The organism is Cyanobium sp. CH-040 (assembly GCF_024346135.1).
Classification (GTDB): Bacteria; Cyanobacteriota; Cyanobacteriia; order PCC-6307; family Cyanobiaceae; genus NIES-981.
Genome location: NZ_JAGQCJ010000001.1, coordinates 1 through 106591 on the forward strand (window position 1 = coordinate 1; position 106591 = coordinate 106591).

Annotated in this window: 127 protein-coding genes and 4 tRNA genes (1 of these 131 cut by a window edge); 74 read left to right on the forward strand and 57 right to left on the reverse strand. The window is 70.4% G+C overall.

What is annotated here, in order from left to right:
- Positions 1-399 precede the first annotated feature (399 nt).
- From mtnC to KBY90_RS00020, 4 genes are all read right to left on the reverse strand, one after another.
- Positions 400-1185: an acireductone synthase gene (gene mtnC / locus KBY90_RS00005; protein WP_254966341.1), complete on the reverse strand. Its 786-nt coding sequence runs from the start codon at positions 1183-1185 to the stop codon at positions 400-402.
- A 6-nt stretch (positions 1186-1191) separates the two neighbouring features.
- The gene (gene mtnB / locus KBY90_RS00010) at positions 1192-1854 is read right to left on the reverse strand and encodes a methylthioribulose 1-phosphate dehydratase (protein WP_254966342.1); all 663 of its coding nucleotides are present in this window, start codon (positions 1852-1854) and stop codon (positions 1192-1194) included.
- Positions 1854-2699, reverse strand: coding sequence for a DNA-formamidopyrimidine glycosylase (locus tag KBY90_RS00015; protein ID WP_254966343.1), 846 nt, complete (start codon positions 2697-2699; stop codon positions 1854-1856). Before KBY90_RS00015 ends, mtnB begins: the two co-directional genes overlap by 1 nt.
- A 131-nt stretch (positions 2700-2830) precedes the next feature.
- Complete coding sequence (locus KBY90_RS00020; protein ID WP_254966345.1) at positions 2831-3040, reverse strand: photosystem I reaction center subunit IV; 210 nt, start codon at positions 3038-3040, stop codon at positions 2831-2833.
- Positions 3041-3197: 157 nt separating this feature from the next.
- Between KBY90_RS00020 and KBY90_RS00025 the strand changes: the two genes are divergently transcribed.
- Together KBY90_RS00025 and KBY90_RS00030 are read left to right on the forward strand one after the other, a co-directional pair.
- The gene (locus KBY90_RS00025) at positions 3198-4235 is read left to right on the forward strand and encodes a hypothetical protein (RefSeq protein WP_254966894.1); all 1038 of its coding nucleotides are present in this window, start codon (positions 3198-3200) and stop codon (positions 4233-4235) included.
- Between the two features lie 57 nt (positions 4236-4292).
- On the forward strand, positions 4293-5798 hold the full coding sequence (locus tag KBY90_RS00030; RefSeq protein WP_254966346.1) for an ATP-dependent DNA helicase RecQ: 1506 nt from the start codon (positions 4293-4295) through the stop codon (positions 5796-5798).
- Between the two features lie 57 nt (positions 5799-5855).
- Here the strand turns inward: KBY90_RS00030 and KBY90_RS00035 are convergent, their stop codons facing one another.
- The 4 genes from KBY90_RS00035 to KBY90_RS00050 all read right to left on the reverse strand — a co-directional run bounded on the left by KBY90_RS00035 (position 5856) and on the right by KBY90_RS00050 (position 9430).
- Complete coding sequence (locus tag KBY90_RS00035; RefSeq protein ID WP_254966347.1) at positions 5856-7604, reverse strand: LysM peptidoglycan-binding domain-containing protein; 1749 nt, start codon at positions 7602-7604, stop codon at positions 5856-5858.
- Between the two features lie 87 nt (positions 7605-7691).
- On the reverse strand, positions 7692-9098 hold the full coding sequence (locus KBY90_RS00040; RefSeq protein ID WP_254966348.1) for an aldehyde dehydrogenase family protein: 1407 nt from the start codon (positions 9096-9098) through the stop codon (positions 7692-7694).
- Between the two features lie 168 nt (positions 9099-9266).
- Positions 9267-9338: transfer RNA gene (locus KBY90_RS00045), tRNA-Thr, on the reverse strand.
- A 10-nt stretch (positions 9339-9348) separates the two neighbouring features.
- Positions 9349-9430, reverse strand: a tRNA-Tyr gene (locus KBY90_RS00050).
- Between the two features lie 46 nt (positions 9431-9476).
- On the opposite strand from KBY90_RS00050, the gene aroQ reads away from it, so the two are divergent.
- Positions 9477-9917 (forward strand): type II 3-dehydroquinate dehydratase, encoded by a 441-nt coding sequence (gene aroQ, locus KBY90_RS00055; RefSeq protein WP_254966349.1) that lies wholly within the window; start codon positions 9477-9479, stop codon positions 9915-9917.
- On the forward strand, positions 9914-10558 hold the full coding sequence (locus tag KBY90_RS00060; protein WP_254966350.1) for a tRNA-(ms[2]io[6]A)-hydroxylase: 645 nt from the start codon (positions 9914-9916) through the stop codon (positions 10556-10558). Before aroQ ends, KBY90_RS00060 begins: the two co-directional genes overlap by 4 nt.
- Before the next feature lie 16 nt (positions 10559-10574).
- Here the strand turns inward: KBY90_RS00060 and KBY90_RS00065 are convergent, their stop codons facing one another.
- Both KBY90_RS00065 and KBY90_RS00070 read right to left on the reverse strand, forming a co-directional pair.
- Positions 10575-11042 (reverse strand): TerB family tellurite resistance protein, encoded by a 468-nt coding sequence (locus tag KBY90_RS00065; protein WP_254966351.1) that lies wholly within the window; start codon positions 11040-11042, stop codon positions 10575-10577.
- Positions 11042-11653 carry an acireductone dioxygenase gene (locus tag KBY90_RS00070; protein ID WP_254966352.1) on the reverse strand — a complete coding sequence of 204 codons (612 nt, stop codon included), beginning with the start codon at positions 11651-11653 and terminating at the stop codon, positions 11042-11044. Before KBY90_RS00070 ends, KBY90_RS00065 begins: the two co-directional genes overlap by 1 nt.
- Here KBY90_RS00070 and KBY90_RS00075 point away from each other — a divergent pair.
- On the forward strand, positions 11652-12437 hold the full coding sequence (locus KBY90_RS00075) for an SAM-dependent methyltransferase (RefSeq protein ID WP_254966353.1): 786 nt from the start codon (positions 11652-11654) through the stop codon (positions 12435-12437). The genes KBY90_RS00070 and KBY90_RS00075 overlap by 2 nt on opposite strands.
- Here the strand turns inward: KBY90_RS00075 and dusB are convergent.
- Positions 12410-13435, reverse strand: coding sequence for a tRNA dihydrouridine synthase DusB (gene dusB, locus KBY90_RS00080; RefSeq protein WP_254966354.1), 1026 nt, complete (start codon positions 13433-13435; stop codon positions 12410-12412). The genes KBY90_RS00075 and dusB overlap by 28 nt on opposite strands.
- A gap of 28 nt (positions 13436-13463) precedes the next feature.
- Between dusB and KBY90_RS00085 the strand changes: the two genes are divergently transcribed.
- The 7 genes from KBY90_RS00085 (at position 13464) to proC (ending at position 18862) form a co-directional block, all read left to right on the forward strand.
- Positions 13464-13943: a DUF1823 family protein gene (locus KBY90_RS00085; protein ID WP_254966355.1), complete on the forward strand. Its 480-nt coding sequence runs from the start codon at positions 13464-13466 to the stop codon at positions 13941-13943.
- Between the two features lie 115 nt (positions 13944-14058).
- Entirely contained in the window at positions 14059-15414 is a 1356-nt protein-coding gene (der, locus tag KBY90_RS00090) for a ribosome biogenesis GTPase Der (RefSeq protein ID WP_254966356.1), read from the forward strand.
- A 14-nt stretch (positions 15415-15428) separates the two neighbouring features.
- Positions 15429-16391 (forward strand): CbiQ family ECF transporter T component, encoded by a 963-nt coding sequence (locus KBY90_RS00095; protein ID WP_254966357.1) that lies wholly within the window; start codon positions 15429-15431, stop codon positions 16389-16391.
- A 36-nt stretch (positions 16392-16427) separates the two neighbouring features.
- On the forward strand, positions 16428-16694 hold the full coding sequence (locus tag KBY90_RS00100; RefSeq protein WP_254966358.1) for a PipX family protein: 267 nt from the start codon (positions 16428-16430) through the stop codon (positions 16692-16694).
- Positions 16695-16716: 22 nt separating this feature from the next.
- Complete coding sequence (locus tag KBY90_RS00105; protein ID WP_396122493.1) at positions 16717-17388, forward strand: YggS family pyridoxal phosphate-dependent enzyme; 672 nt, start codon at positions 16717-16719, stop codon at positions 17386-17388.
- 92 nt (positions 17389-17480) lie between these two features.
- A complete protein-coding gene (locus KBY90_RS00110; protein ID WP_254966359.1) occupies positions 17481-18038 on the forward strand; it encodes a cell division protein SepF in 558 nt (185 codons plus the stop codon).
- 44 nt (positions 18039-18082) lie between these two features.
- On the forward strand, positions 18083-18862 hold the full coding sequence (gene proC / locus KBY90_RS00115; protein ID WP_254966897.1) for a pyrroline-5-carboxylate reductase: 780 nt from the start codon (positions 18083-18085) through the stop codon (positions 18860-18862).
- A gap of 9 nt (positions 18863-18871) precedes the next feature.
- Here proC and plsY read toward each other — a convergent pair whose 3' ends face one another.
- The 5 genes from plsY to KBY90_RS00140 are packed head-to-tail and all read right to left on the reverse strand — an operon-like array spanning position 18872 to position 23197.
- A complete protein-coding gene (gene plsY / locus KBY90_RS00120; RefSeq protein WP_254966360.1) occupies positions 18872-19513 on the reverse strand; it encodes a glycerol-3-phosphate 1-O-acyltransferase PlsY in 642 nt (213 codons plus the stop codon).
- A 22-nt stretch (positions 19514-19535) separates the two neighbouring features.
- On the reverse strand, positions 19536-20531 hold the full coding sequence (locus KBY90_RS00125; RefSeq protein WP_396122467.1) for a DUF3086 domain-containing protein: 996 nt from the start codon (positions 20529-20531) through the stop codon (positions 19536-19538).
- Between the two features lie 7 nt (positions 20532-20538).
- Positions 20539-20979: a DUF3119 family protein gene (locus KBY90_RS00130; RefSeq protein ID WP_254966362.1), complete on the reverse strand. Its 441-nt coding sequence runs from the start codon at positions 20977-20979 to the stop codon at positions 20539-20541.
- Between the two features lie 6 nt (positions 20980-20985).
- Positions 20986-21771, reverse strand: coding sequence for an ABC transporter permease (locus KBY90_RS00135; protein ID WP_254966364.1), 786 nt, complete (start codon positions 21769-21771; stop codon positions 20986-20988).
- Between the two features lie 16 nt (positions 21772-21787).
- Positions 21788-23197 (reverse strand): MFS transporter, encoded by a 1410-nt coding sequence (locus tag KBY90_RS00140; protein ID WP_254966365.1) that lies wholly within the window; start codon positions 23195-23197, stop codon positions 21788-21790.
- A gap of 149 nt (positions 23198-23346) precedes the next feature.
- Between KBY90_RS00140 and KBY90_RS00145 the strand changes: the two genes are divergently transcribed.
- From KBY90_RS00145 to KBY90_RS00155, 3 genes are all read left to right on the forward strand, one after another.
- Positions 23347-23417, forward strand: a tRNA-Gly gene (locus tag KBY90_RS00145).
- Between the two features lie 416 nt (positions 23418-23833).
- Positions 23834-24277, forward strand: coding sequence for a YeeE/YedE family protein (locus KBY90_RS00150; RefSeq protein WP_254966366.1), 444 nt, complete (start codon positions 23834-23836; stop codon positions 24275-24277).
- Positions 24274-24711: a YeeE/YedE family protein gene (locus tag KBY90_RS00155; RefSeq protein WP_254966367.1), complete on the forward strand. Its 438-nt coding sequence runs from the start codon at positions 24274-24276 to the stop codon at positions 24709-24711. The genes KBY90_RS00150 and KBY90_RS00155 overlap by 4 nt, the downstream gene beginning before the upstream one ends.
- 38 nt (positions 24712-24749) lie before the next feature.
- Here KBY90_RS00155 and KBY90_RS00160 read toward each other — a convergent pair whose 3' ends face one another.
- Positions 24750-26792, reverse strand: a complete 2043-nt coding sequence (locus KBY90_RS00160) for a glycogen-debranching protein (protein ID WP_254966899.1) — start codon at positions 26790-26792, stop codon at positions 24750-24752.
- Between the two features lie 215 nt (positions 26793-27007).
- Here KBY90_RS00160 and KBY90_RS00165 point away from each other — a divergent pair, with 215 nt between their 5' ends.
- From KBY90_RS00165 to KBY90_RS00185, 5 genes are all read left to right on the forward strand, one after another.
- A complete protein-coding gene (locus KBY90_RS00165) occupies positions 27008-27634 on the forward strand; it encodes an MBL fold metallo-hydrolase (RefSeq protein WP_254966368.1) in 627 nt (208 codons plus the stop codon).
- 147 nt (positions 27635-27781) lie between these two features.
- Positions 27782-28060: an HU family DNA-binding protein gene (locus KBY90_RS00170; protein ID WP_254966369.1), complete on the forward strand. Its 279-nt coding sequence runs from the start codon at positions 27782-27784 to the stop codon at positions 28058-28060.
- Positions 28061-28067: 7 nt separating this feature from the next.
- Positions 28068-29036, forward strand: a complete 969-nt coding sequence (gene gluQRS / locus KBY90_RS00175) for a tRNA glutamyl-Q(34) synthetase GluQRS (protein ID WP_254966900.1) — start codon at positions 28068-28070, stop codon at positions 29034-29036.
- Between the two features lie 78 nt (positions 29037-29114).
- The gene (locus tag KBY90_RS00180) at positions 29115-29345 is read left to right on the forward strand and encodes a transposase (RefSeq protein ID WP_254966370.1); all 231 of its coding nucleotides are present in this window, start codon (positions 29115-29117) and stop codon (positions 29343-29345) included.
- Positions 29346-29536: 191 nt separating this feature from the next.
- A complete protein-coding gene (locus tag KBY90_RS00185) occupies positions 29537-32386 on the forward strand; it encodes a GNAT family N-acetyltransferase (protein WP_254966371.1) in 2850 nt (949 codons plus the stop codon).
- Here the strand turns inward: KBY90_RS00185 and KBY90_RS00190 are convergent.
- The gene (locus KBY90_RS00190; RefSeq protein ID WP_254966372.1) at positions 32344-33303 is read right to left on the reverse strand and encodes a histone deacetylase; all 960 of its coding nucleotides are present in this window, start codon (positions 33301-33303) and stop codon (positions 32344-32346) included. The genes KBY90_RS00185 and KBY90_RS00190 overlap by 43 nt on opposite strands.
- 144 nt (positions 33304-33447) lie before the next feature.
- Between KBY90_RS00190 and KBY90_RS00195 the strand changes: the two genes are divergently transcribed.
- The 10 genes from KBY90_RS00195 to hypA all read left to right on the forward strand — a co-directional run bounded on the left by KBY90_RS00195 (position 33448) and on the right by hypA (position 41340).
- Positions 33448-33984, forward strand: a complete 537-nt coding sequence (locus KBY90_RS00195; RefSeq protein WP_254966373.1) for an NAD(P)H-dependent oxidoreductase subunit E — start codon at positions 33448-33450, stop codon at positions 33982-33984.
- Positions 33984-35624, forward strand: a complete 1641-nt coding sequence (locus KBY90_RS00200; protein WP_254966374.1) for a NuoF family protein — start codon at positions 33984-33986, stop codon at positions 35622-35624. Before KBY90_RS00195 ends, KBY90_RS00200 begins: the two co-directional genes overlap by 1 nt.
- Positions 35621-36340: a bidirectional hydrogenase complex protein HoxU gene (gene hoxU, locus KBY90_RS00205; protein ID WP_254966375.1), complete on the forward strand. Its 720-nt coding sequence runs from the start codon at positions 35621-35623 to the stop codon at positions 36338-36340. The genes KBY90_RS00200 and hoxU overlap by 4 nt, the downstream gene beginning before the upstream one ends.
- A 25-nt stretch (positions 36341-36365) precedes the next feature.
- Positions 36366-36965: an oxidoreductase gene (locus tag KBY90_RS00210; RefSeq protein ID WP_254966376.1), complete on the forward strand. Its 600-nt coding sequence runs from the start codon at positions 36366-36368 to the stop codon at positions 36963-36965.
- A gap of 36 nt (positions 36966-37001) precedes the next feature.
- On the forward strand, positions 37002-38462 hold the full coding sequence (locus KBY90_RS00215) for a Ni/Fe hydrogenase subunit alpha (protein ID WP_254966377.1): 1461 nt from the start codon (positions 37002-37004) through the stop codon (positions 38460-38462).
- 228 nt (positions 38463-38690) lie between these two features.
- Entirely contained in the window at positions 38691-39056 is a 366-nt protein-coding gene (locus tag KBY90_RS00220) for a hypothetical protein (protein WP_254966378.1), read from the forward strand.
- A gap of 435 nt (positions 39057-39491) precedes the next feature.
- Complete coding sequence (locus tag KBY90_RS00225; RefSeq protein WP_254966379.1) at positions 39492-39659, forward strand: type II toxin-antitoxin system HicA family toxin; 168 nt, start codon at positions 39492-39494, stop codon at positions 39657-39659.
- A 131-nt stretch (positions 39660-39790) separates the two neighbouring features.
- Positions 39791-40117, forward strand: a complete 327-nt coding sequence (locus KBY90_RS00230; RefSeq protein ID WP_254966380.1) for a hypothetical protein — start codon at positions 39791-39793, stop codon at positions 40115-40117.
- Between the two features lie 457 nt (positions 40118-40574).
- Complete coding sequence (locus tag KBY90_RS00235) at positions 40575-41006, forward strand: hydrogenase maturation protease (protein ID WP_254966381.1); 432 nt, start codon at positions 40575-40577, stop codon at positions 41004-41006.
- Positions 40999-41340 (forward strand): hydrogenase maturation nickel metallochaperone HypA, encoded by a 342-nt coding sequence (gene hypA, locus KBY90_RS00240; protein ID WP_254966382.1) that lies wholly within the window; start codon positions 40999-41001, stop codon positions 41338-41340. Before KBY90_RS00235 ends, hypA begins: the two co-directional genes overlap by 8 nt.
- On the opposite strand, the gene KBY90_RS00245 is transcribed toward hypA, so the two are convergent.
- Positions 41282-41695 (reverse strand): PIN domain-containing protein, encoded by a 414-nt coding sequence (locus KBY90_RS00245; RefSeq protein ID WP_254966383.1) that lies wholly within the window; start codon positions 41693-41695, stop codon positions 41282-41284. The genes hypA and KBY90_RS00245 overlap by 59 nt on opposite strands.
- The gene (locus tag KBY90_RS00250; protein WP_254966384.1) at positions 41695-41913 is read right to left on the reverse strand and encodes a ribbon-helix-helix protein, CopG family; all 219 of its coding nucleotides are present in this window, start codon (positions 41911-41913) and stop codon (positions 41695-41697) included. Before KBY90_RS00250 ends, KBY90_RS00245 begins: the two co-directional genes overlap by 1 nt.
- A gap of 127 nt (positions 41914-42040) precedes the next feature.
- On the opposite strand from KBY90_RS00250, the gene hypB reads away from it, so the two are divergent.
- Genes hypB through hypD form a run of 6 tightly spaced genes read left to right on the forward strand, consistent with a single transcriptional unit; the run spans position 42041 to position 51500 of the window.
- Positions 42041-42805 carry a hydrogenase nickel incorporation protein HypB gene (gene hypB, locus KBY90_RS00255; protein WP_254966385.1) on the forward strand — a complete coding sequence of 255 codons (765 nt, stop codon included), beginning with the start codon at positions 42041-42043 and terminating at the stop codon, positions 42803-42805.
- Entirely contained in the window at positions 42802-45246 is a 2445-nt protein-coding gene (gene hypF, locus KBY90_RS00260) for a carbamoyltransferase HypF (RefSeq protein ID WP_254966386.1), read from the forward strand. Before hypB ends, hypF begins: the two co-directional genes overlap by 4 nt.
- A gap of 35 nt (positions 45247-45281) precedes the next feature.
- Positions 45282-45554, forward strand: coding sequence for a HypC/HybG/HupF family hydrogenase formation chaperone (locus KBY90_RS00265; RefSeq protein WP_254966387.1), 273 nt, complete (start codon positions 45282-45284; stop codon positions 45552-45554).
- Entirely contained in the window at positions 45551-49294 is a 3744-nt protein-coding gene (gene nifJ / locus KBY90_RS00270) for a pyruvate:ferredoxin (flavodoxin) oxidoreductase (protein WP_254966388.1), read from the forward strand. The genes KBY90_RS00265 and nifJ overlap by 4 nt, the downstream gene beginning before the upstream one ends.
- Positions 49291-50304: a dihydroorotate dehydrogenase-like protein gene (locus tag KBY90_RS00275; protein WP_254966389.1), complete on the forward strand. Its 1014-nt coding sequence runs from the start codon at positions 49291-49293 to the stop codon at positions 50302-50304. The genes nifJ and KBY90_RS00275 overlap by 4 nt, the downstream gene beginning before the upstream one ends.
- Complete coding sequence (hypD, locus tag KBY90_RS00280) at positions 50301-51500, forward strand: hydrogenase formation protein HypD (RefSeq protein ID WP_396122469.1); 1200 nt, start codon at positions 50301-50303, stop codon at positions 51498-51500. Before KBY90_RS00275 ends, hypD begins: the two co-directional genes overlap by 4 nt.
- On the opposite strand, the gene KBY90_RS00285 is transcribed toward hypD, so the two are convergent.
- The gene (locus KBY90_RS00285) at positions 51443-52507 is read right to left on the reverse strand and encodes a phytanoyl-CoA dioxygenase family protein (RefSeq protein WP_254966391.1); all 1065 of its coding nucleotides are present in this window, start codon (positions 52505-52507) and stop codon (positions 51443-51445) included. The genes hypD and KBY90_RS00285 overlap by 58 nt on opposite strands.
- Positions 52508-52584: 77 nt before the next feature.
- Between KBY90_RS00285 and hypE the strand changes: the two genes are divergently transcribed.
- Complete coding sequence (hypE, locus tag KBY90_RS00290; protein ID WP_254966392.1) at positions 52585-53598, forward strand: hydrogenase expression/formation protein HypE; 1014 nt, start codon at positions 52585-52587, stop codon at positions 53596-53598.
- On the opposite strand, the gene KBY90_RS00295 is transcribed toward hypE, so the two are convergent.
- Positions 53560-54132, reverse strand: a complete 573-nt coding sequence (locus tag KBY90_RS00295; protein WP_254966393.1) for a hypothetical protein — start codon at positions 54130-54132, stop codon at positions 53560-53562. The two genes, hypE and KBY90_RS00295, sit on opposite strands and share 39 nt — an antisense overlap.
- A 245-nt stretch (positions 54133-54377) precedes the next feature.
- Here KBY90_RS00295 and KBY90_RS00300 point away from each other — a divergent pair, with 245 nt between their 5' ends.
- Complete coding sequence (locus tag KBY90_RS00300; protein WP_254966394.1) at positions 54378-54530, forward strand: hypothetical protein; 153 nt, start codon at positions 54378-54380, stop codon at positions 54528-54530.
- Positions 54531-54570: 40 nt separating this feature from the next.
- Here KBY90_RS00300 and KBY90_RS00305 read toward each other — a convergent pair whose 3' ends face one another.
- Both KBY90_RS00305 and KBY90_RS15045 read right to left on the reverse strand, forming a co-directional pair.
- Positions 54571-55272, reverse strand: a complete 702-nt coding sequence (locus tag KBY90_RS00305; RefSeq protein WP_254966395.1) for a hypothetical protein — start codon at positions 55270-55272, stop codon at positions 54571-54573.
- Between the two features lie 85 nt (positions 55273-55357).
- Positions 55358-55978: a helix-turn-helix domain-containing protein gene (locus KBY90_RS15045; protein ID WP_254966396.1), complete on the reverse strand. Its 621-nt coding sequence runs from the start codon at positions 55976-55978 to the stop codon at positions 55358-55360.
- A gap of 152 nt (positions 55979-56130) precedes the next feature.
- Here KBY90_RS15045 and KBY90_RS00315 point away from each other — a divergent pair, with 152 nt between their 5' ends.
- The 3 genes from KBY90_RS00315 to KBY90_RS00325 all read left to right on the forward strand — a co-directional run bounded on the left by KBY90_RS00315 (position 56131) and on the right by KBY90_RS00325 (position 59789).
- Positions 56131-57468 carry a cytochrome P450 gene (locus KBY90_RS00315; RefSeq protein WP_254966398.1) on the forward strand — a complete coding sequence of 446 codons (1338 nt, stop codon included), beginning with the start codon at positions 56131-56133 and terminating at the stop codon, positions 57466-57468.
- Positions 57468-58148: a class I SAM-dependent methyltransferase gene (locus tag KBY90_RS00320; RefSeq protein WP_254966399.1), complete on the forward strand. Its 681-nt coding sequence runs from the start codon at positions 57468-57470 to the stop codon at positions 58146-58148. Before KBY90_RS00315 ends, KBY90_RS00320 begins: the two co-directional genes overlap by 1 nt.
- Positions 58149-58295: 147 nt before the next feature.
- Positions 58296-59789 (forward strand): alpha/beta fold hydrolase, encoded by a 1494-nt coding sequence (locus KBY90_RS00325; protein WP_254966400.1) that lies wholly within the window; start codon positions 58296-58298, stop codon positions 59787-59789.
- Positions 59790-59813: 24 nt separating this feature from the next.
- Here the strand turns inward: KBY90_RS00325 and KBY90_RS00330 are convergent, their stop codons facing one another.
- A complete protein-coding gene (locus tag KBY90_RS00330; protein WP_254966401.1) occupies positions 59814-60356 on the reverse strand; it encodes a BCAM0308 family protein in 543 nt (180 codons plus the stop codon).
- A gap of 120 nt (positions 60357-60476) precedes the next feature.
- A tRNA-Arg gene (locus KBY90_RS00335) sits at positions 60477-60550 on the reverse strand.
- A gap of 93 nt (positions 60551-60643) precedes the next feature.
- Between KBY90_RS00335 and KBY90_RS00340 the strand changes: the two genes are divergently transcribed.
- On the forward strand, positions 60644-61489 hold the full coding sequence (locus KBY90_RS00340; protein ID WP_254966402.1) for a helix-turn-helix domain-containing protein: 846 nt from the start codon (positions 60644-60646) through the stop codon (positions 61487-61489).
- On the opposite strand, the gene KBY90_RS00345 is transcribed toward KBY90_RS00340, so the two are convergent.
- Together KBY90_RS00345 and rsmI are read right to left on the reverse strand one after the other, a co-directional pair.
- The gene (locus KBY90_RS00345; protein ID WP_254966403.1) at positions 61468-61710 is read right to left on the reverse strand and encodes a hypothetical protein; all 243 of its coding nucleotides are present in this window, start codon (positions 61708-61710) and stop codon (positions 61468-61470) included. The genes KBY90_RS00340 and KBY90_RS00345 overlap by 22 nt on opposite strands.
- 41 nt (positions 61711-61751) lie before the next feature.
- Positions 61752-62672, reverse strand: coding sequence for a 16S rRNA (cytidine(1402)-2'-O)-methyltransferase (rsmI, locus tag KBY90_RS00350; RefSeq protein ID WP_254966404.1), 921 nt, complete (start codon positions 62670-62672; stop codon positions 61752-61754).
- 44 nt (positions 62673-62716) lie between these two features.
- Here rsmI and KBY90_RS00355 point away from each other — a divergent pair, with 44 nt between their 5' ends.
- Together KBY90_RS00355 and KBY90_RS00360 are read left to right on the forward strand one after the other, a co-directional pair.
- Complete coding sequence (locus tag KBY90_RS00355) at positions 62717-63673, forward strand: 3'(2'),5'-bisphosphate nucleotidase CysQ (protein ID WP_254966405.1); 957 nt, start codon at positions 62717-62719, stop codon at positions 63671-63673.
- A gap of 65 nt (positions 63674-63738) precedes the next feature.
- A complete protein-coding gene (locus KBY90_RS00360) occupies positions 63739-65187 on the forward strand; it encodes a hypothetical protein (protein WP_254966408.1) in 1449 nt (482 codons plus the stop codon).
- Here the strand turns inward: KBY90_RS00360 and KBY90_RS00365 are convergent.
- The 10 genes from KBY90_RS00365 to serS form a co-directional block, all read right to left on the reverse strand.
- Entirely contained in the window at positions 65184-67310 is a 2127-nt protein-coding gene (locus tag KBY90_RS00365) for a polyribonucleotide nucleotidyltransferase (protein WP_254966410.1), read from the reverse strand. The genes KBY90_RS00360 and KBY90_RS00365 overlap by 4 nt on opposite strands.
- Before the next feature lie 44 nt (positions 67311-67354).
- Complete coding sequence (rpsN, locus tag KBY90_RS00370; RefSeq protein ID WP_254966411.1) at positions 67355-67657, reverse strand: 30S ribosomal protein S14; 303 nt, start codon at positions 67655-67657, stop codon at positions 67355-67357.
- A 43-nt stretch (positions 67658-67700) separates the two neighbouring features.
- The gene (gene nth, locus KBY90_RS00375; protein ID WP_254966412.1) at positions 67701-68342 is read right to left on the reverse strand and encodes an endonuclease III; all 642 of its coding nucleotides are present in this window, start codon (positions 68340-68342) and stop codon (positions 67701-67703) included.
- Between the two features lies 1 nt (position 68343).
- On the reverse strand, positions 68344-69432 hold the full coding sequence (gene rseP / locus KBY90_RS00380; protein WP_254966413.1) for an RIP metalloprotease RseP: 1089 nt from the start codon (positions 69430-69432) through the stop codon (positions 68344-68346).
- Positions 69433-70194 (reverse strand): pentapeptide repeat-containing protein, encoded by a 762-nt coding sequence (locus KBY90_RS00385; RefSeq protein ID WP_254966414.1) that lies wholly within the window; start codon positions 70192-70194, stop codon positions 69433-69435. It abuts the gene before it with no gap.
- Positions 70191-70412: a hypothetical protein gene (locus KBY90_RS00390; RefSeq protein ID WP_254966415.1), complete on the reverse strand. Its 222-nt coding sequence runs from the start codon at positions 70410-70412 to the stop codon at positions 70191-70193. Before KBY90_RS00390 ends, KBY90_RS00385 begins: the two co-directional genes overlap by 4 nt.
- Positions 70413-70547: 135 nt before the next feature.
- The gene (locus KBY90_RS00395; protein ID WP_254966416.1) at positions 70548-70721 is read right to left on the reverse strand and encodes a hypothetical protein; all 174 of its coding nucleotides are present in this window, start codon (positions 70719-70721) and stop codon (positions 70548-70550) included.
- 7 nt (positions 70722-70728) lie between these two features.
- On the reverse strand, positions 70729-71073 hold the full coding sequence (locus KBY90_RS00400; protein ID WP_254966417.1) for a DUF5615 family PIN-like protein: 345 nt from the start codon (positions 71071-71073) through the stop codon (positions 70729-70731).
- Between the two features lie 24 nt (positions 71074-71097).
- Positions 71098-71331 carry a DUF433 domain-containing protein gene (locus KBY90_RS00405; RefSeq protein WP_254966418.1) on the reverse strand — a complete coding sequence of 78 codons (234 nt, stop codon included), beginning with the start codon at positions 71329-71331 and terminating at the stop codon, positions 71098-71100.
- 82 nt (positions 71332-71413) lie between these two features.
- On the reverse strand, positions 71414-72691 hold the full coding sequence (gene serS, locus KBY90_RS00410) for a serine--tRNA ligase (RefSeq protein ID WP_254966419.1): 1278 nt from the start codon (positions 72689-72691) through the stop codon (positions 71414-71416).
- A 197-nt stretch (positions 72692-72888) separates the two neighbouring features.
- On the opposite strand from serS, the gene KBY90_RS00415 reads away from it, so the two are divergent.
- From KBY90_RS00415 to KBY90_RS15125, 4 genes are read left to right on the forward strand one after another with little or no spacing between them, the layout of a single operon-like run.
- Entirely contained in the window at positions 72889-74850 is a 1962-nt protein-coding gene (locus KBY90_RS00415; protein ID WP_254966420.1) for a hypothetical protein, read from the forward strand.
- A gap of 21 nt (positions 74851-74871) precedes the next feature.
- Positions 74872-75495, forward strand: a complete 624-nt coding sequence (locus KBY90_RS00420; RefSeq protein ID WP_254966421.1) for a prepilin-type N-terminal cleavage/methylation domain-containing protein — start codon at positions 74872-74874, stop codon at positions 75493-75495.
- A 1-nt stretch (position 75496) separates the two neighbouring features.
- Positions 75497-76078 carry a GspH/FimT family protein gene (locus KBY90_RS00425; RefSeq protein ID WP_254966422.1) on the forward strand — a complete coding sequence of 194 codons (582 nt, stop codon included), beginning with the start codon at positions 75497-75499 and terminating at the stop codon, positions 76076-76078.
- Positions 76075-76758, forward strand: coding sequence for a type II secretion system protein J (locus KBY90_RS15125; RefSeq protein WP_396122471.1), 684 nt, complete (start codon positions 76075-76077; stop codon positions 76756-76758). Before KBY90_RS00425 ends, KBY90_RS15125 begins: the two co-directional genes overlap by 4 nt.
- A 39-nt stretch (positions 76759-76797) precedes the next feature.
- Here the strand turns inward: KBY90_RS15125 and KBY90_RS00430 are convergent, their stop codons facing one another.
- Positions 76798-77058 (reverse strand): NifU family protein, encoded by a 261-nt coding sequence (locus tag KBY90_RS00430; RefSeq protein WP_254966423.1) that lies wholly within the window; start codon positions 77056-77058, stop codon positions 76798-76800.
- 54 nt (positions 77059-77112) lie between these two features.
- Positions 77113-77706: a hypothetical protein gene (locus tag KBY90_RS00435; RefSeq protein WP_254966424.1), complete on the reverse strand. Its 594-nt coding sequence runs from the start codon at positions 77704-77706 to the stop codon at positions 77113-77115.
- A gap of 138 nt (positions 77707-77844) precedes the next feature.
- Between KBY90_RS00435 and lepA the strand changes: the two genes are divergently transcribed.
- The 5 genes from lepA to KBY90_RS00460 all read left to right on the forward strand — a co-directional run bounded on the left by lepA (position 77845) and on the right by KBY90_RS00460 (position 81440).
- The gene (lepA, locus tag KBY90_RS00440) at positions 77845-79653 is read left to right on the forward strand and encodes a translation elongation factor 4 (RefSeq protein ID WP_254966425.1); all 1809 of its coding nucleotides are present in this window, start codon (positions 77845-77847) and stop codon (positions 79651-79653) included.
- A 2-nt stretch (positions 79654-79655) separates the two neighbouring features.
- The gene (locus KBY90_RS00445) at positions 79656-80003 is read left to right on the forward strand and encodes a nucleotidyltransferase domain-containing protein (RefSeq protein ID WP_254966427.1); all 348 of its coding nucleotides are present in this window, start codon (positions 79656-79658) and stop codon (positions 80001-80003) included.
- 91 nt (positions 80004-80094) lie between these two features.
- The gene (locus tag KBY90_RS00450; RefSeq protein WP_254966428.1) at positions 80095-80721 is read left to right on the forward strand and encodes a Uma2 family endonuclease; all 627 of its coding nucleotides are present in this window, start codon (positions 80095-80097) and stop codon (positions 80719-80721) included.
- 81 nt (positions 80722-80802) lie between these two features.
- On the forward strand, positions 80803-81048 hold the full coding sequence (locus tag KBY90_RS00455) for a type II toxin-antitoxin system Phd/YefM family antitoxin (RefSeq protein ID WP_254966429.1): 246 nt from the start codon (positions 80803-80805) through the stop codon (positions 81046-81048).
- Positions 81045-81440: a type II toxin-antitoxin system VapC family toxin gene (locus KBY90_RS00460; RefSeq protein ID WP_254966430.1), complete on the forward strand. Its 396-nt coding sequence runs from the start codon at positions 81045-81047 to the stop codon at positions 81438-81440. The genes KBY90_RS00455 and KBY90_RS00460 overlap by 4 nt, the downstream gene beginning before the upstream one ends.
- Here the strand turns inward: KBY90_RS00460 and KBY90_RS00465 are convergent.
- Positions 81407-81568: a type II toxin-antitoxin system VapB family antitoxin gene (locus KBY90_RS00465; RefSeq protein WP_254966431.1), complete on the reverse strand. Its 162-nt coding sequence runs from the start codon at positions 81566-81568 to the stop codon at positions 81407-81409. The genes KBY90_RS00460 and KBY90_RS00465 overlap by 34 nt on opposite strands.
- 76 nt (positions 81569-81644) lie before the next feature.
- On the opposite strand from KBY90_RS00465, the gene KBY90_RS00470 reads away from it, so the two are divergent.
- From KBY90_RS00470 to KBY90_RS00480, 3 genes are all read left to right on the forward strand, one after another.
- Positions 81645-81884 (forward strand): CopG family transcriptional regulator, encoded by a 240-nt coding sequence (locus KBY90_RS00470; protein ID WP_254966432.1) that lies wholly within the window; start codon positions 81645-81647, stop codon positions 81882-81884.
- A complete protein-coding gene (locus KBY90_RS00475) occupies positions 81881-82267 on the forward strand; it encodes a type II toxin-antitoxin system VapC family toxin (RefSeq protein WP_254966433.1) in 387 nt (128 codons plus the stop codon). The genes KBY90_RS00470 and KBY90_RS00475 overlap by 4 nt, the downstream gene beginning before the upstream one ends.
- A 97-nt stretch (positions 82268-82364) precedes the next feature.
- Positions 82365-83498 (forward strand): ATP-binding protein, encoded by a 1134-nt coding sequence (locus tag KBY90_RS00480; RefSeq protein ID WP_254966434.1) that lies wholly within the window; start codon positions 82365-82367, stop codon positions 83496-83498.
- Between the two features lie 13 nt (positions 83499-83511).
- On the opposite strand, the gene KBY90_RS00485 is transcribed toward KBY90_RS00480, so the two are convergent.
- Both KBY90_RS00485 and vapB read right to left on the reverse strand, forming a co-directional pair.
- On the reverse strand, positions 83512-83922 hold the full coding sequence (locus KBY90_RS00485; protein WP_254966435.1) for a type II toxin-antitoxin system VapC family toxin: 411 nt from the start codon (positions 83920-83922) through the stop codon (positions 83512-83514).
- Positions 83919-84170 (reverse strand): type II toxin-antitoxin system VapB family antitoxin, encoded by a 252-nt coding sequence (gene vapB, locus KBY90_RS00490; RefSeq protein WP_254966436.1) that lies wholly within the window; start codon positions 84168-84170, stop codon positions 83919-83921. The genes KBY90_RS00485 and vapB overlap by 4 nt, the downstream gene beginning before the upstream one ends.
- 178 nt (positions 84171-84348) lie before the next feature.
- Here vapB and KBY90_RS00495 point away from each other — a divergent pair, with 178 nt between their 5' ends.
- Genes KBY90_RS00495 through KBY90_RS00520 form a run of 6 tightly spaced genes read left to right on the forward strand, consistent with a single transcriptional unit; the run spans position 84349 to position 87229 of the window.
- Positions 84349-84879, forward strand: coding sequence for a hypothetical protein (locus KBY90_RS00495; protein WP_254966437.1), 531 nt, complete (start codon positions 84349-84351; stop codon positions 84877-84879).
- Entirely contained in the window at positions 84876-85295 is a 420-nt protein-coding gene (locus KBY90_RS00500; RefSeq protein WP_254966438.1) for a hypothetical protein, read from the forward strand. Before KBY90_RS00495 ends, KBY90_RS00500 begins: the two co-directional genes overlap by 4 nt.
- Positions 85292-85780, forward strand: coding sequence for a GspH/FimT family protein (locus KBY90_RS00505; protein WP_254966439.1), 489 nt, complete (start codon positions 85292-85294; stop codon positions 85778-85780). Before KBY90_RS00500 ends, KBY90_RS00505 begins: the two co-directional genes overlap by 4 nt.
- Entirely contained in the window at positions 85780-86406 is a 627-nt protein-coding gene (locus KBY90_RS00510; protein WP_254966440.1) for a prepilin-type N-terminal cleavage/methylation domain-containing protein, read from the forward strand. The genes KBY90_RS00505 and KBY90_RS00510 overlap by 1 nt, the downstream gene beginning before the upstream one ends.
- 44 nt (positions 86407-86450) lie before the next feature.
- A complete protein-coding gene (locus tag KBY90_RS00515) occupies positions 86451-86777 on the forward strand; it encodes a hypothetical protein (RefSeq protein ID WP_254966441.1) in 327 nt (108 codons plus the stop codon).
- On the forward strand, positions 86774-87229 hold the full coding sequence (locus KBY90_RS00520; RefSeq protein WP_254966442.1) for a type II toxin-antitoxin system YhaV family toxin: 456 nt from the start codon (positions 86774-86776) through the stop codon (positions 87227-87229). Before KBY90_RS00515 ends, KBY90_RS00520 begins: the two co-directional genes overlap by 4 nt.
- A gap of 42 nt (positions 87230-87271) precedes the next feature.
- Here the strand turns inward: KBY90_RS00520 and KBY90_RS00525 are convergent, their stop codons facing one another.
- The 3 genes from KBY90_RS00525 to KBY90_RS00535 all read right to left on the reverse strand — a co-directional run bounded on the left by KBY90_RS00525 (position 87272) and on the right by KBY90_RS00535 (position 90876).
- Positions 87272-88852 (reverse strand): class I SAM-dependent methyltransferase, encoded by a 1581-nt coding sequence (locus KBY90_RS00525; protein ID WP_254966443.1) that lies wholly within the window; start codon positions 88850-88852, stop codon positions 87272-87274.
- A 15-nt stretch (positions 88853-88867) separates the two neighbouring features.
- Complete coding sequence (locus KBY90_RS00530; protein WP_254966444.1) at positions 88868-89461, reverse strand: hypothetical protein; 594 nt, start codon at positions 89459-89461, stop codon at positions 88868-88870.
- 992 nt (positions 89462-90453) lie between these two features.
- The gene (locus KBY90_RS00535) at positions 90454-90876 is read right to left on the reverse strand and encodes a type IV pilin protein (protein ID WP_254966445.1); all 423 of its coding nucleotides are present in this window, start codon (positions 90874-90876) and stop codon (positions 90454-90456) included.
- Between the two features lie 164 nt (positions 90877-91040).
- Here KBY90_RS00535 and KBY90_RS00540 point away from each other — a divergent pair, with 164 nt between their 5' ends.
- The 3 genes from KBY90_RS00540 to KBY90_RS00550 all read left to right on the forward strand — a co-directional run bounded on the left by KBY90_RS00540 (position 91041) and on the right by KBY90_RS00550 (position 93067).
- Entirely contained in the window at positions 91041-92345 is a 1305-nt protein-coding gene (locus tag KBY90_RS00540; protein ID WP_254966446.1) for a sensor histidine kinase KdpD, read from the forward strand.
- A gap of 66 nt (positions 92346-92411) precedes the next feature.
- Positions 92412-92663, forward strand: coding sequence for an AbrB/MazE/SpoVT family DNA-binding domain-containing protein (locus KBY90_RS00545; protein ID WP_254966447.1), 252 nt, complete (start codon positions 92412-92414; stop codon positions 92661-92663).
- Positions 92663-93067 (forward strand): type II toxin-antitoxin system VapC family toxin, encoded by a 405-nt coding sequence (locus KBY90_RS00550; RefSeq protein WP_254966448.1) that lies wholly within the window; start codon positions 92663-92665, stop codon positions 93065-93067. The genes KBY90_RS00545 and KBY90_RS00550 overlap by 1 nt, the downstream gene beginning before the upstream one ends.
- Here KBY90_RS00550 and KBY90_RS00555 read toward each other — a convergent pair.
- The 8 genes from KBY90_RS00555 to KBY90_RS00590 form a co-directional block, all read right to left on the reverse strand.
- Positions 93042-93746, reverse strand: a complete 705-nt coding sequence (locus KBY90_RS00555; protein ID WP_254966449.1) for a response regulator transcription factor — start codon at positions 93744-93746, stop codon at positions 93042-93044. The genes KBY90_RS00550 and KBY90_RS00555 overlap by 26 nt on opposite strands.
- Before the next feature lie 124 nt (positions 93747-93870).
- Entirely contained in the window at positions 93871-94131 is a 261-nt protein-coding gene (locus KBY90_RS00560; protein WP_254966450.1) for a hypothetical protein, read from the reverse strand.
- A 128-nt stretch (positions 94132-94259) separates the two neighbouring features.
- The gene (locus KBY90_RS00565; protein WP_254966451.1) at positions 94260-94451 is read right to left on the reverse strand and encodes a hypothetical protein; all 192 of its coding nucleotides are present in this window, start codon (positions 94449-94451) and stop codon (positions 94260-94262) included.
- A complete protein-coding gene (locus tag KBY90_RS00570) occupies positions 94438-94695 on the reverse strand; it encodes a nucleotidyltransferase family protein (RefSeq protein ID WP_254966452.1) in 258 nt (85 codons plus the stop codon). Before KBY90_RS00570 ends, KBY90_RS00565 begins: the two co-directional genes overlap by 14 nt.
- 56 nt (positions 94696-94751) lie before the next feature.
- Positions 94752-95144 carry a type II toxin-antitoxin system VapC family toxin gene (locus KBY90_RS00575; protein ID WP_254966453.1) on the reverse strand — a complete coding sequence of 131 codons (393 nt, stop codon included), beginning with the start codon at positions 95142-95144 and terminating at the stop codon, positions 94752-94754.
- Positions 95144-95389 (reverse strand): hypothetical protein, encoded by a 246-nt coding sequence (locus tag KBY90_RS00580; protein ID WP_254966454.1) that lies wholly within the window; start codon positions 95387-95389, stop codon positions 95144-95146. The genes KBY90_RS00575 and KBY90_RS00580 overlap by 1 nt, the downstream gene beginning before the upstream one ends.
- Before the next feature lie 85 nt (positions 95390-95474).
- Complete coding sequence (locus KBY90_RS00585; RefSeq protein ID WP_254966455.1) at positions 95475-95927, reverse strand: TA system VapC family ribonuclease toxin; 453 nt, start codon at positions 95925-95927, stop codon at positions 95475-95477.
- Complete coding sequence (locus tag KBY90_RS00590) at positions 95924-96163, reverse strand: hypothetical protein (protein ID WP_254966456.1); 240 nt, start codon at positions 96161-96163, stop codon at positions 95924-95926. The genes KBY90_RS00585 and KBY90_RS00590 overlap by 4 nt, the downstream gene beginning before the upstream one ends.
- Positions 96164-96275: 112 nt before the next feature.
- Between KBY90_RS00590 and KBY90_RS00595 the strand changes: the two genes are divergently transcribed.
- The 7 genes from KBY90_RS00595 (at position 96276) to KBY90_RS00625 (ending at position 101547) form a co-directional block, all read left to right on the forward strand.
- Positions 96276-96698, forward strand: a complete 423-nt coding sequence (locus tag KBY90_RS00595) for an MAPEG family protein (protein WP_254966457.1) — start codon at positions 96276-96278, stop codon at positions 96696-96698.
- Between the two features lie 81 nt (positions 96699-96779).
- Positions 96780-97976: an MBL fold metallo-hydrolase gene (locus KBY90_RS00600; protein ID WP_254966458.1), complete on the forward strand. Its 1197-nt coding sequence runs from the start codon at positions 96780-96782 to the stop codon at positions 97974-97976.
- A 41-nt stretch (positions 97977-98017) separates the two neighbouring features.
- Positions 98018-98263 carry a hypothetical protein gene (locus KBY90_RS00605; RefSeq protein ID WP_254966459.1) on the forward strand — a complete coding sequence of 82 codons (246 nt, stop codon included), beginning with the start codon at positions 98018-98020 and terminating at the stop codon, positions 98261-98263.
- Positions 98260-98643: a type II toxin-antitoxin system VapC family toxin gene (locus KBY90_RS00610; protein WP_254966460.1), complete on the forward strand. Its 384-nt coding sequence runs from the start codon at positions 98260-98262 to the stop codon at positions 98641-98643. Before KBY90_RS00605 ends, KBY90_RS00610 begins: the two co-directional genes overlap by 4 nt.
- Positions 98644-98817: 174 nt before the next feature.
- On the forward strand, positions 98818-99642 hold the full coding sequence (locus KBY90_RS00615) for an ABC transporter permease (protein ID WP_254966902.1): 825 nt from the start codon (positions 98818-98820) through the stop codon (positions 99640-99642).
- Positions 99643-99678: 36 nt separating this feature from the next.
- The gene (locus KBY90_RS00620; protein WP_254966461.1) at positions 99679-101172 is read left to right on the forward strand and encodes a 1-acyl-sn-glycerol-3-phosphate acyltransferase; all 1494 of its coding nucleotides are present in this window, start codon (positions 99679-99681) and stop codon (positions 101170-101172) included.
- A gap of 45 nt (positions 101173-101217) precedes the next feature.
- The gene (locus KBY90_RS00625) at positions 101218-101547 is read left to right on the forward strand and encodes a hypothetical protein (protein WP_254966462.1); all 330 of its coding nucleotides are present in this window, start codon (positions 101218-101220) and stop codon (positions 101545-101547) included.
- Here KBY90_RS00625 and trmH read toward each other — a convergent pair.
- Complete coding sequence (gene trmH / locus KBY90_RS00630; RefSeq protein ID WP_254966463.1) at positions 101478-102167, reverse strand: tRNA (guanosine(18)-2'-O)-methyltransferase TrmH; 690 nt, start codon at positions 102165-102167, stop codon at positions 101478-101480. The genes KBY90_RS00625 and trmH overlap by 70 nt on opposite strands.
- A gap of 103 nt (positions 102168-102270) precedes the next feature.
- On the opposite strand from trmH, the gene KBY90_RS00635 reads away from it, so the two are divergent.
- Positions 102271-102657, forward strand: coding sequence for an MGMT family protein (locus KBY90_RS00635; protein ID WP_254966464.1), 387 nt, complete (start codon positions 102271-102273; stop codon positions 102655-102657).
- Positions 102623-104038, forward strand: a complete 1416-nt coding sequence (locus tag KBY90_RS00640) for a 16S rRNA (cytosine(967)-C(5))-methyltransferase (RefSeq protein WP_396122495.1) — start codon at positions 102623-102625, stop codon at positions 104036-104038. Before KBY90_RS00635 ends, KBY90_RS00640 begins: the two co-directional genes overlap by 35 nt.
- A 2-nt stretch (positions 104039-104040) precedes the next feature.
- Here the strand turns inward: KBY90_RS00640 and KBY90_RS00645 are convergent, their stop codons facing one another.
- Positions 104041-106248 carry a PBP1A family penicillin-binding protein gene (locus tag KBY90_RS00645; protein WP_396122474.1) on the reverse strand — a complete coding sequence of 736 codons (2208 nt, stop codon included), beginning with the start codon at positions 106246-106248 and terminating at the stop codon, positions 104041-104043.
- Between the two features lies 1 nt (position 106249).
- Positions 106250-106591: the 3' end of a chlorophyll synthase ChlG gene (gene chlG / locus KBY90_RS00650; protein WP_254966465.1), read on the reverse strand. It continues 639 nt past the right edge of the window; the window shows 342 of its 981 coding nt (coding positions 640-981); the start codon falls outside the window, past its right edge; it ends in the stop codon at positions 106250-106252.

Genomic DNA, 106591 nt, shown 5'->3' on the forward strand with positions numbered 1-106591 from the left:
AAACGCTGCAGCGCCGACGATATTGGGGGGGAAGCCCCCTGAGAAAATAGGACGATGCCAGGATAAACCTCCACATCATTGCCACTCCATCCAGCAAGGACGCGCTGAGCGCTGCCGCAGCACAGGCGGCGCGGCAGTGCGTTCATGCGGTGTGAGAGCAGCTGATCTTGAGAGGCCAGCGCACCAGTCCCTACGGGAAGCTTGTGACCCTGCGCGCAGCTGTGGAAGCCGTGGGCGGCACGGGATGTTGCCGGTTGCCGGGGCGCTGCAAGCAGTCTTGAGACCTGAGGAGGCCTGTTCATGTCGCCTTGGGCAACCTTGAACGCTGCGGGCCGTTGTGCGATTCCTGAGGCAGTGGCGGGTCGGTGGCTAAGGCTTGAAGATCCGGGTTCAATCGTCTCAGCCCCAAGTCTCTGAGGATGAGAACGACACCTCATCAAAACTTGTGATGGCTGTGAATTCCTGAGGATCGCGTTGTGGATTGCCCTCCCGATCGCTGAACAGGACAGCCATCCCAGCGGCTTGGGCTGCCCGGCATTCAGCTGCGGAGTCGCTGACGAAGAGCACCTCCCGAGGTTCTGCTTTCAGTGCGCTGGCAATCGTGCTGTAGCTGCTGCTGCTCTGTTTTGGGCCTGTGCGCGTATCGAACCAGTGCTGGAACAGACCGCGCAAGTCGCCTGCCCTGCTGTGTTGATAGAGCAGCTGCTGTGCTGTCACCGAGCCAGAGGAATACACGGACAGCCCAAGGCCTTGTTGTCGCCAACCCCTGAGATTTTCGGCCACATCGTCAAACAGCGGTGCCACCAGCTCGCCTGAGTCGTAGCCCGCCCGCCACACCAGACCCTGCAGTTCCTTGAGAGGGGGCAGCTTGCGGTCCTGCTCGATCAGCCAGCGCAGGTAGGCGGCCGAGTCGAGCGGGTTCCGCTCCAGCAAAGCCTTGGCCTCCGGATCCGGATCCTGCCGCCAGGCCTCGTGCACCGCCTCCAGCAACCGGCGCACCTCCTCACGCGCCGGTGCCTCCCGTGCCAGAAACTCGCCCATGGCCCGCGAGGCATACGGAAAGAGGGTGCCGGCCACGAAACTCACCGGACAGGTGGTGCCTTCGATGTCGAGCAGCACCTGACGGATACCGCTGACCATGACACCGGCTTGGGTGCGTTGCAGGCGGGCAGGATCGCAGGACATGGGGATTCAGCGCTTCAGGGCAGCCAGGAGCAGCCGTCGCCAGTGCTGCTCCAGAAGGAACTCATGAATCTCCAGATGACGGCGGGCCATGGCCAGGTCCTTGCCCCACACGTACAGACCGTGACCGGCGATCAGCAGGCCATGGGGTGCCCGGGCCAGGTGCGGCCTGGCCGCGTCGCTGAGGCGTCGGAGATCCTGGTCGTTCACCAGCACCGGAACCTCCACCGTCGTGGCGTGGCTGGTGATTCCCTCCAGGCCCTTGAGCATCTCCAGGTCCTCCAGGCGCAGGAGTCCCAGACCGCCGGAGTCCGATGCGGGGCGATGGTGGTGCGACAGCAACGTGCCGGCCTGGGAGTGGGTGTGGAGCACGGCACCGGCGCCCGTTTCCGTGACGATCGCCAGATGCAGCAGGGTCTCCGCGCTGGCCCGCCCCTGCCCGTGCACCACGCTGCCCTGTCCATCCACCACGATCAGCTCGCCCGGGAGGACGCGACCCTTGTCCACGCCGCTGGGGGCCATCAGCAGCTGCAGGGGCGACTTCTCCAGCACGCAGCTGAAGTTGCCGCCCGTGCCGTCACACCAGCCGCGGTGGTGGATGGCGGCCATCGTGGCGCTCAGCTCTACGGCCAGCTGCTGCTGGAGTTCGCGGGGGATCGGAGGGGCTGACATCAGTGCTGGCAGCGGGGGCACCAGTGGCTGCTGCGTCCCCCCAGCTTCTCGCGGCGGATGGCTGTGCCGCAGGTGCGGCAGGGCTGACCGCCACGCCGGTACACCAGGGCCACCCCGCCGTAGTTGCCGTTGGTGCCGGTGAGATCGCGGAAGTCGCTGAAGGTGGTGCCTCCGGCACCGATGCTGATCTCCAGAACGCGCACGAGGGCCTCGTGCAGGGTCTCGAGCCGCGCCAGGCTCAGCCGGCCGCTGGGTGTGTGCGGGCGGATGCCGGCGCTGAACAGCGCCTCATCGGCATAGATGTTGCCCACCCCGGCCACCAGGGACTGATCCAGGAGCGCAGCCTTGATCGGCCGCCTTGAGCCGCTCAGCCGCTGCTGCAGATAGCCGGCTGTGAACGCCGCGCCGAACGGTTCAGGACCGAGGCGCTGCAGCCCGGTGATCACCGCTTCAGCGGGGATCTGCGGCGGCACCCACCACATCTGACCGAAGCTGCGGGTGTCCACGAAACGCAGTTCCTCGTCGCGCTGGCTCCAGATCCGCACCCGGGTGTGACCGCACGGAGGTCGTTGCTCGCGCAGCCAGAGGAACTGGCCGGTCATGCGCAGGTGCACGCCCCAGATCCCGGCAGTATCACCATCCTGCTGGAGATCACCCAGCAGGTACTTCCCCCGCCGTTGCCAGCCGGTGACGCAGGAGCCCTGCAGAGCGGCTGCAAAGGCGCCAGGCTCCGACGGACTGGCGATGGCCCGCTCCCGCAGCACCTCGACGCGCGCCACCTGGAAGCCATGGGTGTGCTGCTCCAGACCGCGACGCACGGTTTCGACCTCGGGGAGCTCCGGCACGGCGTCGCGGCAGCGATGCAGCCGCTCAGCGTGTCACAGCCCCGGCCGGCGCACTCGGGACGCCGGCCGGGGCTGCTTCGGGCTGGAGGCCCAGATCTGCGGCCGGGGTAAGGGAAGGGCCAGAGATCGGCTCAGGCCTTCTCCAGCTCGCTCTCGGCGAAGTTGTTGGTGTTGATGCCGCCTTCGGAGCCGCTGTAGCCGCTGTAGTTCACCTTCTCGAAGCGAACCACCACGGGGTAGCGGATGCCGGAGGTGTCCACCGACGCCACGGTGCCGACTTCGTTGAACCAGTAGGACTCGGGGCGCTTGATGCGCACCTTGTCGCCGCGGGAAATGGCCATCGCTGCGGTGAGGGTGGAGGCTGCCAGAGGGAAGATACCCGCGCTCGCCGGGGGCGCCGGGACCGACGTCACGTTTCGTCGTCCAAGCCGTCATCGCAGCCCGCGGCCCGCGTGGGAGCATCGGCCCCTGTGCCTCGCCCCTGTGCCCGCATCCTCCATGGCTCTGGACGCGCCCGAGGCTCCGGTTTTCAGCCTCGACCTGCCTGACCCCGACAGTGACGCCATCAGCACGATGGAGTTCCTGGCCCGGCTGGAGCAGGCCTGGGCCGTGTGCGACCGCTTCGACCTGCACACCGAGATCTGGCGGGGACGGATCCTGCGGGCCGTGCGCGACCGCGAGAAGCGCGGCGGCGAGGGACGCGGCACCGGGTTTCTGCAGTGGCTGCGCGAGCGTGAGATCAGCAAGACCCGCGCCTACACCCTGATCCAGCTGGCCGAGTCGGCCGACCGGATGCTGGCCGAGGGGGTGCTGGAGGAGGCAAGCGTCAACCAGTTCTCCAAGCGGGCCTTTCTGGAGACCGCCGAGGCCGATCCCGAAGTGCAGCTGATGATCTCCGAGGCCGCCAACGACGGCCAGCAGATCACCCGCAAGCAGGTGCGGCGCCTGGCGGACGAGTTCACGGCGGCCACCAGTCCGCTGCTGCCTGAGGAGGTGCGCCAGCGCACGGCGGAGAACCTCCTGCCGCCGCGGGCGGTGGCGCCGCTGGTGAAGGAGCTGGCCAAGCTGCCCGAGGAGCAGCAGGACGATCTGCGACGGGTGCTGCGCGAGGAGCCGGAACTCGTGCGGGTGCGGGAGGTGACCAGCACGGCCCGCTGGCTGAGCAAGGCGGCCGAGGCCGCGCTGGCGGTGCGGGCGTTTCAGCAGGGGGAGCTGGATTTCGAGAAGGCCCTGCAGGAGGCCCAGCGGCTTGATTCCCTGGGGCTGCTGGCCGATGCCGTGGGCCAGGCCCAGGCCCTGGAGGCCGCCGTGCTCAAGCTGCACACCAGCTGGCGGCGCCTGAACGGCCTGCAGGAACGGCTCTGGGTGGAGAGCGGTAGCAGTACGCCCCATCTGCGCGAGCTGCTCACGGCCCTGCAATCCCTGAGCGGCAGCACCCTGCGGGTGTCGCTGGGGGAGCTGGCGGGCGGCAAGCGGGTGCGGCTGCAGCTGGTGGAGGAGTCGCCGGATCAGCTCGAACCACCGGTTCTGCCCTGATCGCGCTGGCACCTGTCGCCGGCATCGGTATCCTTCCGGCGGTTCCTGCAGGTGGCGTTGCCTGATCTTCTCGAGCAGGCCCTGCGGCGCCATTTCGGGTGGGACGGATTCCGGCCAGGCCAGCGTCCGGTGGTGGAAGCCCTCCTGGAGGGGCGCGACTGCCTGGCGGTGCTGCCCACCGGCGCCGGCAAATCCCTGTGCTTCCAGCTGCCGGCCCTGGTGCGCGAGGGGCTGGTGCTGGTGGTCTCCCCCCTGGTGGCGCTCATGCAGGACCAGGTGGAGCAGCTGCAGCGCCGTGGCATCGCGGCGGCATGCCTGCACGGCGGGCTGGAGAACGGGGAGCGGCTGCAGCTGTTGCGGCGCATCCGTGAGCGCCGGTTGAGGCTGCTCTATCTGGCTCCGGAGCGGCTGCAGGTGGAGTCGACCCGCCAGCTGCTCGACGACCTGCTGGCGGAGGGAGGCCTGGTGGCCCTGGCGGTGGATGAGGCCCACTGCATCAGCGCCTGGGGCCACGACTTCCGCCCGGACTACCGCCGGCTGGGCCAGCTGCGGCGCCTCTGCCCGGGAGTGCCGCTGGTGGCCCTGAGCGCCACGGCCGCGCCACGGGTGCGGGCCGACATCATCCGTCTGCTCGAGCTGCGCCGCCCCCTGATCCAGGTGCGTTCCGCCCGCCGCAGCAACCTGCACTACGCCATGCGCCGGCGTCCTGCCGATCCCCTGCCGCAGGTGCTGGAGGCCATCTCCGGGGCCCGGGGAGCGGTGCTGGTCTATGCCCGTGCCCGCCGTTCGGTGGAGCAGTGGGCCGCCCGGCTGCAGGCCGCCGGTGTGGACGCGCTGCCGTACCACGCCGGCCTGGATCCCGGCCGGCGGCGGCAGGCCCTGGCTCACTTTCAGGAGCAGCCCCGGCCGGTGCTGGTGGCCACTGTGGCCTTCGGCATGGGGGTCGACCGCCCCGATGTGGGTCTGGTGCTGCACCTTGACCTGCCGGCCACCGCCGAGGGCTATCTGCAGGAGTCGGGCCGGGCCGGCCGCGATGGTGGCCCCGCCCGTTGCCTGGTGCTGTTCGATCCGGCTGACCGCACCAGCCTGGGCTGGGCGATCCGTGCCGCCGGAGGGGACGGCGCTGAGGCTGGGCCCGATGGCGAACGGCAGCGGCTGGAGCTGGCTCAGCGGCAGCTGCGGCGCATCGAGGCGGTGGCGGAGGGCGAGGGCTGCCGCGAGCAGGCCCTGCTGCTGACGGTGGGCGAGCTGGTGCCGCCCTGCGGTCGCTGTGATCGCTGCGAGGAGCGCCGCAGCGGCTCCCTGCGGCAACGGGACTGGTCCCAGCAGGCGGCCCAGCTGCTGGCGCTGCTGGGGGAGCAGCGGGGCAGGGCCCTGCGCAGCCTGGTGGAGGAGCTGGCGGACCGTGGGGGCCGGGACGAGGACCGCTGGGCCTGGCTGGCGCGCCGGCTGGTGGAGGAGGAGCTGATCAGCGAGAGCGATGACGGCGCCCAGCGCCTCTACCTGAAACCGACGGGCCGGCAGTATCTGCGCGAGCCCTGGCCGCTGCGCTGGGCGGCCTGAGCCGAGCGGCCAGGGTCGGCAGCGCTGTCCCAGCTGTTCTGTTTCAGCAGCCCTGTCTCAGCTGCCCTTCTCCTTGCAGATGTCCTGCACCAGCTTCTTCTCGAAGTCCTGGCCCGGAGTTTCCCAGCTGTTCCACTGGCCCGCCGGCGTCGTGGTGTTGAGTTTGCGGGCCGTGCAGTTCACCGCCAGGTAACGGGCCTTGCCATCGCTGTTCAGGCTGGGGGCGACGTAGCTCCCTCCCATCGACTGCCAGTTGGCCCAGTCGATCTGCAGCGGGCCGTAGCTGCGCCAGTCGCCGCCGCTCGATGGGGCGCGGGTGGTGGAGCGGGCGGCAATGGCGGCTGGTCCTGCCGCAGCAGCCTGGGCCGGGCTCTTCGCCGGGGTGCTGCCCCGGGGGGTCGCGGCGGAGCTCGTGGCAGAGGGCACCGCTCCTGGCTGAGTGGGTGTCAGCCCGCCGGTGGCGGCGGCTATCCGGCTGGCCGACCCGGCTGGGCTGCGCACACTGGTGGTCTGCACTGCCGCCGGCTGCAGGCGCGCCTGGGCCTGGGGCCGGGTGCGGGCCTCGGGGCTGGCGGTCGGGGCGGCGGCTGTGGAGCCGGCTGAAGCCGCCGGTGCAGCGACCGTGGCCTTCGCTGCCGTGGCTGTGCTGGCTGTGTTGGATCGACTGGGTGTGCCGGCTGTAGCGGCCGTGGCGCCTGCTCTGACCGGGCTCGTCGTGGTGGTGCTCGCCGGAGCGGGCTCTGTTCGGCCGGCGGTTGGCGCCGACTGAGGCGTGGGCGCGGCTGCCGCTGGCCGGCTGCCGGCAGCCGGAGTGGATTCGCTCCTGCTCTGGGCCTGGACTTGCGCCTGGACCTGGGGTTGGGGTTGAGCCTGCGGTTGCTGAGCGGGCGCGGGAGCCGGGCGCGGCGCAGGCTGGGCGACCTGCTGGGGAGCGGGCTGGGCGGAGGCCTGGGGTTTGGCGGCCTGCGGAGATGGCGCCGGGCGGGGTGCTGCGGCGGGGGGGGTGCCGCGCAGCTGCAGACGCGTGCCCGACAGCAGTCGATCGGGATCCTCGATGCGGTTCAGGGCCACGAGCCGCTCCACCGTGGTCCCGTACCGCTCGGCGATCACAGAGAGGCTCTCCCCGCTCTGCACCACGTGCTGGCGCGCATTGCGGTCCGGCGCGGCGGGTGGCGCGGTGGCGCCGGCCGGTCTGGAGGTCTGGGGTCTGGGCGACACGGGCACCTGCAGCCGGGTGCCGCTCATCACCAGATCGGGGTTCCGGAGCCCGTTCAGCTGGATCAGGCGGTCCGTGCTGGTGTTGAACCGCGTCGCGATGTCCGAGAGGGTCTCGCCGCTCTTGACGGTGTAGGGCGCGGTGGGCTGGGTGCTGCGGGCCGCCGGGGCAGGCCCGCGCCCACCACTGCCGGGAATGATGAGACGCTGGCCGGCCACCACCAGGTCGGGATCGCTGATGCCGTTGGCCTGCATCAGGCGCGACACGCTGATGCCATGGCGGGCAGCGATGTCCGAGAGGGTGTCGCCGGCCTGTACCGTCACGCTCCCCCCGCTGCCGGCAGAGCCGCCGCCGCCACGGCTTCCGCCACCGGGGATGGTGAGGCGCTGTCCCACCACCACCAGGTCGGGGTCGCTGATGCCATTGGCCTGCATCAGGCGCGACACGCTGATGCCATGGCGCGCAGCGATGTCCGAGAGCGTGTCGCCTTCCCTGACCACCACCACCGCCTGAGCCCTGGCCGGTGTGGGGAGGAGCGTGGGCCCGGGCAGGGCCAGGGCCAGGGCCAGGGCAGCAAGGGTGCGGCGCATGGGCTCCGGGGATCACTGGTCGAACCTTAAGGGGCACTTTGCGGTCGATCCAGTGGCTCCGGAGCGAATCCGCGGGGGGGCGCGGGGTCAGCCGAGCAGGCGCCGCACCAGGCCGAGCTTGCCGGCGTAGGGGGGGTAGCGCAGCGGCAGATCCAGCCAGAAGGGCCGCCTGAGCACGCTGCGCAGATGGGAGAAGGTGAGGAAGCCGGCCTCGCCGTGGTAGCGGCCCATGCCGCTCTCGCCCACACCGCCGAACCCCAGCTGGCTGGCCCCGGCCTGCATCACCACATCGTTGAAGCACACGCCGCCGGAGCTGGTGCTCTCCAGGGTGCGTTCCTGGGCCTGGCGGTCGTGGCTGAACAGATAGAGCGCCAGGGGTTTCGGCCGCCCGCGCACCTGCTCGAGCGCTTCCTCCAGGTGGGCCACGCTGACGATCGGCAGCAGGGGGCCGAACAGTTCCTCCTGCATCAGCGGGTCGTCGGCGGAGTCCACGCTCAGCAGGGTGGGTTCGATGCGCCGCCGGGCCGGATCGCAGCGCCCACCATGCAGCACCTGGCCCCGTTCCCGTGCGCCCGAGAGCAGGGCCGCCAGCCTGTCGTACTGCGCCTGGTTGACGATCGCGCCGAGATCCTCGCTCTGCAGGGGATCGGAGCCGTGGAAGCGCTCCAGCTCCGCTGCCAGGGCCTCCACCAGGCGGTCGCGCAGCGGGGCCTCCACCAGCACGTGGTCGGGGGCGACGCAGGTCTGGCCGGCGTTGATGCTCTTGCCCCAGGCCAGCCGCCGCGCCGTCACGGCCAGGTCGGCATCGGCGAGCACGATGGCGGGGCTCTTGCCGCCCAGCTCCAGGGTCACCGGGGTGAGGTGGCGCGCCGCTGCGGCCATCACCAGTCGACCCACCCGGCCGCCGCCGGTGAAGAAGATGTGATCGAAGCGCTCCTCCAGCAGCCCGGCGGCCACGCTGCCGTCGCCGCACACCACCTGCACGATCTCGGGCGGGAACGCCTCGGCGATCACCTCGGCGATCAGGGCCGCCGTGGCGGGTGCGTGTTCGGAGGGCTTCAGCACCACGCTGTTGCCGGCGGCCAGGGCGCTCACCAGGGGGTGCAGGCAGAGCTGGAAGGGGTAGTTCCAGGGGCCGATGATCAGCACGCAGCCCAGGGGCTCCGCCAGCTCGAAGGCGCGGCCGGGCTTGAGGGGCAGATCGGCCGGCACGGGCCGGGGCGCCATCCAGCGGCGCAGGCGCCGGCGGGTGAGTTTCAGTTCCTGCTGCACAGCCACCAGCTCGAAGCTGGCCTCCAGGGCCGGTTTGCCCAGGTCGGCGGCCAGGGCCTCGAGCACCGCTGCGTGGTGGCGATGCAGCAGGGCGGAGAGGCGATCGAGCTGCTCCAGCCGCCAGGCAAGCGGCCGGGTGAGACCGCGGCTCACCGGTTCGCGCATGGCCTCGATCGGGGTCGACAGCATCGGGGTCGCCAGCATCGAACTGGTGGTGGGCATGCCGCAGGCCTGAGGTCGGCATGTCACCCTGGCAAACGCCGGTGGGCGGTGTGACGCACCCGGCGCGGCCCCCAGGACGGCTCAGGGGCAGGACGGCTCAGGGGCGAAAGCTGCTCAGCCCTGTGTAAGCCGGCCGGGGCGGCTGGGTGGGGGGTGAGGGCTAAGAGAAGCCCTTGACGAGACTTGAACTCGTGACCTCTCCCTTACCAAGGGAGTGCTCTACCGCTGAGCTACAAGGGCATGTGGAAGGTGGGCCGGGTTGGATTTGAACCAACGTAGGCAGAGCCAGCGGATTTACAGTCCGCCCCCATTAACCACTCGGGCACCGACCCGAACCACACCCCAAGAACTTACCAGCCAGCCTCCCTGCCCACGCCCATGCAGCTGCTCGCCATCCACGGCCCCAACCTCAACCTGCTGGGCAGCCGGGAGCCGGGGCTGTACGGCAGCGCCAGCCTCGAGCAGATCAACGACGACCTGCGCTGCCGCGCCGGCTCGCTGGGGGTGGAGGTCGACTGCTTCCAGAGCAACCATGAGGGGGCCCTGGTGGACCGCATCCACGACGCGCGCGGGCAGGTGGACGGGATCCTGATCAATGCGGGGGCCTACACCCACACCTCGATCGCCATCCGCGACGCCCTGCTGGCGGTGGCCATCCCCTACGTGGAGCTGCACCTGAGCAACGTCCATACCCGCGAGCCCTTCCGGCATCACTCCTTCCTGGCCGACAGGGCGGTGGGGGTCATCTGCGGCTTCGGGGCCGGCAGCTACGGTCTGGCGCTGGAGGGTCTGGTGGCCCATCTGCGCGCCCAGCCGTGACCGTTGCCCCGCCCCAGCCCGTCGCCGCCCGGATCCGCTGGCTCGCCGCCCCCAGTTCCGGCGCCTGGCTGGAGCAGGCCCTGGCCCAGCCCGATCTGGTGCTGATCGATCACGCCCACTGCGAGCGCAAGGCGGCGGGAGCGGCCCTGCAGCTGATGTTCCGCTATCCCGGCGACGAGCAGCTGGCGGCGGTGCTCAGTCCCCTGGCGCGGGAGGAGCTGGACCATTTCGAGCGCGTGCTGGCCCTGCTTCGGTGCCGCGGTGTCGCCCTGCGGCCCCTGGCGGCGCCGTCCTATGGGAGTGAACTCAGCCGGGCGGTGCGGCGTCAGGAGCCCGGGCGCATGCTGGATGCGTTTCTGGTGGCGGGGCTGATCGAAGCCCGCAGCCACGAGCGCATGGGCCTGCTGGCCGAGCACTCCCCCGAGGCGGAGCTGCGCCAGCTCTACGGCGACCTGCTGGCCAGCGAGGCCCGCCACTTCGGCCTCTACTGGCTGCTGTGCGAGCAGCGCTGGCCCAGGCCGGTGGTGATGGAGCGCCTCGAGGAGCTGGCCGCGCTGGAGAGCCGGTGCCTGGCGGCCCTCCCCGCCGCGGGGGAGGGGGTGCGCATGCATTCCCCCGGTGTCGAGCTGCCCCCCCGGTGAGCTGCCGCCGGCGGCGTCAGCCCCAGCCGATCAGGCCGGCGAATTGACCGGCCAGCAGTCCCACCGGCGTACCGGCGCTGCGCGCCAGCTCCACCTCCACATCCCCCTCGAGGCTGGCCACCAGGTCGGGGTCCAGCTGCAGCAGCCGCAGCAGGCGGCCGTAGGCCAGCCGTTCGCGGACATTGATGCTTCCGTGGTCGCCGCTTCGGCGGCTGGAGCGGATCACCCCATAGGCCAGCTGCAGTGCCCGCTGCCGCTGCTCAGGTGTGGTCAAGGCTGCCACCAGCGCGTCCAGCCCCTCCACGGGGAGGCTGGCCGGGTTGGCGGTGGACAGGGTCTGATCGAGCTGGCGCTGGTGGTCGGCATCGTGCCTGCCGGCCCGGGCGATGGCCTGGGACAGACGCTGACGCTCCTCCTCGCTCAGCTCGCCATCGGCCCAGGCCACGGTGGCGCCGATGCGGAAGAGGGCCAGCTCGGCGTCCATCAGCCGGCCGCTGCCAGCAGCTGATCGAGCAGCGGGTAGGCAGCGGCGATCGGATCGCCCGTGAAGCTCGCCACCCAGCCGTCGGGGTTGTGGAAGAAGCGCAGGGCACAGAAGCGGGGTTCAGGCCCCATGTCGAACCAGTGGCGGGTGCCTGCGGGCACGGCGATCCAGTCGTCGGCCTCGCAGATCAGCTGCAGCACCTCATCCGCCAGATGCAGGCAGAACAGCCCCCGGCCCTCCACGAAGAAACGCACCTCGTCCTCGCTGTGGGTGTGTTCGGCCAGGAATTTGCGGCGCAGCTCCTGCCGGCCGGGGTGATCGGGGGTGAGGCGGATCGCATCCACGGTGGGGTAGCCACCCACCTCCCGCATCCGGGCGATCTCGTCGGCGTAGGCGTCGAGAATCTGCTCCGGGGAAGCGCCGGGCGGCAGGGTGGCCCGGGCCGGCCAGCGCTCGAAGCGGATGCCCCGCGCGGCCAGCTGCCGCTGGATCTCCTCAGCGTCGCTGCTCACCAGTTCCGGCCGCGGCTGATGGGCGCCGGTTTCAGCATCCGGATCCTGCGGTGCGCTGGCCGGGCTGGCAGGGTGCCGGTAGATGGTGAGCAAACTCATGGGTGGCCCAGCGCCGCTGCAGATCAGCGTAGGGGCGGCTGCCGCCGGCGTGACGCTGGTGGGGGTGGGCCCCGGCGATCCGGAGCTGCTCAGCGTGGCGGCACTGCGGGCGATCCGCGCGGCCGCGGTGGTGGCCTATCCGGTGGCCCGGACCGGCGGCGAGGGCATGGCCGCCGCCATCGCCGCGCCCTGGCTGCTCCCCGGGCAGCGCCGCCTGCCGCTGCTCTTTCCGATGGTGGCCGAAGCCGCCCCGCGCATCGCCGCCTGGCATGCCGCCGCCGATGCCCTGGCGGCGGAGGTCGCCGCCGGCTGGCCGGTGGTGCTGCTCTGCGAAGGTGACGTGTCGCTCTTCGCCAGCAGCGGCTATGTGCAGCTGGCCCTGCGTCAACGCCATCCCCACTGTCCGGTGCGGCTCGTGCCGGGGGTGCCGGCCGTGTGCGCGGCCGCGGCGATGGCCGCCGCCGCCGGCATCCCCTGGCCGCTGGCGCTGCAGAGCGAGGGCCTGCTGATCCGCCCCACGCCGGAGAGCGCCTCCGGACTGGCGGACCTCCTGGACCAGGCCGCCGCCACGGCCACGACCGTGGCCCTGCTCAAGCTCGGCCGGCGCTGGCCGTGGGTGCGGGAGCTGCTGGAACGCCGGGGACTGCTGGACGGCGCTCTGCTGGCCCAGCGGGTGGGCTGGCCCGACCAGCTGCTGGCCCCGGCGTCGGCGGTGCCGGCGGAGGTGCGGCCCTACTTCTCCCTGCTGCTGATCCGTCAGGGCTGGCCGGCGGTGCTGCCCTGAGCGGCTTCCGCCCTGGCCAGCAGCGCCAGCGCCTCGGCGGGGGTGGGGGCGCGCATCAGGGCGTGACGCAGCTGGGGGGCGCCTGGGAAGCCATTGCAGGTCCAGCTGAGGTGTTTGCGGGCGATCAGCAGGCCGTGGTCGCCCCTGGCGGCCACCAGGGCCCGCAGCTGCTCGGCCGCCAGGGCCAGCTTTTCGGCGGCGCCGGGGGTGGGCGGGATCGGTCGGCCGCTGAGGGCGGCATCGAGCTGGCCCACCAGCCAGGGGGCGCCCATGGTGCCGCGGCCCACCATCACCCCATCGGCGCCGGTCTCGGCCAGGCAGCGCAGGGCGTCTTCGGGGCTGTTGATGTCGCCGTTGGCGATCACGGGAATCGCCAGGGCCTGCTTCACGGCGGCGATGGCACCCCAGTCGGCGCGGCCCTTGAAGCCCTGCTCGCGGGTGCGGCCGTGCAGGGTGAGCAGCTGGGCGCCGGCGGCCTCCAGCTGACGGCACCAAGGGATCGGCTCGGCGTCGCTGCCGCACCAGCCCAGGCGGGTTTTCACCGTGACCGGGATGGCCACGGCCGCGGCCACGGTGTCCACGATCCGGGCGGCCAGACCGGGCTCGCGGATCAGGCCACTGCCGCCGCCTTTCTTGGCGATCTTCTTCACCGGACAGCCCATGTTGATGTCGATCAGGAAGGCACCGGCGGCCTCGGCGCGGCGGGCCGCCTCGGCCATGGCGGCGGGCCGGTGATCAAACAGCTGCACGCCGATCGGGCCGGCCTCCTCGGCCAGCTCCTCCACCTTGCGGCGGCCGTGACCCAGCTCCAGGCTGGTGGCGTTCACCATCTCGGTGAACAGCAGCGCATCGGGCGCCCAGCGCCGCACCAGCTCCCGGAAGATGCGGTCACTCACCCCCGCCAGCGGCGACTGCAGCACCCGGCAGCGCAGTGCCCGCGGGGTGCCGCGGCCGGCCAGCTGGAGCGGCGCCAGGGAGTGGTGCGGAGCGGTGATCATGGTGATCCGATTGTGATGCTCCAGGCCGATGGCTCCCGATCAGGCCGCCACCACCCCGGCTGCCTACCCCCTGAGCCGGGCACTGCTGGAGGCGGTGCTGGCCGACCGCACCAGCGATCGCTTCGTGTGTGAACTGATCTGGCCGCGCCTGGACTATGCGCCCGATGGCTCCGGCACCTGGTGCGCGGGCCCGGCGACAAGCGACGCCTGGCGGGAGCCGTTCCCGGTCGAACCCCAGTTCATCGCCGAGCGGCCCCCCGCGGTGGCGCTCACCCGCTCGATTGCCAGGGAGCACAAGAAGCTGCTGAAGGAGCAACTGGGCTTCACGGGCTACCGGATCGGCGAGCTCTACCCGCGCCGCACCCGCCGCGCCACCGCCGTGAACTGGCTGCTGGCCCACCTGGCCGAGCGCGGCGAGCCGCTGCCGGACACGGGCCCGCTGCCGGAGCTGCTGCCGGCGCCGGTCGATCCGGTGGCCGGCCATCCCGGCGATCTGCCGGTGCGCTGACGGGAGGGGGAACAGGCTTATCGATGGGGCACCAGTTGTGGCGGGTTTGGTGAGCGCACCGCAGGGGGGGCGGGTCTGTAGGGTCGATTCAGGACAGTTGTTGAGATAAGCCGTTTTGACCCTGCCGGTCGTTGCCATCATCGGCCGCCCCAACGTGGGCAAATCCACCCTGGTGAATCGTCTCTGCCGCAGCCGCGAGGCGATCGTGCACGACGAACCGGGCGTGACCCGTGACCGCACCTACCAGGAGGGTTTCTGGGGCGATCGCACCTTCAAGGTGGTGGACACCGGCGGCCTGGTGTTCGACGACGACAGCGAATTCCTGCCGGAGATCCGCGAGCAGGCCAACCTGGCCCTGGCGGAGGCCGCGGTGGCCCTGGTGATCGTGGATGGCCAGCAGGGCTGCACGGCGGCCGATGAGGCGATCGCCACCTGGCTGCGCGGCCACGACGTGCCCGTGCTGCTGGCGGTGAACAAGTGCGAGTCGCCCGAGGCCGGCCTGGCCATGGCGGCCGAGTTCTGGGGGCTGGGCCTGGGCGAACCCCATCCGATCTCGGCGATCCACGGCGCCGGCACCGGCGATCTCCTGGATCAGGTGATCAGCTTTCTGCCCCCCACCAGTGAGGAAGGGGCCGAGGAGCCGATCCAGATGGCGATCATCGGCCGCCCCAACGTGGGCAAATCCAGCCTGCTCAATGCCATCTGCGGGGAGCAGCGGGCGATCGTGAGCCCGATCCGCGGCACCACCCGCGACACGATCGACACCACGGTGGAGCGCGAGAACCACACCTGGAAGATTCTCGACACCGCCGGCATCCGCCGCAAGCGCTCGGTGAACTACGGGCCGGAGTTCTTCGGCATCAACCGCAGCTTCAAGGCGATCGAGCGCTCGGATGTGTGCGTGCTGGTGATCGATGCCCTCGATGGCGTCACCGAACAGGATCAGCGCCTGGCGGGCCGCATCGAGGAGGACGGCCGCGCCTGCGTGGTGGTGGTGAACAAGTGGGACGCGATCGAAAAGGACTCCCACACCATGCCGGCGATGGAAAAAGAACTCCGCGCCAAGCTCTATTTCCTCGACTGGGCGCCGATGCTGTTCACCTCGGCCCTCACCGGCCAGCGGGTGCAGAGCATCTTCGCCCTGGCCCTGCTGGCGGTGGAGCAGCACCGCCGCCGGGTGAGCACCTCCGTGGTGAATGAGGTGCTCACCGAGGCGCTCAGCTGGCGCACGCCGCCCACCAGCCGCGGCGGCCGCCAGGGCCGCCTCTACTACGGCACCCAGGTGGCCACCCGGCCGCCCAGCTTCACGCTGTTCGTCAACGACCCCAAGCTGTTCGGCGACACCTACCGCCGCTACATCGAGCGTCAGATCCGTGAGGGACTGGGCTTCGAGGGCACGCCGATCCGGCTGTTCTGGCGGGGCAAGCAGCAGCGTGACGCCGAGCGCGACCTGGCCCGCGTCAAGCGCTGAGGAGCTTGTCCTGAGTGGACTTCCTGCGTCAGCTGCCGATCGGCCAGTTCGTGGCGGAGGAGCCCGGGCCGGCGGCGGGCCGGCGGAGCGGCAGCTGGCTGCGCCGCCTCGATGCCCGCCTCAAGCTGGCCTGGACCGTGGCCTTCCTGGTGACCCCCATCCTGGCCGGGGTGCCCTGGCGTCTGGCCCTGGTGGGTCTGCTGCTGCTGATCACCGCCTGCAGCGGTCTCCCCTGGAGGGTGTGGCGGCGCAGCCTGCCGCTGCTCCTGGCCCTGGCGCTGCTGGTGGGTGGCCTGGCCCTGTTCCTGCCCACCGGCGGTGTGCCGCCCGCACCGCTGCAGCGCCCGCCGGCGGAGGTGCGTCTGGCGTCCGGCTCACCGCTGGAGCCTCCGCCGGAGCGCAGCGGCAGAGCCTGGGAACTGCTGCGTCTGGGGCCCGCGCAGCTGGGGCCGCTCAGCCTGGGGCCCCTGGTCGTCACCCGGCGCTCGGCCCAGCTGGCCCTCAATGGCTCCACGCTCCTGGTCACCCTGGTGCACAGCGCCAACCTGATGCTGCTCACCACCCGACCCGAGGAGCTGGTGTGGGCGATCAGCTGGCTGCTGGCGCCCCTGGGCCGTCTGGGCTGGCCGGTGCAGCGGCTCGGCTTCACCCTGCTGCTGTCGCTGCGCTTCCTCCCCCTGGTGCAGGAAGAGCTGCAGAACCTGCTGCGCTCCCTGGCCACCAGGGCGGTGAATCTGCGCCGTCTGGGCTGGAAGCCATCCCTGGGCCTGGTGCTGGCGGTGGGGGAGCGGCTGCTGGCCAACCTGCTGCTCCGGGCGGAGCAGGGGGCCGAGGCCCTGCTCGCCCGGGGAGGGCTGTGGCTGCCCCCTGAGCAGCTGCACCGTCCCTCGCCACCACGGCCCTGGCTCAACCTGGCGGCTCTCCTGGGCCTGATCGCCCTGGTTGGGCTGCGCTGGAGTGTTGGTGGTACGCGGTGAACTTAAATACCGGCACTGCCCTTGCCCGATGGCGGCGTGACCTCTGAGCGCTATCTCAACCACCCCACCTTCGGGATGCTCTATCGCGTGGCTCCGGTGGCCGATGGGCGTGATCTCTACGCCACCCTCTACGCCCAGCGGATCTTCTTCGTGGTCACCCTCCAGCCCCGTGGCGCCAGCTTCGAGGTGGTGCCGCTGATGGATGCGCGCCACTTCGCCGAGCAGAATCTGGCCCGCGCCCGCCGCGAGGGCTCCGCTGCCCACACCTACTGGCGGCAGTTGTTTGACCAGACCTTCATCTGACCCGCCGGTTCCGGATCCGGAGCTGGCTTCCGGCGCCTCCCTGGCGCTGCGGCTGGCCGCCCTGCACCGCCAGCTCCCCGGGCGCACCCGTCTGCTGGCGGTGAGCAAGGGCCAGTCCGCAGCCCTGGTGCGGGAGGCGGTGGCTGCGGGCCAGCGCAGCTTCGGCGAGAGCCGCCTGCAGGAAGCCGCGGCCAAGCAGGCCGAGCTGGCCGATCTGGAGCCGCTGGACTGGCATTTCATCGGCCGCCTGCAGGCCAACAAGGCCCGGGGGGTGCTGCGGCACTTCGGCACGATCCACTCCCTGGACAGCCTGGCGCTGGCCCGGCGGCTGGCGCGCATCGCCGCCGAGGAGGGCCTCAGCCCCGCGGTGCTCTACCAGGTGAAGCTGCGCCCCGATCCCGCCAAGACCGGGTTCGCAGCCGAGGAGCTGCGGGCGTGCTGGCCAGAGCTGGCAAGCCTGGAGCCCCTGCGCGGCGTGGGGCTGATGACGATCGCACCCCTGGGGCTGGATGCCGCCGCGCGCCTGGAGCTGTTCCGGGAGTGCGCCGCCCTGGCCGCGGAGCTGGGTCTGACCGAGCTCTCGATGGGCATGAGCGGCGACTGGCGGGAGGCCGCCCAGGCGGGCAGCACCTGGGTGCGGCTGGGCACGGCGCTGTTCGGGGCCCGCCCGGGTGGTCCCACCGGCCCGGACTGAGCCCGCCGCGCATGCCGGACATCGCTTTCGCGGCTTGCGATCTCCTCCGTGAGACGCTATTCAGGTTCAAAGCTTCCCGCGAGGTTTGCTCCGTGTCGTTGTTCTCCCGCCTGCGTGCCGTCGTCTCCGGCGACGACTACCTCGACGGCGACTACGACGATGAGCTCGACTACGACGGCGGCGAGTACCCCGACACCCCTCCTCCCGCGAGCGTGAGCCGCACCAGCGCCCTGGCGCTGAGCAGCGACTTCAGCGCCGAGGACCCCTTCGCCGGCACCAACGTGATCGGCATGCCGGGCATCTCCACCGCCGCGGCTGAGGTCACCCTGATGGAGCCCCGCAGCTTCGATGAGATGCCCCGGGCGATCCAGGCCCTGCGCGAACGCAAGACTGTGATCCTCAACCTCACGATGATGGAGCCGGATCAGGCTCAGCGCGCGGTGGACTTCGTGGCCGGCGGCACCTTCGCCATCGATGGCCACCAGGAGCGGGTGGGCGAAAGCATCTTCCTGTTCGCGCCCAGCTGTGTCACCGTCACCACCTCCGGCGGTGAGGATGCCGCTGCCTCCACGGTGGTGAGCCGCAGCCCGGTGCCGGAGCAGGATGCCGCCCCGAGCCCGGCCTGGGGCCGGGAGAGCAGCGTCCTCTGAGCCCGCCGGCTCCGGCTGCCACCGGCCAGGAGCGTCGGCCGGCCCTGGGTGTGGTGGGCCTGGGCCAGATGGCCCAGGCCCTGCTGCTGCCGTTGCTCGAAGCCCGGCTGGTGCCGGCGGCCGAGGTGCGGGCCGTGGTGGGCAGCTCCGCTTCAGCGGAACGGCTCAGCGCCGCTCTGGGCCTGGCCGTGAGCACCGACCCGGGACCGGCCTGGCTGGCTCCGGTGGTGCTGCTGGCGGTGAAGCCCCAGCAGCTGGAGGCCGTGGCCGCCGCCGTGCCACCGGGCGCCTCCGGCCTGCTGATCTCCGTGCTCGCGGGGGTCACCGTGGAGCGGCTGGAGCGGGTGTTTCCGCAGTGGCGCTGTGTGCGGGCCGTGCCCAACACCCCGGCGCTGGTGCGCCATGGACTCACCGGCCTGGCCTGGGGAACCGGCGTGAGCGACGAGCAGCGCCAGTGGGTGCTGCGTCTGTTCGCCCAGGTGGGGGACGTGGTCGAGCTGCCCCAGAGTCAGCTGGATGCCTTCCTGGCCCTCACCTCGTCCGGGCCGGCCTTCGTGGCCCTGGTGGCCGAGGCCATGGCCGATGGCGCCGTGGCGGCGGGACTGCCGCGTGCGCGGGCCCGCGACCTGGCGCAGCGCACCCTGGCGGGCACGGCCGCCCTGCTGGAGCAGCGCAACCTGCATCCCGGTGAGCTCAAGGACATGGTGAGCTCGCCGGCCGGCACCACCATCGCCGGGCTGCGGGTGCTGGAACGGGGCGGCCTGCGCTCGGCCCTGCTGGAGGCCGTGCTGGCCGCCGCCGAGCGCAGCCGCCAGCTGGCCTGAGCCGGCCCCTCACTCCCCGGTGCGCGCCTCGCCCAGCCGGGGTTCGCTGCCCGCCAGCAGCCGGGCGAGGTTGCTGCGGTGGCGCCAGATCACCAGAACGCTGGTGACCAGGGCCAGCAGCAGGTAGGGCCAGCGCAGGTCCATGCCCTGTTGCCGGAACCAGGCCAGCATCAGCAGAGGCAGCGCCACCGCCGCCGCCACGCTGGAGAGCGACACGATGCGGCTGGCGGTCAGCACCGTGAGAAACACCCCGAGGCAGGCCAGGCCAACCGGCCACGACAGCCCCAGCAGCATGCCCAGCGCCGTGGCCACCGCCTTGCCGCCGCGCCAGCCCAGCCACACCGGCCAGATGTGGCCCGCCAGGGCCGCCAGGCCGGCAGCCACCACCCAGCCATCGGTGCCCGTCTGCGAGGGATCGAGCAGGGTGCGGGCCAGCAGCACCGCCGCGGTGCCCTTGAACACGTCCACCAGCAGCACCGCCAGGGCCGGGGCCTTGCCCACCACCCGCAGCACGTTGGTGGCGCCGGTGGAGCCGGAGCCCTCCCGGCGGATGTCGATGCCCTTCAGCCAGCGGCCGGCCAGGTAGCCGCTGGGGATCGAACCGAGCAGGTAGCCGGCGAGCAGCAGCGGCAGGGCGAGGGGCGGAAGCATCGGCGGAAGGGCTGAGCGCCCCTCAGTAGTACTCCTCCTCGCGCATCAGCTCACCGGGGCCGGGAGCGAAGGCCAGCCAGAGCGGAAACTGCAGGATCGGGATCTCCACGCCGGGCTCGGCCGCGTCGATCACGATGAAGGGCAGCTCGCCGCGTTCCTCCAGCCGGTCGGCCCGCTCGATCAGGGCCTCGGGGCGCTCGAACAGCACGATGCCGCTGCTGGGGCCGAAGTCCTCGCGGCCCAGGCCGAGGCAGTCCTGCAGACTGCGCCGCCACTCGCCCAGCCGTTCCGGCTGGCTGGCCAGCACCAGGGTCTGGAAGCGCTCGCCGTAGAGCTCCCCGAGGATGGCGATGGCCGCGGCGGTCACCAGGCCGTTGCGGCTGCGGCTGCCGCTGCTGGGCTGGGCGCCGCGGCCGGCCTGATCGAGAAACCAGCCCTCGAGCGCGGCGGCGCCGGCGGCGTCGAGGGTGCGCCGCAGTTTCCAGGGATCCGCATAGAAGTCGGGCTGGCCCTGAAACTCCGCCAGGCGGGTGCGGATCAGTTCGGCGTCGCCGCCGAACGGCCCTCCCCCGGCGCCCCCCGCAGCGGCCCCCGCCACCGCAGGCGGGCCCTCCTGGGAGCGGGCGGCGGCATCGATCGGCGAGGGCTGCACCAGCACCGGCTGGGGCACCAGCTCGATCTGTTCGGCCGCCACCGCCAGATCCTGCAGCGCTCCCACCAGATAGTCCTGGAAGCCCTTGAGCCGCCGGGCCACCGCGTCGGCCTGGCCGGCGTAGCTGCTGGCGATCTCCCGGGCGATCGCCTCACGCCGGCTCTCGAGCTGGGCGATCTCCCGTTCCACCTCGGCGCGGCGCTGCACCAGCTCCTGCAGGGCCAGGTCCTGCCAGCTGCCCCCCGGCGGGATGGCGGGGTCCGGTGCCGGCATCCCGGCCGACGCGGCCTGGCTGTCGGCTGATGCGGCCGGGTCGGTGGCCGCGCTGTCCGCCGCGGGATCCGGGGTGGTGGGTTCGTCGGGCATGGACCGTTCAGGCGTGGTCTTGGGAGCTGGCGCTGGCCAGGGAGGGGGTGGCGCTCAGACGGGGCAGCCGCTGCTGGAGCTGCTCGCGCAGGCCGGAGGCGTCGAACAGCACCGGCAGCAGGTGAATGCTGCGCCGCTCCCTGAAATAGAACAGCACCGGCAGCCCTGGCCAGAAGAGCCGCCATGCCAGCCAGTCGTCATAGGGGAAACGGCGCAGTTCCTCGCCACCCCGGCGCACCACCAGGGCCTGGCCGTCGAACTGCAGCCGCAGCAGGGCGGTCTGCAGCACCAGGAACAGGCCGAACAGGCTCACGGCCAGTGCCACCCAGAGTGCCCAGGACCCCAGCGGCAGCAGCGCCAGGCAGGCCACCCCCAGGCCCACCACGCCCAGGGAGACGCCGTAGCTGGGGGAGAGAACCACCGGGTCGGAGGGCGGGGAGAGGGCCATGGATCGTCAGCCGAAGAGCAGTTTGGTGAGCAGGGCGTCCATCAGCGCCACAGTCACCAGAATCATCACCACCGCGCCGGTGGTGCTGGTGCCCACCTCCTTGGGACCGCCGCGGGTGGTGAGCCCCCATCCGCAGGCCAGCACCGAGATCTGCAGGCCGAAGACGACCGCCTTCACCAGCATCGAGGGCAGGTCGTCGGGCTGCATCCAGGTGCGCACCGAGGTCCAGAACACACTGGGGGGGATGTTGTACAGCAGGGTGCTGCTGGTCTGTCCCGACCAGATGCCCACCCAGAAGAAGAGCAGGCACTGCACCGGCGCCATGATCACCATGGCCAGCACCCGCGGCACCACCAGGTATTCCACCGGATCGGTGCGCAGCATGGTGATGGCGTCGATCTGCTCGGTCACCTTCATGGTGCCCAGCTCGGCGGCGTAGGCCGTGGCCACCTTGCCGGTGAGCAGGGTGGCGGTGAGCAGGGGGGCGATCTCCCGGGACAGTCCCAGGGCCAGCAGGCCGCCCACGGCGGCGTTGGCGCCCTGCTTGGAGAGCTCCGCCACCACCTGGATGTTGAACACGGTGCCGGCCGCCAGGGCGGTGATCAGCACGATCAGGAAGCTGGCCGGACCGGCCTCCATCAGCTCCTGCATGAGGTCGTTGAAGCTGATCCGGCCCCGGGCGATGGCGCTGATGGCCTGGCCGCCGATCATGGCGCTGGCGCCGAGACGGTGGGCCCAGCGCGGCAGCCGCGGCAGCCGGCCTGGGAGCTGGAACCGGGACCGGCGGGGCATCACGGCTGAGGTGCGGTCACGGCTGGGGTGGGCGATGGGGCCAGCGTCGCATCACCACGAGCCCCAGCACGACCAGGGTGGCGGGAATCACCCCCATGCTCAACCGGATCGCCACCACGGCGCTCAGGGGCTGGTCGCCGAGCAGAGCCGCCTGGTAGCCGCTCAGGCTGAGCAGGTTGCCGAAGAGGAAGAGGGCCACGCTGATGCAGAGCTTCTGGCCGAGCACCATCCAGGCGCTGTACTGGCCCGCCGGTTTCTCGGGGTCGGCGTCGATGGCGTCGGGCAGCAGCGACCAGGGGATCAGGTAGGCGGTGGAGGCGCCCAGCCCCGCCAGCACGATCGTGAGGATCAGCAGTCCCAGGCGGAGGCTGTTGCCGGGTGAGCCGATGGGAGCGACATCCGGATTCAGGGGGGGGAGCACCATCGCCAGCGCACAGGCACCGATCCACAGCCAGGAGCCGAGTTGCAGGGCCCGCACGCGGCCGGAGTAGCGGCTGACGCCGTTCCAGATCCAGAGGCCCGCCAGGGTGCTGACGATGAAGGGCAGCAGGATCCAGTTGCTCCAGCTCTGGGGCAGGCGCAGCACCACCGGCAGGTAGATCAGGGCCGCCGTCTGCATGATCTGCAGGCCGCACCAGAGCAGCAGGTAGAGCCCGATCACCCGCAGGAAGCGGCCGTTGCTCCACACCCGTCCCAGCAGCCGCCGGGTGGTGCCCTTCTGGCGCTGGGGCCGCTGGCAGTGCAGGGCCACGGGCGCCAGCCCCCAGCCGCACAGCAGGGTGGACACCGTGACGATGCCGCCGGCCAGGATCCCCACCTGCAGGAAACGGCCGGCTTTGCTGTGGTCCTGAAGCAGCAGGCCCCCCAGCACCACGCCCACCAGGGTGGCGATGATCGAACCGGTGAACCGGGCCGTGTTCAGCCGCGTGCGCAGGGCCACGTTGCCGGTGAGTTCGGCGGCCAGGGCCGTGTAGGGCAGGTTCACGGCCGTGTAGAAGCTCTGGGCCACGGCCGAGATCAGGATGAAGACGATGAACTTCACCCACTGGTTGCCCGGGGGCACCCACCACATCGCCGCCATGGTGATGCCGAGGGGCACGGCGCTGGCGAAGATCCAGGGCAGGCGCGGTCCCCAGCGGGTGTGGGTCTTGTCGCTGAGCCAGCCGATCAGCGGGTCGTTGATGCCGTCCCAGAGCCGGCCCACCATCAGCACCGCCCCGGCCAGCCAGGCCGGCAGGCCGGCGGCGGAGGTGTAGAAGACGAACAGGTAGAAGCCGATCAGCGAGGCGGTCATGCCCGTGCCGGCGTCACCGATGCCGTACGACCAGAGCAGGCGCTGGCGGGCGGCTCCACGCAGCTCGGCGGCGTCGCGGACGGCGTGAGCCTGGCTGGGCATGCGGGAGGGGGCCGGCGGGGCAGCGGTCATAATGGCGGGGCTCGGCTCTCCCGCCCCCCGGCTGGAAAGCCTGCCAGGCCCAGTGGTGCCTGCGCAGCAGAGCGTTGTTCACAGCAACTCCAGCTTTTGGCGGATCCAGCTTTGTGCAGATCCAGCCTTGCTGAATTGTGTGAATGAATGCGGGCGTAGTTTAGTGGTAAAACCTCAGCCTTCCAAGCTGATGATGCGGGTTCGATTCCCGCCGCCCGCTTCCTTGTCTCACCCCGCGGCACCCAGCTGGGCCGGGAGTGCCCAGCCCGCCCATGGGCTGTTCCCGTGCTCCGTGCACACCGATCTGTCTGCACCTGCCCATCGTGGACAGATGCCCTGGGCCCATGGGCTGTTTTCCACCGACGAGCCGCCGGGTGCCTGCGCCAAGGTGGATCTCCGCGATCCCGCCTGTGGAAAACAGGCCGTGTTCTGTGGGAAAAGCCCGAATGCTGGGGAAAACCCCTGTTCGCGGGGGGGTGCTCCGCTCGCCTCGATGGCCGGATCCTCACCGTCGCCACGGCCTGCCGGGTCCGAGCCAGGTTGCTCTCCCGGCTGAATCGCATCGCCGGTCCGGAGCCTGCGGCTTGGCGCTGGCGGGGCGCATAGGGTGAAGGCCAGAGCTGGCGGTGACTCCCCATGACCGTGGACTGGTCTGCGTTCACGCCCGCTTCGGCCCTGGCTGGCGGCGTGCTGATCGGCCTGGCTTCCGGGCTGTTCGTGCTGGCCGACGGCCGCATCGCCGGCATCAGCGGCCTGCTCGGCAGCCTGCTCAGGCCAGTGCGCCAGTGGGTGGGGGAGAAGGCGCTGTTCGTGCTCGGCCTGGTGCTGTCGCCGCTGGTGTGGAGCCTGTGGGCGAGCCCGCCGGCGATCGAGATCACCACGCCCTGGCCGCTGCTCGCCCTGGCCGGACTGCTGGTGGGGTTCGGCAGCCGCTACGGCGCGGGCTGCACCAGCGGCCATGGGGTCTGTGGACTGGCGCGCCTCTCGCCCCGGTCGCTGCTGGCCACCGTCTGCTTCATGGCCACCGGCTTCCTGACGGTGTTCGTGGTGCGGCACCTGCTGCCGGAGGTGATCCGATGAACCGGCTGCTGGCCTTCCTCGCCGGACTGCTGTTCGGCTTCGGTCTGCTGCTCAGCGGCATGGCCAACCCGGCCAAGGTGCTCGCCTTCCTGGATCTGGCCGGGCCCTGGGATCCATCCCTGGCCCTGGTGATGGTGGGCGCCATCGCCACGGCCCTGCCGGCGTTTCAGCTGGCCCGCCGGCGGGACCGCTCGCTGCTGGGAGCGCCCATGCAGCTGCCGGAGAGGCGCAGTCTCGATCGCCGCCTGGTGGTCGGCAGCCTGGTGTTCGGCGTCGGCTGGGGGCTGGCCGGCTTCTGCCCCGGCCCGGCCCTCACTGTGCTGCTCACCGGCCACGGCAAGGTGCTCGTGTTCGTCGCCTTCCTGCTGCTGGGGATGGGCCTGTTCGAGCGCCTCGAGGCCTCCACCTCCCAGCGCTCCGGGGGCCGGCGCTGACGGCCAGGCTCCCTGCGCGGCCGAGCTGCAGGGGGCCCTCAGAGCTCCACGCCCTCCAGCAGACGCCCTGCCACCAGCAGCATCAGGCTGCGGCTCTCCAGCGGAGCGCCGGTGGGTTTCCAGGGCTGGGGACGGCGGGGCAGATCCTCCCCGGGCGGCAGGGCGGTGTCGATCACCCGCACCCAGCCCGACGGGCAGACGGGCAGCTCGAAGTGGATCGCCCGGCTGTAGGCATTCATCCCGCACCAGAGCAGCGGACCATCCACCCTCTCGTGAACGCTCCAGGCCAGGGTGTGCGACCAGTCCGCCCAGTTGGGGGTGTTGACCTCCACCCCGTGCCACTGGCGCCAGAGCACGTGTTCGTCGTCGCTGCGGCGCTGCGGACGCACCGGCAGGGGGACTTCAGGGTTGAGCAGCTGCCGGAGCTGCGTGCGCAGCTTCAGCAGCCGCCGCAGATAGGTGCGCAGGGCGTCGTCGTCCGCGTCGGGCTGCCAGTGCATCCAACCGAGGGGGTTGTTCTGGCACCAGGTGTTGTTGTTGCCCCCCTGGCTGCGGCGCACCTCATCGCCCATCAGCAGCATCGGCACGCCGGGCGCGAGAAGCAGGGTGGCCAGCAGGTTGCGCAGCTGGCGCTCGCGCAGGGCGGTGACGGCGTGATCGCTGCTGGGCCCCTCCACGCCGTGGTTCCAGCTGTTGTTGTGGTTGTCGCCGTCGCGGTTGTCCTCGCCGTTGGCGAGGTTGTGCTTCTGGTTGTAACTGACCAGATCGGCCAGGGTGAAGCCGTCGTGGGCGGTGAGGAAGGTGATGCACTGCCCCGGGTGCGGCGGCCGGGGCTCGTAGAGATCCGGACTGCCGCTCAGCCTCAGCCCCGTGGCCCAGGCCGTGCCCTGATCGCCCTTCCAGAACCGGCGCACGTCGTCGCGGAAGCGGCCGTTCCAGGTGGCCACCCGCAGGGCGGGGAAGTCGGCGAGCTTGTAGAGCCCGCCGCAGTCCCAGGGTTCGCTGATCAGCTTCAGGTCGGCCAGCTGGGGATCGGCCTCCATCGCCTCGAACAGCGGCGGGGCCTCCAGCGGCATCAGGTGGTCGCCGCGGCTGAGGGCGATGCCCAGATCGAAGCGGAAGCCATCCACCCCCAGCTCCACCGCCCAGCAGCGCAGCGATTCCAGGATCAGGCGTCGCACCAGGGGGCGGTTGGCGGCGATGGTGTTGCCGCAGCCGCTCACATCGAGGTACTCGCCCTGGTGGCCCTGCTGGTAGTAGAGCTGGTCGCAGAAGCCCCGCCAGCTCAGGGTGGGCCCCTGCTGGTTGCCCTCACTGGTGTGGTTGTACACCACATCGAGAATCACCTCGATGCCGGCCCGGTGGCAGGCGCTCACCAGCTGGCGCACCTGGTCGCGGGCGGTGAGCGGGTCGTCGCCCACCAGGTAGCCCTGGTGGGGCGCCATCCAGCTGATCGGGCTGTAGCCCCAGTGGTTCTGGCGGCCGGGCGGGGCATCGGCGGGGTCGAAGGCCATCACCGGCAGGAGCTCGATGGCGGTGACACCGAGCTCCTGCAGGTAGGGCAGGGTGTCGATCAGGCCCAGCAGGGTGCCCTGGCGCTCGCTCGGCACCGGGCAGCCGGCGCCCTGGGTGAAGCCGCCCACATGCAGTTCGTAGATGACGCTGCGCTGCCAGCTGTGCCGGGGCCTGGGAGCGGCGTCGAAATCGAAGCTGTCGCGTTCGGTGACCACCCCCTTGAGGCAGGTGCCGGTGTTCGGCACCGGTCCCACCGCCGCCTCGCGCCGGTAGCCCTTCCAGCCGGCGATGGCGCGGGCGCAGGGGTCGAGCAGCACCTTGGAGGGGTTGAAGCTGTGGCCGCCGCTCTGGAGCGGTCCGTACACCCGGTAGCCGTAGCAGCTGCCCAGGCCCGCGCCCTCCACCTCCACATGCCAGTGGTCACCGGAGCGGTGGCGCTGGTCGAGCTCCACCACGCGCTGCGGCTCGCTGGCCTCGCCATGGGCGAACAGCAGCAGTTCCACCCGGGTGGCCTGGGGGGCCACCACCGAGAAGTTCACGCCCCGGCGGGTGAGGCTGGCCCCCAGGGGCCAGGGCTGGCCCGGATGCGCCGGGGCTCCGTTGCCACCGGCCGCGGGCCTGGCGTTGCCACTGGCCGCGTGCCTGGTGTCAGCGCCGGTGTCAGCGGTGGGGCGGGCGGCCAAATCAGGGTTCGCTATAGCCACAAACTAGTGATCCGATTGCCAGCGCACCGCAGGTGTTACAAGCCGTCAGCTCCGAACCCGGACGGCCGCCTCAAGCGGTGCGTCCGGGCCTGTGGCTGTTCGCCCCCAGCCGCGACAGCCGCGGGGGCAGCAGCTGGCTGGTGGAGGCCGCGGCGGTGGGGCTGGCTGACGCGCCGGCGGGGGATCTGCTCATCGACTGTCCGGGCTGGACCGAGGCCAACCTGGACTGGCTGCGCCGGCGCGGCGGCCGCGGCACGATCGTGCTCACCAGCCGGGAGGGCCACGGCCGCTGCCGCCGCTTTCAGGAGGCCCTCGGCTGGGATGTGCTGGTGCAGGAGCAGGAGGCCTACCTGCTGCCAGGGATGCAGCGGCTCACCCGCTTCGCCGGCGAACACGAGCTGGCGCCGGGCGTGCGCCTGCTCTGGACGCCGGGACCCACGCCCGGCTCCTGCGTGCTGCACCTGGCCGCGGGCGGCAGTGACGGTCTCTTCTGCGGCAGGTTGCTGCAGCCGCTCGGGCCTGGCCGGGTGGGCCCCCTGGCCACGGCCCGCACGTTTCACTGGCCTCGGCAGCTGCGCAGCCTGGAGCGTCTGCGCGCCTGGCTGCCCGCCGGCTCGCCCCGCTGGATCGCCTGTGGCGGCGGGCTCGGTGCCCTGCGCGGCGAGAAGCTGGTGGGGGGCTCGGCCTGGAGCCCTGCGGTCTGAGCGCTGCCGCTCAGACCCATTGCGGCAAGGGACTTCTGGGTTGCGGTGTCGGGGCACAGCCCATACCATTGGCGCGCCAACCCCAAGGCTGGTCGGGGTTTCCGACTCGCCCCATTCCCCCGACAGCCCCTCTCAGGCTCCCCATCCATGAACAAAGCAGATCTCGTCAACGTGGTGGCTGCCCGCACCGAGCTCACCAAGACCGACGTTGCCCAGGTGGTCGATGCCCTGATCGACACGATCATGGATTCAGTGGTCGACGGCAAGAAGGTGTCGATCCTCGGCTTCGGGTCCTTCGAGCCCCGCGACCGTTCCGCCCGCCAGGGACTCAACCCCAAGACCGGCGAGAAGATCAAGATCGAGGCCAAGCGTGTGCCCGCCTTCACCGCCGGCAAGATGTTCAAGGACAAGGTGCAGGGCGCCTGAGGCCGTTCTGCTGCCGGTCCGCCTCCGGGCCGCCCTGCAGCAGGCCGTCGAGCGACGGCCGCGGGGCTACCGGGGTCGTTTCGCGCCTTCCCCCACCGGTGCGCTGCACCGCGGCAACCTGCGCACCGCGCTGCTGGCCTGGCTGGACGCACGCCTGGCCGGGGGCGAGCTGCTGCTGAGGATCGACGACCTGGACACGCCCCGCAACCGCCCCGGGGCCGAGCTGGCGATCCAGGCCGATCTGCGCTGGCTCGGGCTGGACTGGGACGGCCCCGTGCTGCGCCAGAGCACGAGGCGAGGCCTCTACGCCTCGGTGCTCTCCGCCCTGCGCCGCGCCGGAGCGCTCTACCCCTGCCGCTGCAGCCGCAGGATGCTGGCTGATGTATCGGCTCCCCACGGCGGCATGCCCGTGTATCCGGGCTTCTGTCGCCGGCGCAGGGTGGGCTGGGGACCCGAGGCGGGACGCCTGCCCAGCTGGCGGCTGCGCCTGCCGGAGGGGCCGCTGCGCTGGCAGGAACGCCTCGCTGCCCCGGGAGTTCTGGATGGCCCCGAGGAGGTGGGGGATGTGGTGCTCCGCCGCGCCGATGGTTTTCTGGCCTATCACCTGGTCACGGCGGTGGACGAGCTCAGCCTGGGGATCACCGATGTGCTGCGGGGGGAGGACCTCTGGTGGTCCACCGGTGCCCAGGTGGCCGTGATGGCGGCACTGGGGATGCCGCCGCCCCGCTACGGCCATCTGCCCCTGTGGCGGGATGCCGCCGGCCGGCGCCTGAGCAAGCGCGAGGCGGGCGAGGGTTTGGCCGGGCTGCGCCAGCGCGGGCTGGATGCCGCCGGGGTGATCGGTGCGCTGGCCGCCAGTGCCGGCCTGGTGCCGCCGGGGTCGCGGCTCAGCGCCGCTGAGCTGCTTCAGGAGCTGACGCCGCAGCGGTTCGCGGACTGCCTGAAGGCCGCCGCAGCCCCCTCCCCGCAGGCTTAACAAAGGCTTCGGGATCGCGGGGCCGAATCCGGTCCACAGTGATTCCCATCCACTCGGCTCCCGCGAGAGCCTCCACCCATGATCCCCACCCGCACCCCTGATCTCCACACCTGGGAGCAGGGGGATGAGGTCTGTCCCCGCTGCGGAGGCAGTGGCGTGCTGCGCCTGGATGGCCAGCGCCTGCGCACCTGCATCCACTGTCTGGGCCAGGGCCGGCTCACTCGGCTGGAGCCCGCCACCACCACCGCGGCCCTGCGGGAGGCCAGCCTCCCCTTCAGCGTGCCTGCTTCTTCTTCTGCTGCCAGATGAAGAACGTGGCGGTGGCCACCACCGCCAGCAGCGGCACGGCGGTGAGCAGCAGCAGGATCACGGCGGTCCAGTCGGTGTACATGGCGGCGGAATCCGGTCGGGGGCCATCATCCCAGGCGGGCGGTCAGCCCGGCACGCCACCGCCACGTCGGCTGTGATAGGCGCAGTCACGTTCGCCGCCAGCCTCTGCGATGACCGACGACGGCGCCCACCGCGGCCAGGCCCGCAGCACCGACCCCACCCACGACATCCTGCGCAGCGAGCGCCAGCCACTGCGGGCCCTCTTCCGCCCCGGCTGCGTCGCGGTGATCGGGGCCAGCGAGCGGCCGGGCAGCGTGGGCCGCACCCTGTTGTGGAACCTGATCCGCTCGCCCTTCGGCGGCACGGTGTATCCGGTGAACCCCCGGCGCCACAGCGTGCTCGGGGTGCGCTGCTGCGCCAGCGTGGCGGAGGTGCCCGAGCCGGTGGACCTGGCCGTGGTGGCGACGCCAGCCGCCGCCGTTCCCCAGCAGCTGGCCGCGTGCGCCGCGGCCGGTGTGAAGGCCGCCATCGTGCTCTCCGCCGGCTTCCGGGAGGTGGGCCCTGAGGGCCTGGCGCTGGAGACCCAGCTGCGCGCCATCCTGCGCGGCTCCGGCATGCGCCTGCTGGGCCCCAACTGCCTGGGGCTGATGAATCCCCGCCTGGGGCTCAACGCCACCTTCGCGTCCGCCCTGGCGGCGCCGGGGCACGTGGGCTTCCTCAGCCAGTCGGGAGCCGTGTGCACGGCGGTGCTGGACTGGAGCCGCCGGCAGGGGGGGGGCTTCAGCGCCGTCGTCTCGATCGGCTCGATGCTGGATGTGGGCTGGGGCGATCTGATCACCGTTCTGGGGGATGACCCCGCCACCCACAGCATCGTCATCTACATGGAGGCGATCGGCGATGCCCGCGCCTTCGTCTCGGCGGCGCGGGAGGTGGCCCTCACCAAGCCGATCGTGCTGATCAAGGGCGGCCGCAGCGCGGAGGCGGCGCGGGCGGCGGCGGCCCACACCGGCGCCCTGGCCGGCAGCGACGCCGTGCTGGAGGCGGCCCTGCGCCGCTGCGGGGTGCTGCGGGTGGAGCGCCTCTCCGACCTGTTCGACCTGGCCGATGTGCTGGCCAAGCAGTCCCGCCGGCCTGCCGGACCGCGGCTGGCGATCGTGACCAACGCCGGCGGCCCCGGCGTGCTGGCCACGGACGCGCTGGTGCTCGGCGGCGGCCGGCTGGCGGAGCTGGGGACGGACAGCCTGGCCGCCCTCGATGCCGTGCTGCCGCCCCGCTGCAGCCGTGCCAACCCCATCGACATCCGCGGCGACGCCGATCCCCAGCGCTACGCCCGTGCCGTGGAGATCGCCCTGGCCGATCCCGGCAGCGACGGCGTGCTGGTGATCCTCACGCCCCAGGCGATGACCGATCCCACCACCACCGCCCAGCGCCTGCGGGAGCTGGCCGAACGCAGCGGCAAGCCCCTGCTGGCCAGCTGGATGGGGGGCGACGAGGTGGCCGAGGGCATGGCGATCCTCAACGCCGCCGGCATCGCCACCAACCCCTACCCCGACGCGGCGGCCCGGCTGTTCAACGCCCTCTGGCGGTACAGCGACAACCTGCGCGGGCTGTACGAGACCCCCGCCCTGCTGCCGGAGAGCGAGGAGAGCGCTGCCGGCGCGCAGGTGGTCGGGCATGCCGCCGCGACTCCGGTGCTGGAGCAGGCCCTGGCCGAGGGCCGGGAGCTTCTCAGCGCACTGGAGACCCGGCAGGTGCTGGCCAGCTACGGCATTCCCGTGCTGGAGACCCGGCTGGCCCGCACGGCCGCCGCCGCCTGCGAGGCCGCCGAGGCGATCGGCTACCCGGTGGCGGTGAAGTTGCAGAGCCCAGCGCTCAGCCCCAGGAGCGACGTGGGCGGGGTGGGGCTGGATCTGGCCTCCGCCGAGGCGGTGGAGCGGGCCTTCAGCACCATGGCCGCGGCCATCGGCGAGCGCTTCGGCCCGCAGGCCTTCGAGGGGGTGACGGTGCAGCCGATGCTGCGGCGTGAGCAGGGCATCGAGCTGATCGCAGGCAGCAGTCTCGATCCCCAGTTCGGGCCGGTGCTCCACTTCGGCAGCGGCGGCACCCTGGCGGAGGTGAACGGCGACAGCGCCGTGGGCCTGCCGCCCCTGAACACCACCCTGGCCAGGCGGCTGATGGAGCGCACCCGAGTCTACCGGGCCCTGCAGGGCATGGGCGGTGCCCCTGCGGCCGATCTGGCGGAGCTGGAGCGACTGCTGGTGCGGCTCAGCCAGCTGGTGCTGGAGCAGCCCGCCATCCGCGAGGTCGCCATCAATCCGCTGCTGGTGAACCCCGCCGACGGCGATCGGCCCCTGGTGGCCCTCGCCGCCCGCATCCTGCTGCAGCCGCTGACGGGCGCCGCCTGCCATCTGCCGCGGCCGGCCATCCGTCCCTATCCCAGCCAGTACGTGCGTCCCTGGCGCCTGCGCGATGGCACGGCGGTGACGATCCGCCCGATCCGTCCCGAGGACGAACCGCTGCTGGTGGCCTTCCACCGCAGTCTCTCGGAGGAGAGCGTGTATTCCCGCTACTTCCACCTCACGTCCCTCGACCACCGCATCGCCCACGAGCGGCTGGTGCGCATCTGTTACAGCGACTACGAGCGGGAGCTGGCCCTGGTGGTGGACCGGCGCGATCCGGCCAGCGGTGAGCACCGGATCCTGGCGGTGGGGCGGCTCAGCCGCCTGCACGAGCGCAACGACGCCGAGTTCTCGATGCTGATCGGCGACGGCTTTCAGGACCAGGGCCTGGGCACCGTCCTGCTCGGCCAGCTGCTGCGCGTCGGCCGCGACGAGGGCATCGACCACGTGCTGGCGGAGATCCTGCCGGGCAATGGCGCCATGCAGCGGGTGTGCCGCAAGCTCGGCTTCAGCCTCCGGGCCGGCGATGAGGTGGTGGAGGCCTGGATCGATCTGGCCGCACCCGCAGCCCCCGCCGATCAGCCCGCCGCCGACCCGCTCTCCAGCAGCGCCTCCACGTGAGCGGCGGCGCCGCCGGCCAGGCCCTTGAGGCCGTACCCGCCCTCCAGCACCGACACCAGGCGACCCTGGCAGTGCTCGCTGGCGACGGCCAGGCAGAGCCGGGTGAGGGCGGCGTAGTCGTCGTCCTCGAGCAGGAAGTGGCCGAGGGGATCGCCGCGGTGGCCGTCGAAGCCGGCCGATACCAGCATCAGCTGGGGGCGGAAGCGGGCGGCGGCGGGCAGCAGCGCCGCCTCCAGGGCCCCGAGCACGGCCGCTCCGTCGCTGTGGGCCGGCAGCGGGCAGTTGATCGTGAAGCCCAGCCCCGCCCCCTCGCCCCGTTCCCCGCTCGCGCCGCTGCCGGGGTAGTTGCCCCACTCGTGCACGCTCACGTAGAGCACCGAGGGGTCGCTCCAGAAGATCGCCTGGGTGCCGTTGCCGTGGTGCAGGTCCCAGTCGACGATCAGCACCCGCTCCAGGCCGTGCACCGCCTGGGCGTGGCGGGCGGCCAGGGCCACGTTGTTGAAGACGCAGAAGCCCATGCCCCGGCCGGCCTCGGCGTGGTGCCCGGGGGGCCGCACCAGGGCGAAGGCGTTCGCGACGCGGCCCGCCAGCACCGCATCCACCGCCGCCATGGTGCCGCCGGCCGCCAGCCGGGCCGCGTCCTCGGAGTGCTCGCCGATGGCGGTGTCGCCGGTGGAGAGCTCCCGGGCACCGTAGGCCACCTCATGGCGCACGATCTCCAGGTAGCGGGCGCTGTGGCAGCGGCGCAGCTCCCGGTCCACCGCCGGGCGGGCCGGGATCAGCCGGCAGCGCTGCAGCAGCCCGCGCTGCTCCAGCGCGCGCTCGATCGCCTCCAGCCGCCGCGGACTCTCGGGATGGCCCAGCCCCGTCTCGTGCAGGCGGAAGGCCGGATCGATCACCAGTCCGGTGGCAGCCATCGCCCTCCGCCTCCAGGCCACGCTTCCACCACAATCGCTGACAGCCCCGCCGGCGCTGGCTAGGCAGAAGACAGGAGCGGCGGGCACGCCGCGTCAGTCCCGTCCCCAGCCATGATCGCGCCCCCCTCAGCGCAGTCCCCCCCCTTGGCGCCGTCCTCGCCCCAGGCGGACCTGCCCCCCCAGGCGGTGGAGCGCACCACGCGGCTGATCCGCCAGCACCGCGGCCGCGCCGACGCCCTGATCGAGGTGCTGCACCAGGTGCAGGAGCTCTACGGCTACCTGCCGGCCGGGGCCCTGGCCCAGGTGGCCCGGGAGCTGAAGCTGCCCCTCTCCCGGGTGCACGGGGTGGCCAGCTTCTACCACCTGTTCCGGCTGGAGGCCCCCACGGCCCACCGCTGCGCCGTGTGCCTGGGCACGGCCTGCTTCGTGAAGGGCGGCGGTGAGCTGGCGGCCCGGATCGAGCGGCGCCTGGGGCTGCGGCTCGACGATCCCGCCGGCAACGGCACCTGGGCCCTGGAGCACGTGAGCTGCCTGGGGGCCTGCGGCCAGGCGCCGGTGCTGGTGGTGGACGGCCAGCTGGAGCCGCGCCTGCCGATGGACGATCCCGCTGCCCTGGACGCCCGCCTGGAGGCTCTCGGCCTTGCGGACGGCGCCGGGGCGGCGTGCGGGGGAGCGTCGTGATGGCCGGCCCCACCCCGCTGCAACTGCGCTGCTGCGCCGCCAGCGGCTGCCGCTCGGCCGGCTCCGAGGCCCTGCAGGCGGCCCTGCTCGCCGCCCGGGATCAGCTCGGCGGCGCCGCCGAGGCGGTGACGATCAAGCCGGTGGGCTGCCTGCGGCTGTGTGGCCGCGGCCCGCTGGTGGCCCTCGACCGCAGCGATGGCAGCGAGCTCTATGCCGAGCTCACGCCCGACCAGGCGCCCGCCCTGCTGGCGGCGGCCACCGGTCTGGGCGACGGGCAGGGCGACGCGCTGGCCGGCCGGCGCATCGATCCGGCCGATCCCTTCTTCGCTCTCCAGCAGGCGGTGGTGCTGGAGGGCTGCGGCCTGGTGAACCCGGAATCGATCGACGACGCCCTGGCCCATGGCAGCTACGCCCAGCTCAAGCGGGTGCTGCTGGAGTGCACCCCCGAGCAGGTGCGCGACCAGGTGAAGCGCAGCGGCCTGCGCGGCCGCGGCGGCGCCGGCTACCCCACGGGCCTGAAGTGGGACACGGTGGCCCTGCAGCCCCCCGGCGCGCGCACCGTGGTGTGCAACGCCGACGAGGGCGATCCCGGCGCCTTCATGGACCGCAGCGTGCTGGAGAGCGATCCCCACCGGCTGATCGAGGGGATGGCGATCGCCGCCTACGCCGTCGGCGCCGACCAGGGCTACGTGTATGTGCGGGCCGAGTATCCGCTGGCGATCGAGCGCCTGCGGCTGGCCCTCAAGCAGGCCCGCGCCAAGGGGCTGCTGGGGGCCGGCATCGCCGGCAGCAGCTTCAACCTGCGCCTGGAGGTGCGGGTGGGCGCCGGCGCCTACGTGTGCGGCGAGGAAACGGCGCTGCTGGCCTCGATCCAGGGGCAGCGCGGCACCCCCAGGCCGCGGCCGCCGTTCCCCGCCCAGGTGGGCCTGTGGGGCGCCCCCACCCTGATCAACAACGTGGAGACCCTGGCCTCGATTCCGGTGATCCTGCGCGAGGGCGGTGATTGGTATGCGTCGATCGGCACCGAGGGCAGCAAGGGCACCAAGGTGTTTGCCCTCTCCGGTGCGGTGGCCAACACCGGCCTGGTGGAGGTGCCGATGGGCACCAGCCTGCGCACGGTTGTGCAGACCATCGGCGGCGGCGTGCCGGGGGCCGACGGCCCCAACGGCGGCGTCAAGGCGGTGCAGACCGGCGGCCCCTCCGGCGGCTGCATCCCCGCCCACCTGCTCGACACCCCGGTGGACTACGAGAGCCTGCGGGATCTGGGTTCGATGATGGGCTCCGGCGGTCTGGTGGTGATGGGCGAGACCACCTCGATGCCGGAGGTGGCGCGCCACTTCATGCGCTTCAGCGTCAACGAGAGCTGCGGCAAGTGCGTGCCCTGCCGCGCCGGCACCGTGCAGCTGCTGCAGCTGCTGGACCGCTTCGTGGAGCGGCAGGCGTCGATCGCCGATCTGGAGCGGCTGGAGGCGCTCTGCCGGATGGTGGGCGCCACCAGCCTCTGCGGCCTGGGCCAGGCGGCCCCCAACCCGGTGCTCAGCACCCTGCACTACTTCCGCCAGGAATACCAGGCGGCCTGCCGGGATCCGGGCCAGTGCGAACCCCTCGATGCCTGCCTGCTGCAGGAGGTGACCCCATGAGCGTGCACACCCTCACGGTGGATGGGGTGGAGGTGGCCGTGCCCGCCGGTGCCAGCCTGCTGGACGCGGTGCGGGCCGCCGGTGCCGATCTGCCCACCCTCTGTCACCTCGACGGCCTCACCCCGGTGGGCGCCTGCCGGCTCTGCCTGGTGGAGCTGGAGGGCAGCGGCAGGCTGCAGCCCGCCTGCGCCACCGCCGCGGCGGAGGGCATGGCGGTGCTCACCCAGACGCCCCAGCTGCAGGAGTGGCGGCGCATGGCGGTGGAGCTGTTCTTCGCCGAGGGCAACCACGTGTGCGCCTTCTGCGTGGCCAACGGCAACTGCGAGCTGCAGGACGTGGCGGTGGCGGTGGGCATGGACCACTCCCGCTTCCCCTACCAGTACCCCAACCGCCGGGTGGACGCCTCCCACCCGCAGTTCGCGATCGACCATCACCGCTGCATCCTCTGCACCCGCTGCGTGCGGGTGTGCGACGAGATCGAGGGGGCCCACGTCTGGGACGTGGCCAATCGCGGGGCGGAGTGCTCGATCATCGCCGGGCTCGATCAGCCCTGGGGCGAGGTGGCGGCCTGCACCTCCTGCGGCAAGTGCGTGGACGTGTGCCCCACCGGCGCCATCTTCCGCAAGGACGACACCACCGCCGAGAAGGAAGCGCACCGGGAGCGGCCCCAGCTGCTGCGCGCCGCCCGCGACCAGCACCAGTGGCTGAACCAGTGACCGCACCCGTGACCCCGGCCATCCCATGACCTCATCCACCTCCTCGTCTCCTGCCGGCAGCCCGCCGCGGCTGCGCTTCGCCACGGTGTGGCTGGCCGGCTGCAGCGGCTGCCACATGTCGTTCCTGGATCTCGACGAGTGGCTGTTCGAGTTGGCCAAGCACGTGGATGTGGTGTTCTCGCCGGTGGCCAGCGACGTCAAGGAGTTCCCCGAGGGGGTGGACGTGTGCCTGGTGGAGGGGGCGGTGGCCAACGCCGACAACCTGGAGCTGGCGCTGCAGCTGCGCGAGCGCAGCCGGCTGGTGGTGTCGTTCGGCGACTGCGCCGTGACGGCCAACGTGCCCGGTCTGCGCAACCTCTGGGCCCACGTGGATGGCGGCTCGCGCCAGAGCGTGCTCGATCGCGGTTATCTGGAGCTGGCCGACACCGGCGCCCAGCACCCCCACGCTCCCGGCATCGTGCCGGAGCTGCTGGAGCGGGTGCTGCCGCTGCACGAGGTGATCCCGGTGGACCTCTACCTGCCTGGCTGCCCGCCGCCGGCGGAGCGCATCCGCGACGCCATCGAGCCGCTGCTGCGCGGGGAGACGCCGGCGATGGAAGGCACGGCGATGTTGAAGTTCGGCTGAGCCGTCGATCGATTCCCCCTCCCCGTTGAGGCCCCCATGACCCGCACGATCACGATCGACCCGGTGACCCGCATCGAGGGTCACGCCAAGATCACGCTGCACCTCGATGAGGCCGGGCGGCTGGCCGATGCCCGCTTCCACGTGGTGGAGTACCGCGGCTTCGAGACCTTCTGCGAGGGGCGGCCGTTCACCGAGATGGCGGGCATCACGGCGCGCATCTGCGGCATCTGTCCGGTGAGCCACCTGCTGGCGGCGGCGAAGACGGGCGACAAACTGCTGGCGGTCCAGCCGCCGCCCGCTGCCCGCAAGTTGCGGCGCATGCTCAACCTGGCCCAGCTCTGCCAGAGCCACGCGCTCTCGTTCTTTCATCTCAGCAGCCCTGATTTCCTGCTGGGCTGGGAGAGCGATCCGGCGCGGCGCAATGTGTTCGGGCTGATGGCGGCCGACCCGGATCTGGCCCGCGCAGGCATCCGCCTGCGCCAGTTCGGCCAGCAGGTGCTGGAGCTGCTGGGCGGCCGCAAGATCCACTCCGCCTGGGCGGTGCCGGGCGGGGTGCGCACGCCCCTCAGCGCCGAGGCCAGGGCGTGGATCCTGGAGCGGCTGCCGGAGGCGAAGGCCACGGTGACCACGGCCCTGGAGCTCTACAAGAAGCTCCTCGACGGCCCGCTGCAGCGGGAGCAGAGCACCTTCGGCGACTTCCCCTCGCTGTTCATGGGCCTGGTGGCGGCCGATGGCGGCTGGGAGTGCATCGAGGGGGCGATCCGCTTCATCGACAGCCAGGGGCGGATCGTGGCCGATGGCCTCTCGGAGGACGACTACGCCAGCTATCTGGGTGAGGCGGTGGAGAGCTGGAGCTACCTCAAGTTCCCCTACTACAAACCGCTGGGGTATCCCGAGGGGATCTACCGGGTGGGGCCCCTGGCGCGGCTGAATGTGTGCGATCGGATCGGCACCCCCTGGGCCGACGCCGAGCTGGCCGAGTTCCGCCAGCGCAGCGGCACCGCCGAGAGCAATGGCCGCATCGTCACCTCCTCGTTTGCCTTCCACCACGCCCGGCTGGTGGAGATCGTGGCCTGCCTGGAGGGCATCGAGCAGCTGGTGGCCGACGACAGTCTGATGACCGATCGCATCCGCGCCCGCGCCGACCTCAACGCCAACGAGGCGGTGGGCGTGAGCGAGGCGCCGCGCGGCACCCTGTTTCACCACTACCGCGTGGATGACGACGGCCTGATCACGCGGGTGAACCTGATCATCGCCACCGGCCAGAACAACCTGGCCATGAACCGCACCGTGGCCCAGATCGCCCGCGAATTCATCAGCGAACCGGTGGCCGAGGGTGCCGAGATCCCCGAGCCCCTGCTCAACCGCGTGGAGGCCGGCATCCGCTGCTTCGATCCCTGCCTCTCCTGCAGCACCCACGCCGCCGGCCAGATGCCGCTGCACATTGAGCTGGTGGATGCAGGCGGGCGGCTGCTGGCGGAGCGGGTGCGGGATTGAGCGGGGAGGGGTGAGGCTCTTGTAGCCAATTGAACGGTCTTCTACGGATCTGCATAAGATCCGGGACCTTGGCGACGAGAGTTCGAAAGCCCCTGCAGTGGCTTGCTTTACGTGGTGCCGTACTCAGGGTTGGGGGTTTTTATACTGCTGAAAGGGCTGGGTGGGAGATCTTAGAGGGGGTCCGCCCAATTAGCGTTAGCCGTATCTTTTGATCATTGGCAGCCTGAGATGAAGAACTCTAGTCCTGCCGTAGCCTTTCTAGTTGTCACAATTGCTGGATGTGGCAAGCCGGACATCAAGGCTGGCAACATCACCTTGCATTACTTACATGCCAAGATTTATCCCGGCTCGGCCATTGCTTGCGAACTGCGGCGAGTGTCCAACCGGGAGTTCATTGGCTGCTACGGCAAATCAATGAGCGGTCGATCCAGGATTCATCTATGGGAATACCAGAATGGAAAGTATCATGCCATCAATGGAACAGCAAGGCGCGCTGCAGAAGTGCACTTTGGCGACCATGCCGATGTGGCGATCGCGCCTCTTCCACTGACCAAAGAGATTGACATTGGCAAAGTATTGGGCGAGTTTCAGTAACATTGCTGCTAACATCCATATTTAGAAGCCGGGATTAGCTGGTATTTTCTGTGCCAAGCTCGTGGCCCGCTTCTGGTCTTGGGCGTTAGCCAAATCTCTGTGCAGGGCGGCGGGGTGAGCGGAGGAACAGGATGCGCTCTAGCATGTGGGATATTGCTACAGTGGTTTGAGGTGGGATCTAAACATGAATTTCACTTTGGAGTGCGAACAAGAAGTAGACGGTCGTTGGATTGCCGAGGTGCCGGAGCTGCCCGGAGTCCATGCATACGGGAGCTCTTCTGCTGATGCAATGTCAAAGGCGGAAGTACTAGCCCTTCGTGTTATCGCTGATCGGCTTGAAAATGGCGAATCCGAGCCAGTCAGCATCCAGTTTTCGCTTCCACTCTCTGCATGAGTAACTGGCCTTCAGCCAAAGCCTAGAGACTGTTAGCAGCCTTGCAGTCCATTGGATGGAGTGTCAAGCGTCAGTCAGGATCTCATAAGACACTTGAACATGAAGACTATTCGGACTATGTCTTTGCGTCCCATGATGGCGAGGAGATTGGCCCCAGGATGTTGGCGCGAATCACCAAGCACACCGGCCTCGAGCCAGGTGATCTGTGATGACGGCGGGAAATCGGCTAACAATGCCATACACCTGAGCCCCCTCTGGTGATCTTTGTTCGATCTGTGGTTAAGCTATCGATCATCCAATGTCCAATCCAAAGCATCAGGGTCAAAAGAAACAGGCTGAAATGCTTATCACGCTCTGCGCGAGTGGCGCGGTTCTAGGAGGAGTGTTCCTGGTCTTTGTTATTCTTAACACGAAAGGTACGGGCTTCGACGTCAGCGAATTATGGCCTGTTAGGCTCGCGCCCGTTCTTGTGGGAGGAGGCGCAGCTTTCATCAAAAGGAGAATCACCGCAGGCCCCTTTGCTGTGATGTGTGCATTTGTTGGACTCGTCCTGATTGTGGCAGCAATGATGGGGAGCTTTGGAGTTGTTGCTCCTCCGCTGGTATTTGGATTATTATGTTTCTTGCCTGTGATGTTCGTAATTCGGGCATGGGATAAACTTGGATAGGTCCAGGGTCAATCAAGGCTCCCCTGGGTGGACAGGCGCCAGCATTTCTCTTTTGCACCGCCCGAGGCTCCTTGCCAGCCACTCAGGGGCAGCGTTTCTGCCGTTTGAACCTCAAAGCTGGCGTCTGTTGGCGATCCTCTGGACTGAGCTTCACGCAAGTGTGGCCAGCCTTGCCTTCACGGCATCCACGCTGGCAGCGATCAGGGCAACGACAAGACTGCAAAGGCGTCAACGAAAATCCATCAACGAAGCCATCAAGCTGCTGGCGTTCAGATTCGACGTTCAGCTCAGACACGCGCACCGGCAATCAGCTCGGCGACGCTGATCACCGAGATGGCCAGTGCCTGCTCACACCCCTCCAGGAAGCCCATGGCTTGCCCTGGCCGCGCCTGCCTCACCCGCCTCTGCACCGGCCGCAACCCATGGCCACACTGGAGTGTCGGCACCTCAGCGGCCCATGCAGCGGCGCCCTTACACCAGCCGCCCGGTGATCGGCATCGGCAATCCCCTGCGCGGCGACGACGGCGTGGGGGCGTTGCTGGCTGAGCAGGTGGGTGGCCGCAGCGTGCAGCAGCTCACGCCCGAACTGGCCGAGGAGCTCTCGCAGCTGGAGGCGGTGCTGTTCATCGATGCCTGGCAGGTGCCGGCTGGTGCGGTGCCCCAGCTGCAGCGGTTGAGCCCGGCTGGCATCGGCGGCGACAGCCACCGCCTGGAGCCGGCCGCTCTGCTGGCGGTGAGCCAGGCCCTCTATGGCCGCGCCCCCGCCGCCCAGCTGCTGCTGGTGCCGGCCCATGCCTTCGAGCACGGCACGGCGCTCTCCGCTGAGCTGCAGGCCGTGTTGCCTGCTGCCCGGGCGTTGCTGCAGGGGTGGCTGGAGCGCCATGCATGAACTCAGCCTGATGGAGGCCCTGCGGGATCAGGCCCTGGCGGCGGCCCGGGCCGAGGGGGCGCGGCGGATCGCGGTGATCCGCCTGCGGGTGGGGGAGCTGGCGGGGGTGGAGGTGGAGGCGCTGCGCTTCGCCTTCCCGGTGGTGATGGCGGGCACGATCGCGGCCGCCGCCGAGCTGGCCGTCGAGCTGGAGCCGGCCGAATGCCACTGCGCCGTCTGCGACGCTCCCTTCCCAGCCCCGCACGGCTGCTGCGACTGCCCCCGCTGCGGCACCATCAGCCGCCGGCTGTTGCGCGGCCGCGACCTCCGCCTGCTCTCCCTGGAGGTGGAGTGAGGCTGTAGGGGTGCGTCACGCCCCCGAGCTCGAGTGGGAAATCGCGCACGTTGCGGATGGCCAGGGTGAGCTCGGCGCAGCGGGCCGTGGCCAGGATGATCGCGTCCGGCACCCTCAGGCCGTGGCGCTGCCGAAGCCGCACAGCCTCCCGGGCGATGGTCTGATCCAGGTTCAGTCGAGGGAAGGCGTCCAGCCATGGTTCCACCCGGTTCTGTTCCCCCGGCCGGCAGCCCACGAGCACCTCGATCCAGGGGATCACGCTGATGCTGGGGCGCAGTTGATCAGCCGGCCAGCGCAGGGCGACGGTCTCGCCGCGCAGCACGTCGATCCACAGGTTGGTGTCGAGCAGCAGCATCAGCGGCCGGCCCAGTCCTGACGCAGGGCCTCCTGCAGGTCGAGCGAACGTTCGGGTCGGTCGCGCCACAGGCCGAACACCTTTTCATCTGTGGCTTCATGCTGCGGCTGCTGCTCCAGCCACCGGCTCAGGGCGTCCCGCAGCGCCTGGGCCCGGGAGAAGCCCCGCTGGCGGCAGAGGGCGTCGAGCTGACTCCGCTCCGCCTCCGGCAGATCCACGATGGTGCGCCTGATGCCGTGATCTGATGTCGGCGTCGTAGGGGCGTTCCCCGTTGCGGTTCGCGGATCCGGCTGCCCGCCGGGCCTGGCGTCCCTAGCTTGAAAGCGGCCCCAGCCCCGTGCCGCCATGTGCCGCGACTGCGCCTGCGGACAGCCCGCCTCCGAACCTGCCGGCACCATCCGCACCCTGCCGCTGCACACCGCCCTGCTGCAGCACAACGATGCCGGCGCCGCCGCCCTGCGCCAGCGCTTCGCGGCCGCCGGCGTGCGGGCGGTGAACCTGCTCTCCTCCCCCGGCTCGGGCAAGACCGCCCTGCTGGAGGCCCTGGCCCGGCGCCTGGCGGAGGGAGGGGGCGACCCTGATCGGCTGGCGGTGATCGTGGGCGATCTGGCCACCGACAACGACGCCCGCCGCCTCCAGGCCGCCGGCCTGGCCGCCGCGGCGATCACCACCGGCCAGGCCTGCCACCTGGAGGCGGCGATGGTGGCCGAGGGGCTGCACCGCCTGCACCACCAGGGGGTGGCGCTGGAGCAGCTGGAGCTGCTGGTGATCGAGAACGTGGGCAACCTGGTGTGTCCCGGTGCCTACGACCTGGGCGAGAGCCTGCGGGTGGTGCTGGTGTCCACCACCGAGGGTGAGGACAAGCCGCTCAAGTACGCGCCGATCTTCCACGGTGCCGATCTGGTGCTGATCACCAAGATCGACCTGGCCGACGTGGTGGGCTTCGACCGCGCCGCCGCCCACGCCGCCATCGCCCGCGTCGCCCCCCAGGCCCGGGTGCTGGAAACCTCCGCGCGCAGCGGCGAGGGCCTCGATGTCCTGATCGCCCTGCTCGGCCTGGCCCCCGCTCCCGCCCCTGCCCCTGCCGCCGTTCCCGCCCTGGTGCCATGAGCGCCGAGGCCCGGCTGCGCCTCCTCTGCCGCGGGGTGGTGCAGGGGGTGGGCTTCCGGCCACTGGTGCACCGCCTGGCCAGGGAACTGGCGCTGGTGGGGGAGCTGGAGAACGTCGCCGGCGCCGTGCGGCTGGAGTTGCAGGGGGAGCGCTGGGCGCTGGAGCAACTGGTTCGGCGGCTGCCCGCGGCGTTGCAGCCCCCCGGCGCTCTGGAGCCACTGGAGCCTGACTGGCTCCCGCCCCGCCTGCCGGCGCCCCGAGGCCTGCGCATCGCCGCCGCTGCCGCCCAACCCCTGGGCCCCGGCCTGATCGCCCCGGCCCTCGCCGCCGACCTGGCCCCCTGCCCCGCCTGCCGCGCCGAGCTGGCCGACCCCGCCAGCCGCCGTCACCGCTACCCGTTCATCAGCTGCAGCGCCTGCGGGCCGCGCTACTCGATCGCCACCGCCGAGCCCTTCGCCCGCGCCCACACCACCCTGGCCGCCTTCCCGCTGTGCGAGGCCTGCCGGCGGGAGTTCGAGGATCCCGCCGACCGCCGCTTCCACGCCGAGACCATCGGCTGCCCGGCCTGCGGGCCGCGGCTGCGGCTGCTGGCGGCGGACGGCGGCGCGCTGCCCGGTGAGCCGATCGCCGCGGCGGCCGCGCTGCTGCGCGTCGGCGGGATCCTGGCGCTGCAGGGGGTGGGCGGCTTTCAGCTGCTGGTGGATGCCACCCAGCCGGCGGCCGTGGCGCGGCTGCGGCGGCGCAAGCGGCGTCCCGCCAGGCCCTTCGCCCTGCTGGTGGGCGAGCCGGGCTGGGTGGCGGCGGAGGTGCGTATCGGAGAGGCGGAGGAGCGCCTGCTGGGCTCGCCGGCAGCGCCGATCGTGCTGCTGCGCCGCCGCCACGACCCGGCTGCGGCGGCGGTGGTGGCCGAAGCGGTGGCGCCGGGCAGCCCGGCCCTGGGGGTGATGCTGCCCGCCTCGCCGCTGCACCAGCTGCTGGGGGCGGCCGTGGGCCGCCCGCTGGTGGCCACGAGCGGCAATCCCAGTGGCGAGCCGCTCTGCGTCGATCCGGAGGAGGCGCGGCAGCGGCTGGGGGCCATCGCCGATGCCTTCCTGGTGCACGACCGTCCCATCGCCCGCCCCCTCGACGACTCGCTCGTGCAGCTGATCGACGCCCGGCCGCTGCTGCTGCGCCGGGCCCGCGGCTACGCCCCGGCCGCCCTGGAGCTGCCGGTGCCACCGCCCGCCGATCGCACCGTGCTGGCCCTGGGCGGCGACCTCAAGGCGGCCCCGGTCCTGGCCCGCGGCGGGCGCATCTGGGTGGCGCCCTACCAGGGCGACCTGGCCGGGGCCCGCCAGCAGCGGGCGGTGGCGGCGGGGCTGGAGGAGCTGCTGCGGGACCAGGCCCCACCGGAGCTGGTGGCGGATGCCCACCCCGGCTACGTGAGCCGGGCCCTGGCGGAGCGCCTCGCGGAGCGCCGGGGCCTGCCCCTGCAGCTGGTGCAGCACCACCGGGCCCACGGTCTGGCGGTGGCGGCCGAGCACGGCCTCGAGGGGCCGCTGCTGGTGTGGGCCGCCGACGGGCTGGGCTACGGCCCCGGCCCCGGGCCCTCGCTCTGGGGCGGGGAGCTGCTGCTGCTCGATGGCGGCGGCGAGGCGGAGCGGCTGGCCTGCCTGCGGCCCTGGCCGCTGCCGGGCGGGGAGCGGGCCATGCGCGAGTCGAGGCGGGCGGCCCTGGGGCTGCTGCTGGCGGCCGATCCGGCCCTGCTCGATCACCCCGGCGCCCGCGCCTGCCGGGACGCCTTTGCCGAGCCGGAGCGGCGGTTGCTGGCGGACGCGGTGGCCAGCGGCTGCAACGCCCCCCTCACCTCGGCCCTGGGACGGCTGTTCGACGCCGTTGCCTCCCTGCTGGGGGTGGTGCAGGAGCAGAGCTTCGAGGGGGAGAGCGGTCTGCTGCTGGAGGGGCTGGCGCACCGCTGGCGCGAGCGGGCGGGGGCTGGGCTGGAGCCGGAGGCGAAAGCGGAGGCGGAGCGCGCGACTCTGCCTTTGGTGCTCGCGCCTCTGGTGCCTGCCCCCCTGGCGCCCGCGCCGGCGGGTGCGGCTCCGGCGCTGCCCCTGGGCTGGCTGGACTGGGAGCCGCCGCTGCGCCGGCTGCTGGCGGCCCGGGCGGCAGGGGAGGATGCAGCATCCCTGGCCGCCGGCTTCCATGGGGCGCTGGTGGCGTCGCTGGTGGCGGCGGCGCAGCGGGCAGCCGAGACCACGGGCTGCCGGCGGGTGGCCCTGAGCGGCGGCTGCTTCCAGAACGCCCTGCTGCTGCAGGGCTGCATCGACGGCCTGCGGGCCGCCGGCCTGGAGCCCTGGTGGCCTTTGCAACTGCCGTGTAACGACGGCGGGCTGGCCCTGGGCCAGCTGTGGGCAGCCCTGAAGCACCGGCCTATAACGAAATCGGGCGCCCCCTCCTGAACGCCGGGCGCCTCCGCACCCCGCACGTCCGCCCCATGTGCCTGGCCACGCCCGGAGTGATCCTGGCGATCAGCGACGGCCATCCCGTGGCCGGCACCTGCGCGGCTGATCCAGCTGCCGGGGCTGCAGCGACGGCCGATCCGCTCTGGCGCTGTGCCGAGGTGGATTTCGGCGGCGTGCGCCAGCAGGTGAGCCTGGCCTGCCTGCCGGAGGCGGTGGTGGGGGATCGGGTGCTGGTGCATGTGGGCGTGGCCCTGAGCCTGGTGCACGACGACGACGAGCCAGCCCTCCGCCTCCCGCTCCCATGACCGCCACCCAGACCAGCCCCGGCCCTGACGCCACCACCGCCACCGCCACGATCACGGTGGACGGCAACGAGGCCGTGGCCCTGGTGGCCTATCGCCTCAACGAGGTGATCGCCATCTACCCGATCACCCCCGCCTCGCCGATGGGCGAGTGGGCCGACGCCTGGGCGGCCGAGGGCCGGCCCAACCTCTGGGGCTCGGTGCCGTCGGTGGTGGAGCTGCAGAGCGAGGCCGGGGCCGCCGGCACCGTGCACGGCGCCCTGCAGGCCGGCGCCCTCACCACCACCTTCACGGCCAGCCAGGGGCTGCTGCTGATGATCCCCAATCTCTACAAGCTGGCGGGGGAGCTCACACCGGCGGTGCTGCACGTGGCCGCCCGCTCCCTGGCGGCCCAGGGGCTGTCGATCTTCGGCGACCACAGCGACGTGATGGCCACCCGCGGCACGGGCTGCGCCATCCTCTGCTCCGCCTCGGTGCAGGAGGCGGGCGACTTCGCTGCGATCGCCACCCGCGCCAGCCTGCGCAGCCGCCTGCCGTTCCTGCATGTGTTCGACGGCTTCCGCACCTCCCACGAGATCCAGAAGATCCATCCCCTGCCCGAACACACGCTGCGACAGCTGATCCCCGAGGCCGAGATCAGCGCCCACCGGGCCCGCGCCCTCAGCCCCGACCATCCGGTGATCCGCGGCACCGCCCAGAACCCCGACGTGTACTTCCAGGCGCGGGAATCGGTGAACCGCTTCTACGACGAAGCCCCCGGGCATGTGCTGGAGGCGATGGAGCGCTTCGGCGCGCTCACCGGCCGCCACTACCGCCCCTTCGACTACGTGGGGCCGGCCGACGCCGAACGGGTGCTGGTGCTGATGGGCTCGGGCTGCGAGACCGCCGAGGAGACCCTGGAGGTGCTGCAGGCCGCCGGCGAGCGGGTGGGGCTGCTCAAGGTGCGCCTGCTGCGGCCGTTCTCCGCCCGCCTGCTGGTGGAGGCCCTGCCGGCCGGCACCCGGGCGATCGCCGTGCTGGACCGCTGCAAGGACCCGGGCGCCAGCGGCGAACCCCTCTACCTCGACGTTCTCACCGCCGTCGCCGAGCAGTGGACCGCCGTGCACGGGACGGCCGGGGCGGCGGCGCTGCCGAAGGTGCTGGGCGGCCGCTACGGCCTCTCCTCCAAGGAGTTCACCCCGGCGATGGTGAAGGCCGCGTTCGATCACCTCAAGGGCGCGCTGGTGGGCGGCCCCGTGCTCAACCACTTCACGGTGGGCATCGACGACGATCTCACCCATCTCTCGCTGCCGCTGCAGGAGGACTTCGTCACCGAACGGCCCCTGGCCGGGGCGGGCGGTGGTGCGGGCAGCGCAGGTGAGGGTGGGGCAGGTGGCGAGGTGCGGGCCGTGTTCTACGGGCTCGGCTCCGACGGCACCGTGGGCGCCAACAAGGCGGCGATCAAGATCATCGGCGAGGGCACCGATCTGTTCGCCCAGGGCTACTTCGTCTACGACTCGAAGAAATCCGGCTCGGTGACGGTGTCGCACCTGCGCTTCGGGCCGCGGCCGATCCGCTCCACCTACCTGATCCAGCGCCCCACCTTCGTGGCCTGCCACCAGTGGGACTTTCTGGGCCGCTTCGATCTGCTCGCCGGCATCGAGCCCGGCGGGGTGTTCCTGCTCAACAGTCCCTACGAGCCCGCCGAGAGCTGGAGCCGGCTGCCGGAGAGCCTGCGCCAGCAGATCCGCGAGAAGCAGCTGCGGGTGTGGGTGATCGATGCCAGCCGCGTGGCGCGCGAGGCGGGCATGGGTTCGCGCATCAACACGGTGATGCAGGCCGGCTTCTTCGCGGTGAGCGGCGTGCTGCCGAGGGAGGAGGCGATCGAGCGCATCCGCACCTCGATCCGCAAGACCTACGGCCGCAAGGGGGAGGCGGTGGTGGCGATGAACCTGGCCGCCCTCGACGCCAGCCTCGATCACCTCCATGCCCTCGACTGGCCGCAGCTCGATGCCGCCGCCCCGGCGCCGGGCCAGGCCGCCGCTGCCGCCGCTGCCGCAGACACCGCCGACCCCTCCATGGCCGGGCGGCTGGAGCAGGCGCCGGCCTTCGTGCGCGAGGTGATCGCGCCGATGCTCGAGCGCCGCGGCGACGCGTTGCCGGTGAGCGCCCTGCCCTGCGACGGCACCTGGCCGGTGGGCACCTCCCGCTGGGAGAAGCGCAACATCGCCGCCGAGGTGCCGGTGTGGGAGAGCGATCTGTGCGTGCAGTGCGGCAAGTGCGTGCTGGTGTGTCCCCACGCCGTGATCCGCGCCAAGGTGGCCGAACCCCAGGCCTTCAGTGCTGCGCCGGAGGGCTTTCGCACCGCCCCGGCCCGCGACCACGCCTTCAGCGGCCAGACGTTCACGATCCAGGTGGCGGCCGAGGACTGCACCGGCTGCAACCTCTGCGTGGAGGTGTGCCCGGCGCGGGACCGCAGCGAGCCGAAGCGCAAGGCGCTGAACATGGCCCCGCAGCGGCCCCTGCGCGAGCAGGCCCGGGCCAACTGGGACTTCTTCCTGCAGCTCCCCGAGGCGCCGCGGGGTGGGCTCAACCTGCACAAGATCGGCCAGCAGCAGCTGCAGCAGCCCCTGTTCGAGTTCTCCGGGGCCTGCGCGGGCTGCGGCGAGACGCCCTACCTCAAGCTCGCCAGCCAGCTGTTCGGCGACCGCATGCTGATCGCCAACGCCACCGGCTGCAGTTCGATCTACGGCGGCAACCTGCCCACCACCCCCTGGAGCGCCAACGCCGAGGGGCGCGGCCCCGCCTGGAGCAATTCGCTGTTCGAGGACAACGCCGAGTTCGGCTACGGGATGCGCGTGGCGCTGGATCAGCAGCGCCGCATGGCCCTCGATCTGCTGCAGCGCCTGGCGGGCGCGCTGGCGGGTGATCAGCTGCCCCCGGCCCTGGTGGACGGGCTGCGCGACGCCGACCAGGGCGATGAGGCCGGCATCGCCGAGCAGCGCCAGCGGGTGGCCGAGCTGAAGCGGCGGCTGGAGGGCGTGGAGGGGCCGGAGGCCCGTCAGCTGCTGGAGCTGGCTGATGCCCTGGTGAAGAAGAGCGTGTGGCTGGTGGGCGGCGACGGCTGGGCCTACGACATCGGCTTCGGCGGCCTCGACCACGTGCTCGCCGCCGGCCGCGATGTGAACGCCCTGGTGCTCGACACCGAGGTGTACTCCAACACCGGCGGCCAGGCCTCGAAGGCCACGCCGCTGGGGGCGGTGGCCAAGTTCGCCGCCTCCGGCAAGCCCGCCGGCAAGAAGGATCTCGGCCTGATGGCGATGACCTACGGCCACATCTACGTGGCCAGCGTGGCCATGGGCGCCCGCGACGAGCACACCATCCGCGCCTTCCTGGAGGCCGAGAGCTATCCGGGGCCGTCGCTGATCCTGGCCTACTCCCACTGCATCGCCCACGGCATCGACATGGCCAAGGGGATGGCCCACCAGAAGCTGGCGGTGGACACCGGCCGCTGGCTGCTCTACCGCTACGACCCGCGCCGCGCCGAACGGGGCGAGAACCCGCTGCAGCTCGACAGTCCGCCGCCGCGGCGCAGGCTGGAGGAGGGGATGGCGGCGGAGAACCGCTTCCGCATGCTGCGCTATAGCCAGCCGGAGCGGGCCCGGGAGCTGGGCCGTGCCGCCCAGGCCGAGCTCGACCGCCGCTGGGCCGCCTACCGGGCCCTGGCCGGCGCTCCGGGCCAGTCCCAGGGAGACGCGTCATGAACGTGGGCACCGCCGTGGACCTGAGCACCACCTATCTCGGCCTGCCTCTGCGCACCCCCCTGGTGGTGGGCGCCGCCTGGCCCCTCAGTGAGCACCTCGAGCAGCTGCAGGAGCTGGAGCGCCAGGGGGCCGCGGCGATCGTGCTGCACTCGCTGTTCGAGGAGCAGATCGAGCAGGAGCAGCTCGACCTGCACTGGCATGCCAGCCATGGGGCCGAGAGCTACGGCGAGGCCCTCAGCTACCTGCCCGACACCGCCGTGCTGCACGAGGGGCAGGACCTCTACCTGCGCCTGATCGAGCAGGCCCGCCGCGGGCTGCAGATCCCGGTGATCGCCAGCCTCAACGGCAGCCAGCCCGGCCGCTGGGTGGAGACGGCGCGGCGCATCGAGGCGGCCGGCGCCCACGCCCTGGAGCTGAACATCTACGACCTGCCCACCGATCCGGAGCTGAGCAGCGCCGCGATCGAGAACCAGGTGGAGGAGATCGTGCGCGAGGTGCGCGCCGAGGTGCGGCTGCCCCTGGCGGTGAAGCTGAGCCCGTTCTTCACCAACCTGCGGGCCATGGCCCGGCGGCTGGGCCAGGCCGGCGCTGACGGGCTGGTGCTGTTCAACCGCTTCTACCAGCCCGACATCGACATCGAGGAGCTGGAGGTGCGTCCCAACCTGCTGCTCTCGGGGCCCCACGACCTGCGCCTGCCGCTGCGCTGGATCGCCCTGCTGCACGGCCGCGAGCCGGTGGATCTGATCGCCAGCGGCGGCGTGGCGCGCGGCACCGACGTGGTGCGGCTGCTGATGGCCGGCGCCTGCGCCACCCAGCTGGTGGCGGCGCTGCTGCGGCACGGGCCGGAGCGCCTGCGCGGCATCGAGGAGGAGCTGATCACCTGGCTGCTGGAGCACGACTACGGCTCGCTGCAGGAGCTGATCGGCTGCATGAGCCAGCAGCGCTGCGCCGAGCCGGGGGAATACGAGCGCGCCCAGTACATGCGCGTGCTGCAGAGCTACCGCCCGTGACCGTGACCGAGGCCGAGACCGAGACCGAGACCGAGACCGTGACCGAGACGCCGGCGTTGAGTTCCCCTGCCGCCCGGGTGGCCGAGCTCGCCGCCGAACTGGCCGCCATCACCACCCGGCCCTGGACCCTGATGGAGGTGTGCGGCGGCCAGACCCACGCGATTGTGCGCTGGGGTCTCGACCAGCTGCTGCCGCCGGGGGTGGAGCTGATCCACGGACCGGGCTGCCCGGTGTGCGTGACGCCGGCCGCCACCATTGACGCGGCCCTGGAGCTGGCGCGCCGGCCGGAGGTGATCCTCTGCTCCTACGGGGACATGCTGCGGGTGCCGGGCAGCGACCCCGGGGACGACCTGCTGGTCGTGCGCGCCGGCGGCGGCGACGTGCGCCTGCTCACCTCGCCGCTGCAGGCCCTGGAGCTGGCCGCCGGCCACCCCGAGCGCCAGGTGGTGTTCCTGGCCGTCGGTTTCGAGACCACCGCCCCGGCCACGGCGCTGCTGGCCCGCCAGGCCCTGGCCCTGGAGCTGGCCAACCTGTCGCTGCTGGTGGCCCACGTGCGCGTGGTGCCGGCCATGGCCACGATCCTGGCCGACCCCGGCAACCGGGTGCAGGGTTTCCTGGCGGCCGGCCACGTGGGCTCGGTGATGGGCCTGGCGGAGCTGCGGGCGCTGGTGGAGCGGCACCGGCTGCCGGTGGTGATGACGGGCTTCGAGCCCGCCGACGTGATGGCCGGTCTGCTGGCCTGCGTGCAGCGGCTGGAGGCGGGCCGGCCTGAGGTGGTGAACGCCTACGGGCGGGTGGTGCGGCCCCAGGGCAACGCCGCCGCCCAGGCACTCATGGAGAGCGTGTTCGCGGTGGTGGACCAGCCCTGGCGCGGCCTGGGCGTGCTGGCCGGCGGCGGGCTGGCCCTGCGCGGGGAGTACCGCCGCCTCGATGCCCGCGCGCGCTTCGCGGTGGATCGCCCCCTGCAGCAGCAGCCAGCGGAGCCCGGCGCCGACCCATCGCCCTGCATCGCCGGTGCGATCCTGCGCGGCCAGGCCACCCCGCCCGACTGTCCCGCCTTCGGCAGCGCCTGCACGCCGCTGCACCCGCTGGGGGCGCCGATGGTGTCGAGCGAGGGGGCCTGTGCCGCCTACCACCGCTACCGGCCAGCCCCAGCCGCTGCCGCAGCAGCCAAACCGGCGTCGATCGGCCCCTGACCGGCCGGTTTCCAGGGCATCTTCGCCAGCCCCAGCCCCTGCAGCCGCTCCAGCGCGGAGAGCTGCAGGCTGCCGACGCGGTCGCGCAGCCAGGGCAGGGCCAGGGGATCGAGGCCGTTCCAGGGCAGGTAGGGGTTGCGGCGCAGGGAGGCGTAGATCTCCACCCGGCAGGTGGGGTGGTCGCTGGCGGTGCGGCCGTGGAAGCCGCGGGTGTCGGCGACCACCAGGGTGTTGGCCTTCACGGCGAAGCGGCGCGCTGCCGGCAGACCCATGGCCGCCAGGTCGTCCGGCCCCACCCGGAAGGAGCCGCGGGCGTGGTAGGCCATCGGGTGATCGGCGGCCTCCAGGCTCTGGCGACGTTCCCAGGCCAGCCGCTCCGGGGTCATCCGGTGGGAGCCGGGAACGTAGGCGAAGGGGCCCTCGCTCTCGGCCACGTCGTGCAGGAAGAACCAGGCCTTGGCGATCGAGTGGAAGGTGTCGGCGTGGAGGGTGGCCTGGGGATCGGGCCGCTTGCTCGGCAGCCCGGCCAGGATCGCCTGCAGCGAGAAGATCGGCTCGGCGCCGGTGCCGGCCACGTAGCGGATCAGGTTGACGATCTCGCGGCTGGCCAGCAGCGCCTCCAGCTGGGGATGGCTGCCGCGCAGGCGGGCGCGGTCGAGGGCGACGCGGCGGGTGACGGCGTTGCCCTGGCGCATCTCCAGCCGCGGCCAGGCGCTGCCGTAGATCTCCCGCCTGAGGGCCTCGAACGCCTCGGGGGGCAGCAGGTTCTCGCGGATCACGTAGCCCTGCTCGGCGTACTGCCGCCGGTCGGCCGGATCGATGCGCCGGCCCAGGCGCCAGCGGCGCTGGGCGGTGACGGCGTCGGCCAGGCGGATGCGGCCCACGTGCAGGCCGAGCCGGTTGAGCCGCCGGCTGCCGATCACCGGGTTGTCGCGGAACGACTTGGCGCCGCTGAGCAGGGCCAGGGGGGCCAGGGCGGTGCGCAGCGCTCGGGAGGGTGTGGCCATGGCCATCGGGCGGCGGATCGCGCGGCGGATCTGCCATTCTCCGCCCAGCGCACCGGTCCGCCGCCCCACCCCTGCCGATGACCGAGCGGATCCAGCTGGCCCACGGCGGCGGCGGCAGCCTGATGCAGGAGCTGATCCGCCGCGAGCTGCTGCCGCTCTACGGCGAGCCCGCCCCGGTGCTGCACGATGCCGCCAGCCTGGCGCTGCCGGGCGGGCGGCTGGCCTTCACCGCCGACTCCTACGTGGTGCAGCCGCTGGAGTTTCCCGGCGGCGACATCGGCCGCCTGGCGGTGACGGGCACCGCCAACGACCTGGCCATGGCCGGGGCCCGGCCGGCTCACCTGAGCGTGGCCCTCATCCTGGAGGAGGGTCTGCCGCTGGCGCTGCTGCGCCGCATGGTGGTCTCGATGCGGGCGGCGGCGGGCGCCTGCGGGGTGAACATCGTGACCGGCGACACCAAGGTGGTGGAGCGAGGCAAGGCCGACCGCCTGTTCATCAGCACCAGCGGCATCGGCGTGATCGAGGCGGCCGAGCCGATCGGGCCAGGGGCGATCCGGCCCGGCGACGCCCTGCTGGTGAGCGGTGACCTGGGCCGCCACGGGGTGGCGATCCTGGCCGCCCGCCACGGGCTCGACCTGCAGCCACCGGTGCTCAGCGACTGTGCCCCGCTCTGGCCCCAGGTGGCCGCCCTGCTGGAGGCTGGCCTCACCCCCCACTGCCTGCGTGATCTCACCCGCGGCGGCCTGGCCAGCGCCCTGGCGGAGCTGGCCGAGGCCTCGGGGCTGGAGTTCGCGGTGCAGGAGCAGCGCCTGCCGGTGCTCGAGCCGGTGGCGCGCACCTGCGAGCTGCTGGGCTTCGAACCGCTGCACCTGGCCAATGAGGGCCGCTTCCTGGCGGTGCTGCCCGCCGCTCAGCTGGAGCGGGCCCTGGCAGTGCTGGCGGCCCTGCCCCACCCCACCGGGGCGGCCTGGATCGGCACGGTGCGGCCGCCGGCCGCCGGCGCCGGGCCGCGGGTGCTGCTGGCCACGGCCCTCGGCACCGAGCGGCTGCTCCTACCGCTCAGCGGGGAGCTGCTGCCCCGCATCTGCTGACGGACAGCGCCAGCAGGCCAGCCCGCCGCCCCGGCCGCGGGCCAGCAGCCAGCGGCCCTGGCCGTCGCTGCCGGCGGCGATCAGGGCGAAGAAGGGCTGCCGGCGGGGATCGCCCGGGGGCACGGGGCGGCGAAGCAGCCGCCTCGGGCCCAGCCGCAGCTCCAGCTCCTCGAAGCCGAACTGCAGCAGCGGCCGCCGCCCCACCAGGCGCCCCCAGCCGAGGAAGCGCAGTTCCAGCGCGCCGATGCGCACGCTGTTGGCCAGCCGCAGCGGCGTGCCGGGCCGCTCACCCTCAGCCGGGCTGATCGTGAGGCGGGCCCCCAGCAGCCGCAGCAGGGCCGCCGGAGTCTCCTGGGCAGTGGCCCGCTCGCGGCCCCAGAGGTGGCGCAGCTCCCAGGGACCGCTCACCTGGGCCGGGCCGATCCCCGAGCCGTGCCGGCGCGCCCGGCGCTCCAGTTCCAGCACCCAGGTGCCATCGCCGGGCGGGCCTGCGGGCGGGGAAAGACGCTCCGGACTGGGGGTCGCGCTGGGCAAGGAGGAGACCTGCTTCACATTGCTTGATGCCGTTCTGAGTATCCCTGCTCAACCTGCTTGTGCCCACAGAAGCCTGGCCATACGGTGAAAAACACCAGCCGCAACCCCATCGAGCCATGACTGTCCAGCCCGCGCAATCACAGCTTGATTCCGATCACCGCGGCGAACACCGCGCCGATCGTGGCTCCGATCTCCTCTCCGACCGGCTGGATGATGCACAGTTCAGCAGTGACGGGGCTGGCGTCATGGCGGAGGTGCTGGGTGTGGCCTCCCTGGAGGTGCACGCCGAGAGTTTCGGCGATCCGGTGGAGGCCTACTTCGAGTGCATCACCACCTGCTCCCTCGATGACGGGGAGTGCATCACCACCTGCACGGAACTCCTGCGCGAGCAGGTCTGAGGTCCTCCGGCGGTGATCCCCCCTGGGGATCCCGCCGGGTTCAGATGATCTCGACCGTGCCGTTGTTGCGCACCACCAGGGTGCCATTGAAGTTGAGGTCGATGCGTTCATCCCTCCGGCTGTTGATCGCCCCCACCACATCGAACTCGAACACGCGCAGCCTGTCGTCTCCCTGCTCGATCCGCACTTCCCTGCCGTTGCGGCCGCCGCCACGGCGGCTCACGTCATAGCGGCCGCTGGGCAGCAGCAGTGTGTCTTCGCCGTCGCTGCTGGCGATGATCCGGTGATCGCCGAAGCCGATGAAGGTGTTGTTGCCCTCGCCCATGTCGACGAAGCCGCCGCCACGGATGCCGCCTTCGCTCACATCCATCACATCGTCGCCGTCCTGCATGAAGATGAAGCGGCGATTGCGGATCCCCAGCTTTCCGCCAGAGGCTTCGATGCGGTCGTCTCCCGACCCCATGAAGATGAAGCCTCGGTTGACGATGCCCACCCCGTCGGCGCTGCTGCCGATCAGCAGGTCGTTGCCTCCGCCCATCTGCAGCCTGCCGCCCTGGCTGAAGTAGCCGGGGTCGCCGTTGCCGGTGCGACCGATGATCACGTCGTCGCCGCCGCGAGCGTTGATGAGATCGCGGCCCTCGGTGCTCACCCCGCGGCGCTCGTCGACCACCCGGTTGGCCCGCCGGCTCCAGCGGCCGCTGGTGGCGCCTGACCAGCCTTCAGGGGTGAGAATCGTTGTCAAATCCGGCAAGCGCGGGGCCGCGGGGATCCTCCCACCGTGTTCCCGGCAGGGTCAAGGTTGCCAGGCCGGGGCCGCCGTTCGGGGCTCAGGGGCCCTCCACCAGCTCCGGGGCCAGCAGCAGGGCGCCGCCGCCGGCCCCGGGCCGCAGCAGGTTCTGCCGGCGCAGTTCGCTGATCTGGCGGGTCACGGTGGAGCGGGTGCTGCCGATCAGTTCGGCCAGGCGGGCATGGCCGAGGGCGAGGGGCAGGTGGTAGCCGGCGCCGCTGCGGCGCCCGAAGCGCTGCACCAGCAACTGCAGCAGGGCGCGCAGGCGCAGATCGGCTCCCACCGGATGGCGCACCAGATGCAGTTCCAGCAGCCAGTCGCTGATCAGGTCGTGGCTCGCCGGGCACTGCGGCAGCGGCTGCATGTCGCAGCGCAGGGGCGTGAGGGCCTCCAGCAGACAGCTGGTGCTCGCCGGCAGCCGCAGCCAGGGACGTTCCTCGCGGGCGGCGAAGGCCAGAGTCACATCGTTCCAGTTGCGGCAGCCCGGCTGGCTGAAGGAGGCGGCGATCCGGCCGATGCCCCCATGCACCGTCAGCCGCAGACATTCGGCGTCCCGGGCGACCTGGGCCAGCAGCAGTGACTGATGGGCGCAGAGGGTGATGGAACGCGGCGACTCCAGGTGGGCTCGACCTGCGGTGATGGGCCCGATTGTGCAGTCCACGAGCTGCCGATTCGGCCCCCTCGATCCCTTGCGGTGCAAAGGAACCTGAGCAGGTGACCGGGGGCACGTCGGCGGGCGTCACCGGTCACGGCTGGAGCGGCGCTCCGCCAGGCTGGCCCGCTGAGTGCTGGCCCGGGAGGGCCGTGCCTGCCATGACGGCCGCCGCCCCCCGCCCCCTGCCCTCCACCGGCGCCGCCAGCGGCGTGCTGGAGACGCTGGCCTTCTTCCGCGATCCGGGCTTCGCGCGACGGCGGTTCGCGCGCCACGGCGATGTGTTCGAAACCAGGCTGCTGGGCCAGCCCCTGGTGTTCATCCGCGGCCGGCGGGCGATCGAGGATCTGTTCGCCCATCCCGAGAGCCTCGAGGGCTGGTGGCCCGCCAGCGTGCGCACCCTGCTGGGCAGCCGCTCGCTGGCCAACCGCAACGGCGCCGACCACCGGGCGCGGCGGCGGGTGGTGGGCCAGCTGTTCGCCGCCGCCGCCCTGCGGCGCTACAGCCCGGCGATCGTGGCCCTGGTGGAGGAGCTGGCGGCCGAGCTGGCGGCCTCCGCAGAGCCGGTGCCCCTGGCCGATCGCCTGCGGCGCTTCGCCTTCACGGTGATCGCCACGGTGGTGCTCGGCCTGGAGGGGGACGACCGCGAGGCCCTGTTCGCTGATTTCGAGATCTGGACCCAGGGCCTCTTCTCCTTTCCCCTGGCGATCCCGGGCAGTCCCTTCGCCCGGGCCCTGGCGGCCCGCGGTCGGCTGCTGGAGCGCCTCGGGGCGGTGCTGCGGCGGGCCCAGGCGGTGGCGGGGGACCCCCTGGCCGCCGGCGGGCTGGATCTGCTCGCGGGAGGCCTGGATGAGGCCGGCCTGCCCCTGGCCGACGACGACGTGGTGGAGCAGCTGCTGTTGCTGCTGTTCGCCGGCTACGAGACCACCGCCTCCTCGCTCAGCTGCCTGATGCTGGCCCTGCTGCAGCATCCGGAGGTGGAGGGGTGGCTGCGCCAGGAGCTGGCGGGGCTGCCCTGGCCGCCGGCGGCAGAGCAGGCCACCACGGCCTATGACCCCACCCGGGCGCCGTGGCTCGATGCGCTGGTGCAGGAGGTGATGCGGCTGACGCCGCCGGTGGGGGGCTTCTTTCGCCGCGTCACCGCGCCGCTGGTGCTCGACGGGGTGCTGGTGCCGGCCGGCCGGGTTGTGCAGGTGGCCCTGGCCGCCCACAACCGCCATGCCCCCGGGGAGGCCGACATCGAGACCTTCCGGCCCCAGCGCCACCTCGATGGCGGTTGCCCGGTGGCGCTGCTGCCCTTCGGCGGCGGTGAGCGGGTGTGCCTGGGCAGGGCCCTGGCGGAGCTGGAGATCCGGCTGCTGGCGGTGGGGCTGCTGCAGCGGCTGGAGCTGGAGCTGGTGAGCGGTCAGAACCTGGAGCTGCAGGTGATCCCCAGCCCCAGCCCCCGCGATGGCCTGCTGGTGCGCCCCAGGATGGCCCCACGCGAGGTGGTGGCCTGATGCCCCAGACGGTGCAGCCGCTGATGGAGGTGCTCGGCCCGGCCGAGCGCGCCAAGCTCGACGGCGGCGACGACGCGCACTTCTACGCCGATCCCCGCTTCGTGCAGCACCTCGATGCCGCCTTCCGGGCGCGGCTCACGGCGCTCTACCGCGAGCGCATCCCGCCCGGCGCGGTGGTGCTGGATCTGATGAGCAGCTGGGTGAGCCACCTGCCCGAGGAGGTGCGCTACCGGGAGGTGATCGGCCACGGCCTCAACGCCCAGGAGCTGGCGGCCAATCCGCGCCTCGATCGCCACTGGCTGCAGAACCTCAACGCCGACCAGCGCCTGCCCCTGGCCGACGCCAGCGTGGATGCGGCGCTGATCGTGGCCGGCTGGCAGTACCTGCAGTACCCCGAGGCCATCGCTGCCGAGCTGCTGCGGGTGGTGCGGCCCCAGGGCCAGGTGATCGTGGCCTTCTCCAACCGCATGTTCTTCCAGAAGGCGCCGCGCATCTGGACCGATGGCGACGACCGTGACCATCTGGCCACGGTGGCGCGGGTGCTGATGGCCCAGGGCTGGCCCCGGCCCGAGCTGATCGCCGAGGCCACCCCGGCCCCCGGGCCCCTGGGCTGGATCGGCGCCAAGGGTGATCCCTTCTTCGCGGTGATCGCCGCCCGGGCTGAGACGGCTGCTGGTTGAAACGGCCGTTGGTTGAAAGGCTGCCGGTTGAAACGGTGGCGGGCCGAATCCGCGTTCCTCGTTAGCGTTTCCGCAGGACGCCACACCGGCATGCGCCTGTCGAGATCAGTTCCGCCTCACCGCCAGTCGTCCCTCCGCAGGCTGCTGGTGGCAGCGCTGCTGGGCGGAGGCCTGCTGACGGCCCCACCGGCCCGGGCCATCGAGGAGGTGGTGATCGAGTTTCCGGTGCTGGAGCTGGATGTCACCCTGCGGGTGGCCGAACTCGAAGATCCGGCCCTGCTCCGGCGGGGCACCAGCGACCTGGCCGAGCTGGACCGTGCCAGCGGCGGCATCCTTGGCCCCAGGCTCGTGGAGGTGTTCAGCCAGCCCGTTCCGGTGGCGGTGACCCGAATCGCCGAGGGCTCGGTGGGATCGCCGTTGTTCGAACAGGCGATGCTGGTGCTCTCCAGCCTCGGCACGGTGGAGGGGCGTCCGCCGGATCTCAGCGGCGAGGTGCTGCGGCAGGCCCTGGAGAAGGCGTCGGCTGGCGGGGAACCCACCCTGCTGTCGCTGATCAAGGCGATCCCCGGCGACCGCGTGCGGCTGGATCTCGGCCGGCTGCGGGAGGTGAGCCAGCGGATGCTCGCCCAGCGCCGGCGCAGCGAGGAGCTGATCGCCGCCGTGGCCCCGGCGCCGGTGGCCCCCGCGGCCGACCAGTCGGCCGGGCCGGCACCGATCCGGCAGGAGATCAGTCTCACCGTGCCGCATCGTCCGCAGCCGCTCGACGTGCTGCTGCTGCGGCCCTCCCAGGGTGGCAACGGCCGCCTGGTGCTGGTGTCCCATGGGTTGTGGGACAGGCCGGCCTCCTTCGAGGGCTGGGGGCGGCGTCTGGCGGCGGCGGGCTACACGGTGGCCCTGCCCCGCCATCCCGGCAGCGACCAGGAACAGCAGCAGCAGGTGCTGAGCGGCAAGCTGCCGCCGCCGTCACCGGAGGAACTGGTGCTGCGGCCCAAGGATCTCTCCGCCGTGATCGACGCCGCCGCCGACGGCCGGCTGCAGGTGAGTGGCCTGGACACGCGGCAGGTGGTGGTGATCGGCCACTCCTGGGGCGCCACCACCACGCTGCAGCTGGCCGGTCTGGCCCCCAGTGACATCGAGCTGCGCCAGCGCTGCGCCAACCTGGAGGATCCGGAGCGCAACCTCAGCTGGACCCTGCAGTGCAGCTGGCTGCAGGCGGCCGACCTGGCCGGCATCTCCGACCGCCGGGTGATCGCCGCGGTGGCGGTGAGCCCGCCCCTGGCCCTGCTCTTCCCGCGCGGTTCAGGCAGCCAGCTCCACTCCCGCGTGCTGCTGGTGAGCGGCACGCGGGACTGGGTGGTGCCCCCTGATCCCGAGGCCGTGCAGCCGGCATCGCTGGGCGCCACGCGGCACGGGCACCGGCTGGTGCTCGCCCGCGGCGGAGACCACTTCAACCTGCGCCCCGGCGACGGCCCCCAGGGGGGCGTGCTCGGCAGCCTGATGCTGGCCTGGACCGACGGTGCCTTCGCCGCCGGTGAACGGGCCCGCCCCGCCGAGGGAGCCCTCAACCTGCTCACCCGGGCGGACTGGGGCAACGCCCAGATCGCGCTGACGGATGTGAGCGAGCGGCTTCAGGCTCCCTGAGGGCGGGGCGGGGCACGGCGCGATTCAGTCGCGATGCCAGCGGCTGCGCAGCACCGTGCCCTCGTCGCTGTAGGGCGCCTCGAGGCTGCCGCCGTAGGCGGCCTCGATGGCCTTGCCGACGGCACGGGTGATGTGGGTGCCCGTGAAGCTCAGCTCCAGCGGCCCGCCGGCCATGTCGGCCGCTCCGCCGGCGCCGGATCCTCCGGTGTCGATGGCGATCAGGCGCTCCAGGGGGCGCTCGGCGCGGATGCGGGCCTCGGTGTTGTTCACCAGGCGCATGATCTCCTCGCAGTGACCGGCGAGGAAGACGCCGCTGAGGGTGAGCACGCCGGCGGGCAGGCCGTCGCGGCTGCGCTCGCAGGCCGGACAGCGGTGAGGCGTGGCCCCGGCGCCGGCGGGGTCCCAGGTCCAGCGCCCCTGGTGGTACGAGGCCTGACAGTCCGGGCAAACGGCAGGCCCGGACAGCTTGGCGGCGTCGCGGTAGGGGTCGCCGCGGTGGGCGGCCGTGTTCACACCGTCATGGCGGGGCTGGTGGGTGGGGCCGCGGCTGGAGAACATCTGGGTCATGGTGATTTCCTGATCCCTTCAACCTCTCTCTAGCCATACCGGCGAGGGCGAGCCACGGCGGAATACCCCCGCCGGAGTGCGCCCACCGGAATCCGTCCTCCCAGCAGGCCCATCCAGCAACGCCCCCTGTTGGACTCGAACCAACGACCGGCCGCTTAGAAGGCGGCTGCTCTATCCAGCTGAGCTAAGGGAGCTTCAGCGGGCCATTGTGGCAAGGGCCCGGTCGCCGGCCACGGGCCAGACGGGGCGGCACCCCTAGAGTGCCAGGCTGCGCGAACGCAACGCCGATGGCGGTCACCCGGCTCAGCGAAGCCCAGAAACAGGAGGTTGTGGCGCGGTACCGCGAGGGCCAGAGCAGCACTGAGCTGGCGGCGGCCTACGACTGCAGCGCCAACACGGTGACCCGGCTGGTGAAGGCGGCCCTCGATCCGCTCGAGTACGAGCAGCTCAAGCGGCAGCGCAGCCGGGGTCTGCGGCCGGGCCCCGCTGCCGAGGAGCCCGCCGCCGCCGCCCCCGCCCCCGCCGCAGTCAGCGACTCCCCTGACACCGTTGCATCCGTCCCCCTAGCTCCCGACACCGTTACCCCTGATGCCGTGGTCGCCGACGCAACGGACGACCTCGAGGAGGAGGAGGACGACGACGAGGACGACGACGAGGACGGGCCTGGCGTGCTGGCGATCGACGACGCCGACGACTTCGGCGTGGACGGTGAGGACGACGGTGATGCGGTGCTGGACGACGAGGGCGACGACGGCGAGGAGGGCGACGACACGTTCGTGACCGTGCCGGTGCATCTGGGCGCGGCGGTGGAGGAGCTGGTGCAGTGCCGTGCGTTCAGCGAGGCGCGTCTGCCGGCCTCGGCCTACCTGCTGGTGGACCGCACCGTGGAGCTGCAGCCGCTGGCCCTCAGCGAATGCCCGGAGCTGGGCCCGCTGCCGGAGCAGGAGGCCGAGCGCCGGGCGCTGATGCTGTTCGTGAATCCGCGCCAGGCCAAGCGCCACTGCGGCCGCAGCCAGCGGGTGATCAAGCTGCCCGATGTGAGCCTGCTGGAGCGCACCGCTCCCTACCTGCTGGCCCAGGGCATCAGCCGGGTGGTGATCGAGGGCGGCGTCTACTCCCTGCCTGGCAGCTGATCCGGGCGGCCCGCCAGCAGGGCCACGCTGCAGCCGCCGCTCACCACCCCCACCACCAGCGCCACCCCCACCAGGAAGCCCGAGGGCAACGGCGCGGTGCTGCCGGCCCCGAGCCAGAGACGGGGCCGCTCCTCCAGGTTCTGGGCGCCGAGGCAGAGGATCAGCAGCAGCAGCAGCCCACCGCCCAGGCTGGCCAGCAGCAGTCGAAGGCGAAGCAGCATGGCCCGGACGGGGAGTGCGGAAGCAGGTCGAGTCTGCCGCCTCAGGGTTCAGCCGCCTGCTCCCGGCCGTCGTGCAGCAGGCCGTAGAGCTCCCGGCGGCTGTGGCCGCTGCGCTCCGCCAGCTGGCGGGCGGCGTCGCGGCCGCTGAGCCCGCCGGCCATCAGCTGGCCCAGCTCGGCGCGCAGGGCCGCCTCGTCCCAGGCCGGCGGCGGGGCCGGCGGGGCGCCGCCCAGCACCAGGGTGCACTCCCCCTGGGGCGGCGTGCGGCGGAAGTGCTCCAGCGCGGCGCGCACCGTGGGGCCAACCTGCTGCTCGTGGCGCTTGGTGAGTTCCCGCGCCACCCGCAGGGGCCGGTCGCCCAGCAGCGCCAGCAGATCCTCGAGCAGTTCCAGCAGCCGGTGCGGCGCCTCGAACAGCACCAGCGTGCGCTCCTCCGCCGCCAGCTCCCGCAGCCGGGCCCGCCGCTGGCCGGCCTTGGCGGGCAGGAACCCCTCGAAGCAGAAGCGGCCGCTGGGCAGGCCGCTGCTCACCAGGGCGGTGGTGACGGCGCTGGGGCCGGGCACGCAGATCACCGGCAGACCGGCCTCGCGGGCGGCGGCCACCAGCGCCTCGCCGGGATCGGAGATGCCCGGCAGGCCGGCGTCGCTGATCATCGCCACCGCTTCACCGCCCCGCAGGGCATCGAGCAGTTCGGGGATGCGGCTGGCCTGGTTGTGCTGGTGGAAGCTCAGCAGCCGCGGGCCGCGGCCCTGCTCCCGGTCGCGCAGGCCGAGCTGGTGCAGCAGCAGACCGCTGCGGCGGGTGTCCTCGCAGGCGAGCCGGTCGACGCCCGCGAGCACACGACGGGCGCGGGGGCTGAGGTCGCCCAGGTTGCCGATCGGTGTGCCCACCAGATAGAGCACCCCTGGTGCGGGTTCGCTTCCGGCCGCCGATGGCGGGGCTCCATCGGATCGGTCGGGCACGTCGAGCGGGGCTCCTGCACAATGCAGGGCCCAGTCTGCTGCCGATGGCCACCCCTTCCTCAGCGTCGTCGCCCGCCGCCCTGGCCCTGCCCTCCGGCATCAGCCTTGACGCGCTGCTGGCGGAGCTGCGTCGGCTGAGCTGGGGCGCCGCCGACATCCTGCGCGCCTACGGCCGTGGCGAGCAGCCGCCCTACGGCTTCCCGCGCGCCCTGAGCGTGGAAGAGGGTGGCGAGGGGCCGGTGAGCGCGGCCGATCTGGCGGTGAACCGCTGGCTGCTCGATGGCCTGGGCCAGGCGTTTCCCGGCGCTGACTGGACGCTGCTGAGCGAGGAGACCGCCCGGGAGCAGCTCACCGCCGGTGAACCGCTGGCGGCGGAGTGGCTGTGGATCCTCGATCCGCTCGACGGCACCAAGGACTTCCTGCAGGGCACCGGCGAGTACGCCGTGCACCTGGCCCTGGCCCACCGCGGCGTGCCGGTGCTGGGGGTGGTGCTGCTGCCGGAGATGGAGCAGCTGTGGCTGGGGATCACCGAGGCCCTGGCCGGCGAGCCTGGGCAGGCCTGGTGCGAGAACCGCACCGGCGAGCGCACACCGGTGCGCTTCAGCAGCCGGCGGCAGCCGGGCGAGCTGGTGCTGGTGGCCAGCCGCAACCACCGCGACGACCGGCTGGAGCGGCTGGTGGCGGCGTTGGAGCTGGGCGACACCAAGGCGATCGGCAGCGTGGGCGGCAAGGTGGCCACGATCCTGCGCGGCGAGACGGATCTGTATGTGTCGCTCTCGGGCAAGAGCGCACCGAAGGACTGGGACATGGCCGCCCCCCACGCGGTGCTGGAGGCCGCCGGCGGCGCCTTCACCCACGCCGACGGCCGGCCTCTCACCTACAACACCGGCGACGTGCGCCAGGCGGGCTGCCTGATCGCCAGCCACGGCCCCGCCCACGCCGAGCTGTGCGCGCGGGCGGCGGCGGCGATGGCCACGATCGACCCGGGGTTCTTGGTGTGAGCGCGGTGGCGGCCCTGGGCAGCCGGATGCCGGCTGGGTAGGGTCCGCTCAGCCGGGTGTGGGCCGTGATCGATCGCAGGAACCTCGGCAACCCCTTGCGCTGGTATCTGGCGGCGGTGCTGCTGGGGATGGTGCTCAACCTGCTGGTGGGCGATCAGGTGCTGAAGTTCCACTACAGCCGGCTGGTGCAGCTGCTGCCGGCGCTGGGGCTGCTGGCGTGGTGTTTCCGGCCCCAGCCGCCGGCCTTCTTCCGTGAGCCGGTGATCAGCGGCTGGTATGGACTGGGACTGGTGGGTTTTGCCCTCACGGCTCTGGTGGGGGGCTTCCTGGGGCCGATCCCATGGATCTCACTGGCCTTCCTGGGGCTGGCGCTGCTGCAGTTCGGCCTTCTGCCGCTGCTGCGGCCGGCCTGGCAGCGGCACGGGCCCGACACGCTGCGCGTGCTGGCGCTGTTCGCCCTGGCGGTGCTGGGGATCGACGTGGGCATCTGGCTGGCTGTGACCATCCAGGGCCAGACCCCCTACGCCTACACCTACTGGCTCACGCCACAGAGCTCCCTCGACCATGTGCCCTACCTGCATCTGAATGTGCGCTGGGCCAATCAGCTGCCGGTGCTGCTGATCTGGAGCTTCGTGCCGCTCCTGCAGCAGCTGCAGCAGGGCGAGATCCGGCGGCTGCGCTGGTTCTGGTGGCCGGTGTGTGCTGCGATTCCGCTGCTGGGAATGGCCCAGATCCTGTTCAGCAACGGCGATGGCGCCTTCCTGGCGGCGGCGGCGGCCACGGCGCTGATGGCCCTGCTGGGCTGGCGCGGTGACGGAGCGCAGCGCCGCCTGTGGTGGAGCGCCACGGTGGCGATGCTGGCCGCCGTCCTGGTGGCCGGGTTCGGCGACTGGCTGCTGGACGGCAGCCGCTTCTTCGTGGGCGGGCTGGTGGAGCGCAACGTGAGCGAGCTCAGCGAAGGTCTGGAGCGCGAGGGCATGCGCCTGGGTGTGTGGCGGCAGCACCTGCGGGCGGCGCTCGGGTCGCCGCTGTGGGGCGGCGGCATCCAGGCCCTGCCGCCGGAGCGCACGCTGTGCACCCCCCACAATCTCTGGGTGGGGCTGCTGCACTGGACGGGCCTTTTGGGCACGGGCTGCGCCCTGCTGCTGGCGGGCGCCTTCGTGCCGCGGCGCTGGAGCCAGCTGGCCCGCCTGTCCCGGGCGGCACCGCTGCTGGCGGCCTTGTTCGTGTATCAGCTAGTGGACGACATCTGGCTGCGGCCCTTCGCGCTGGCGGTGCTGCTGGTGGTGCTGCCGGGGCTGCTGGCCGGCGTGCCGGAGCCTCCGCCACAAACGAGCCAGCCGCTCCAGCCGGGGTGGCTGAAGCGGCTGGCGTTTCCGGCGGTGACCTACCGCTTCCTCACCCTGCTGGGGGTGCTGCTGGTGGTGGTGTCGTTCGTGCTGCCGGAGGGGGTGCAGATCGGCCCCTCGCCGCTGGTGCAGCAACGCGGGGCCGAGTGCCTGCTGTTCTTCTAGACCGGCAGCGGCGCGTCGGGCTGGGGGACGCCGCGGAGGGTGAGGTTGATGCGGCCGCGGTTGTCGATCTCGCGCACGCGCACGGTCACCTGGTCGCCCACGTTGACCACGTCCTCCACCTTCTCCACCCGCTCCTCGCTCAGCTGGGAGATGTGGATCATGCCCTCCTTGCCGGGGAGGATCTCCACGAAGGCGCCGATGGGGATCACGCGGGTGACGCCGCCGGTGAACACCTCGCCCTCCGAAACCCGGCGGGTGAGGCCCTCGATGATCCGCTGGGCCTCCTCGGCCGCGGCACCGTCGTGGCTGGCGATGGTCACCACGCCGCCGTCCTCGATGTCGATCTTGGTGTTGGTGCGCTCGGTGATGCCCTTGATCGTGCGGCCGCCGGGGCCGATCACGGTGCCGATCAGCTCCGGATCGATGCGGAAGCTGAGCAGGCGCGGGGCGTGGGGGCTGAGGGTGTCGCGGGGCTTGTCGATCGCCGCCAGCATCTTCTCGAGGATGTGCAGGCGGGCGGGACGGGCCTGGTTCACCGCCTCGGCCACGGTCTTCACGGCCAGGCCGGTGATTTTCATGTCCATCTGAAGGGCGGTGATGCCCTTGTCGGTGCCGGCCACCTTGAAGTCCATGTCACCGAGGAAGTCCTCGATGCCCTGGATGTCGGTGAGGATGCGCACCTCGTCGCCCTCCTTGATCAGGCCCATGGCGGCCCCGCTCACGGGCGCCTTGAGGGGCACGCCGGCATCCATCAGCGCCAGGGTGCTGCCGCACACCGAGCCCATGGAGGTGGAGCCGTTGGAGCTGAGGCACTCCGACACCACGCGCAGCACGTAGGGGAAGGATTCCTTGGGCGGCAGCACCGGCACCAGGGCGCGCTCGGCGAGGGCGCCGTGGCCGATCTCGCGCCGGCCAGGGCTGCGCATCGGCTTGGTCTCGCCGGTGGAGTAGGGCGGGAAGTTGTAGTGGTGCAGGTAGGTCTTCTCGGTGGACGGGTTGAGGTCGTCCAGTTCCTGGGCGTCGGAGGGGGTGCCGAGGGTGGCGCAGGAGAGCACCTGGGTGAGGCCGCGCTGGAACAGGGCCGAGCCGTGCACGCGCTTCGGCAGCACGCCGGCGGCGGCGCTGATCGGGCGCACCTCGTCGAGGGCGCGGCCGTCCACGCGCTTGCCCTCGTTGAGGATCTGACCGCGCATCAGCTGCTTGGTGAGGGCCTTGAAGGAATTGCCCAGGGCCTTGCCGGCGGCGGCCACACGCACCGGCTCGTCCTCGGCCAGGCCGGCGATCTTACCGGCCACCTCGGCCTTGATGGCATCGAGGCGGCTGTCGCGCTCCTCCTTGCTGAGCTCGAAGTGCTTGAGCACCTCACCGATGGCGGCGGAGCACTCCTGCTCCAGGTAGGCGGGCAGGGTGGTGTCCACGGGCTGGGGCTCGGGGATCACCTGCTCGATGCCCAGGTCCTTGAGCAGGGCCTGCTGGGCCTTGATCAGCTCGCACACCGCCTCGTAGCCGAAGTCGATGGCCTCGATCACGTCCTGCTCGGGCAGCTGGTTGGCGCCCGCCTCCACCATGATCACGCCCTCGGGCGTGCCGGCCACCACCAGATCGAGCTCGGAGCGCTCGATCTCACGGAAGCTGGGGTTGAGGATGAAGTCGTCGCCCAGCAGCCCCACGCGCACGGCGGCCATGGGCCCGTGGAAGGGGATCCTGGCCAGCAGGGTGGCCAGGGAGGCGCCGGTGACGGCGAGCACATCGGGCGGCACCCGCTCATCGAGCGACAGGCAGGTGGCCACGATCTGCAGGTCGTCGCGCATCCAGCCCGGGAACAGGGGCCGCATGGGGCGGTCGATCAGCCGGGCGGTGAGGGTGGCGCGCTCGGGGGGGCGGGATTCGCGGCGGATGAAGCTGCCGGGGATGCGACCGGCGGCGTACAGCCGCTCCTCGTAGTCGCAGATCAGGGGCAGGAAGTCGATGCCTTCACGGCCGCCGGAGCGGGTGGCCGTGACCAGCACAGCCGTGTCCCCGCATTCGATCATCACCGAACCGCCGGCCTGGGGCGCGAAGCGGCCTGTGGTCAGCCGGATCTCCCGACCATCGAAGGAGATCGACTGAGTCTGTCCTTGCACTGGGCGTTATCTCTCTTTGTCGCGAGAGATTCTCGCACCCGGGGTCACCAGGACGACTTGACAACCCCTGGCAGCTCGCCCTTGTGGGCCCGCTCGCGCAGCTGGTTGCGGCAGAGGCCGAAGTCGCGGTACACGCCGCGGGGCTTGCCGGTGGCCCAGCAGCGGTTGCGGATGCGGCTGGGGGCGCTGTTGCGGGGCAGGTTCTGGATCTTGCGGTGGATCTCCAGCCGCTCCATGGGATCGGCGGCCGCGGCGAAGGCGGCCTGGAGGGCGGCGCGCTTGGCGGCGAAGCGCTGCACGAGCTTCTTGCGCTTCTCGTCGCGCGCGATCATCGACTTCTTCGCCATGCGGGCTGCGGAACCTGGGTGTGCGGAGCCATCCACCATACCGCTAGGGGTGGCTGGGGCAGAGGTGAGCGATGGGGCAGGCGGGGCACTGCGGTTTGCGGGCGGTGCACACGGCGCGGCCGTGGAAGATCAGGCGGATCGAGAGGTTCTGCCACTCGGGCCGGGGCACCAGCTTCATCAGATCGGGCTCGATCCGGCCCGGTTCGCTGTGGCGCGACAGGCGCAGGCGCTGGGCCAGGCGGCTCACGTGGGTGTCCACGGTGACGCCGGCGTTGATGCCGTAGGCCCAGGCCAGCACCACCGAGGCGGTCTTGCGGGCCACGCCGGGCAGCTCCAGCAGCTCCTCCATCGTCTGCGGCACCACACCGCCGTGGCGATCGATCAGCAGCCGCGAGGCGCCCACGATGTTCTTCGCCTTGTTGCGGAAGAAGCCGGCGGATTTCACGTAGGGCTCCACCTCGCCGGGCTCGGCGGCGGCGGCGGCGGCTGCATCAGGGAAGCGCGCGAACAGGGCCGGCGTGATCCGGTTCACCCGCTCGTCGGTGCACTGGGCCGAGAGCATGGTGGCGATCAGCAGCTCGTAGGGGGTGCGCCAGTCGAGCGAGCAGGTGGCGTGGGGGTAGAGCGCGCCCAGCCGCTCGAGGATCTGCGGGGCGCGGCTGCGGGCGCTGGGGAAGCGCGGCATCTCAGCGGGCCAGGAGCTGCTGCACTGCGGGCAGCTGGGAGGTGTCCTTGACGATCAGCACCAGGCTGAGGCCCACCAGGAACACGAAGCCCGACTGCATGAAGGCCATCTGGAAGCGCTCGGGCAGGGGCCGGCCGCGCAGGCCCTCGAGCAGCAGCAGCACGAACTGGCCGCCGTCGAGCAGGGGCAGGGGCAGGGCGTTGAGCACCGCCAGGTTGATCGAGATCAGGGCGGTGAACAGGAACAGGCTGCCGCCGCCCTGCTGGGCCAGGGAGGCGCCCATCTCCACGATCTTCACCGGCCCGCTCACCTGGCCGGCGGTCTCGCCGAAGTGGGTGAGCAGGGTGAGGAAGCCGCCGGCGGTGCGGCCCAGCAGAGTGGTGAAGTCGTGGTTGGCCTGGCGGATCGGCTCCAGGGGCCCGCGGGCGGGCCGGTAGGCCTCGCTGCCGAAGGGCTGCAGCTGGGCGCCCACGCGGCCGGTGCCGCCCTGATCGGCGGGGGTGAGCCGCAGCTGCACCGGAGCGCCGCTGCGCTCGGCCACCAGCTCCAGCGACTGGCCGGGGGAGGCCTGGATGCGCTGCACGAGCTCGGCCACCGCCTGCGAGCCGCCGGCGAGGGGGGTGCCGGCGAGGCTCACGATGCGGTCGCCGGCCTGGAGGCCGGCGAGGGCGGCGGGCTGGCCGGCCTGCACGCCGCTCACCAGCACGCCGGGGGTGGCGCTGAAGCCGGCGGGGATGCCCACGAAGGTGCTCTGGGCCACCAGCACCAGCCAGGCCAGCAGCAGGTTGGCGAGCACACCGGCGGCGATCACCAGGGCCCGCTGGGGCAGGGGGCGGTTGGTGAGCAGGTCGGGGTCGTCCTTGGGGATAGCGGTGCCGGCGTCGTCGTCGGGGAACGACACGAAGCCGCCCAGGGGAATGGCCCGCAGGGCGAACTGCACGCCGCGGCGGCGGCGCTGCAGCAGCACCGGCCCGAAGCCGATCGAGAAGCCGCTGACGCGGATGCCCTGCCAGGTGGCGGCGAGGAAGTGGCCGGCCTCATGCACCACGATCAGGCCGGCGAGGATCGCCAGAGCCGCCAGAACACCCATTCAGGTCGCGTCGCGTCGGACGTCCATTGTGGGGCCGCTGGCGGCTGCACCGCTGAACGGCAGTGGCCTGTCGGCGAGGGTGCCGCTGAGGTCGGCCTCCTGGAAGTCGGCGCCCTCGAGGCGGGCGCCGCGCAGATCGGCCTGGCTGAGGCGGGCCCGGGCGAAGCGGGCGCCGCTGAGATCGGCCGCGGAGAGATCGGCGCCAGTGAGGTCGGCGTCGCTGAAATCGGCCCCCTGCAGATCCACGCCGTGCAGGTCGGCATGGCGCAGCACCGTGCCGGAGAAGTTGGCGCCGCGCCAGCGGCTGAAGGGAATGCGCAGGCCCTCGAGGTTGGCGCGCTGCAGATCGAAACCGTCCTGCCAGATCCCATCGGCGGAGAGATCCTCGATGGCGCGGATGCGGCCGAGGCTGTTGGTGGCGCCACCCTCGCGCTGGGCGAGCAGCAGATCGAACATCTCGTGATGCTCCCGCTCCTTGCGCTTGCCGGCTTCGAAGATGTACACGAAGGCGGCGGCCACGATGCTGAACGACTCGACGTTGCCGATGTCGATGATGTCGAGATAGTTGCTGGTGAGGCAGTCCTGCGCGAGCTGGGAGTCGTGGCAGTTCTGGAAGCGGTTCACCGCCGAGAGCAGGGCGAAGGAGCAGGCCGCGGCGATCAGCACCCGGAAGCGGAAGGAGCGGTCGAGATAGCGAAAGAAGGGCGAGCACCGGCGGCGCTGCTGGCGTTGATACCAGGTGGTGGCGGGTTTGCTTCTCATGGGGTGCGGGATGGGGTTGCGGCCGCATGGGCCAGGGCGCGATCCAGGCGCTGCCGCTGCTTGGGTTCGTGGAGCCAGAGCTCCGCATCGGGAATGGTGATGGCGGTTTTGATCAGCCACACCCCAGGCTCAGGTGATTCCACGAGCATGGTGCGGCCAGCCCACTCCTTGCCCAGGGAGATCTGACCACTGGCGCCCACCTGCTTCACCACAGCCATCGTTCATGCCTTCATGCGTTGGTGCCAGTGCAAGGGGGCTGCTGCGGAGTGCTGATCGGGGCCAATCGCGATCTGTACAGCCTGTACAGGTTGGATCACCCTTGCCATCAAGCCTGAGTGGATGTTGATCGCTGCCTACACCGCCACGGGGAGCTGGGCCTTGAACGGCTCGGCCAGCAGCCTGGCCAGCCCCGCCGGGTTGCGGATGTCCCTGAGGGTGGGGTGGCGAAACAGGATCGCTCCGGTGTCGGCATCCAGCAGCCGCTCCATGCCTTCCAGCTGGGTGCTCAGCTGTTGGGATTGATGCATCGGTTGCTCATGTCTTGCGCAGGATCAGCAGGGAGGTGGTCGGTTCTGCAATGAAGGATTCGATGGTGGAGCAATCCCTGAGAAGGCACTGCAGGATCTTGGCCGTGCTCGTGTTGCCGACCAGGAGCCAGACCACCTTGGGTGGCGAACCATGAAGGAGGCTCAAGCCTTTGAAATCGTCATCCTTGGTGACAACTGTGAATCCTGTCTTACCGGCGAGTACCCAGATCTTCTGATCGGAAGCCCCCTTCAGCCCTAAGTCTCGGACATGAGCGCTGCCAGGGAATGCATCGGATAGTGCTGCCGCGAGCCTTGGGCTGAGATTTTCATCGAAAAGCAACCGCCCTGCCATCACCAGATCAGGAAGCTGCGGGGCTCAGGCCACGGTGAGTGCGCTGAGGCGCTTCTCGCGATCTGCCGCGTAGCGCAGAACGGCCTGGATGTGTTTCGCTTGCAGATCGGGGAAATCAGCGAGAAGTTCGTCAGGGCTCATGCCACTGGCGAGGTACTCCAGAACATCCGAAACCGTGATGCGCGTTCCGGCTACGCATGGCTTGCCGCTGCGTACCCCTGGGGTGCAGGTGATCAGGGTGCTGGGCTGGCTTGTCATGCTCGGCGGCTGGCGAGGGAATCCAGTAGCGGCATTCTGCCGTGCCATTCCCGAATGGCCGTGCTACCGCCCCGCCCACCCTTCAGCCGAGTCGCTCCCCCCCGAAGTAGGGCACCAGCGCGGCGGGGAGCTGCACGGAGCCGTCGGGTTGCTGGCCGTTTTCCAGCAGGGCGGCCATGGTGCGGCCCACGGCGAGGCCGGAGCCGTTGAGGGTGTGCACGAGCTGGGTGCCCTTGCTGTCGGGGTCCTTGAAGCGGATCGAGGCGCGGCGGGCCTGGAAGTCGCCGCACACCGAGCAGCTGGAGATCTCGCGGTAGGCGCCGGCGCCGGGGAGCCACACCTCCAGGTCGTAGGTGCGGGCGGCGGAGAAGCCTAGGTCGCCGGTGCAGAGCTCGATGCGGCGGTAGGGGAGCTCGAGGGTTTCGAGGATGGCTTCGGCGTGGCGGGTGAGCTGCTCGTGGGCGTCGGCCGACTCCTCGGGGCGGGTGAACCAGTAGAGCTCCACCTTGTTGAACTGGTGCAGGCGGATCAGGCCGCGGGTGTCGCGGCCGTAGGAGCCGGCCTCGCGGCGGAAGCAGGGGGTGTAGGCGCAGTAGCGCAGGGGCAGCTGCTCGGCGGCGACCACCTCGTCGCGGTGCAGGGACGTGAGCGGCACCTCGGCGGTGGGGGTGAGCCACAGGTCGTCGTCGGCGCAGCGGAAGCTCTCCTCGGCGAACTTGGGCAGCTGGCCGGAGCCGGTGAGGCTGGCGGTGTTCACCAGCACCGGCGGCAGCACCTCGGTGTAGCCGCGAGATGTGTGCTGATCCAGCATGAAGCTGATCAGGGCGCGCTCGAGGCGGGCACCGGCGCCGAGCAGGGTGATGAAGCGGCTCTGGGCGATGCGCACCGACCGTTCGGTTTCCCAGAGGCCGAGACGCTCGCCGATCTGCCAGTGCTCCTGCAGGCCGGCTTCGGTGCGTGGACGGCCCCAGCGCTTCACCTCCACGTTCTCGGCCTCGCCGGCGCCGTCGGGCACGGCGGTATCGGGCAGGTTGGGGAAGGTGAGCAGCTGCTCGCGCAGCCGGGCCTCCAGGCCTTTCTCCTCTTCCTCCAGCACCGCCACCTGCTGCTTGATGCGGTTGCCCTGCTCGCGCAGCGCGGCCACCTCAGGGCCAGCCGGCGCGGCTCCGCCGCGCATGAGCTCGCCCACCTGACGGCCGATCCGGTTGCCTTCGGCCTGGAGCTCGCTGCGGCGCTGTTCGAGATCGCGCTCCTGGCGGGCGATCAGCTGCAGACCGGTGAGGTCGACCTGCAGACCGCGGCGGGCCAGCTGGCTCACGATCCGCTCAGGGTTGTCGCGCAGCAGGCGCTGATCGAGCACGGGGGGCGGAAACGGCGGTACGCAGCGTAGGAGCCGGGCCCTGCGGTGGCCTGGCTGAAAGGTTGGTGATGAACCGTTGCCCCCCGTGCGCCAACGGCCCCGCGGGGGTAGCTTGAAACCAGGAGTGGACGACCTGATACGCCATGGACCAACCACGCAACGGCCGGGGCGCCCTGAACCTGCTGCTGAGGCTGTCGATGCTGCGGGCCCGCCAGCGGGGCGGCGGCAGCCTGGCGGAACGGGGCTACTCACTGGCGGTGGCCCTGATCGCCGCCTTCGTGCTGCTGCTGGGGGTGGCGGCGCTGGCGTCACGGGGCCAGCTGGGCTTCATCGGCCAGGCGTTTCAGGTGCAGAACCGCCAGGCTCGGGATGTCGCGGAAGCGGCGATCGCGGAGTTCGCCACCACGATGAATAGAGAAGAAAATCGATATCTTCTCATTGCTGGAAATACCGCTAATTGGGGAACTGGCACAACCGCCGCCCAGCTTGACAATCGCAATGTTTGCACAGTCTACGATCTTGCTGGTCAGCTAATTGGCAGTAAACGAGACGCTGTCCCGTTGGACTACAGCTCTCCTATACAGGCTGACATCGATCGCTTCAGGCCGAACAATGGTGATCAACCGCTGGACCGGAGCAATTCAGACGATAATAGAACATTTGTCGTTGAAAGCGTCCAATTCTTACGAGAGACTAGAGCTCAATTCACAGCAGGTACTCCAGGAGACACCAATCCGGCATCTGACTGGGTCTACAGGCAAGAACAACTTAAAGCCGGAAATGATCGCTCATTGATCAGGATTACAGTTGTTGGCACGGTCACTCAAAATAATCGGACAAGCACGGCTCGAGTTGCGCGTGAGTTTGAAATTACTCCGAAGTGTTGTAAACGCTCGTTTGGTGGCCAAGCTGCTACGAACTGGGGAAGAGATCGCACTCCCTGTTCTCTCGAGGCGTTTGATGGAGGTCGCGGATTCATTATTGGTCTAAACGGGGGTGGTATTAACCCGGGGACAGGGGGAGGTGGCTTTGACATTCGAGACGAGCGAGGGTTGATTACCCAAGCTCTATGTTTTGGAGGTACTGGTGGAAGTGCAGGCGACCTGAGTGGTTCCGTGAATACAACTCCATGTACTAGCGAGTCATTGAGATTAGGGCGAGTTGCCGGAGGAGGAACAGGCGTTCAATTTGTAGGTGAAGAGTTTAATATCACTTTTCCTCGATATGCAAAGTCAATTCCAGACGACTATTTGGCGACTCAAAATTTCATCGATCCACTGGCCACCCCGCTCGTGGCTAAGGAGATCAATCAAGCCAGTCTTTCGCCAGCCATTGGCTGGGTTGACCTTTCCATAGGTGGAGATCGCTATATTTACTTTGATACGACTCTTAGGCAGCTTAGAATGTGCGACTCTAATGGCACAAGCAATTGTGGGCCATTGGCTGTTGATGGAAACGGAAGAGATGTTTGCTATGAGAGACTAGATATTCCGACTCCAACTACATCTCCTCGTCGGCCTTATGCTGAGGTCAATTGCAGGCTGCAAAGCTTTAACCTAGGCGGCAACGATGTAATAATAGATACATCCAATGCAAGGATTAATTTTTTCTTTGATAATCCAGGATTTACCGGGACATACATGAATGTGACTGGAAACTCAGACTTTAGGAGGGTGCATTGCTCATGGGGTAGTACCCCCGCCTTCCCCTGCACCTACGAAGTGCCCTGGGTTGATGCCTCTCAAGGCCGTGATTTTCAGGCGCTGTGTGATAGCACTGGAGCTTCCCCCTGCGGATTAGTTGACTCCTCTGGAACTCCGAACAAGTTGGACTATTACGACATATCAGAACTGCTCAACATTTATGCTAATGGCAGCGGAACCTTTGACCTGAGAGGACAGAGTGCAATTGTCGGATTTAATCTGTATGCTCCCAGGGCAAGCATCATCTTAAGAGGAGGTGGTAATGCCGAGCCTAACTTCATGGGGCGCCTTTGGGTAAACAGTTTGACATTCAGTGGTGGAGGGAACAGCCTTGCGATTCGCATTCCCGCCTCAGCGCCATCTTTCTTGCCTCCTGGTAGCACTATATTCAACACGATTGACTATTATGACTTTGTCGCCAGAAGCTTTACTCAAGCGTCTGGATTTGGTCTGTAGGTTGCCATCCATATGAAGCTCATGGCCATCGCCAACATCTCCTTTTCTCAGGCCCCAGAGCGCTTGCTAAGAGGCAAAAAGAATGCAGGATTTACCCTGGTAGAGGTATTGGCTTCTGCGGTTATTCTCCTCGTTGCTACTGTTGGTGCAATTGTTGCTTTCAATCTTATTACACAATCAGTTCGGGGAACCGGATCGCGAGCTGATCAGAGCAGAAGGATTGATGAGCAGATTGCGGAAATAAATAGACTCTCTGAAATATACACTTCTTGCGGTACTCCTGAAGGCGCCGTTCCGAGCAACCTGCCGACACTACCTTGCGCGGGAAGTACAACTGACGTTCAAGTGGGAAATTCTTTTTATTATTTTCCTGACCCGGCTAACACCTCATTTGTTGCTCGTTTTTTCTCGGCATGCAGATCCTCTGCAGAAAGCGGACACATTACGGCCGGGTTTGTTTCTGCTATTGATGGGATTCCTCCTGGTGCCGATACCCTTGATGGTGGTGTCTCTCGCCGTGCCGCAGAGCGAGTTAATCCATCTGATGCTTCTAATCATCTTGTTGAGGTGATATGGGAAGATGAGCTAGAGAGGCCTTTGAGAACTGTGCGTATTGCTCCCATTGTTTCCTCATGGTGTCCTTAAGATGAAACGCCTGCGAAACCTTTCTCTGTTTTCTCGACTTCCGCAATACCCTGGGTTCACTTTGCCCGAGTTGCTGGTGATCGTTGTAATCATAGGTGTTATCGCCGCCGTTGGTATTAGTGGATTCTTTTTCCTGGTTCGCCGTGCGCGAGTTCAGTCTGTAGCCCTTGAAGTGGCTGGATGGCTTGAGCAGGTTCGCAACGCTGCTGCGGATGAAGTGACGGCTAATCGAGTGGCAGGGGGTTGCAGGGTAGCATTTGACAATGGAGATCGCTTTGCGGGTGGCCAGATTGCAACAGTTGATCAGGACTGCACATTTCCAGAAGCAATCTTACGGGTTCCACTCAGCGTACAGCAGGACTTCGTTAACCTTGAACCTGTAGGAAGCCCTGTCACGTTTACCCCTCGCGGCCTTTGGGTTGACAGTGCAAATGTTCCAGGCACTAATTTTCAGTTGACTATAAGCCTCAACGGCGATCTCCCAGTTCGCTGCATTAGGTTGTCTCCTGCTTTGGGGGCAGTTGAAATAGGAAGGCCTCCCAACTCTGCTTCTGATACATGCACTATTTGGCAGGGTCTATGAAACTAATTCTTCGACTGATCGCCCGGTCTAATCGCCCTCGGTTGCGACCTGCCGATGCTTTCACTCTTCCTGAGTTGTTGGTGGCTAGTCTGATTGCTGCGCTTATTGCGGTGATTACGGCGCAAGTGATGATCAGTCAGCTGAGGGAGGAGGGAAGGTTAGAAGCTGCTCAGCGCAACCGTGAAGATTTCAGCAGGCTTAACTACCTGTTGCAGATTGAGGCTTCTGAGGCAGAGCAAATTGAAGTTGGAGCATCCCCTCCGGGCTGCACAATTCCAGGGGGCTTTACATTATGGATTCCTAGGCCAGATGATGTATACGGGCCCTCAATTAACAGGTCTGGAGTCCAGTATGTTAACTCGTCTGGAGGCATTGTGCGATGCGGTCCACGTGTATTCCGCAATGGAACCTTGGACCATCCTCCTCTCCTTGTTGGTAGTGACGGCTCGGTTTCCGTCGGGGCAGATGGAGTCGTTTCGGGTTTGGTTGTTCCAAACGCATCAATCACGGTTCTGAATCCGCCTCTGCAACCAGCAAAGCAAATATCTTACCAAGTGGATTTTGTTAATGGAAATCTAGGCATTGCGGGCGCTTTGGAGCCGGTCACCCTTCATGCGAAGAGCATTTTCGTCTGCAATCCTTCCATCGGATCCGGGGGGGGAATCGGTGATTGCCAGTAGTCGGCTTGCGCCCCCGCCCCCCCCTCCATTTTTTGGCACTTAGAGCACCTGCACCACCTCGTCAATCTCGGGAATCGCCTCGCGCAGTTTGCGCTCGATGCCCATCTTGAGCGTCATCGTGCTGCTGGGGCAGCTGCCGCAGGCGCCCTGTAGTCGCACCTTCACGATCGGCCCCTCGATCTCCACCACTTCCACATTCCCGCCATCGGCCATCAGGTAAGGGCGCAGTTCATCCAGCGTGCGCTCCACGTTCTCGATCGTGAGTGCGCGCGGGTCGGTGGTGGCGGCTTCGGTGCTCATGGCTCGTGTTGCGGCAGCTGAGCCTGATCATAGGAACCGCGCCCCGTGGCTGGCTCAGCTCTCGTACATCAGGAAGAAGCTGTCCGGCGGGTCCGGCCGCCCCTTGCTTCGCCAGCGCGCCACCAGCGAACGCACCTCCTGCTCGTACTCCCTCCAGCGCTTGTGGCGATAGCTCACGTACCACAGCCCCGGCAGCACACACAGGCACAGCAGTCCCACTGCGATCAGCTGGTGCTCCAGCCGCGAGCCTGCATCCGGAAACGGTTCGGCGCTGCCGATCGCCCAGGCCAGCGCCCGCGGTCCCTCGTCCAGCAGCCGCAGCTGGTTCACCGAGAAGCCCCGCACCGTGCGCGCCACCGCCGGCAGCTTCGCCAGCGGCCCCTTCAGCACCCGCCGGGCGATGCGCACCCGTTGCTTAAGCCGCCGCCGAGCCTCCTCCAGCGGCACACGGGCCAGCACCTTGCCGTCGCCGTCCACCAGCGTGTAGCTGGCGGTGGTCATCCGCGATGCCGTCTGGTCCGGCGTCTGCCCCTCCTTCAACGCCCCCTTCCTCCGCGCCACATCGATCGCCGCGCGATAGAGCAGCCGCTGACCTTCCTCCCGGCTGAGCAGGCGGTGGTCGACTGGGTGCTCAAGTGGCTGGTCCATGCCGGGATCGCTCCGCAGCCGGTTGTTCAACCCTACGCAGCGCCTCAGGTTTTGGGCTAACACATCCTTAGGATCATCTGAGCCTCCGCCTCTGGTCTCCCCGCGCGGAAGCGGCATCCACCGCCCGATCCCGAGCGCATGACCGACGTTCCCGTCTCCCGCATCCGCAATTTCTGCATCATCGCCCATATCGACCACGGCAAATCCACCCTCGCCGATCGTCTCCTCCAGGACACCGGCACCGTGGCCGCCCGCGACATGCAGGAGCAATTCCTCGACAACATGGAGCTGGAGCGCGAGCGCGGCATCACCATCAAGCTCCAGGCCGCGCGCATGCAGTACACGGCCGCCGATGGCGAGAGCTATGTGCTCAACCTCATCGACACCCCCGGCCATGTGGATTTCAGCTACGAGGTGAGCCGTTCGCTCCAGGCCTGCGAAGGTGCCCTGCTGGTGGTGGATGCCAGCCAGGGGGTGGAGGCGCAGACCCTGGCCAATGTGTATCTGGCCCTGGAGAACGATCTCGAGATCATCCCGGTGCTCAACAAGATCGATCTGCCCGGCGCCGATCCCGAGCGCATCAAGGAGGAGATCGAGGCGATCATCGGGCTCGACTGCTCCAAAGCCATCCCCTGCTCCGCCAAGACCGGCCTCGGCGTGCCCGAGATCCTCGAGGCGGTTGTGGAACGCATCCCCCCGCCGGCCGACCGGGTGGCCGAGCCGCTGCAGGCGCTGATCTTCGACTCCTATTACGACCCCTACCGGGGCGTGATCGTGTATTTCCGGGTGATCAGCGGCCAGCTGCAGCGGCGCGACAAGGTGCTGCTGATGGCCAGCGGCAAAACCTACGACCTCGATGAGATCGGCGTGATGGCGCCCGATCAGCGGCCCGTGGACAGCCTCCACGCCGGCGAGGTGGGCTACCTGGCCGCCTCGATCAAGGCCGTGGCCGATGCCCGCGTGGGCGACACCATCACCCTGGCGGCCAACCCCGCCCCGGCGCCGCTGCCCGGTTACACCGAGGCCAAGCCGATGGTGTTCTGCGGCCTCTTCCCCACCGACGCCGACCAGTACCCCGACCTGCGCGAGGCGCTGGACAAGCTGCAGCTCTCCGACGCCGCCCTCAAGTACGAGCCCGAAACCAGCAGCGCCATGGGCTTCGGCTTCCGCTGCGGCTTCCTCGGCCTGCTGCACATGGAGATCGTGCAGGAGCGGCTGGAGCGCGAATACAACCTCGATCTGATCGTCACCGCCCCGTCGGTGATCTACAAGGTGAACCTGCTCGATGGCAGCACCGTGATGATCGACAACCCCGCCACCCTGCCCGATCCGCAGAAGCGCGAGTCGATCGAGGAGCCCTACGTGAAGCTGGAGATCTACACGCCCAACACCTACAACGGCACGCTCATGGAGCTCTGCCAGGAGCGGCGCGGCGAGTTCATCGACATGAAATACATCACCACCGATCGCGTCACGCTTCACTACGAGCTGCCCCTGGCCGAGGTGGTGACCGACTTCTTCGATCAGATGAAGAGCCGCACCAAGGGCTACGCCTCGATGGAATACTCCCTGATCGGCTACCGCAAGAACGATCTGGTGCGCCTCGACGTGCTGATCAACAGCGAGAAGGCCGATCCGCTCACCACAATTGTGCACCGCGACAAGGCCTACAACGTGGGCAAATCCCTGGTGGAGAAGCTCAAGGAGCTGATCCCCCGCCAGCAGTTCAAGATCCCCATCCAGGCCGCCATCGGCAGCCGCGTGATCGCCTCCGAGAGCATCAGCGCCATGCGCAAGGACGTGCTCGCCAAGTGCTACGGCGGCGACATCTCGCGCAAGAAGAAACTCCTGCAGAAGCAGGCCAAGGGCAAGAAACGCATGAAGGCCATGGGCCGCGTGGAGGTGCCCCAGGAGGCCTTCATGGCGGTGCTGAAGCTGAATCAGTAGCCATGGTGGTGCTGCGCTGGCCGAGCTCCGAGGCGGTGCTTGAGCAGGCCCGCATCTGGGCCCAGCGGCAGGCCGAGGCCAATCCGGATCTGGAGGCGGTGGGCGTGTTCGGCTCCTACGGCCGCGGCGATGCCGGCGTGGGCAGCGACCTCGACCTGCTGCTGATCCTCAGCCAGTGCGACCTGCCGGTGTGGGAGCGTCTGCGCCGCTGGGATACCAGCCCCCTGCCCCTGGCCACCGACCTGCTCGTGTACAGCCGCGCCGAGTGGGACACCCTGCCCCAGTGGAACCCGAAGCTGGCCGACGTGCTCGGGCGGGATTTGCGCTGGCTCCATGCGCGGAACCAATGAGGCTCTGAGCTGACACGCCTGCTCTCACGCTATCGCCGCCTTGTTGGGCAAAACCCACACCTCTAGCCTGAAGAAGACTGGGGGAAGGTCCATGACGCTGGCACCGCCAAGCTCAGCACCAGGCGTGCAGCCCCTCCAGCTGCCGTGGGACCTGCGGCTCAACGCCGATCAGTTCGAGAGGGTGTGCCAGGCCAATCCCGATGCTGTGCTGGAACTGTCGGCCGATGGCCAGCTGATCGCCATGACGCCCACCGGCAGTGAAACCGGCGCTCGCAACAGCGAGTTGCTGTTTCAGCTCACCACCTTTGCCAAGTCATCGGGTTGCTCGAGGGTGTTCGACAGTTCCGCCGGCTTCCGCCTCCCTGACGGCTCTGTGCTCAGCCCCGATGCCTCCCTGGTCCGGCTGGAGCGCTGGCAGGCCCTCAGCCCTGGGCAGCGCCAAGGGTTTGCGCCCCTCTGCCCGGATCTGGTGGTGGAACTGGCCAGCCCGAGCGACGACGGTCCCCGTGGCCTCACCGCCCTGCGCCGCAAGATGGACGCCTACCTGGCCAATGGCGCCCAGCTGGGCTGGTTGTTGCTGCCCGAGGAGCGGGCGGTGGAGATCTGGCGGGCCGGTGCCGCCGCCAACCCGGAGCGGCTCGACAACGCCAAAACGCTCGACGGAGGTGAGCTGTTCAGCGGCCTCGTGCTGGATCTCGGCCCGATCTGGGACGTGTGAGCGGGGGCCGTTCCCGGGCCCAGCCGTGGGCTCAGGCCGTCGGGAATGACTAAACTAGGGCTTAGTCAATCGAGAAGGATCGTGGAGGACGCAAAGGCGAAGCTCGTGAATGTGCACCAGGCCAAGACAACCCTGTCTCAGCTGCTGCAGGACGTGGAGCATGGCGAGGAGGTGGTGATCGCCCGTGCCGGCACCCCCATCGCGCGTCTGGTGGCGTGGAGTCCTCCACCGCGCACGGTCGCAGCCCCTGGTGCGATGCGCGGCCAGATCGACACAGCCGATGATTTCGACGAGCCGCTGGATGCGCTCTTTGATGCCCTGCAATGACACGGCTGCTGCTCGATACCCATCTGCTGATCTGGTGGCTCGCAGGCGATCCCCGGCTCCCCGATCCGGTGGTGCAGCGGGTGCAGGATCCGGACGCCGAGGTGTATGTGAGCCAGGCCTCCCTTTGGGAGATGGCGATCAAGTGTTCGCTGGGGCGTTTACGGGTGGATCTGCCGGAGCTGGAGCGAACGCTGCCGAGTCTGGGATTCCGTTGGCTGCCGATCCGCAATTCGCATCTTCTGGCGATTGCCGAGCTCGAGAACGATGGCCAGCATCGTGATCCATTCGATCGCCTGCTGGTGTGCCAGAGCCGTGTGGAACCGATGCTGCTGCTGAGTGTGGACAAGCAACTCAGGCGCTATGGCGCCACCGTCCAGGTGCTCTCGCGATAGCAGCGCGGCGGCACCTCCAGCTGCAGTTCACTGCCGCCCAGCCGTGCCAGCCGCCGGGCGCTTTCGCGGGCCACTAGGGCCTGAAGGGCCTCCCGCAGCAGGCGGGAGCGTTCCGGGATCCCGCTCAACTGCTCGGCCGGCCAGAGGGAGCATCGACTCTGGCTGGCATGCCCGATGTATGTTGCATACATCACCTGCCGACCGATGCGCCGCACGCAGATCTATCTGTCTGAAGCTGAGCGGCAGGGGTTGCTGGCACTGGCTCAGCGCAGCGGCCGCAGCCAGAGCGCCCTGATCCGGGACGCCATCGATGCCTTTCTGGAGCAGCACCAGCCCCAGGGCCGTCTGGCCCGCCTCCGTGAGGCCCGAGGTCTCTGGGCCCATCGCGACGATCTGCCCGACTGGCGAGAGCTTCGCCAGGAACTGGATCGACTCCGCCCGTGAGCGATGGCCTGCTGGTGATCGACACCGACGTGCTGATCGACTATCTGCGTGATCAGCCCCAGGCCGTTGCGTTCCTGGAAGGCAGCGAGCGGCAACTGGCGGCGTGTGTGATCACCATCGCCGAGCTCTACGCGGGTGTGCGCGACGGTGATGAGCGGCTGCGCCTGGATGCCTTCGTTTCGACGTTTGAGCTCCTGGACGTCGGACCTGCGGCGGCGGTGCAGGCTGGGCCGTGGCGGCGGCAGTATGGCCGCAGCCATGGCACAGGGCTGGCTGATGCCCTGATTGCCGCCACGGCGGAGGGCGCAGGCGGCTCGCTGGTGACACTCAACCGGCGCCACTTCCCGATGCTGGCCACCGTTCTGGTTCCCTACGTGAAATGACGGAGCGGGGCTGTTGAACAGAGAGCGCTAGGCGTGACCATGCAAAAATGGCGGCAGTGTCGCCGGATCAGCAGCGTTTTTGGCGGTTTTCGGGCGATTGTTTCAGGCGCCAGCGGGGAGCTTCTTCCTGTTCGGCCCCCGGGGCACGGGGAAGTCCACCTGGCTGCGGCGGCGGCTGGCCGATGCTCTCTGGCTTGATCTGCTGGATCCGGAGCTCCAGCGCCTCTACCAGGCCCGGCCCGAGCGCCTGAGTGAGCGGATCGCCGCCGAACCCTCAGCCCGCACCGTCGTGATCGACGAGGTACAGAAGGCACCGGCCCTGCTCGATGTGGTGCACGCCCTGGTGGAGCGACGGCCGGAGCTGCGCTTCGTGCTCACCGGCTCCAGCGCCCGCAAGCTGCGCCGCGGCAGCTGGAACCTGCTGGCCGGTCGGCTCCTGGAGGCCTCCCTGCATCCGTTCATGGCCGCCGAACTGGGCGAGGAGTTTGACCTGCAGCGGGCCCTTGCTGTGGGGCTGGTGCCGCTGGTGGTGCAGGCGGCCGATCCAGCCCGCACCCTGGCGGCCTATGCCTCGCTCTACCTGCAGGAGGAGGTGCGGGCCGAGGCGTTGGTGCGTGATGTGGGCGCCTTTGCGCGCTTCCTGGAGGCCATCAGCTTCTCCCACGGCTCCCCGCTCAACCTGGCGGCCGTGGCGCGTGAGTGTGGCGTGAGCCGCAAGACCGTGGAGGGCTACCTCGAGATCCTGGAGGATCTGCTGCTGGCCTTTCGGGTGCCGGCGTTTCAGCGCCGGGCGCAGCGTCAGCTGGTGGCTCATCCCAAGTTTTTTTACTTCGACGCCGGCGTGTACCGCTCGCTGCGGCCTGCCGGCCCGCTCGATGCGCCCGCCGAGATCGAGGGCATGGGCCTCGAGGGCCTGGTGGCCCAGCACCTGCGCGCCTGGATCGCCTACCGCGGCGGCACCGAAACGTTGCACTACTGGCGCACCCGCGCAGGCCGCGAGGTGGATTTCGTGGTGTACGGCCCCGGCACGTTCGTGGCCCTGGAGGTGAAGCGCAGCCGCAGCGTGCAGCCCCGTGATCTGGCGGGCCTCAAGGCGTTCCGGGAGGATTATCCCGAGAGTGAGACGGCTCTCCTCCACCTCGGCCCCGAACCGCTGCGCGTCGACGGCATCGACTGTCTGCCGCTGGAGTGCTTTCTGCGGGGGATGACACCGTCTGCCCCGCTGCTGTAGGGCGGGCCAGAACCTACGCCACCCAGTTCTCGATGGCCAGACCGGGGTAGGCGGAGAAGTCTGCGGGGTTGTTGGTCACCAGCGTGACCCCCAGGGCAAGGGCATGGGCCGCGATCAGCTTGTCCAGCGCATCCCGCCGCCGTTCACGGGTCGCCCAGCGCACTAGGCCATAGGCGCGGGCGGACGCTGCGTCGAAGGCAGCCACCGGAACCTCCTGCAGGAAACGGTCCAGGGCCTGTCGATTGCGTTGCTCGTCGGGACCGGAGGCCACCACGCCGAACTCCAGCTCCGCGGCGGTGATGGCTGAGATCAGCACCTCCCCCACGCGGCACCGTGCGAAGCGCTCGGCCACCTCAGGGGGCTGATGCTTCATCAGGTAGATGCAGATGTTGGTGTCGAGCAGGTAACGAGGCTCTGGGCTCACAGGGAGGGCCGCTCCTTCTGGTCTTGCTCCCGGCCGCCCGCCAGGAAGGTGGGCGAGAAGCTGGCCAGAGCGGCCAGCGCCCCAGTGATCGGCCGGGCGGCTGGACGGATGCGGATCTCATCGCCAATGCGCTCGATCTCGAGTTCGAGGTTGTTGTGCTCATAGGCGAGCTCCGCAGGAATGCGCACGGCCTGGGAGTGGCCGTTGCGGAACAGACGCGTCTTGGCCACGACAAGCTGGATGTACATGGATATACTAGGGCCTGGCGCTGGCCGTTGACGGCGGCCATGTTGCGGATCTTTGCGGGCGGCACGTGTCCGGTGGCAACGCTGATGCGGTCGTCGCCGAGGTGTGTGAATGCCAGGCTGTTTTTCCCAGTGGCGGGTCCGTCGAGGCCGCTGCCATCACCCGCCCACAGAGGCGGGATTGTTGTTGCCGCTGGCGATGAATGTGGCGCTGCTGCTGATGCTCAGCAGCCTGCTGCTCCTCACCCTGGCGCTGCAAAGCCGCTTGCAGGCGGCGGTGCAGCGCCAGCGCCGTCTGGCGGAAGACCAGCTGATGAACGTCGCCCAGCTGTGGGCCGGTCGTGTGCAGCGCGGCTGCCCGCAGGCGCTGGCGCTGGCCGCCGGCGACTGGCACCGGCAACCCTGGAGCGGCCAGGCGGGCTGCGCCGCCCTGGAGGCCGGTGAGGGCTACCGGCTGGTGAGTTATGTGCCGGGCCCTGTGGCTGGAGAGGCCGGCGGCCCCGATCAGGGCACCGGCGATCTGGTGCTGGAACTCACCGGCACCGGCACCGGCACCGGCACCGACACCGCGCCGCGGGGTGCCTTCGCGCTGCACTGGCGGCGGGAGCTGCCTGGCGACGACACCCCCGCCGGCCCGCCGCAGCTGGTGGGCATCGAGGAGCGGGGCCTGCGCGCCTCGGCCGGCGAGGCGGGCGGGGAGGTGACGCCATGAACCTGGTGGAAGTGCTGGTGGCCGGCAGCCTGGTGCTGGGTTCGGCCACCGGATCGCTGGGGATCTGGGCGCGCAGCGCCCACTCCAGCCTCGACGCTGACCAGCTGCTGCGCCAGCAGCGCGAAGCCGACGCCGCCCTGCTGGCGGTGCAGGCGCGGCTGCAGGCCCTGGCGGCCCGGCAACCTGCCGCCGGCGGCCCCGCGCCGGCCACCTGTCCGCAACCCGCTGAGCTGCTGCCCGCGCCGTCGCCCCGCGACGCCGCCGCTGCCGGCGCCGATCCAGAGCTCGCCCTCGTGGCCGATGGCTCCGGCCGGATCGTCACGGCCACGGTGCAGGCCGGGGAGGGACAGCCGCGCACACGCCGCTTCGATCTGGCGGTGTATGGGCTCTGCGCCCCCGCGGGAGGGACGTCATGAAGCGGGCCATGGGGCGCCGCAGCTGTGCTCAGGGGTACACCCTGCCGGAGCTGCTGGTGGCGGTGCTGGTGCTGGGACTGCTGCTGGCGGTGGGGTTGTACACGGGCCAGGGGTTCGTGGCCCGCCAGCGGGTGGAGGTGGCGGCGCGGGAGCTGGCGATGGCGATCGAGCGCGAGCGCGATCTGGCCCTGCGCCAGGGCCGGCCGCGCAGCCTGTCGGTGGACGGGCCGGGCGGACTGCTGGACGCGGCCCAGGTGGCGGGCGGCCGGGTGGAGCTGCGCCACAACCTGCCGCGGCAGCTGCGCTTCAGCGCCAACGGGCTGCTTCTCGACGGCGGCACGGTGGTGGTGGCCACCGCCGGCACGGACCTGCGCCGCTGCCTGGTGATGGCCTTGCCAGTGGGGGTGCTGCGTCTGGGTCGCGAGCAGGCTGCGGCCGGCGGCGGCGTCAGCGCCGCCAGCTGCGTGCGCGATGAGGCGGCGTGATGGCGCACTCTCTCGCGTTCGCTGGCCGGGATCGCCGCCCGGGCGGCTTCACCCTGGTGGAGCTGCTGGTGACGCTGCTGCTCGGTGGCCTGGTGAGCGCCGCGCTGCTGCAGCTGCTGGTGGGCGACCTGCGCCACGTGGGCCGGCTGGGCCGCTGGCTGCGGGAGCGGCAGGCGGGCGAGCGGGCCCTGGAGCTGATGCGCGGCGAGCTGCAGCGGGCCGAGGCGGTGACGCTTCAGGCCGCCGTGGTGCCGCTGCCGGTCGGCTGCAGCCTGGCGGGTCGCGATTTCGTGCTGCAGCTCCAGGGCCGCAACCGCAGCGGCCAGAGCGTGGCGGTGCTCTACAGCCGCGGCGCGGCGCCCTCCGCGATCTGGCGCGGGGACGTGCTGATGCGTTGCGGCCCCGCCTACGGGCTCGACGGCGAGTGGAGCGACGGCACGGCCGTGTCGCGGGTGCTGATCGATGCCCTGCCGCCCCGGGATGGCTTCCGGGTGGTGGGCACGGCGCCGGGGGTGCTGAGCCTGGAACTCACGCGCCAGCTGGCCGATGGCCAGACGATCCGCCAGGAGCAGGTGGCGCCGGCCCTGCCGGAGCCGCTGGAGCCCACGCCCAGCGAGCAGCCGTAGAGTTGGACTAACGCCTTGTAAGTCCGCCTTTTCGGCCTGGTTCCATGCCCACGTCTCCCTACCGCGTCACGCCGGCCCGGATCGGCAACTCCTCCGGGCTGCGCCTGCCGGCGGCCTTCTACCGCGATCACCCCCAGTTCGCGGGAGCCTCAGGGCAGGTGGAAGTGCTCAGCGACACCACGCTTCTGCTTCGGCTTGAACCCTCCCAGGACCAGCAGGACAACGAGGAGGAAAGTCTGATGCTGCGGCTGTTTCTCGACTTTCTCAGCCGTGAAGCGCTCGCTGCCGAATCTGGGCCCGTCTTCTACACCGAAGCCATGGCCACTGAAGACGAGGAACTGCTCGCCGGCGTTCACACCGAGACGGAATGAGCCGGAACCTGGTGCGCCATGGCTGGGACATCGCCTTCCACCCTCAGCTGTTCGCGCGTCAGTACACCGAGCTCAAGGTTGACGCGATCCGCCTCAAGCGTCAGCTCGATCCCCACAGCTTCAGGCAACACCCCAAGGTGAACTTGCTGGCAGCGGTGATGGAAGGGATAACGGAGCACATCGCCGCCGATCCTTATTCCAGCCGCTTTGCTCTGCGTGGTCCGTTGCGGCGTTACGGGCGCCTGAAGGGCTTGGGCCTTCCCGATTGCTACCGCCTGTTTTTCAGGCCGTTCGAGCGGGAGGAGCGGCGCGTGCTCCTCATCCTCTGGCTCGGCTTCCCACGCAAGGAAGGCGACCGCAGCGACTGCTACGCGGCATTCACACGCATGGTGAGCCGCGGCGACCTGCCCGACACCTGGGAGAGCCTGCAGGCTGAGCTCGACCGGGCCTGAGCATCGGTGTGGTGGGGGGTTGAGCTCCTGCAGCCAGGCTGATCAGCCCCCCACCACCCCCAGGCTCTGCAGCCAGGCCAGGCCCTGCTTCTCGAGCTGGGTGGCCTGCTGCCGGAGGGCCTTGAGCTGGGCCGACTCCTGGGTGAGCGGTTCGCCCTTCCTGCCGGGGATCACGGCGCCGGCGCCGAGCAGGGCGCCGCGCACCAGGGTGGCGAGCAGGTCGCCGCTCAGGCCGGCGGCCAGGCCCTGGGCCAGCAGCTGCTCGCTGAGGCTGATCCACACGCCGTTGCCGATGCGTGGTGAGCCCACCCAGGTGTAGGGGGCGCCGGCTTCGCGCAGTTCGCCGATGCGCTGGTTGGCGGCCTGCACGCCGGCCAGGGCCGCCTCGCCGGCCTCGCCGCGGTCGAGGCCGATGCGGTTCCAGGTGAGCAGGAAGGCCGCCAGCTGGGCCAGTTCCGCCGGCTCGATGCCGGCGGCCACCGCCCAGGCGCCCAGCTCCAGGGGGCCGTCGGCTTCGGCCAGGGCTGCTTCGGCGCGGCGGTACACGTCCGTGTCGCCGCGCACGGTGCCGTAGCTGGTGCTGAATTCGTAGCTCTCCAGCGGCCGGGGCAGCTGCAGGCGGAAGCGCAGGGCGCCGAGCCGGCCCAGCCGCTCGGCGGGGGTGAGCCGCTGGCTGCCGCGGCAGAACACGTCGCGCCGGAACGACTGGTTCACGGCGATGTCGATCAGGGTGGCGCGCACGGTGGGGTTGGGTTCGCCCTCCAGCAGTTGGCGCAGCTCGGCCGGCAGCAGGCCCGGGAACAGTTCGGTGAGGGTGGCGGTGGTGAGCGGGCTGAGCTTGTGGGCGGCGCAGCGCTCGTGCATCTCGGCCACATAGAGCGGCTGCCAGCCGTCGTTGGCGTATTCCTGGCTCACGTAGCGCGGGTCTTCCCGCTCGTGCTGCGCCAGCAGGCCGGCCATGCCGGGAAAGGAGCGCCCGAAGGGCGTGTTCGGCGCGTTGGGATCACCGAGCAGGGCGCGCTGGGTGGCGATCGCCCAGCGGATCGGCGCCTGGGGATCGGCCGGATCGCAGCGCTGGCGCTGCAGGCGGATCAGCTGATGCAGGGCGCTGCGGCTCAGCCAGCCGGGGTGGGTGTTGTAGGAGCAGTAGAAGAGCCCATCGGGCCCCAGTGAGGCGGACGCCACCGCCAGCAGGGCCTGCTGCACCAGCTCCACCACCCAGGTGGCCACGCCGTGGCTCACCACATAGGCGAAGGGCTCACTGCCCAGGAGCTCGCGGCGGGCGGCGGGATCGCGCTGCAGCTCGAGCAGGTCGGCCTCGTGCAGCTGCAGGTTTGCGAGGCCGAGCCGCTGGGCCAGGCCGCGGCCGTGGGCGATGTGCTGGGGATGGAAGTCCACCCCGATGAACTCCCCTTCCGGATAGAGCGCCGCCATCAGGGCGATGTGGAAGCCCATGCCGCAGCCCAGATCGAGGTAGCGGAAGGGTTCGCCCTCCCGCTGCCGCGGCGGCGCGGCGCCCTGCATCAGCGCCGCGAAATCCAGCCAGCTGGGGGCGGTTTCGCGGAAGAACCCGGCGGTGTACACGTCCTGCGTGAAGTAGCCGTGGCTCCAGGTGGGGGTCATGGGGTGGGTGGCGCGTCAGTCGTCGATGTCATGGCAGAGGAAGGAGCCGTCGGGACGCCACACCAGATTGCCCTGATTGGCGCCGGTGCGGGCGATCGCGCTCCAGTAGCGCATCCGATCGGTGCCGAAGGTGAAGGAGAGCAGCACCAGCGGCGGATCGGAGCTGCCGGGTGCGGTGGAATGCACGAACTTGTCGCCGAACAGGATCGCCTTGCCCGTCCGGTAGGCATAGCGGCCGATGCTGCCATCGGTTTTCTTGTAGATCAGGGCTGCGGGCTTGTCGCCCATCTGCAGGGGTGTGATCAGGGTGAAGGCCTGGTGCTGGGTGTCGAACCAGTCCTCGTGGAAGTTGGGGGCGATGTAGTGGCTGCGGCGCACCAGGAACCCGGAATAGAGGCGGGGTGCGTGCTTGAGGTCGAGCAGCGGCCGCACCGCCCGCGCCGGATCCAGGGCGTCGAACACCTGCCTGTAGACGCGGAACATCGCCAGGCTGTTGGGCGAGATCCACTCGATGTCGCTGTTCCAGGACGGACACTGAACGTTGAACTCCGGGTCGTGCCGATAGCGGTCGAGGTGGGGCCGCAGGGGCTCCATCAGCGTCGGATCCACGTCGACCTCCAGCACATTCAGCGCATCCAGCTCTCAGTTTTGGAGAGGGATCACGGAGCCCGGGAGACGAGAGCGGAGGTGGTGAGGGGGCTGGAATGGGGTGCCATCTGACTAAAGGTGCCCAGCAACCGTGGCGTCTCGGAGCGCGTCGGCAACAGGGTCAGCACGGGCGCGATCCATTGGCTCAGAAAGGCCGAGTGGGGGAACAGCTGCAGTACTGCCGGCGCTTGTATAAAGACGGATGGCGAACGGATGGTCAAACCAGTAAATGTTGAAGGCGTACCACACGACATGGCCAGTTAGTGACCAACCGTTAATGTCTTGTGGCTGACCGCCACCCAATAGATAGGGACAATCTAGATGATGTAACCCGTTTCAGCGATGTTGATCCTGCTGGCGCGCTGGCGTTCAGGCAGGGGCTTAGGGCTGGAGCCTGAATAGAGCATTAAATCAACAAATCAACAACTGGCCACTGGCGGCAGACAGGTCGAGCGTATATCGATGCCGGGCTGCTGATCGCCGGTGTTGTTCACCAGTAGATTCCTGTGATGAAGGGAGATGGTGACGACGAACAACAGCACAAGTACGGGCCTTGTACGCCAGCCCAGGCTACTGATTAACCCCAGTAATCCATGGGTGACGAGCAAAAGGATCTGGAAGCCCGTATTATCGCAGGTGAAGTGACGCGACCAGGGCCAGCCTGGATGCAGGGCCGGGTTAGTGCGGGGGCGCACTACTTAAGAGGAGTGCAGCAACTCCACAACGGTAAGCCGCCGGTGGCGCCCACCATGGTGATCAGACCGAGGACGATGCGCAGGAGTTGCAGGGAGCGTGGGTCAAGCCGCAGGAGCTCGAGCCAGCGGGGTTGGCGATGGTGGCGTGAGAGGAGATTGAATTTAGCCAGTGGGGCGGGAAAGGGCGCTTCTGCTCGATCAGCAAAAAGCAGCCCGTAGGCTGCTTTTAGTATGCTTGTTGATTGACTACAATGCCAATCAGGTCCCATCCCCGATGACGACTGCGCCGTTTGCCTGGACTGTCGCTGACCTTGTTGCTGGTTGAGATCCCCCTGATCCAGCGACGACTGTAAAGGTGGCAGGCGTAACAGTGCCGTCGGCAGCAGCTACGCATGTTGAATTAGCCCCGTCAGTAAGTGCTACTCTGTCCCCGTCGACAATGTCGTCTATGGAAAAATCTGCTTCTGGCACTACTAGATTGGCTGCACAAGCTTTGGCAAGGGCTGTTGCCGCTGTTTGTGCTACTGCTTCATTGGCCCGGCCGATTTGATTGATATAAGCCTGATATCCTACGGCTCCCAGTACGCCGAGGATCACAATCACAACCAGCAGTTCGATCAGGGTGAAGCCGTTGCTGGTGGCGGCCTGGAGCCGGTTGCGCTTGTTGAGCAGATGCAGCAACAGCTGCTTGCGGCTCGAAGCATGAAGTCTGATCATTGCCTGTGTGGTGCAACTCTTTGCTTTCTAATCCTGCAGGGATGGGTTGAACCTGCTGGTGTTGCAAGGACTCGCTGAGAAGTGGCTGAGAAGCTGGTCCAGCGCCGCTTCAGCCATAACCTGCGCCCATGAGCCGCCCCCGTTCCCTGCGTGAGCGCCTGCAGACCACCACCTTCCTGGCGGTGCTGGCCGGCTACGGGGTGCTGCTGCTGCTCAACAATGGACTCCAGGTGCTGCAGCGGCGGTCCGCCCATGCCCAGCTGGTGGCGGCGGTGTGGCAGGAGCTGGACGCCGGCAGGCTGGAGCTGCCTGCCGCGGGAGTGCTGCCCTTGCCCGGGGGCGATGAACTGCGGCGGGTGGGCCCCTCTGCCGTGCAACCGCCACGGATTGAGCGGGTGGCTGGCGAGCGCTGGCTGGTGAGCGCCGGTTCGGGGCTCGAGGTGCGCCAGAACGTGTCCGCCGTGCTGGAGGCCGAACGCCGCGGGCAGTGGCTGCTGGTGGCCGTGGCGGGCTTCTCCAGCCTGATCACCAGTGCCCTGCTGCGGCCGGTGCTGCGCGATGGCCTGTCGGGCCCCCTGGAGGTGCTCAGCCAGGCCCTGGCCAGCGCCGAGCCGGACGCCGCCGCCCGGCAGGAGCTGATCGCGGTGGCTGATCAGCCGACCGAGCTGCGGCCGATCGCCAATGCCTTCAACGCCCTGCAGCGCCGCCTGGCGGCCGGCCGCGAGGAGCAGCGCACCTTCATCGATGGCGTGGCCCATGAGCTGCGCACGCCGCTCACCCTGATCAGCGGCAACGCCCAGCGGCTGGAGCGCCTGCTGGCTGGCACCACGCCCGAGGCCAACGGGGCGCCACTGCCGCCACTGCTCCAGGCCGGCCGGGCTATCCATGCCGAGGCCGACCGCATCACGCGGCTGGTGCGCGATCTGCTCGATCTGGCCCGCCGCGACGGCGACCGCCTGGAACTGCGGTCCCTGCCGTTCGATGCCGGGGATGCCCTGCTGGCGGCCTACGAGCGCCTGGAAACCCTGGCCGTCGGCCGGCTGCGGCTGCAGGCGCCTGACGCCGATGCCGATCTGCGGGTGCGGGCCGATCCGGAACGCCTGGGCCAGTGCCTCACCAACCTGGTGGAGAACGCCCTCAAGTACGCCCCCGCCCCCACGCCGGTGGAGCTGGCCGTGGAGCGCCGCCACGACAGCGTGGTGCTGCACGTGCGCGACCACGGCCCCGGCGTGGCTCCTGGAGAGCGGGAGGGGATCTTCGAGCTGTTCCGGCGCGGCACGGCCGCACCACTGGCCTCCTTGAGCGGCAGCGGCATCGGCCTGGCGATGGTGCGGCTGCTGATGGAGCGCATGGGCGGCACGGCCCAGGTGGCCGACGCCCCCGGCGGTGGCGCCGACTTTCAGCTGCTGCTGCCGGCGCTGTGCACGGTGTGAAGCAGTGGCTGCTTCCCTCTGAGGTCTTTGCCTTACGCTTGTAAGCCAGTCCTGGGGGTTCTGCTCATGGATGCCTTGCTCACCCTCTCCTCCAAGGGCCAGCTGGTGATCCCGGCTCGTCTGCGCAAGCTGCTCGGGCTGCAGCCTGGTGACCGCCTCGCCCTGAGCATCGAGCCTGATGGGCTCCGCCTCACCCCCCAGACGATGGGCAAAACCTCCACGGCCCGTGAGCTGATCGGCTGCTCAGGCTATGCAGGGCCTCCCGTGCCCCTGGAGCGGATGGATCCTGCCCTCTATGCGGAACGTCCCCAGCTCTGATGAGCCTTCCCGTCGCTCTCGACACCAATCTGCTGGTGAGGTTCCTCACCAATGACGATCCTCAGCAGGCCGCGACAGTGGCGGATCTGATCGATGCCAGCGCCGGTTGCTTCGTGCCGATCACCGTGGTGCTGGAGCTGGAGTGGGTGTTGCGCGGCGCCTACAAGCTGCCGCGCGAGGCGGTGATTCGTGCCTTCGAGGGGCTGATGGCGATCCGCCAGGTGCACCTGGAGCAGGAGGAACTGGTGCGCCGCGTCCTGGAGTGGCACCGGCAGGGGGTGGACTTCGCCGATGCCCTCCACCTGGCCCGCAGCGAGGGTTGCGAGGCTCTGATCAGTTTCGACCGCTCCCTGGTCCGTCAGGCCGCTGATCTCTCCCTCAAGCCCCAGGTTCTTGAGCCTTGAGCATGAAGCCCACGCCGCGCACGGTGTGAATCAGCTTGGCCTCGCCGGGCAGCTCGATCTTGCGGCGCAGGTAGCGGATGTACACATCCAGCAGGTTGTCGTCGCCGATGAAGGGGCTCCCCCACACCGCCTCCAGCAGGTCCAGCCGCTCCTGCACCCGGTTGGGCTGGCGCAGCAGCTGCAGCAGCAGGTCGTATTCGCGCACGGTGAGATGGATCGGGCGACCGCCCCGGCTTACCTCCCGCCCGGCGGTGTTCACCTCCAGATCGGCGAAGCGCAGCACCTCGCCGGCAGAGTCGCCGCTGCCGTTGCGCCGCAGCCGCGCCCGCACCCGCGCCAGCAGTTCCTCGATCGAGAACGGCTTGGTGAGGTAGTCGTCGGCACCGGCATCGAGGGCCTCCACCCGCTCGCTCACCGCGTCGCGGGCCGTGAGCATCAGCACCGGCGTGGTGATGCCGCCGGAGCGCATGCGCCGGCACACCTCCAGGCCGGAGAAGTCCGGCAGGGTCCAGTCGAGCAGCACCAGCTCCAGCCCGCCCTCACGGATGCGCGTGAGCGCCTCCTGGCCCGTGCGCGCCGTCTCCACCCCGTGCCCCTCGGCCTCGAGCTCGCCGCGCAGGAAGCGGCGCAGCTCCGGGTCGTCGTCGACGATCAGCAGGTTGGGCGGCGGCGGGCTCACGGGCGTCGCGGTTGTGCTCCACAAGTTTGCTTACCGGCAAGCTGGTGACAGGTGGCGATGCAACCGTGCTTGAGGAAGCCGTTCAGGCTTTCAACGTTCAGGACATCCCCACCGCCGTTGAGTACTACGCACCACCTGCATGGCTGCGCTCGTGCACAGCAGTGGGGTGTCCGCTCCGCCTGCAGCTGCTGGTGTTGATCAGCGCGACGATCTCGTTGGCGTCTTCCTTGAGGATCCGGTAATTGCGGCCATCGGAGCAGCAGCGCATCTGCGCTTCCTGATAGGCCCAGTACTCCAGCTTGGCCCTGCCTTGCGGCCGCCATCCATCCGGATGCAGCGCTTCGATCACAAACATGGTTTCCATAAACGGAACACGCTGCTCCAATCAAGCGATGCCCGCTGCGGTGAATCGAAACCAACCAGGTGTCTTCGGGATCACGCAGCTGAGATGGCGATGGCCGCGCTGAACTGGAAGACGACGGGCGGCGTTTCGACCTCCTGCGCCACAGGTGCCTACCTGCCAGTGCCCGCGGCCTCCACCACAGCCTGGCAGTCGGCCAGCAACTGTTCGATTGCTTTCAGCAGCTCCTGCCGCGGGGCTGGAAGGGGGAATGGCCCCTCCTCGTAGCGAGCCTCCACCGCGTAGGTCTGCAGCTCCCGCAGGGCCGGATCGAGGTGCAGGGCGGCGTCCTCAGCCGGTGACATACAGCACCCGCCCCTCGCGCGCCACATCTCCCATCACGTGCCACCGCGACCCCGCCAACCGCTCGGCGCAGATCACCGCGAGGTCGAGGTCGGATTCCGAGTGGGCGTCGCCCCGGGCGCGGGATCCGAACGCCACAAGCGCCCGCACGCCGGCCGTGAGCGCCTCAGGCTCCAGCCCCGGGCCCAGGTCCACTCGGGCCGGCAAGGGCTGGGGACGCGTCCAGGGCAGGGTGGCGGTGGCCATGACCCAACGCTATTGCCCCGCTGAGGCTTTCAGCCGGCCATGGCGATCGTGGCCCGTCAGGGCAGCACCTGGCTCGCCAGGAGCTGGAGTCGTCGGTCAGCCGTCAGCAGGCGGGCGGCCTGGCGTCGGGCCAGGGCGAGATAGAGGCAGTCGTACACGGGGTGGTTCAGATGGCAGGCCAGGGCCAGGGCCTCCACCTGGAGGCTTCGGTCGGGTTCGATGGCATCCACCAGCTCCCGCGCATCCGCCAGCAGCACCTGAGGATCGACGTGCTGGAGGGCGTTCGATCGCTGCAGTTTCCAGAGGACATTGGCCACTTCGGTGAGCATCAGCTCTGGAGCCAGCACCAGGGCCGCTTGTTCGATCTGATCACCCCAGTCGTCCTGGCCGCAGGTGTTGGTCACCAGCCTCACCGCAACCGAGGCGTCGAGCACCAGCACCGACGTCATCAGCGCTCGCGGTCTGCGCGGATCAGTTCCTCTGGCGGTTCATCCCAGTGCATGGGAGGAATCCGCTGCCAGCGCTCCTGAATGCGTTGCAGAACCTGACGCCGGCGCGCCCGGGGGTCGCCGCCCACCAGTGCTTCCAGATCCACAAGGGCCTGCTGGCTGAGACTGCGTTTCTGCGTGCGGGCCCGTTGCATGAGTAACTGGCGCAGGGGCTCAGGCACATCGCGGATCTGCAGAGATGCCATGGAGTTCATGCACCGCCACCCTCTGACCATAGCGCATGCAAAACGCATGTCTTTGGCTGCGGATCTGGATGGAAATCGGATCCGTTCAATCCAGCCGCAGCCAGGTGAGCCCCGCAAACCGGTTGAATCCCTGGTCGAAGGTCACCAGCCGCAGACCCTCGCTGATGGCCAGAGAGGCCAGATGGGCATCGGTGCACTGCCGATGACTCAGGCCTGGCTCTCGCACCAGGGCATGAAACACATCCCAGGCGCGCCCTTCCGCTTCGCTGAAGGACACCCCGGGCTGGGCTGCCAGCTCCTTCAGCACCGCCGAGGCCTGCGCTGGCGTGTGAACCAGCTCTCCCATCACCCTGGGCTGACACAGCAGACGCACCAGGCCGAGGGCTGTGACCGTGCAGAACCGCACCTCACCTGCGGCCAGCTCCTCCCAGTAGCGCACCGCTGTCTGGTGATGGACGTGGCCCGTGCAGGTGAGGGCCAGCCACACGTTCAGGTCGGGGAGATCGGTGGCTGGGGCGTCGGTGGTGCCGGGGCTCATTCCTCCAGAAGGGCCGCCAGCCCGGCGTTGCTGAGCTGACCGGCAGGGGTCGTCAGTGGCCCTTCCACCCTGGGCAATGTGGCTGCGGAACGGCGACCGGCGCTTGCGGATGACGGTTGATCGAGGCCCCGTTCCACGAAGAGGCGGAGCAACTGCTTGAGCGAGAGGCGTTCGTGGGCCGCCCGTGCCTTGAGCCTGGCGAACAGGGGATCCGGCAGATCGAGGGTGGTGCGCATCGCGATCGCTGGCTCCCTGGTGCGCGCGTGATGCGCATCTTAATGCGCATCTTTTGCTGGCTTGCCGCAGCCCCGCGAGCGGCGGGCATGCTGGGTTGGTCGCCCGCCCGTCATGCCGCTCCCCCTGCCCGTGCTGCCCGCCCAGGTGCCGGTCCTGCCGGCCCTCGTCACCCTGCTGGCCCTGCTGCTGTATCAGGCCACCGGCCTGCTGGTGGGGCGGGCCCGCTTCCGCCATGGCGTCAAGCCGCCGTCCAGCGACGGCCCCGAGCCCTTCCAGCGCGCCCTGCGCGTGCAGCAGAACACCCTCGAGCAGCTGGTGTTCTTCCTGCCCTCGCTGTGGCTGGCGGCCCTGCTGGCCAGCGCCCGCTGGGCCAGCCTGCTGGGCTTCATCTGGGTGGGCGCCCGGGTGGCCTACGCCGCCGGCTACCTGCAGGCCCCCGAGAAGCGCGGGCCGGGCTTCGGCATCAGCTTCCTGGCGGGTCTGGTCCTGTGGGTGATGGCCCTGGTGGGCGTGCTGCGGGTGCTGGGGGGCTGAAGCGGCGTCTGACCACTGGGAGGCACGGCGGCGCCAGCGGGGCGGCATCCTGAAACCGCCGCCCAGCCGCCTGCAGCCGCCATGCGTCGCCTTCCTCTGCTCACCGCCCTGACCGTGCTGGTGGCCCTGCTGCTGGGGATGCCGGGCTGGCGGCCGGGTTTGGCGCAGACCCAGGCTCCTGCACCCGCCACGCCCGCACCGGCCACCCCAGCTCCCGCCGCACCCGCCGCTCAGCCAGCTGCACCGGCACCGGCACCCGCTCCCGCTCCGGCAGCCGCCACTCCCGCCGCTCCTGCCACAGCGGCGCCTGCCCCCGCAGCCAACCCCAAGCCGGTGACCTCGGCGGTGGTGCGCGGGGCCGTGGGGGTGATCACCAGTGATGGCGCCAACATCGGCGTGCTCAGCGGGCCCGGCGGCGTGCTGCTGGTGGATGGCGGCTACGCCCGCCAGGCCGAGGCGATCCGCACCGCCATCGCCGCCCTGGCCAGTCCGCCGGCTGCGCCCAGCGTGCCCCCCGCTCCGCCCTCACCCCCCAAACCCGCCGCCACCAAGCCGGCGCCCGCAACCGCGCCCGCAACAGCCGCGCCCCCGCCGCCGGCCCCCAAGGCCGCCACCCCCCAGCCGGCGCCCTCACCCCGGCTGCTGGTGAACACCCACTTCCACGCCGACCACACCGACGGCAACGCCGGGTTCGCCGCCACCGGCGCCGTGATCGTGGCCCACGAGAACACCCACCGGCGCCTGGCTGAAGGCACCATGCTCGAGGCCTTCGGGCTCGTGACCCCGCCCGCCGCCGCCACCGCCCTGCCGCCCGTCACCTTCGAGCGCGACCTGCGCCTGCGGCTCAACGGCGAGATCATCGACCTGCTGCACCTACCGGCCGCCCACACCGACGGCGACGTGATCGTGCGCTTCCGCAACGCCGATGTGATCCACACCGGCGACGTGTGGTTCAACGGCATGTACCCCTTCATCGACACCCGCCACGGCGGCACCCTCGCCGGCGCCATCGCCGGGGTGGACCGCCTGCTGCTGCTGGCCGGCGAGGACACCCGCCTCATCCCCGGCCACGGCCCCGCGGTGGGCAGCCGCGCCGAGCTCGTCGACTACCGCCGCATGCTGGCCACCGTGCAGCAGCGCCTGGTCGCCCTCAAGGCCCAGGGCTTCACCCTGCCCCAGGCGATCGAGGCCCGCCCCCTGGCCGACCTGGAGGCCACCTGGGGCCAGGGGATGTTCAGGGGCGACCGCTGGCTGGAGCTGATCTGGAACGGGGTGTGAGCGGGGGCAGATCGCTAGGATGCTTGCACTGAGCTTGCTTCATGCCAGCAAACGCCGCGACGCCCGGGAAAACCCTCTACCTCCGCAACGTGCCGCTCGAGGTGGTCGAGCGGCTGGAGTGGCTGGCGGCCCGGGCCGGCCTCTCCCTCACCGCCTTCGCGGTGCGGGAGTTGGAGGAGGCCTCCCGCCGGGCTGACAACGCCGCCCTCCTCGATGGACTCGCGCATACCAGCGTGCCCACCGACGCGATCGTGCAGGCCCTCGCCGCGGAGCGGGCCGAACGGTGATCGTGGTGGACGCCTCGGCGGTGGTGGACGCCCTGCTGCACGCCGGCCCGGCACGCAGACTCCTGCGGGAGGAGACGCTGGTCGCCCCGCACCTCCTCGATGTGGAGGTGGCCTCGGTGCTGCGGCGCCTCGACCTGCGCAGAGTCCTGCCTGGCGACCTGCCGGTGGATCCCCTGGCCGTGTACCGCCGCCTTGGCATCCGTCGCTTCCCCCATGCCCCACTCCTGGGGCGGGTGTGGCAACTGCGCCCAAACCTCAGCGCGTACGACGCCACCTATGTGGCCCTTGCCGAAGCGCTGGGCTGTGCCCTGCTCACCGCTGACCGGCGGCTGGCCGCAGCGCCGGGACCCCGCTGCCCGATCCAGCGGCTCCCCGGCTGAGGCACGCAGGCTGGCCTCGACGTTGCCCCGCCCCGCCCCGCTTGGCAGGATCGGCCCGTCACCCTGCCGGCGCGAGGCCTGATGTCCGATTCACCGCCGCCGGGTCCAACAGCGCCTGCTGCAGCGCCCGCCCCCCCCTGGTGGCGCGCCCGCCCCGCCAGCCTCTCGGGCCGCATGGCCCGCTGGGGGGTGATCATCGTGGCGGTCTACGTGCTGGTGGCGCTGCTGACGCCGCTGCTGGTGTCGGCCGGGCTGCTGCCCGATCCCAACGCCGGCCTCGACAACCTCATCTACGCCACGCCCTCGCCGGCCCACTGGTGCGGCACCGACCGCCTCGGCCGCGACGTGTGCGTGCGCACCCTCTCGGCCAGCGGCGTGGCGCTGCAGGTGGTGCTGCTGGCCCTGGTGACGGCGCTGGTGATCGGCGTGCCGCTGGGGATGGTGAGCGGCTACCTGGGCGGCTGGGTCGACCGCCTGCTGGTGCTGCTGATGGACACCCTCTACACCCTGCCGGTGCTGCTGCTCTCGGTGGTGCTGGCTTTCCTGCTCGGCCGCGGCCTGCCCAACGCCGCCGCTGCCCTGTGCGTGGTGTACATCCCCCAGTACTTCCGCGTGGTGCGCAACCAGAGCGCCCAGGTGAAGGCCGAGCTCTACGTGGAGGCCGCCCGCTCCCTGGGCGCCGGGCCGCTGTGGATCCTGCGCCGCTACCTGTTCCGCAACGTGATCACCTCGGTGCCGGTGCTGCTCACCCTCAACGCCGCCGACGCCGTGCTGGTGCTCGGCGGCCTCGGTTTCCTCGGCCTCGGCCTGCCCGAAACCATCCCCGAGTGGGGCGGTGACCTGCAGCAGGCTCTCACCGCCCTGCCCACCGGCATCTGGTGGACCGCCCTCTATCCCGGCCTGGCGATGTTCGTGCTGGTGCTGGGGCTGTCGTTCCTGGGCGAGGGTCTGGAGAGCTGGCTGAGCGGCTCCGGCCAGGCCGCCCGTGCCGCCCGCTGATTCCACCCGCTGCCCCTTCCCCGTCCCGTTTCCGCCATGGCTGCGCAGCGCACCGCCCGGGTGCAACCGCCGCTGGCGCCGATCCCGCCGGCCTACCGGCCCGAGGTGCTGCGGCTGGTGTATGCCCTGCTGCCGCTGCTGCTGCGCTGGCGGCTGGTGGGCTGGCTGCCGGCGGGCATCACCCGCCTGGAGCTCGTGAACGGCGCGCCGCTGTTCCACCTGCTGGAGCAGTTCCGGCAGGGGCGCTGCCGCCTGCTGCTGGCCTTCCGCCACAGCGCCGTGGACGATCCCCTCTGCGGCCTGTGGCTGTTCTCGCGCGGGTTGCCGCCGGCCCTGCGGCCCCAGCCGGTGCACTTCCTCTACGACCGCGGCATGCCCCTGTGGGCCGGCCGTCCCCTGGGCTGGCTGCTCTCCCGGCTGGGCGGGGTGTCGCTGCGGCGCGGCCGTCACCCCGACTGGAGCGCCCTGCGCCAGGCCCGGGCGCTGATGCGCGATGGCCCCTTCCCGTTCGCGGTGGCGCCGGAGGGGGCCACCAACGGCCTGGGCCACGGGCTCGGCCCCCTGGAGCCCGGCAGCGCCCGGCTGGCCCTCTGGTGCCGCGACGACCTGCGCCGCGCCGGCCGCGCCGAGACGGTGTGGATCGTGCCGATCGGCATCCAGTACCGCTATCCCGATGCCCCCTGGCCGCGCCTCGAGCGTCTGCTGGGGCGGCTGGAGCGGCAGATGGGCCTGCCACCGCTCCCACTGCCACCGCTGCCACGGCCACCGTCATCTGCAGCGGCCGGCGCCAGCGGCTTTCCCGGCGCTGACCCGCTGCCGGAGCGCTGCCGGCAGCGGCTGCTGCGGCTGGGCGAGCACCTGCTCAGCGCCCTGGAGGGCTTCTACGGCCGCTTCGGCGAGGGCGAGGGCGAGCGCAGCGGCGAAGGCGAGCGCACTGGCGAAGGCGATGGCCGGCCGCGGCGGGCGGACCAGGCGGACCACTGCGACGGCCGCATCGCTGGGTTGCAGGACCGCGTGCTGCGGCTGGCGGAAGCGCGGCTGGCGGTGCGCGCGGCCGGCACCGCCCCAGACCGTTGCCGCCGCCTCGAGGAGGTGGCCTGGCGCTGGATCCACCGCGAAGACCTGCCCCCCCGCCGCCGCCTGGCCCCTCTGCAGCGCTTCCTCGCCGACCGGGCCGCCGCCGAGGCCTCCCTGGCGCTGCAGCACATGCGGCTGGTGGAAACCTTCGTGGCCGTCTCCGGCGGCTACCTGGGCCGGCCCGGCGACGGCTCCGCGGGGGGCGGCCCGCCTGAGTTCGAGCGCTGCGCCGACATCGCCCTGCTGCTCCACGACGGTCTGGCCCGGCTGAGCGGCGGCGCCCTGCCCGCCCGTCCGCGTCTCGGCCGCCGCCATGCCCGCCTGGTGGTGGCCGAGCCCATCCGCGTGGACGAGCCGCTGCCCGCCAACCCGGCGGCGGACGGCCCCACCCGCCGGCAGGTGGAGGGGCTGTCCGCCCAGCTCGAGGAGCGGCTGCGCGGCTGCCTGCCCTGAATCCCGCCCGCCGGCCTGCGCCAGAATCGGGGTGTTGCTGCGGCGGTGGAGGACACCATGCCCTGGTGGCTCGACCTGGTGCTGCTGGTGAGCGGAATCGCCCTGCTCTGGAACAGTCGCCGCGAGCCCGACGACGTGTGGCGGCTGCTGCAGATGCTGATCGGCGCCGTCGCCGTGGCGGTGGTGCTGCTGAGCGGCCGGCAGGTGCCACTTGAGCTGATGGCCCTCGGCTTCGCCCTCTGGTTGCCGAGCAGCACCTGTCCGCACCTCTGGAGCCGCGGAAGCCTGCAGCTTCCGCCTGCCCCTCAGCAGCGCAGCCGCAGCGTGCGCGGCAGATCCTCCGCGATGGCCCCTTCGGCGTCGAGGGCCGGGTAGTCGCGGCCCTGAGCGCGGCACCAGGCGGCTACCTCCGGGTAGGCCCACTCGAACAGTTGGCGCCGGTAGCGCTCCGGCCCCACCCCCTCGCCGGCCTCCGGCACCAGCCCCGCCGCCTGGCGCTGCCGCAGCGCTTCGAACAGCAGCGTGGCGGCGGCCACGCTCACGTTCAGGGACTGCACCATGCCCCGCATCGGGATGATCACGGGCTGGTCCACCAGGGCCGCGGCCTCCGCGCTCAGACCCCACTTCTCCGCCCCCAGCACGAAGGCCGTGGGCCCGGTGAAGTCGCACTGGCGGTAGTCCACGGCCTCGGCGCTCAGGTGCGTGCCGTAGAGCCGGAAGCCCTGGCCCTTGAGCGCCGCCAGCGCCGCGGCGCTGCCGGCGTGCAGGTGCAGCGGCACCCATTTCTGGCTGCCCTGGGCGGTGCTGTTGAACGTGGGCAGGCGCCCCTCCAGACACACCGCGTGGGCCTCCAGCACCCCGACCGCGTCGCAGCTGCGCAGGATCGCCGAGAGGTTGTGGGGCTTCTCCACCTGCTCCAGCAGCACCGTGAGATCGCCCATGCGCCGGTCCAGCACGGCCCGGAGGCGCTCGAAGCGGCGTGGCAGCAGCGGCATGGGACGGTCGCGGCAGGGTGTGGCTTGGGTCTTCGCAGTCTGCAGATGCGGCAGTAGGACAGCTGCCGAGACCACTCCCGCCGCTGCGCCGGCGGTCTGCGCGATGTCCGGCGCCTCGCCCCGTGCCCAGGCCAGCTTCGATCAGCGCGTGTACGCGGCGGTGGCGCTGGTGCCTCGCGGCCGGCTCGCCACCTACGGCCAGATCGCCGAGCTGATCGGCGCCTACGGCTGCGCGCGCCAGGTGGGCTGGGCGCTGCGGCGCCTGGCGCTGCCCTCGCCCGTGCCCTGGCACCGGGTGGTGAACGCCCAAGGCCGCATCAGCTTCACCCCCAGCCGCGAGGGCAGCGACTGGATCCAGCGTCAGCTGCTGCTGGAGGAGGGGATCGCGGTGGACGAGGCGGGCCGGCTGCCGCTGAGGCGCTATCTGTGGGTGCCGCCCGACGTGCCGCCGTCCCCTGTCCGCCCCCCTGCCGCCCCACCTCCCGGCTGACCGCGCCGCCATCGGCCTGGAGCCCCGTCGGCTGGCCTGGCAGGTGCTGCTGGCCGTGGCCGGCGGCGCCTACGCCGATCTGGCCCTGGAGCGGGAGCTGCAGCGCTGCGACCTGCCCCCCGCCGACCGGGCCCTGGCCACCGAGCTGGCCTACGGCGCCATCCGCCAGCGGCGGCTGCTGGACGCCTGGCTCGACGCCCTGGGCCGGGTGCCGGCGGCCCGCCAGCCCCCGAAGCTGCGCTGGCTCCTGCACCTGGGCGCCTACCAGCTGCTGTTCAGCCGGGGGGTGCCGGCCGCGGCGGCGGTGAGCACCAGCGTGGAGCTGGCCAAGCGCACCGGTCTGGCCCGGCTGGCGCCGGTGGTGAACGGGATGCTGCGCCAGCTGCTGCGACGCCGCCAGGAGCTGGTGCCTGCGCCCGAGCCCGGGGTCGAGCCCTGGCGCGGCCTGCCGCTGCCTGAGAACGCCGCGGCCAGCCTGGCCCTGCGCCATTCCCTGCCGCCCTGGCTGGCGGAGCTGCTGCTGCAGTGGCTGCCTTCCGAGCGGGCCGAGGCCTTCGGGCGGGCCTGCAACCAGCCGCCGCATCTGGATCTGCGCGTGAACCGGCTGCGCGGCAGCCGTGAGGCCCTGCTGGGCCACCTGGCCGCGGCGGCCGTGGCGGCCGAGCCGCCCATGGGTGAGGGGCTGGAGCAGGCCATCACCCTGCGCGGCCGGGTGGGCGATCCCCGCCAGCTGCCCGGCTATGCCGAGGGCCGCTGGTGCGTGCAGGACCGCAGCGCCCAGCGCATCGCCCCCCTGCTCGATCCGCGCCCGGGGGAGCGGCTGCTGGACGCCTGCGCCGCCCCCGGCGGCAAGAGCACCCACCTCGCCGAGCTGATGGAGGATCAGGGGGAGGTGTGGGCGGTGGACCGCTCTGCGGGACGGCTGCAGCGCCTGGAGCGCAACGCGGCGCGGCTGGGGCTGCGCTGCATCCAGAGCCTGGCGGCCGATGCGGCCGAGCTGGCGGCCCTCAGACCCGACTGGCACGGACGCTTCGACCGTGTGCTGTTGGATGTGCCCTGCTCGGGGCTGGGCACCCTGGCCCGCCATGCCGACGCCCGCTGGCGCATCGAGCCGGCGGCGGTCGCCGAGCTGGCAGTCCTGCAGCGCCGGCTGCTGGAGGGGGTGCTGCCGCTGCTGCGGCCGGGCGGGGTGCTGCTCTACGCCACCTGCACCGTGCACCCGGCCGAGAACGGCGAGCTGATCGATGCCTTTCTCGCCGATCACCCCGGCTGGCGGCAGGAGCTGCGGCAGCAGTGGTGGCCCGGTGACGGCGAGGGTGACGGGTTCTTCGCGGCCCGGCTGCTGGCCCCGGGCGCGGCTGGGCCGTCAGCCAGGGCCTGAGTTCAGGGCTCGGGCGGTGGCGGCGGCGGTGGCGGTGCCGCGGCGGCCGGGGGCGGCGGTGGTGGTGCCGCCGGGGCGGGCTCGGGAGCCGGAGCCGGGGCTGGTGCCGGAGCAGGCGCCGGGGCCGGCGCGGGGCGTGGCGCCGGGGCGGGCGCCGGTGCAGGTGTGGAGCGGAAGGAGGGTTCGGGTTCCGGCTCCGGCTGCCAGTCGGGTTCGGGGATCGGCGCGGGATCGCTGGTGTCGGCCTCGGGCCGGCGCCAGCGCTCGGCTTCGGGTTCGCCGTAGCCCTGCTCCCGGGGCTTGGGAGCGGGCTTGGGCTTCGCCGCGGGCTTCTTGAAGGTGCCGGTGAGCACGGGCTTGGGCGGGAACTGCTCCACCGGCATGCCCTTGGTGATCGACTCCATGAAGCGGCGCCAGGCGTAGGTGGCCAGGGCGCTGCTGCTGCCGGTCTTGCGGTTGGTGTCATAGCCCAGCCACACCGCGGTGGTGAGCTGCGGGATCGAGCCCACGAACCAGAGGTCGCGGGCGCCCTCCGAGGTGCCGGTCTTGCCGGCCACGGGCCGGTCCGGCAGCGCCGCACCGGAACCCGTGCCGCCCTTCACCGCCTGCTGCAGCATCCACTGCACCGCGTCGGCCACCTCGCTGCGCACCGCCCGGCGCCCCTTGTCGCCGTCCACCCGGCGGCTCCAGAGCAGTTCCCCGTCAGGCCCGTAGATCTCCTCGAACGGGGTGGCTTTCACGAACACGCCGCGGTTGTTGATCGCGGCGTAGGCCGCGGCCATGTCCACCATGTACTGCTCGTTGGCGCCCAGCACCATCGACGGGTACTCGCCGATCTTGCCCACCATGCCCAGCGTCTTGGCGGTCTCGATCACCTTCGGGTAGCCCACCTTCTCCGCCAGGTCCACCGAGGCGGCGTTCAGAGAGCGGGCGATGGCGTTGGTGATGGAGATGCTGCTTCTCCCTGCCGCGCCCTTGATGCAGAAGCGCTTGGGGGGCCAGCCGTCGAGGATGCAGCGCTCCTTGTTGTCCACCGTGTCCTCGGGCCTCAGGCCGGCGTCGATGGCGGCGGTGTAGGTGAACAGCTTGAAGGTGGACCCCGGCGAGCGCATCGCCAGGGTGGCCCGGTTGAACTGGCTCTTGTTGAAGTCCTTGCCGCCCACCATCGCCCGCACCAGACCGGTGCCGGGCTCCATCGCCACCAGGGCCCCCTCCATGCCGCCGGTGGCGTAGGTGCGGATGGTTTTGTCGGCTTCCTCCTGCCAGGCCAGGTTGATGCTGCTGCGCACGGTGAGGCCGCCCACCTCGAGTTGCTCCTTGCTGAGCACGGTGGCCAGTTCCTGCTGCACCCAGCTGCCGAAGAAGGGGGCGCGGCTCTCCCAGAACTTGGGATCGGCCGGTCTGAGCCCCAGCGGCGCTCCCTCCGCCTCGGCCTGCTGGCTGGCGCTGATGAAGCCCGCCTCCTGCATGCGCCGCAGCACGATCCGGCGCCGCTGCAGGGCCAGCTCCGGGTTCACCAGCGGCGAATACACCGATGGTGCCGGTGGCAGGCCGGCGATCATCGCCGCCTCCGGCAGGGTGAGCTGCTCGGGGGTCTTGGAGAAGTAGATCCAGGCGGCGTCGGCGACGCCGTAGGCGCTGGAGCCCAGATACACCAGATTGAGATACTCGGTGAGGATCTGGCGCTTGCTGAGCTGCCGCTCCAGCTTTCCGGCCAGGGCCGCTTCCTTCACCTTGCGGATGATGGTGCGGTCCTGGCTGAGGAACACGATCCGGGCCAGCTGCTGGGTGATGGTGCTGGCCCCCTCCTCCACGGAGCCCCGCGAGATGTTGCGCACCAGGGCCCGGGCGATGCCCTGCAGGTCCACGCCGTCGTGGCGGTAGAAGCGGCGGTCCTCGGCGGCGATGAACGCCTGCTCCACCAGGGGCGGCACCGCTCCACTGCTCAGCTTCTCGCGCGACACCGGCCCCAGCTTCTGCACCACCTGGCCGTCGGCCGAGAGGATGGTGAGGGTGCCGGGGCGGTTGAAGTGGCTGATGCCGCTGGCGTCGGGCAGCAGGGCGTCGAATCCGCCCACCACGCTCGACTGCACCACCGCCACGCCGCCACCGAGCACGGCGGCCGCCACGCCGGCAACCACCAGCCTGCGGCCATCCCCGCGCTGACGGCTGGCGGGGACGGTGGCAGTGGCCGGGATGGTGCGGGTCACCTCAGGTCACCAGGGGGCTGTGGCCGATCGCCAGGGCCGTCACCAGCATGCCCAGCACCAGAAACGGCTGGGCGCTCGCCTGATACTTCACATCGAAGGCCACCGGATCCCGCAGAAGCCAGATGTCCTGGAAGGTGATCTGCGGGATGATCAGCAGCACCAGCAGAACGGCAGCGAAATGCTGCCCGATGGCGATCAGTACGGCAACCATTGCCAGCTGGAAGATGTCGATCATGCCGGCGCTGATCCAGCTGGCCCGTTGCACGCCGAACACCACCGGCAGGCTCTGCAGTCCCAGGGCCCGGTCGCCCTCGACGCTCTTGAAGTCGTTCACCACGGCGAT

Excerpts from the sequence above, each read along its gene's own strand:
- mtnC (WP_254966341.1), bottom strand. The coding sequence starts at position 1,185 with ATGTCCTGCGATCCTGCCCGCCTGCAACGCACCCAAGCCGGTGTCATG.
- mtnB (WP_254966342.1), bottom strand. The coding sequence starts at position 1,854 with ATGTCAGCCCCTCCGATCCCCCGCGAACTCCAGCAGCAGCTGGCCGTA.
- KBY90_RS00020 (WP_254966345.1), bottom strand. The coding sequence starts at position 3,040 with ATGGCCATTTCCCGCGGCGACAAGGTGCGCATCAAGCGCCCCGAGTCC.
- KBY90_RS00025 (WP_254966894.1), top strand. The coding sequence starts at position 3,198 with ATGGCTCTGGACGCGCCCGAGGCTCCGGTTTTCAGCCTCGACCTGCCT.
- KBY90_RS00035 (WP_254966347.1), bottom strand. The coding sequence starts at position 7,604 with ATGCGCCGCACCCTTGCTGCCCTGGCCCTGGCCCTGGCCCTGCCCGGG.
- KBY90_RS00040 (WP_254966348.1), bottom strand. The coding sequence starts at position 9,098 with ATGCCCACCACCAGTTCGATGCTGGCGACCCCGATGCTGTCGACCCCG.
- aroQ (WP_254966349.1), top strand. The coding sequence starts at position 9,477 with ATGCAGCTGCTCGCCATCCACGGCCCCAACCTCAACCTGCTGGGCAGC.
- KBY90_RS00065 (WP_254966351.1), bottom strand. The coding sequence starts at position 11,042 with ATGGACGCCGAGCTGGCCCTCTTCCGCATCGGCGCCACCGTGGCCTGG.
- KBY90_RS00075 (WP_254966353.1), top strand. The coding sequence starts at position 11,652 with ATGGGTGGCCCAGCGCCGCTGCAGATCAGCGTAGGGGCGGCTGCCGCC.
- KBY90_RS00070 (WP_254966352.1), bottom strand. The coding sequence starts at position 11,653 with ATGAGTTTGCTCACCATCTACCGGCACCCTGCCAGCCCGGCCAGCGCA.
- dusB (WP_254966354.1), bottom strand. The coding sequence starts at position 13,435 with ATGATCACCGCTCCGCACCACTCCCTGGCGCCGCTCCAGCTGGCCGGC.
- KBY90_RS00085 (WP_254966355.1), top strand. The coding sequence starts at position 13,464 with ATGGCTCCCGATCAGGCCGCCACCACCCCGGCTGCCTACCCCCTGAGC.
- plsY (WP_254966360.1), bottom strand. The coding sequence starts at position 19,513 with ATGCTTCCGCCCCTCGCCCTGCCGCTGCTGCTCGCCGGCTACCTGCTC.
- KBY90_RS00125 (WP_396122467.1), bottom strand. The coding sequence starts at position 20,531 with ATGCCCGACGAACCCACCACCCCGGATCCCGCGGCGGACAGCGCGGCC.
- KBY90_RS00130 (WP_254966362.1), bottom strand. The coding sequence starts at position 20,979 with ATGGCCCTCTCCCCGCCCTCCGACCCGGTGGTTCTCTCCCCCAGCTAC.
- KBY90_RS00135 (WP_254966364.1), bottom strand. The coding sequence starts at position 21,771 with ATGCCCCGCCGGTCCCGGTTCCAGCTCCCAGGCCGGCTGCCGCGGCTG.
- KBY90_RS00140 (WP_254966365.1), bottom strand. The coding sequence starts at position 23,197 with ATGACCGCTGCCCCGCCGGCCCCCTCCCGCATGCCCAGCCAGGCTCAC.
- KBY90_RS00150 (WP_254966366.1), top strand. The coding sequence starts at position 23,834 with ATGACCGTGGACTGGTCTGCGTTCACGCCCGCTTCGGCCCTGGCTGGC.
- KBY90_RS00155 (WP_254966367.1), top strand. The coding sequence starts at position 24,274 with ATGAACCGGCTGCTGGCCTTCCTCGCCGGACTGCTGTTCGGCTTCGGT.
- KBY90_RS00170 (WP_254966369.1), top strand. The coding sequence starts at position 27,782 with ATGAACAAAGCAGATCTCGTCAACGTGGTGGCTGCCCGCACCGAGCTC.
- KBY90_RS00180 (WP_254966370.1), top strand. The coding sequence starts at position 29,115 with ATGATCCCCACCCGCACCCCTGATCTCCACACCTGGGAGCAGGGGGAT.
- KBY90_RS00185 (WP_254966371.1), top strand. The coding sequence starts at position 29,537 with ATGACCGACGACGGCGCCCACCGCGGCCAGGCCCGCAGCACCGACCCC.
- KBY90_RS00190 (WP_254966372.1), bottom strand. The coding sequence starts at position 33,303 with ATGGCTGCCACCGGACTGGTGATCGATCCGGCCTTCCGCCTGCACGAG.
- KBY90_RS00200 (WP_254966374.1), top strand. The coding sequence starts at position 33,984 with ATGGCCGGCCCCACCCCGCTGCAACTGCGCTGCTGCGCCGCCAGCGGC.
- hoxU (WP_254966375.1), top strand. The coding sequence starts at position 35,621 with ATGAGCGTGCACACCCTCACGGTGGATGGGGTGGAGGTGGCCGTGCCC.
- KBY90_RS00210 (WP_254966376.1), top strand. The coding sequence starts at position 36,366 with ATGACCTCATCCACCTCCTCGTCTCCTGCCGGCAGCCCGCCGCGGCTG.
- KBY90_RS00215 (WP_254966377.1), top strand. The coding sequence starts at position 37,002 with ATGACCCGCACGATCACGATCGACCCGGTGACCCGCATCGAGGGTCAC.
- KBY90_RS00220 (WP_254966378.1), top strand. The coding sequence starts at position 38,691 with ATGAAGAACTCTAGTCCTGCCGTAGCCTTTCTAGTTGTCACAATTGCT.
- KBY90_RS00230 (WP_254966380.1), top strand. The coding sequence starts at position 39,791 with ATGCTTATCACGCTCTGCGCGAGTGGCGCGGTTCTAGGAGGAGTGTTC.
- KBY90_RS00235 (WP_254966381.1), top strand. The coding sequence starts at position 40,575 with ATGCAGCGGCGCCCTTACACCAGCCGCCCGGTGATCGGCATCGGCAAT.
- hypA (WP_254966382.1), top strand. The coding sequence starts at position 40,999 with ATGCATGAACTCAGCCTGATGGAGGCCCTGCGGGATCAGGCCCTGGCG.
- KBY90_RS00245 (WP_254966383.1), bottom strand. The coding sequence starts at position 41,695 with ATGCTGCTGCTCGACACCAACCTGTGGATCGACGTGCTGCGCGGCGAG.
- hypB (WP_254966385.1), top strand. The coding sequence starts at position 42,041 with ATGTGCCGCGACTGCGCCTGCGGACAGCCCGCCTCCGAACCTGCCGGC.
- hypF (WP_254966386.1), top strand. The coding sequence starts at position 42,802 with ATGAGCGCCGAGGCCCGGCTGCGCCTCCTCTGCCGCGGGGTGGTGCAG.
- KBY90_RS00265 (WP_254966387.1), top strand. The coding sequence starts at position 45,282 with ATGTGCCTGGCCACGCCCGGAGTGATCCTGGCGATCAGCGACGGCCAT.
- nifJ (WP_254966388.1), top strand. The coding sequence starts at position 45,551 with ATGACCGCCACCCAGACCAGCCCCGGCCCTGACGCCACCACCGCCACC.
- KBY90_RS00275 (WP_254966389.1), top strand. The coding sequence starts at position 49,291 with ATGAACGTGGGCACCGCCGTGGACCTGAGCACCACCTATCTCGGCCTG.
- KBY90_RS00285 (WP_254966391.1), bottom strand. The coding sequence starts at position 52,507 with ATGGCCACACCCTCCCGAGCGCTGCGCACCGCCCTGGCCCCCCTGGCC.
- hypE (WP_254966392.1), top strand. The coding sequence starts at position 52,585 with ATGACCGAGCGGATCCAGCTGGCCCACGGCGGCGGCGGCAGCCTGATG.
- KBY90_RS00300 (WP_254966394.1), top strand. The coding sequence starts at position 54,378 with ATGGCGGAGGTGCTGGGTGTGGCCTCCCTGGAGGTGCACGCCGAGAGT.
- KBY90_RS00315 (WP_254966398.1), top strand. The coding sequence starts at position 56,131 with ATGACGGCCGCCGCCCCCCGCCCCCTGCCCTCCACCGGCGCCGCCAGC.
- KBY90_RS00320 (WP_254966399.1), top strand. The coding sequence starts at position 57,468 with ATGCCCCAGACGGTGCAGCCGCTGATGGAGGTGCTCGGCCCGGCCGAG.
- KBY90_RS00330 (WP_254966401.1), bottom strand. The coding sequence starts at position 60,356 with ATGACCCAGATGTTCTCCAGCCGCGGCCCCACCCACCAGCCCCGCCAT.
- KBY90_RS00340 (WP_254966402.1), top strand. The coding sequence starts at position 60,644 with ATGGCGGTCACCCGGCTCAGCGAAGCCCAGAAACAGGAGGTTGTGGCG.
- KBY90_RS00345 (WP_254966403.1), bottom strand. The coding sequence starts at position 61,710 with ATGCTGCTTCGCCTTCGACTGCTGCTGGCCAGCCTGGGCGGTGGGCTG.
- KBY90_RS00355 (WP_254966405.1), top strand. The coding sequence starts at position 62,717 with ATGGCCACCCCTTCCTCAGCGTCGTCGCCCGCCGCCCTGGCCCTGCCC.
- rpsN (WP_254966411.1), bottom strand. The coding sequence starts at position 67,657 with ATGGCGAAGAAGTCGATGATCGCGCGCGACGAGAAGCGCAAGAAGCTC.
- nth (WP_254966412.1), bottom strand. The coding sequence starts at position 68,342 with ATGCCGCGCTTCCCCAGCGCCCGCAGCCGCGCCCCGCAGATCCTCGAG.
- rseP (WP_254966413.1), bottom strand. The coding sequence starts at position 69,432 with ATGGGTGTTCTGGCGGCTCTGGCGATCCTCGCCGGCCTGATCGTGGTG.
- KBY90_RS00385 (WP_254966414.1), bottom strand. The coding sequence starts at position 70,194 with ATGAGAAGCAAACCCGCCACCACCTGGTATCAACGCCAGCAGCGCCGC.
- KBY90_RS00390 (WP_254966415.1), bottom strand. The coding sequence starts at position 70,412 with ATGGCTGTGGTGAAGCAGGTGGGCGCCAGTGGTCAGATCTCCCTGGGC.
- KBY90_RS00395 (WP_254966416.1), bottom strand. The coding sequence starts at position 70,721 with ATGCATCAATCCCAACAGCTGAGCACCCAGCTGGAAGGCATGGAGCGG.
- KBY90_RS00400 (WP_254966417.1), bottom strand. The coding sequence starts at position 71,073 with ATGGCAGGGCGGTTGCTTTTCGATGAAAATCTCAGCCCAAGGCTCGCG.
- KBY90_RS00405 (WP_254966418.1), bottom strand. The coding sequence starts at position 71,331 with ATGACAAGCCAGCCCAGCACCCTGATCACCTGCACCCCAGGGGTACGC.
- KBY90_RS00415 (WP_254966420.1), top strand. The coding sequence starts at position 72,889 with ATGCTGCGGGCCCGCCAGCGGGGCGGCGGCAGCCTGGCGGAACGGGGC.
- KBY90_RS00420 (WP_254966421.1), top strand. The coding sequence starts at position 74,872 with ATGGCCATCGCCAACATCTCCTTTTCTCAGGCCCCAGAGCGCTTGCTA.
- KBY90_RS00425 (WP_254966422.1), top strand. The coding sequence starts at position 75,497 with ATGAAACGCCTGCGAAACCTTTCTCTGTTTTCTCGACTTCCGCAATAC.
- KBY90_RS15125 (WP_396122471.1), top strand. The coding sequence starts at position 76,075 with ATGAAACTAATTCTTCGACTGATCGCCCGGTCTAATCGCCCTCGGTTG.
- KBY90_RS00430 (WP_254966423.1), bottom strand. The coding sequence starts at position 77,058 with ATGAGCACCGAAGCCGCCACCACCGACCCGCGCGCACTCACGATCGAG.
- KBY90_RS00435 (WP_254966424.1), bottom strand. The coding sequence starts at position 77,706 with ATGGACCAGCCACTTGAGCACCCAGTCGACCACCGCCTGCTCAGCCGG.
- lepA (WP_254966425.1), top strand. The coding sequence starts at position 77,845 with ATGACCGACGTTCCCGTCTCCCGCATCCGCAATTTCTGCATCATCGCC.
- KBY90_RS00445 (WP_254966427.1), top strand. The coding sequence starts at position 79,656 with ATGGTGGTGCTGCGCTGGCCGAGCTCCGAGGCGGTGCTTGAGCAGGCC.
- KBY90_RS00450 (WP_254966428.1), top strand. The coding sequence starts at position 80,095 with ATGACGCTGGCACCGCCAAGCTCAGCACCAGGCGTGCAGCCCCTCCAG.
- KBY90_RS00460 (WP_254966430.1), top strand. The coding sequence starts at position 81,045 with ATGACACGGCTGCTGCTCGATACCCATCTGCTGATCTGGTGGCTCGCA.
- KBY90_RS00470 (WP_254966432.1), top strand. The coding sequence starts at position 81,645 with ATGCGCCGCACGCAGATCTATCTGTCTGAAGCTGAGCGGCAGGGGTTG.
- vapB (WP_254966436.1), bottom strand. The coding sequence starts at position 84,170 with ATGTACATCCAGCTTGTCGTGGCCAAGACGCGTCTGTTCCGCAACGGC.
- KBY90_RS00500 (WP_254966438.1), top strand. The coding sequence starts at position 84,876 with ATGAACCTGGTGGAAGTGCTGGTGGCCGGCAGCCTGGTGCTGGGTTCG.
- KBY90_RS00505 (WP_254966439.1), top strand. The coding sequence starts at position 85,292 with ATGAAGCGGGCCATGGGGCGCCGCAGCTGTGCTCAGGGGTACACCCTG.
- KBY90_RS00510 (WP_254966440.1), top strand. The coding sequence starts at position 85,780 with ATGGCGCACTCTCTCGCGTTCGCTGGCCGGGATCGCCGCCCGGGCGGC.
- KBY90_RS00515 (WP_254966441.1), top strand. The coding sequence starts at position 86,451 with ATGCCCACGTCTCCCTACCGCGTCACGCCGGCCCGGATCGGCAACTCC.
- KBY90_RS00520 (WP_254966442.1), top strand. The coding sequence starts at position 86,774 with ATGAGCCGGAACCTGGTGCGCCATGGCTGGGACATCGCCTTCCACCCT.
- KBY90_RS00525 (WP_254966443.1), bottom strand. The coding sequence starts at position 88,852 with ATGACCCCCACCTGGAGCCACGGCTACTTCACGCAGGACGTGTACACC.
- KBY90_RS00540 (WP_254966446.1), top strand. The coding sequence starts at position 91,041 with ATGAGCCGCCCCCGTTCCCTGCGTGAGCGCCTGCAGACCACCACCTTC.
- KBY90_RS00545 (WP_254966447.1), top strand. The coding sequence starts at position 92,412 with ATGGATGCCTTGCTCACCCTCTCCTCCAAGGGCCAGCTGGTGATCCCG.
- KBY90_RS00550 (WP_254966448.1), top strand. The coding sequence starts at position 92,663 with ATGAGCCTTCCCGTCGCTCTCGACACCAATCTGCTGGTGAGGTTCCTC.
- KBY90_RS00565 (WP_254966451.1), bottom strand. The coding sequence starts at position 94,451 with ATGTCACCGGCTGAGGACGCCGCCCTGCACCTCGATCCGGCCCTGCGG.
- KBY90_RS00570 (WP_254966452.1), bottom strand. The coding sequence starts at position 94,695 with ATGGCCACCGCCACCCTGCCCTGGACGCGTCCCCAGCCCTTGCCGGCC.
- KBY90_RS00575 (WP_254966453.1), bottom strand. The coding sequence starts at position 95,144 with ATGACGTCGGTGCTGGTGCTCGACGCCTCGGTTGCGGTGAGGCTGGTG.
- KBY90_RS00580 (WP_254966454.1), bottom strand. The coding sequence starts at position 95,389 with ATGGCATCTCTGCAGATCCGCGATGTGCCTGAGCCCCTGCGCCAGTTA.
- KBY90_RS00585 (WP_254966455.1), bottom strand. The coding sequence starts at position 95,927 with ATGAGCCCCGGCACCACCGACGCCCCAGCCACCGATCTCCCCGACCTG.
- KBY90_RS00590 (WP_254966456.1), bottom strand. The coding sequence starts at position 96,163 with ATGCGCACCACCCTCGATCTGCCGGATCCCCTGTTCGCCAGGCTCAAG.
- KBY90_RS00595 (WP_254966457.1), top strand. The coding sequence starts at position 96,276 with ATGCCGCTCCCCCTGCCCGTGCTGCCCGCCCAGGTGCCGGTCCTGCCG.
- KBY90_RS00600 (WP_254966458.1), top strand. The coding sequence starts at position 96,780 with ATGCGTCGCCTTCCTCTGCTCACCGCCCTGACCGTGCTGGTGGCCCTG.
- KBY90_RS00605 (WP_254966459.1), top strand. The coding sequence starts at position 98,018 with ATGCCAGCAAACGCCGCGACGCCCGGGAAAACCCTCTACCTCCGCAAC.
- KBY90_RS00615 (WP_254966902.1), top strand. The coding sequence starts at position 98,818 with ATGGCCCGCTGGGGGGTGATCATCGTGGCGGTCTACGTGCTGGTGGCG.
- KBY90_RS00620 (WP_254966461.1), top strand. The coding sequence starts at position 99,679 with ATGGCTGCGCAGCGCACCGCCCGGGTGCAACCGCCGCTGGCGCCGATC.
- trmH (WP_254966463.1), bottom strand. The coding sequence starts at position 102,167 with ATGCCGCTGCTGCCACGCCGCTTCGAGCGCCTCCGGGCCGTGCTGGAC.
- KBY90_RS00635 (WP_254966464.1), top strand. The coding sequence starts at position 102,271 with ATGTCCGGCGCCTCGCCCCGTGCCCAGGCCAGCTTCGATCAGCGCGTG.